Source organism: Comamonas sp. JUb58 (assembly GCF_004364775.1).
In the GTDB taxonomy this organism is placed as follows: domain Bacteria; phylum Pseudomonadota; class Gammaproteobacteria; order Burkholderiales; family Burkholderiaceae_C; genus Comamonas.
This window is the reverse complement of record NZ_SOAL01000012.1, coordinates 113,157-197,522: the sequence shown is the minus strand read 5'-3', so window position 1 is coordinate 197,522 and position 84,366 is coordinate 113,157. Positions and strand designations below refer to the sequence as shown.

General features: G+C 61.1%; 80 protein-coding genes, 1 tRNA gene and 1 other RNA gene (1 of these 82 cut by a window edge). 49 read left to right on the top strand and 33 right to left on the bottom strand.

Annotated features, from left to right (window positions below):
• Window positions 1–557: 557 nt before the first annotated feature.
• Window positions 558–776, bottom strand: a complete 219-nt coding sequence (locus tag EDF71_RS14915; protein ID WP_133857357.1) for a hypothetical protein — start codon at window positions 774–776, stop codon at window positions 558–560.
• Window positions 777–1,180: 404 nt separating this feature from the next.
• Between EDF71_RS14915 and EDF71_RS14910 the strand changes: the two genes are divergently transcribed.
• Window positions 1,181–1,390, top strand: coding sequence for a hypothetical protein (locus EDF71_RS14910; RefSeq protein WP_133857356.1), 210 nt, complete (start codon window positions 1,181–1,183; stop codon window positions 1,388–1,390).
• A 150-nt stretch (window positions 1,391–1,540) separates the two neighbouring features.
• Here EDF71_RS14910 and EDF71_RS14905 read toward each other — a convergent pair whose 3' ends face one another.
• On the bottom strand, window positions 1,541–1,774 hold the full coding sequence (locus EDF71_RS14905) for a hypothetical protein (RefSeq protein ID WP_133857355.1): 234 nt from the start codon (window positions 1,772–1,774) through the stop codon (window positions 1,541–1,543).
• A gap of 700 nt (window positions 1,775–2,474) precedes the next feature.
• Between EDF71_RS14905 and EDF71_RS14900 the strand changes: the two genes are divergently transcribed.
• The 5 genes from EDF71_RS14900 (at window position 2,475) to EDF71_RS14880 (ending at window position 7,356) form a co-directional block, all read left to right on the top strand.
• The gene (locus tag EDF71_RS14900) at window positions 2,475–3,599 is read left to right on the top strand and encodes a branched-chain amino acid ABC transporter substrate-binding protein (protein ID WP_133857354.1); all 1,125 of its coding nucleotides are present in this window, start codon (window positions 2,475–2,477) and stop codon (window positions 3,597–3,599) included.
• Between the two features lie 89 nt (window positions 3,600–3,688).
• Window positions 3,689–4,612, top strand: a complete 924-nt coding sequence (livH, locus tag EDF71_RS14895) for a high-affinity branched-chain amino acid ABC transporter permease LivH (RefSeq protein WP_027011204.1) — start codon at window positions 3,689–3,691, stop codon at window positions 4,610–4,612.
• 2 nt (window positions 4,613–4,614) lie between these two features.
• On the top strand, window positions 4,615–5,841 hold the full coding sequence (locus tag EDF71_RS14890; RefSeq protein ID WP_133857374.1) for a high-affinity branched-chain amino acid ABC transporter permease LivM: 1,227 nt from the start codon (window positions 4,615–4,617) through the stop codon (window positions 5,839–5,841).
• A 37-nt stretch (window positions 5,842–5,878) separates the two neighbouring features.
• The gene (gene livG, locus EDF71_RS14885; RefSeq protein WP_133857353.1) at window positions 5,879–6,646 is read left to right on the top strand and encodes a high-affinity branched-chain amino acid ABC transporter ATP-binding protein LivG; all 768 of its coding nucleotides are present in this window, start codon (window positions 5,879–5,881) and stop codon (window positions 6,644–6,646) included.
• 8 nt (window positions 6,647–6,654) lie between these two features.
• On the top strand, window positions 6,655–7,356 hold the full coding sequence (locus EDF71_RS14880) for an ABC transporter ATP-binding protein (protein WP_027011203.1): 702 nt from the start codon (window positions 6,655–6,657) through the stop codon (window positions 7,354–7,356).
• Between the two features lie 90 nt (window positions 7,357–7,446).
• On the opposite strand, the gene EDF71_RS14875 is transcribed toward EDF71_RS14880, so the two are convergent.
• The 12 genes from EDF71_RS14875 to ffs form a co-directional block, all read right to left on the bottom strand.
• Entirely contained in the window at window positions 7,447–8,310 is an 864-nt protein-coding gene (locus tag EDF71_RS14875) for a TIGR00730 family Rossman fold protein (protein WP_133857352.1), read from the bottom strand.
• A 157-nt stretch (window positions 8,311–8,467) separates the two neighbouring features.
• A complete protein-coding gene (crcB, locus tag EDF71_RS14870; RefSeq protein WP_133857351.1) occupies window positions 8,468–8,851 on the bottom strand; it encodes a fluoride efflux transporter CrcB in 384 nt (127 codons plus the stop codon).
• Window positions 8,852–8,921: 70 nt separating this feature from the next.
• Window positions 8,922–10,742 carry a peptidase M14 gene (locus EDF71_RS14865; RefSeq protein ID WP_133857350.1) on the bottom strand — a complete coding sequence of 607 codons (1,821 nt, stop codon included), beginning with the start codon at window positions 10,740–10,742 and terminating at the stop codon, window positions 8,922–8,924.
• A gap of 134 nt (window positions 10,743–10,876) precedes the next feature.
• Window positions 10,877–11,254, bottom strand: coding sequence for a monovalent cation/H(+) antiporter subunit G (mnhG, locus tag EDF71_RS14860; RefSeq protein WP_133857349.1), 378 nt, complete (start codon window positions 11,252–11,254; stop codon window positions 10,877–10,879).
• Complete coding sequence (locus tag EDF71_RS14855) at window positions 11,251–11,529, bottom strand: K+/H+ antiporter subunit F (protein WP_133857348.1); 279 nt, start codon at window positions 11,527–11,529, stop codon at window positions 11,251–11,253. Before EDF71_RS14855 ends, mnhG begins: the two co-directional genes overlap by 4 nt.
• Window positions 11,526–12,014 carry a Na+/H+ antiporter subunit E gene (locus EDF71_RS14850; RefSeq protein WP_133857347.1) on the bottom strand — a complete coding sequence of 163 codons (489 nt, stop codon included), beginning with the start codon at window positions 12,012–12,014 and terminating at the stop codon, window positions 11,526–11,528. Before EDF71_RS14850 ends, EDF71_RS14855 begins: the two co-directional genes overlap by 4 nt.
• Entirely contained in the window at window positions 12,011–13,783 is a 1,773-nt protein-coding gene (locus tag EDF71_RS14845; RefSeq protein WP_208301062.1) for a monovalent cation/H+ antiporter subunit D, read from the bottom strand. Before EDF71_RS14845 ends, EDF71_RS14850 begins: the two co-directional genes overlap by 4 nt.
• Window positions 13,783–14,148 (bottom strand): Na+/H+ antiporter subunit C, encoded by a 366-nt coding sequence (locus EDF71_RS14840; RefSeq protein WP_021028259.1) that lies wholly within the window; start codon window positions 14,146–14,148, stop codon window positions 13,783–13,785. Before EDF71_RS14840 ends, EDF71_RS14845 begins: the two co-directional genes overlap by 1 nt.
• A 12-nt stretch (window positions 14,149–14,160) precedes the next feature.
• Window positions 14,161–17,085 carry a monovalent cation/H+ antiporter subunit A gene (locus tag EDF71_RS14835; protein WP_133857346.1) on the bottom strand — a complete coding sequence of 975 codons (2,925 nt, stop codon included), beginning with the start codon at window positions 17,083–17,085 and terminating at the stop codon, window positions 14,161–14,163.
• Between the two features lie 463 nt (window positions 17,086–17,548).
• Complete coding sequence (lapB, locus tag EDF71_RS14830) at window positions 17,549–18,715, bottom strand: lipopolysaccharide assembly protein LapB (protein WP_133857345.1); 1,167 nt, start codon at window positions 18,713–18,715, stop codon at window positions 17,549–17,551.
• Entirely contained in the window at window positions 18,705–19,016 is a 312-nt protein-coding gene (locus tag EDF71_RS14825; RefSeq protein WP_133857344.1) for a LapA family protein, read from the bottom strand. Before EDF71_RS14825 ends, lapB begins: the two co-directional genes overlap by 11 nt.
• A 98-nt stretch (window positions 19,017–19,114) precedes the next feature.
• An RNA gene (gene ffs / locus EDF71_RS14820) (signal recognition particle sRNA small type) lies at window positions 19,115–19,210 on the bottom strand.
• A gap of 156 nt (window positions 19,211–19,366) precedes the next feature.
• Between ffs and dnaX the strand changes: the two genes are divergently transcribed.
• The 4 genes from dnaX (at window position 19,367) to EDF71_RS14800 (ending at window position 24,350) form a co-directional block, all read left to right on the top strand.
• Window positions 19,367–21,580 carry a DNA polymerase III subunit gamma/tau gene (gene dnaX / locus EDF71_RS14815; RefSeq protein WP_133857343.1) on the top strand — a complete coding sequence of 738 codons (2,214 nt, stop codon included), beginning with the start codon at window positions 19,367–19,369 and terminating at the stop codon, window positions 21,578–21,580.
• 64 nt (window positions 21,581–21,644) lie between these two features.
• On the top strand, window positions 21,645–21,977 hold the full coding sequence (locus EDF71_RS14810; RefSeq protein ID WP_021028254.1) for a YbaB/EbfC family nucleoid-associated protein: 333 nt from the start codon (window positions 21,645–21,647) through the stop codon (window positions 21,975–21,977).
• 101 nt (window positions 21,978–22,078) lie between these two features.
• Complete coding sequence (recR, locus tag EDF71_RS14805; protein ID WP_133857342.1) at window positions 22,079–22,669, top strand: recombination mediator RecR; 591 nt, start codon at window positions 22,079–22,081, stop codon at window positions 22,667–22,669.
• A 367-nt stretch (window positions 22,670–23,036) separates the two neighbouring features.
• The gene (locus EDF71_RS14800) at window positions 23,037–24,350 is read left to right on the top strand and encodes an MFS transporter (RefSeq protein WP_133857341.1); all 1,314 of its coding nucleotides are present in this window, start codon (window positions 23,037–23,039) and stop codon (window positions 24,348–24,350) included.
• 107 nt (window positions 24,351–24,457) lie between these two features.
• Here EDF71_RS14800 and EDF71_RS14795 read toward each other — a convergent pair whose 3' ends face one another.
• The gene (locus EDF71_RS14795; RefSeq protein WP_166656547.1) at window positions 24,458–25,579 is read right to left on the bottom strand and encodes an EAL domain-containing protein; all 1,122 of its coding nucleotides are present in this window, start codon (window positions 25,577–25,579) and stop codon (window positions 24,458–24,460) included.
• A 232-nt stretch (window positions 25,580–25,811) separates the two neighbouring features.
• On the bottom strand, window positions 25,812–26,618 hold the full coding sequence (locus tag EDF71_RS14790) for a ferritin-like domain-containing protein (RefSeq protein WP_133857339.1): 807 nt from the start codon (window positions 26,616–26,618) through the stop codon (window positions 25,812–25,814).
• 111 nt (window positions 26,619–26,729) lie between these two features.
• On the opposite strand from EDF71_RS14790, the gene EDF71_RS14785 reads away from it, so the two are divergent.
• Together EDF71_RS14785 and EDF71_RS14780 are read left to right on the top strand one after the other, a co-directional pair.
• Complete coding sequence (locus EDF71_RS14785) at window positions 26,730–27,257, top strand: gamma carbonic anhydrase family protein (protein ID WP_133857338.1); 528 nt, start codon at window positions 26,730–26,732, stop codon at window positions 27,255–27,257.
• A gap of 68 nt (window positions 27,258–27,325) precedes the next feature.
• Window positions 27,326–28,315 (top strand): Hsp33 family molecular chaperone HslO, encoded by a 990-nt coding sequence (locus tag EDF71_RS14780; protein WP_133857337.1) that lies wholly within the window; start codon window positions 27,326–27,328, stop codon window positions 28,313–28,315.
• A gap of 21 nt (window positions 28,316–28,336) precedes the next feature.
• Here EDF71_RS14780 and EDF71_RS14775 read toward each other — a convergent pair whose 3' ends face one another.
• From EDF71_RS14775 to EDF71_RS14750, 6 genes are all read right to left on the bottom strand, one after another.
• Window positions 28,337–28,873, bottom strand: coding sequence for a hypothetical protein (locus tag EDF71_RS14775; protein WP_133857336.1), 537 nt, complete (start codon window positions 28,871–28,873; stop codon window positions 28,337–28,339).
• Window positions 28,874–28,984: 111 nt separating this feature from the next.
• Window positions 28,985–29,263, bottom strand: a complete 279-nt coding sequence (locus tag EDF71_RS14770) for a septum formation initiator family protein (RefSeq protein ID WP_021028246.1) — start codon at window positions 29,261–29,263, stop codon at window positions 28,985–28,987.
• A gap of 59 nt (window positions 29,264–29,322) precedes the next feature.
• A complete protein-coding gene (gene eno / locus EDF71_RS14765) occupies window positions 29,323–30,609 on the bottom strand; it encodes a phosphopyruvate hydratase (protein WP_133857335.1) in 1,287 nt (428 codons plus the stop codon).
• Between the two features lie 97 nt (window positions 30,610–30,706).
• Window positions 30,707–30,997: a DUF1330 domain-containing protein gene (locus EDF71_RS14760; protein ID WP_021028244.1), complete on the bottom strand. Its 291-nt coding sequence runs from the start codon at window positions 30,995–30,997 to the stop codon at window positions 30,707–30,709.
• Window positions 30,998–31,855: a 3-deoxy-8-phosphooctulonate synthase gene (kdsA, locus tag EDF71_RS14755; protein WP_133857334.1), complete on the bottom strand. Its 858-nt coding sequence runs from the start codon at window positions 31,853–31,855 to the stop codon at window positions 30,998–31,000.
• A 111-nt stretch (window positions 31,856–31,966) separates the two neighbouring features.
• Window positions 31,967–33,622 carry a CTP synthase gene (locus EDF71_RS14750; RefSeq protein WP_133857333.1) on the bottom strand — a complete coding sequence of 552 codons (1,656 nt, stop codon included), beginning with the start codon at window positions 33,620–33,622 and terminating at the stop codon, window positions 31,967–31,969.
• 189 nt (window positions 33,623–33,811) lie between these two features.
• Between EDF71_RS14750 and coaBC the strand changes: the two genes are divergently transcribed.
• A complete protein-coding gene (gene coaBC / locus EDF71_RS14745; RefSeq protein WP_133857332.1) occupies window positions 33,812–35,026 on the top strand; it encodes a bifunctional phosphopantothenoylcysteine decarboxylase/phosphopantothenate--cysteine ligase CoaBC in 1,215 nt (404 codons plus the stop codon).
• Window positions 35,027–35,083: 57 nt separating this feature from the next.
• On the opposite strand, the gene EDF71_RS14740 is transcribed toward coaBC, so the two are convergent.
• The 3 genes from EDF71_RS14740 to EDF71_RS14730 form a co-directional block, all read right to left on the bottom strand.
• Window positions 35,084–36,109: an Ldh family oxidoreductase gene (locus EDF71_RS14740; RefSeq protein WP_133857331.1), complete on the bottom strand. Its 1,026-nt coding sequence runs from the start codon at window positions 36,107–36,109 to the stop codon at window positions 35,084–35,086.
• A gap of 12 nt (window positions 36,110–36,121) precedes the next feature.
• A complete protein-coding gene (locus tag EDF71_RS14735) occupies window positions 36,122–36,706 on the bottom strand; it encodes a peroxidase-related enzyme (protein ID WP_133857330.1) in 585 nt (194 codons plus the stop codon).
• 132 nt (window positions 36,707–36,838) lie between these two features.
• Entirely contained in the window at window positions 36,839–37,282 is a 444-nt protein-coding gene (locus EDF71_RS14730) for a DUF192 domain-containing protein (RefSeq protein WP_133857372.1), read from the bottom strand.
• A 316-nt stretch (window positions 37,283–37,598) separates the two neighbouring features.
• Between EDF71_RS14730 and icd the strand changes: the two genes are divergently transcribed.
• From icd to EDF71_RS14685, 9 genes are all read left to right on the top strand, one after another.
• The gene (gene icd / locus EDF71_RS14725) at window positions 37,599–38,867 is read left to right on the top strand and encodes an NADP-dependent isocitrate dehydrogenase (RefSeq protein WP_133857329.1); all 1,269 of its coding nucleotides are present in this window, start codon (window positions 37,599–37,601) and stop codon (window positions 38,865–38,867) included.
• Window positions 38,868–38,931: 64 nt separating this feature from the next.
• Window positions 38,932–39,570, top strand: a complete 639-nt coding sequence (locus EDF71_RS14720; RefSeq protein WP_133857328.1) for a trimeric intracellular cation channel family protein — start codon at window positions 38,932–38,934, stop codon at window positions 39,568–39,570.
• A 31-nt stretch (window positions 39,571–39,601) separates the two neighbouring features.
• Entirely contained in the window at window positions 39,602–40,153 is a 552-nt protein-coding gene (locus tag EDF71_RS14715; RefSeq protein WP_133857327.1) for a DUF1439 domain-containing protein, read from the top strand.
• A 120-nt stretch (window positions 40,154–40,273) separates the two neighbouring features.
• Window positions 40,274–41,278 (top strand): sulfate ABC transporter substrate-binding protein, encoded by a 1,005-nt coding sequence (locus tag EDF71_RS14710; protein ID WP_133857326.1) that lies wholly within the window; start codon window positions 40,274–40,276, stop codon window positions 41,276–41,278.
• A 72-nt stretch (window positions 41,279–41,350) separates the two neighbouring features.
• Window positions 41,351–42,223: a sulfate ABC transporter permease subunit CysT gene (cysT, locus tag EDF71_RS14705; RefSeq protein ID WP_133857325.1), complete on the top strand. Its 873-nt coding sequence runs from the start codon at window positions 41,351–41,353 to the stop codon at window positions 42,221–42,223.
• A gap of 12 nt (window positions 42,224–42,235) precedes the next feature.
• On the top strand, window positions 42,236–43,201 hold the full coding sequence (cysW, locus tag EDF71_RS14700) for a sulfate ABC transporter permease subunit CysW (RefSeq protein ID WP_133857324.1): 966 nt from the start codon (window positions 42,236–42,238) through the stop codon (window positions 43,199–43,201).
• Between the two features lie 23 nt (window positions 43,202–43,224).
• Complete coding sequence (locus EDF71_RS14695; protein ID WP_133857323.1) at window positions 43,225–44,358, top strand: sulfate ABC transporter ATP-binding protein; 1,134 nt, start codon at window positions 43,225–43,227, stop codon at window positions 44,356–44,358.
• A 136-nt stretch (window positions 44,359–44,494) separates the two neighbouring features.
• On the top strand, window positions 44,495–44,992 hold the full coding sequence (locus EDF71_RS14690) for a disulfide bond formation protein B (protein ID WP_243854319.1): 498 nt from the start codon (window positions 44,495–44,497) through the stop codon (window positions 44,990–44,992).
• A 218-nt stretch (window positions 44,993–45,210) separates the two neighbouring features.
• Window positions 45,211–46,284, top strand: coding sequence for an alcohol dehydrogenase (locus EDF71_RS14685; protein WP_133857322.1), 1,074 nt, complete (start codon window positions 45,211–45,213; stop codon window positions 46,282–46,284).
• Between the two features lie 96 nt (window positions 46,285–46,380).
• Here EDF71_RS14685 and EDF71_RS14680 read toward each other — a convergent pair whose 3' ends face one another.
• Window positions 46,381–46,701, bottom strand: coding sequence for an FHA domain-containing protein (locus tag EDF71_RS14680; RefSeq protein WP_133857321.1), 321 nt, complete (start codon window positions 46,699–46,701; stop codon window positions 46,381–46,383).
• Window positions 46,702–47,261: 560 nt separating this feature from the next.
• Between EDF71_RS14680 and EDF71_RS14675 the strand changes: the two genes are divergently transcribed.
• Both EDF71_RS14675 and EDF71_RS14670 read left to right on the top strand, forming a co-directional pair.
• Window positions 47,262–47,441, top strand: coding sequence for a CsbD family protein (locus tag EDF71_RS14675; protein ID WP_133857320.1), 180 nt, complete (start codon window positions 47,262–47,264; stop codon window positions 47,439–47,441).
• Window positions 47,442–47,455: 14 nt separating this feature from the next.
• Complete coding sequence (locus EDF71_RS14670; protein WP_133857319.1) at window positions 47,456–47,863, top strand: PRC-barrel domain-containing protein; 408 nt, start codon at window positions 47,456–47,458, stop codon at window positions 47,861–47,863.
• 197 nt (window positions 47,864–48,060) lie between these two features.
• Here the strand turns inward: EDF71_RS14670 and EDF71_RS14665 are convergent, their stop codons facing one another.
• On the bottom strand, window positions 48,061–48,789 hold the full coding sequence (locus EDF71_RS14665; protein ID WP_133857318.1) for a FadR/GntR family transcriptional regulator: 729 nt from the start codon (window positions 48,787–48,789) through the stop codon (window positions 48,061–48,063).
• A 313-nt stretch (window positions 48,790–49,102) separates the two neighbouring features.
• Between EDF71_RS14665 and EDF71_RS14660 the strand changes: the two genes are divergently transcribed.
• The 15 genes from EDF71_RS14660 (at window position 49,103) to EDF71_RS14590 (ending at window position 65,560) form a co-directional block, all read left to right on the top strand.
• A complete protein-coding gene (locus tag EDF71_RS14660) occupies window positions 49,103–50,302 on the top strand; it encodes a branched-chain amino acid ABC transporter substrate-binding protein (protein ID WP_133857370.1) in 1,200 nt (399 codons plus the stop codon).
• Between the two features lie 128 nt (window positions 50,303–50,430).
• On the top strand, window positions 50,431–51,372 hold the full coding sequence (locus EDF71_RS14655; RefSeq protein ID WP_133857317.1) for a branched-chain amino acid ABC transporter permease: 942 nt from the start codon (window positions 50,431–50,433) through the stop codon (window positions 51,370–51,372).
• 21 nt (window positions 51,373–51,393) lie between these two features.
• Window positions 51,394–52,701 (top strand): branched-chain amino acid ABC transporter permease, encoded by a 1,308-nt coding sequence (locus EDF71_RS14650; RefSeq protein WP_133857316.1) that lies wholly within the window; start codon window positions 51,394–51,396, stop codon window positions 52,699–52,701.
• Window positions 52,698–53,465, top strand: coding sequence for an ABC transporter ATP-binding protein (locus tag EDF71_RS14645; RefSeq protein ID WP_133857315.1), 768 nt, complete (start codon window positions 52,698–52,700; stop codon window positions 53,463–53,465). Before EDF71_RS14650 ends, EDF71_RS14645 begins: the two co-directional genes overlap by 4 nt.
• Window positions 53,462–54,184, top strand: a complete 723-nt coding sequence (locus EDF71_RS14640; RefSeq protein WP_133857314.1) for an ABC transporter ATP-binding protein — start codon at window positions 53,462–53,464, stop codon at window positions 54,182–54,184. The genes EDF71_RS14645 and EDF71_RS14640 overlap by 4 nt, the downstream gene beginning before the upstream one ends.
• Window positions 54,181–55,008, top strand: a complete 828-nt coding sequence (locus tag EDF71_RS14635; RefSeq protein ID WP_133857313.1) for an SDR family oxidoreductase — start codon at window positions 54,181–54,183, stop codon at window positions 55,006–55,008. The genes EDF71_RS14640 and EDF71_RS14635 overlap by 4 nt, the downstream gene beginning before the upstream one ends.
• A 40-nt stretch (window positions 55,009–55,048) precedes the next feature.
• A complete protein-coding gene (locus tag EDF71_RS14630; protein WP_133857312.1) occupies window positions 55,049–57,247 on the top strand; it encodes an alpha-ketoacid dehydrogenase subunit alpha/beta in 2,199 nt (732 codons plus the stop codon).
• A gap of 17 nt (window positions 57,248–57,264) precedes the next feature.
• On the top strand, window positions 57,265–57,744 hold the full coding sequence (locus tag EDF71_RS14625) for a VOC family protein (protein WP_347876671.1): 480 nt from the start codon (window positions 57,265–57,267) through the stop codon (window positions 57,742–57,744).
• Between the two features lies 1 nt (window position 57,745).
• A complete protein-coding gene (locus EDF71_RS14620) occupies window positions 57,746–59,020 on the top strand; it encodes a pyruvate dehydrogenase complex dihydrolipoamide acetyltransferase (RefSeq protein ID WP_133857311.1) in 1,275 nt (424 codons plus the stop codon).
• A gap of 7 nt (window positions 59,021–59,027) precedes the next feature.
• Window positions 59,028–60,434 carry a dihydrolipoyl dehydrogenase gene (gene lpdA, locus EDF71_RS14615; RefSeq protein ID WP_133857310.1) on the top strand — a complete coding sequence of 469 codons (1,407 nt, stop codon included), beginning with the start codon at window positions 59,028–59,030 and terminating at the stop codon, window positions 60,432–60,434.
• 36 nt (window positions 60,435–60,470) lie between these two features.
• On the top strand, window positions 60,471–61,214 hold the full coding sequence (locus EDF71_RS14610; RefSeq protein ID WP_133857309.1) for an SDR family NAD(P)-dependent oxidoreductase: 744 nt from the start codon (window positions 60,471–60,473) through the stop codon (window positions 61,212–61,214).
• 30 nt (window positions 61,215–61,244) lie between these two features.
• A complete protein-coding gene (gene gabD / locus EDF71_RS14605; protein ID WP_133857308.1) occupies window positions 61,245–62,693 on the top strand; it encodes an NADP-dependent succinate-semialdehyde dehydrogenase in 1,449 nt (482 codons plus the stop codon).
• Window positions 62,694–62,884: 191 nt separating this feature from the next.
• Window positions 62,885–63,667, top strand: coding sequence for an SDR family oxidoreductase (locus EDF71_RS14600; protein WP_133857307.1), 783 nt, complete (start codon window positions 62,885–62,887; stop codon window positions 63,665–63,667).
• Window positions 63,668–63,669: 2 nt separating this feature from the next.
• Window positions 63,670–64,623 (top strand): 3-hydroxyacyl-CoA dehydrogenase, encoded by a 954-nt coding sequence (locus tag EDF71_RS14595; protein WP_133857306.1) that lies wholly within the window; start codon window positions 63,670–63,672, stop codon window positions 64,621–64,623.
• A 1-nt stretch (window position 64,624) separates the two neighbouring features.
• A complete protein-coding gene (locus EDF71_RS14590) occupies window positions 64,625–65,560 on the top strand; it encodes a 3-keto-5-aminohexanoate cleavage protein (protein ID WP_133857305.1) in 936 nt (311 codons plus the stop codon).
• A 126-nt stretch (window positions 65,561–65,686) separates the two neighbouring features.
• On the opposite strand, the gene EDF71_RS14585 is transcribed toward EDF71_RS14590, so the two are convergent.
• Together EDF71_RS14585 and EDF71_RS14580 are read right to left on the bottom strand one after the other, a co-directional pair.
• The gene (locus EDF71_RS14585) at window positions 65,687–66,754 is read right to left on the bottom strand and encodes a glycerol dehydrogenase (protein ID WP_133857304.1); all 1,068 of its coding nucleotides are present in this window, start codon (window positions 66,752–66,754) and stop codon (window positions 65,687–65,689) included.
• 33 nt (window positions 66,755–66,787) lie between these two features.
• Window positions 66,788–67,501, bottom strand: a complete 714-nt coding sequence (locus EDF71_RS14580; RefSeq protein WP_133857303.1) for a GntR family transcriptional regulator — start codon at window positions 67,499–67,501, stop codon at window positions 66,788–66,790.
• Between the two features lie 102 nt (window positions 67,502–67,603).
• On the opposite strand from EDF71_RS14580, the gene EDF71_RS14575 reads away from it, so the two are divergent.
• The 10 genes from EDF71_RS14575 to EDF71_RS14530 all read left to right on the top strand — a co-directional run bounded on the left by EDF71_RS14575 (window position 67,604) and on the right by EDF71_RS14530 (window position 78,627).
• On the top strand, window positions 67,604–68,461 hold the full coding sequence (locus EDF71_RS14575; RefSeq protein WP_133857302.1) for a transketolase: 858 nt from the start codon (window positions 67,604–67,606) through the stop codon (window positions 68,459–68,461).
• 40 nt (window positions 68,462–68,501) lie between these two features.
• Entirely contained in the window at window positions 68,502–69,509 is a 1,008-nt protein-coding gene (locus EDF71_RS14570; RefSeq protein WP_133857301.1) for a transketolase C-terminal domain-containing protein, read from the top strand.
• Complete coding sequence (locus EDF71_RS14565; protein WP_133857300.1) at window positions 69,506–70,309, top strand: shikimate dehydrogenase; 804 nt, start codon at window positions 69,506–69,508, stop codon at window positions 70,307–70,309. Before EDF71_RS14570 ends, EDF71_RS14565 begins: the two co-directional genes overlap by 4 nt.
• 1 nt (window position 70,310) lies before the next feature.
• Window positions 70,311–71,915, top strand: coding sequence for a GMC family oxidoreductase N-terminal domain-containing protein (locus tag EDF71_RS14560; protein ID WP_133857299.1), 1,605 nt, complete (start codon window positions 70,311–70,313; stop codon window positions 71,913–71,915).
• Window positions 71,916–72,075: 160 nt separating this feature from the next.
• Window positions 72,076–73,275, top strand: coding sequence for an ABC transporter substrate-binding protein (locus tag EDF71_RS14555; protein ID WP_133857298.1), 1,200 nt, complete (start codon window positions 72,076–72,078; stop codon window positions 73,273–73,275).
• Between the two features lie 196 nt (window positions 73,276–73,471).
• The gene (locus tag EDF71_RS14550; protein WP_133857297.1) at window positions 73,472–74,338 is read left to right on the top strand and encodes a branched-chain amino acid ABC transporter permease; all 867 of its coding nucleotides are present in this window, start codon (window positions 73,472–73,474) and stop codon (window positions 74,336–74,338) included.
• Window positions 74,339–74,363: 25 nt separating this feature from the next.
• Window positions 74,364–76,145 carry a branched-chain amino acid ABC transporter ATP-binding protein/permease gene (locus EDF71_RS14545; RefSeq protein ID WP_133857296.1) on the top strand — a complete coding sequence of 594 codons (1,782 nt, stop codon included), beginning with the start codon at window positions 74,364–74,366 and terminating at the stop codon, window positions 76,143–76,145.
• Window positions 76,138–76,842, top strand: coding sequence for an ABC transporter ATP-binding protein (locus tag EDF71_RS14540; RefSeq protein ID WP_133857295.1), 705 nt, complete (start codon window positions 76,138–76,140; stop codon window positions 76,840–76,842). Before EDF71_RS14545 ends, EDF71_RS14540 begins: the two co-directional genes overlap by 8 nt.
• A 19-nt stretch (window positions 76,843–76,861) precedes the next feature.
• Window positions 76,862–77,863, top strand: a complete 1,002-nt coding sequence (locus EDF71_RS14535) for an NAD(P)H-quinone oxidoreductase (RefSeq protein ID WP_133857294.1) — start codon at window positions 76,862–76,864, stop codon at window positions 77,861–77,863.
• On the top strand, window positions 77,860–78,627 hold the full coding sequence (locus tag EDF71_RS14530) for an SDR family NAD(P)-dependent oxidoreductase (protein WP_133857293.1): 768 nt from the start codon (window positions 77,860–77,862) through the stop codon (window positions 78,625–78,627). Before EDF71_RS14535 ends, EDF71_RS14530 begins: the two co-directional genes overlap by 4 nt.
• Window positions 78,628–79,122: 495 nt before the next feature.
• Here the strand turns inward: EDF71_RS14530 and EDF71_RS14525 are convergent.
• The 4 genes from EDF71_RS14525 to EDF71_RS14510 all read right to left on the bottom strand — a co-directional run.
• Window positions 79,123–79,199, bottom strand: a tRNA-Arg gene (locus EDF71_RS14525).
• A 307-nt stretch (window positions 79,200–79,506) separates the two neighbouring features.
• Window positions 79,507–81,318 (bottom strand): M14 family metallopeptidase, encoded by a 1,812-nt coding sequence (locus EDF71_RS14520; RefSeq protein ID WP_243854318.1) that lies wholly within the window; start codon window positions 81,316–81,318, stop codon window positions 79,507–79,509.
• Window positions 81,319–81,605: 287 nt separating this feature from the next.
• Window positions 81,606–82,733 carry an endonuclease/exonuclease/phosphatase family protein gene (locus tag EDF71_RS14515; RefSeq protein ID WP_133857291.1) on the bottom strand — a complete coding sequence of 376 codons (1,128 nt, stop codon included), beginning with the start codon at window positions 82,731–82,733 and terminating at the stop codon, window positions 81,606–81,608.
• A gap of 115 nt (window positions 82,734–82,848) precedes the next feature.
• Window positions 82,849–84,366: the 3' portion of a DEAD/DEAH box helicase gene (locus EDF71_RS14510; RefSeq protein ID WP_133857290.1), read on the bottom strand. The gene runs 261 nt beyond the window's last position; the window shows 1,518 of its 1,779 coding nt (coding positions 262–1,779); its start codon lies off the right edge, out of view; it ends in the stop codon at window positions 82,849–82,851.

Below are 84,366 nucleotides of genomic sequence, written 5' to 3'. Positions count from 1 at the left end.
CGAGCACTTGTTCCTCCTGATTGCCGTTGAATCAGGCCTTAGGGTACTCAAGCGTTCGCCAGTCATCCACGGAATTCAGCGATGAACCAAAAAAAGGCCACCCGAAGGTGGCCCGAGGCGCTGTAGAAAAGCCGCTCCTGATGACTCAGGCATGTTCATGCAAATATAGAGAGGGAGGGAGGATGGTGCATGAATCCGGCAAAATCATTAGATATATTCTATAGATTTATGCAAATTGATTTTGCAAGGGTATTCCCTAGTTTGTGCAAAAAAAAAGAGCCTGCAGTCTGCAGGCTCTCAAGTGCTCACTAGCTAATACTTGGTTCTAGCACCCCCCTATATTCATGAAATCATAAGCTATGCCTATTGCAAGCTGGTGATCGCAAAATAAACAACTGTCACGGCAAGCGTGTCAGAGTGTGAGCATATTGCCCGCAACAGCGATGGCCTGTGGCAACGCTTGGCGTGGCATCGGTAACCGCCCAGCGCATTGACAAGCCAAGGCCGCTCCAAGGTACGCAGATCCGGCTTTAGGAAAGGCGACGCGCTGCAAAAAATCAACTCAACAGCAAGCTACCTGCATCCAGCGCCGGTGGGCGCAAAAGATCGTCATTGACACCCATTGCCAGGCTGGCGCGCTCAATGGCCTGCCAAAGGTTGGGGGGCATTTGCAGAATTTCTTCAGGGGTCGTGGACTGGTCAATCCAGGCGCTGATCTCACCATGTTGGTCGTGGGTGAGCAGGTCCAGGCTCAGCATTTCGTCGATGGTTTTCATAAGGCTCAAGCGGTGTGCGTGGCGAGCGGACCAGGTCGGCTGCCAGCGGCAATCAAAAGGAAGTCTCGGCGAAGTGAGGAGATAAGGCTTATGCCTGCTGAGCGCGTAGGGGAGAAGAAGCGGTTACCGCTGGCTGGTCCCCATGTGCTGGCGTGGATAGGCTGCGGTTGTGTTGCGCGTTGGTGACCATGGGATCCTCCTTGTGCTATGCCTCACTGTAACCGGTTCCTGAGGGTGCCCAGGCAAATTGGCTGGCACGCAACAGGGCGGGTGGAGCAGGCGGCTGCAGGGCTTGACAGGCGCTGACATCGGGGCCGTCGGTTGGCCCAGGTCCGAAGGCGCTGTGCCCTGCTGGGCCTGGCATTTCGCCCGACAATAGCGGCTGAAGAAAACAAGGAAATGACGTGAGCCCTTCCCCTGAACATGCCGAGCTGATGGCCAGCTACCAAAAGCTGGTCGCCGAGGTCAACAAGAAAACGGCGCTGGTGCGTGTCGCATCACTCAAAGGGCCTCAGGCCATGCGTGCAGCGATGGCCACGGCGGAGAAAGCAGAGCGTCGCCGCGATGTGCTGGCTTCGAAGCTGGCGGCGCTGGGCGTGGTGCTGGGTGACTGAATCAACGCTGAAGAGGGACCCAAAAGATCTGCCTGTGGGGGCGATGAAGGCTGTGCATTCGGCAAGACATGGGGTGTGCCTTGCACTGGGATGCACCAACGGACGGCCATCCCATGCCAAACACCCGCCTCAACTAGCGACAAGCAGCGCTCAGGCAGGCGAACAGAACGCCCGGTTGGGATAGAGAATATCCGTCAGCACATGCTGGCCACGGGTCTGCAGTAGGTAGGTGCCCGGACCACCATCGGCGATGGCCTGCTCCAGCAGTTGCAGGAATTGCTGGCGATGGTGGGCATCATCGGGCAGCCAGGCAGAGGCAGCCTCAGCGTTGTCCGCGCCGGCCCCTTTGGAATTGATCAACCTAATCTCTTTCATGTTGAACAATTCTCCATTCCTGATTGACATTGTGCAAGTAGTTTTTGCTTCAGTTAGCAATGGTTAAAGAATCCGCGTATGAAGAGATTCATAAGGCGAGCGGGTTGAAATACAAAATAAGCCTTTGCACATCAACCGCTTCCAAGCGTTCCAAGCTCCGACTGCCTCTGAAAGCGGGTAATTCCCCAACGCCGACCGCTGGAAAGATGTAACAATTACCACTGTCTTTGAGAGGGCATGCCCCTGTTGAGGGGCTGTAGATCAGGGTTTCCACAGCCCTGGTTTTATGTGCGGCGGTATCTTTTTCGCGCACAATGCTGCCTCTCGCGGCGAAGCTGCCTGGGTTCTGGGATTTGCGATGGCCACTTGGTCGATGACAGGGGGAAGCACCCGGGCGGGATCCGATGCCGAGGAGGCGCTTGAGGCCGTTCATATTGATGCAACAAAATGCATCAAAATGTTCGGGGCCTGATGGCCTTCTGCAGTGGCTTTAGCGGCATTTTGCACATTATTGGTGCATGAATACCTATTAATGCCCTGTATAGGTGCAAAAATCACTATTTGCTAGCACATAAGTGACATATTTGGCAATCCTTGGCATCCCTGTTGCGAGAGTTTATTAGACCTATATGCTGTCTCCGCATCGCAATTGATAGTTGCTCTATTGGCAATGTCTGCGATCCATAGCTTGATTAAAAAGGATTCCGATATGAAGGTACCGTTTCGCCTCAACTCGATGGTGGTTGCATTTGGTCTGGCCGGCAGCATGCTCGCTGGCGTAGCCCAGGCTCAAAATATCAAGATTGGCGTGGTCATTCCTGCGACGGGTCCGCTGACCCAGTACGGCGATATGGTCAAGGAGGGTGTGGATACGGCGCTGGAGCAGATCAATGCTGCTGGCGGCATCAATGGCAACAAGCTCGAAGCGGTGATCGTTGACGATGCCTGCGAACCCAAGCAAGGCCCAGTGGCTGCGAACCGCGTGGTCAATGCCAAGATCCATTACGTGGTCGGTCCCGTGTGCTCGGGCGCTGCCATTGCTGCAGCTCCGATCTACAACAACGAAGGTGTGGTGGTGGTGACCCCATCGGCTACCTCGCCAGCGCTGACTGAAGGCAAGAACTTCACCTCGATCTTCCGCACCATTGGCCGTGATGACCAGCAAGGCCCTTTCGCTGCCAAGTTCATTGCCCAGAACGTCAAGCCCAAGAAGGTTGCCGTGCTGCATGACAAGCAATCCTACGGCCAGGGCATTGCCACGGCGGTGCGTGACACCCTGAAGGCAGACGGCGTGAACGTCGCGCTGTTTGAAGGTATCAACGCTGGTGACAGCGATTACTCCGCCGTGATCACCAAGCTCAAGAGCGCCGGCGTGGACTTTGTCTACTACGGTGGCTACCACCCAGAAATGGGCCTGCTGCTGCGCCAGTCGGCCGAGCAAGGCCTGAAGGTCCGTATCATGGGCCCAGAAGGCGTGGGCAATCCTGAAATCAACGCCATTGCCGGCCCTGCCGTTGAAGGCATGCTGGTGACCTTGCCTGCGGACTTCGCGTCCAACCCCAAGAATGCCGCCATTGTGAAGGCCTTCAAGGACAAGAAGCGCGATCCTTCCGGTTCGTTCCAGATGGGTTCGTACACCGCCGTGCAAGTCATTGCTGACTCGATCAAGGCTGTGGGCAACGATGGCGCCAAGGTGGCCAAGCACCTGCATACCGCTACCTTCGAAACCCCACTGGGCAAGCTCGCCTGGGATGCCAAGGGTGACCTGAAGTCCTACGACTTCCAGGTGTTCAGCTGGCACAAGGACGGCAGCAAGTCGGCTGCGACCAAGTAAGTGATAGGCAAAAGCATGGCTCTACAACATAGAGCCATGCTTTTTTATTTTGGCTGCCACAAGCGCCAATGGAATTGGGTTGGTACGGTATGAACGATTTTTTGCCCCAATTCATACAGCAGTTGTTCAATGGTCTGTCACTGGGTGCGATCTACGCGCTCGTGGCCATTGGCTACACGATGGTGTATGGAATTATCGGAATGATTAATTTCGCCCACGGCGAGATTTATATGATTGCGGCCTATATCGGCCTGGTGACCTTGTCAGCCATCGGCACGCAAAGCGGGCTGCCGGTCTTTGTGGTGATTGGTGCCATGCTGCTGGTGGCCGTGGTGCTCACCGGTGTCTATGGCTATGTGGTGGAGCAGGTGGCGTACAAGCCCTTGCGCAGCAGCCCCCGCCTGGTGGCGCTGATCTCGGCCATCGGTATGTCCATCTTCTTGCAGAACTGGGTGGCCCTGGGGCAGGGTGCACGCGATATGGCCGTGCCGTCGCTGTTGCCTGGTGCATTCAACTTTCACATGGGTGATTTCGAGGTCTTTGTGCCTTACACCCGCGTCTTGATCATTGTGGTCGCCGTGGTGCTGATGGCCGCGCTGACCTTCTACATCCGCCACTCGCGCATGGGCCGCGCCTCGCGCGCCTGCTCGCAAGACATGCAAATGGCCAACCTGTTGGGCATTGACACCAACAAGGTTGTGTCCTTCACCTTCATCCTGGGTGCGGTACTGGCTGCCGTGGGCGGTGTGCTGATTGCGCTGGCGATTGGCAAACTCAACCCCTATATCGGTTTTGTCGCCGGTATCAAGGCCTTCACAGCGGCGGTGCTGGGCGGTATCGGCAGCATTCCCGGTGCGATGCTGGGCGGCGTGCTGCTGGGAATTGCCGAGACCATGGCTGCCGCCTATATCTCGTCCGAGTACAAGGACATCGTTGCCTTTGGTCTGCTGGTGCTGATCTTGCTCTTCCGCCCCACGGGCCTGTTGGGCAAGCCTGAAGTGGAGAAGGTCTGATGATGAAAGCGAACATCAAGAACGCCATCATCTCGGCCGTGCTGGCCGCTTTGGTGGTGGTTCCCATCTTCGGCCTGCACCTGGAGCGCAAGGGCGGCCAGAACTACATTGAGCCGCACTGGAACCTGGTTATCTGGGGCTTTGTGATTGTGCTGGTGCTGCAGCTGATCAAGCCGCTGCTGGGCAAACACATGGCCCGTGTGCAGGCCCCGCGCCTGCCCGAGGTCAGCGCCCGCATGCGCATGACCCTGCTGTGGCTGGTGATTGTGGCGGCCATTGCCTGGCCCTTCTTCAGCGGCCGCAATGCGGTCGACATCGCCACCCTGGCGCTGATCTATGTGATGCTCGGCCTGGGCCTGAACATCGTGGTCGGTTTTGCCGGTCTGCTGGATCTGGGCTTTGTCGGCTTTTATGCCGTGGGCGCCTATACCTATGCCTTGCTGTTCCACTGGGCCGGCTGGTCGTTCTGGGAGGCTCTGCCCCTGTCCGGTGCGGCCGCTGCCTTGTTCGGCTTCTTGCTCGGCTTTCCGGTGCTGCGCCTGCGCGGCGATTACCTGGCGATCGTGACCTTGGGTTTTGGCGAAATCATTCGCCTGCTGCTGGTCAACCTGGTGGATTTCACCGGTGGCCCGGACGGCATCTCCAGCATTCCCAAGCCGACCTTGTTTGGCTTTGAGCTGACGCGTACCGCCTCGCAAGAGGGCGCGCAGACCTTGCAGCAGCTGATGGGCATCGAGTTCAACACCATGCACATGGTGGTCTTCCTCTACCTGCTGGCGCTGGGCCTGGCCCTGGTCACCCTGTGGATCAGCAACCGCCTGATCCGCATGCCGATTGGCCGTGCCTGGGAAGCGCTGCGTGAAGACGAAGTGGCCTGCCGCTCGCTGGGTATGAACCCCACGAAGATCAAGCTCTCGGCCTTCACCTTGGGTGCCATGTTTGCCGGCTTTGGTGGTGCCTTCTTTGCCGCGCGCCAGGGCATCGTCAGCCCCGAGTCGTTCAGCTTCATCGAATCGGCGCTGATCCTGGCCATCGTGGTGCTGGGCGGCATGGGCTCGCAGATCGGTGTGGTGGTGGCCGCGATCCTGATCACCGTGCTGCCTGAGCTGGCACGCGAGTTCTCCGAATACCGCATGCTGATTTTCGGCCTGGTGATGATCTTGATGATGGTCTGGCGTCCGCAGGGCTTGTTCCCGATGAAGCGCTACCACGAAGAGTTGAAGCAATGACCGTAAACACGGAAAACGCAAACAGGGAGAAGTGTTTATGAGTCAAAGCATATTGAAGGTGGAAGGCCTGTGCATGCGCTTTGGCGGCTTGCTCGCGGTCGACCAGGTCGCGCTCGATGTCAAGCCGCAAGAGGTGTTTGCCATCATCGGCCCCAATGGCGCCGGCAAGACCACCGTGTTCAACTGCATCAGCGGTTTCTACAAGCCCACGGCCGGTACCGTGTCGCTGGGTGGCCAGTCGATTGCCGGCCTGGCCAGCCATGAGGTGGCCAACCACGGCGTGGTGCGTACCTTCCAGAACGTGCGCCTGTTCAAGGGCATGACCGTGCTGGAGAACCTGCTGGTGGCCCAGCACCAGCAGATCAAGCGCAACCTGCTCTCGGGCCTGTTCAAGACCAAGGCCTACCGCGCAGCGGAAGAGAACGCCAAGGAACAAGCAGCCCACTGGCTGGATGTGATGGGCCTGCGTGCCTTCACCAACCGCGAGGCGGGCAACCTGGCCTATGGCCACCAGCGCCGGCTGGAGATCGCGCGCTGCATGATCACCAAGCCCAAGCTGCTGATGCTCGATGAGCCCGCAGCGGGCCTGAACCCGCAGGAAAAGGTGGAGCTGCAGCACCTCATCGACCGCTTGCGCCGGGAGTATGGCGTGACCGTGCTGCTGATCGAGCACGACATGAGCCTGGTGATGGGGGTGTCGGAGCGCATCCTGGTGATGGAGTATGGCAAGCCGATTGCACTGGGTGTGCCGGAGGTCATTCGCAATGACGAACGCGTGATCAAGGCATACCTGGGAGAGTCCTGATGCAGCCGATGTTGGAAATCAAGAATATCAGCACGCATTACGGTGCGATTTGTGCAGTCAATGATGTGAGCCTGCATGTCAACGAGGGTGAGATCGTCTCGCTGATCGGCAGCAATGGCGCGGGCAAGACCACCTTGCTGATGAGTGTCTGCGGCAACCCCTGCGCCACCACGGGCTCGATCAAGTTCGAGGGCGAAGAGCTGGTGGGCCAGTCCTCGCACCTGATCATGCGCAAGGGCATCGCGATTTCGCCCGAAGGCCGTCGTGTGTTCAAGGATCTGACCGTCATGGAGAACCTGCAGATGGGCGCGTTCTTCTTGAACAAGCAGGAGATTGCGCACGGCATCGACTATGTCTATGGCCTCTTTCCCCGCCTCAAGGAACGTGCCGACCAGCGCGCCGGCACCATGTCTGGCGGCGAGCAGCAGATGCTGGCCATTGGCCGGGCGCTGATGAGCAAGCCGCGTCTGCTGCTGCTCGATGAGCCCACCCTGGGCCTGGCGCCGCTGATCATTGCGCAGATCTTCGAGATCATCAAAGCCGTTCGAGAGCAGGGCGTGACCGTGTTCCTGGTGGAGCAAAACGCCAACCAGGCTTTGCAGATCGCCGACCGTGGCTATGTGCTGGAGACCGGCAAGGTCACCCTGGAAGACAGCGGCGTCAACCTGCTGCGCAACCAGGACATCCGCAAGGCCTACCTGGGAGGCTGACCAGCCCAGCGGCACAGGCTGCCGCCACCCAAAGCAAAACCGCTGCTGGCTGCATGGCCAGGAGCGGTTTTTTATGGGCCGAACGCTGCTTCAGCGCTGGTAGTAGGCCTGGATGATGCGGCAGGCCTCATGCACATCGTCAGTGATGTGGAACAGCTTGACGTTCTCTGGCGAGATGGTGCCGTACTCGATCATCACATCGAAGTTCAGCATGCGCGACCAGAAATCCACGCCAAACAGCACGATCGGCACGCCCTTGGCCTTGTGGGTTTGCACGAGGGTCAGCACTTCGAAGAGCTCGTCCATCGTGCCAAAGCCGCCGGGAAACACCACCAGGGCGCGCGCGCGCATCATCAGGTGCATCTTGCGCAGTGCAAAGTAGTGGAACTTGAAGCAGAGCGCCGGCGTGATGTAGCGGTTGCCCGATTGCTCATGCGGCAGGGTGATGTTCATGCCGACATTGGGCGCATGCTCTTCGGAGGCGCCGCGATTGGCTGCTTCCATGATGCCGGGGCCGCCGCCGGTGCAGATGTAGAGGCGGTCTTCGAGCTTCTGGGTTTCGCTGAACTTGGCCACCAGGCGCGCAAAGCGGCGCGCGGCATCGTAGTAGCGGCTGGTGGTTACTGCGCGCTGCGCCACGGCAATTGCCTGGGCATCGCCTTGGGCCTGGGCAGCGGCCAGCAGTACCTCCGCCTCTTCAGGTGCCACAAAGCGGGCGCTGCCAAACACCACCACGGTGTTGTTGATGCCCTGGGCGGTCAGTTCCAGGTCGGGCTTGAGCATCTCCAGCTGAAAGCGGATTGAGCGGGTCTCGCGGCGGCTCAGAAACTCCGGGTCTGCAAAGGCCAGGCGGTAAGAATCGCGCTTGGCGGCCTGCTCTACAGGTATGTCGGCACCGAACAGGTTCCAGTCATGCGCCATGACTTGTTCGTCGAGTTGGGTGTTGGCGTCCATGGTCTTCTCCAGCTTTCACAATGCCAGTGCCCGGCAGGCACCAGCGTTCACAAAAAACACGAGCAGCACAAGCGGGGCCTGTGCTGCTACTGAATATAGAGCGATTTGGGCATGCGCTTGCGGCAATGTCTTAAAAAATACGGCTTTGAACAGGTTCTTAGCCTCTGCCCCAGAGTGCCTGGCCGGTCGCCAGGCCCAGGGCCGTCAAGGCCAGCGAGCCCAGCAAATGCAGGCTGCACTGCAGCAGGGCCAGGCCGTAGCGCTGGGCCTGCAGCATCGAGACCGTCTCGGCAGAGAAGCTGGAAAAGGTGGTGAGGGCGCCCAGAAAACCGGTGATCAGCACCAGACGCCAGACCGGGTCAATGCCGGGGGAGTTTTGGAACAGGGCCACCAGCAGACCGATGGCATAGCCACCCACCAAGTTGGCGGCCAAGGTGCCCCAGGGCAGCAAGGCATGGGGCTGGTTGAGCCAGCGGCCCAGTTGCCAGCGTGCCAGCGCGCCCAGGCAGGCGCCAATCGATATGCCAAGTACATTCCACATGGCTGGCAGCTTAGCAGGGCGCAGCTGCGCTGCGTGGAAAATCGCTGGCAGCAGTAATCAGCACTTGGCTTCAGCGCGTTTGCACAATGTCCTGCCAGGCGGCATAGGCGGCCAGCACCGCAGCGCGCTGCACAGTATGTGCAAAGACCAGTGCATCGCCCACAACAGTCTGGTCCGGAAACTCGGTGATCAGGCTCACCGGGCTGAGCCCCTGGTTGTCGACTTGCATGGTGCAGGGCGTGCCGTGCCGCAGCTCAAACGGCTGGCGGCCGGAATGGCTTTGGTACAGCGCCAATTGGCGGCGGTTGTATTCCGGCAAACCCTCCACCTGCAGCAAGGCTTGCGCCACGCGCTCAGCCAGTGCCTCGGCCTGCGGCTGCCAGTCTTCCTGGTAGCGCAGAATCAGGAAAAAGCCCTTGGGGATGGTCCAGAGGTCAAAGCCTTGCGGCACATAGCCGGACAAGGGCCGCGTCCATTCATGGGCCGGGTAGCCATGCAGGCTCAAATGCAACTGCGCGCCGCTGGCGGCAATCGCATCACGCCGCAGTGCGCCTTCGTACCAGGGGGCATGGTCGCGGTAGGCCAAGTCATCGCCCAGCGCGGTGTAGCGCGCTGCATGGTGCATTTGCTCGGGGGCATAGCGGCAGTACCACTGGTGCAGGTCATAGCCGTCCGGGTTCTCGACGGGGATGTAGGCAAAGTGGCTGTCTGCCTGCTGCGCCAGTGCCAGCGCTCCGCGCAGCGCGCCTGTCACGCCGGATATCTCATTGGCATGCTGGCCGCCGCTTAGCACCACCGGGTGCTGGCTGCCCTTTTTGTAGGTGGCGGCAATGCGGCGGCCTTGCACACTCTGGCCCTGGCAGGCACTGCCATAGGCGGCAAACAGCGGCTGCACCAGTGCATCCATCTGCGCCAGGCTCGGCGCCCGCTGCAGCTGCGCTGCGGCGGCATCGGCCTCGGCAATGCTGTGCGGGTTGAAGGCCACCGCTGGCAGGCCGTCATCCACTTCCGGCAAGGGTTCGCTCAGGGCCAAGGCACGAATCTGCAAGCCCACCGTGGTCAGCTCCAGCGGATGCGTTTGGGCGGCGATCCGGATGTCTGGCACGATCTGGCCCGGTTGCAGGCGGCGGTCACCCGCAGCGCGCCCGGACAGCTTTTGGAAATGCTCCAGCAGCGAGAAATACAGGTCCTCGTGCATGGCTTCGGGCGTGCTCATGGTCTCACCCGTGCCGGCAATTGCTCGCTCAAAGCCGGGCAGTTGCATGGCGATATGCAGACGGCCAAAGAAGGGCTCGGTCTTTGGCCAGCCATGCTGCTCGATGGCCTGCATGGCCTGGGCATAGGCCGTTTCGTAGTCGGTGAGCAGGGCGGCATCGTGCACGGTGCGGCCTTGGGCGTCATGCGCTTGCTGCCAGCCGCAGGGGGTGATGCCGCTGCCGCCGTGCGCTGACTGGAAAGCCCGGTTGGGCGCGAACACCTGCAGGCTTTGTGTGCGCCCATCCTGGTAGCGCAGCGCCAGGGTGTAGCTGCTATTGTGCTGGCCGGCCTCCATCTGCAGATCGACACCGGGCGGCAGCATGGCGGCCAGCGGGTAGGCCTCCAGCATGAAGCGGTTGGCGGCGGCGTCTGCATGCAGGGGGTAGTGCAGCTGCAGGCTTTGTAGCCCGGTGGTGTCCAGGTCTTCCAGCACCGCATGTACCAGCGGCTTGTAGGCGCTGCGGATGCGGGCGCGGATGCCATGCTTGGCCAGTTGCTGCTCAGCCGCCCGGCGCGCATCCACGCCTTCAAAACACCAGAGTTGCCATGCCAGTTCGGGTTGTGGATGGGCCAGGCGCTCAGCCATCCATTGGCTGAGCGTGCGGTCTAGGGTGTGGGAGAGCAGGAGCGTCATGGCGGTGCCTGGGGTGTGGATGCTTGTGATCCACCAGCATAGAACAAGCGCGCTGTTCCTGCTGTCCCCTGGCGCTTATTCCCCAATGCAGCTCGCCCGTTGTGCTGGCTTAGCCGTCTATCGCCATCACGGGCTCAGGCGTCGTTGCCTTCGGGGTTGGCCGACACGATGCGGCTCAGGCTCGGTGGTACATCCTTGCCCATGCGCCGGTCGCGGAACAGCGCCGCGCGCATCAAGAAGATATTGGTGATGGGCACGGCCACCGACAGCAGCACGGCGATCAGCAAGGTGTGAAAGCTGGGCTTGTGCGACTGCAGGCTGAAGTAGAAGACGGAGCTCCAGACAATCAGCCAGCAACCGGCGCAGGCGATGATCGACGGGGTGTGCACGCGCTCGTAGTAGCTGGGCAGGCGAAACAGGCTGAGCGCTCCGATCAAGGTGATCAAGCAGCCGGCAAGCACCAGCACCGACACCACAATCTGAACCCAGATGGGCAGGTTGACTTCGGTCATTCGATCACCTCCCCGCGCAGCAGGAACTTGGCCATGGCCGTGGAGCTGACAAAGCCAAACAGCGCGATGAGCAGCGCGGCCTCAAAGTAATTCACCGATGCATAGTGGATGCCCAGCACCAGCATGGTGAGCATGCCGATCAGGTACATGCAGTCCAGGGCCAGCACACGGTCTTGTGCCTGCGGGCCTTTGAGCAAACGGATCATCGCAAACAGCATGGCCAGCAGCAAGATGAACAGGGCTGCCGGCATGGTCCAGGCAAGAATATTGTTCATTCGAAAATCTCCATGAGGGGCCGTTCATAGAAGGCCTTGATGTGGTCGATAACGCCCTGCGGGTCATCCGCCTCCAGCACATGCAAGAGCAGGATGGAGCGGTCACGCGATATCTCGGCCCAGGCGGTGCCGGGGGTGATACAGACGATCATCGCCAGCACGGCCAGGCCGTTGGGGTCGCGCAGCTGCAAGGGCACATGCACAAAGCCAGCGGGCTTTTTGCGGCTGCCGGGCATCAGCAGCAGGCGCAGCACCGCGCCATTGGACTGCAGCGAATCAGCGGCCACGCGCAAGCCCAGGCGGATGATGGTCCAGGGCTTTTTGATGCTGACCGCGCGCGGGCGCAGTCCTTGGGTCAGCACCGGGATCAGCAAGCCAAACAGAACGCCGAGAATGATTTGACCGGGGCTGACGCTGCGGTTGAGCAGCAGCCACACCAGGCACAGCAGCACGGACAGCAGGGGTGCAGGGAAAAGGCGCTTCATGGCTGGGTACCTCCTGCAGTGGTTGCTTCCGGTGCAAGTTCGAACCCGGTCTCAGGCAGCACGGTGGGGATGTCGGGCGCGACCACGGGTTTGGAGGTGGGGGAGGGCTTGGGGCTGGTTTCCAGCACCGCGCGGATGTAATTGCCGGGCGAATGCAGGTTGTCAGCCGCGCGCTGGGTAAAGCGCATCACGCTGGCGCCATGGGTCACCATCAAAATGCAGCAGCCCAGCAAAATGGCCAAAGGCAGGCCTTCGATCACCTTGAGCTCGGGCGTGTTGCGGCTGATGCTGGACCAGAACTCGCGAATGCCGATGCGCACCAGGGCGGTCAAGGCCATCAAGCCGGTCGCAATCAGCATGGCCATGAACGACCAGCCCAGCCAGCCGATCTGCGTGCCTGCCGACGAGCCCAGACCCAGCGGGTTGAGCAATGCCGACAGCATGGCGAACTTGCCGATAAAGCCTGACAGCGGCGGCAGACCGGACACCACCAAGGTGCTGACCATGAACGACAGGCCCAGGAAGGCCATCGCTGCCGGAATGGCGCGGCCAATCAGCACTTCCTCGTCTTCGTCCAGGTTCAGGCCCTCGCGCGGTAGCAGCTCGGCAGTCAAGAACGGCGCCTCCTCATCCTCAAAGCGGACATTGGCCCCATCGGTGGTGCGCCATCGCTCGATCAGGTCGGTGATCAAGAACAGTGCTGCCACTGCCAAGGTGGAACTGGGCATGTAGTACAGCAGGGCGCTGGTCATCAGGTTCTGGCCAAAGCCGGCGGCGGCCAGCAAGGTGCCGGCCGACAGAATGGCCGCATAGCCCGCCACATAGCCCAGCCGCTGCGTGCCCAGGATGGAGATGCCCGCATAGAGCATGGTGGCCAGCCCGCCCAGGATCAGCCAGGCGCTGCCGAAATGGGCCGAAGGCCCGGCCTCGCTGCTGAACATCAGGGTCCACAAACGCACAATCGTGTAGATGCCCACCTTGGTCATCAGCGCAAAAATGGCGCCAACCGGCGCGGTGGCCGAGCCATAGGCCGGTACCAGCCAGAAGTTCAGCGGCCAGACCGCAGCCTTGATCAGGAAGGCAGTGGCCAGAATGCCGGCAGCGGTGTGCAGCAAGCCCCGGTCCGCGCTGCTGACGCTGGGGATGATGCGCGCCAGATCGGCCATGTTCAAGGTGCCGGTAATGCCGTACAGCATCGACACACCGATCAGGAACAGCGACGAGGCTGCCAGGTTGATGGCGATGTAATGCAGGCCATGCTGCACCCGTGATTTGCCCGAGCCGTGCAGCAGCAAACCATAGGATGCTGCCAGCATGATCTCGAAGAACACGAAGAGGTTGAACAGGTCACCGGTCAGGAAGGCACCGGCCAGGCCCATCATCTGGAACTGGAACAGCGGGTGAAAATGCACGCCCACCCGGTGCCAGCGCGCGCCGGAATAGACCACGGCACAGAGTGCGACCACGCTGGTGGTCAGCAGCATCAGGGCCGAGAGCCGGTCGAGTACCAGCACAATGCCAAACGGCGCAGCCCAGTTGCCCGACAGGTAGACACTCATCGAGGTGGCCATGCCATCCTGGTTGCTCCACTTGACCAGGGCCATCGCGATGACCAGGCCGATCAGGCAGGAGCTGATGTTCATCAGCAGTTTGGTGCGTTGGTACTTCTCGCCCAGGGTCAGCATCAGCGCTGCGGTCAACAAGGGCAGCAAAATCGGTGCCAGCAACAGGTGCGGCATCAGGCGCTCAGTCAGCGTCATCAGCGACATCAAGGCGCCTCCTGCACATCATTGGACAGGGAGCCGTCCACATGGTCAGTGCCCGTCATGCCGCGCGAGGCGAGCAGCACCACCAGAAAGAGCGCGGTCATCGCAAAGCCGATGACGATGGCCGTCAGCACCAGGGCCTGCGGCATGGGGTCGGCATAGTGCATCAGGTCGGTGGGCACACCGGGCTGCAATATCGGTTCTCGGTCGATTGCCAGGCCCACGCGGCCCATGCTGAAGATAAACAAATTGACCGCATACGACAGCAAGAGCAGACCCATGATGATCTGAAAAGTCCGTGGGCGCAGCAGGAGCCAGACGCCGGAGCCGGTCAATACGCCAATGGCAATGGCCAGTACGATTTCCATTTGGTATTGTCCTTAGAGTTGGGAGGCGGGGTCGCTGCGCTCGCCTTGCTGGCGCTCGTGGAAGCGGAATCCCCGGACGGATTGGTGGGCAATGCTGGTGAGCATCAGCATGGTCGAGCCCACGACCAGCGAGAACACCCCAATATCAAAGAACAGCGCGCTGGCGATATGGATCTCGCCCACCACCGGCAGGGTCAGGTGCGCGGTGTGGCTGGTCAGGAAGGGGTAGCCAAAGTACCAACTGCCCACGCCAGTGCCCAGCGCAAACAGCAGGCCGGCGGCAATCCAGCGGCGCGGGTAGATGGGCAGATGCGATTCCACCCAGTGCGTGCCGGAGATGATGTACTGCAGCAGCAGGCCGATGGCCAGGGTCAGGCCGGCCACAAAGCCGCCACCGGGCTCGTTGTGGCCGCGCATGAACAGGTACATGGCCACGATCGCGGCAAACGGCAGCAGCAGGCGCACCAGCACGGCGGGCACCATCAGATAGCCCACAGCGGTATCGGTCGCACTGCGAGGGTTGAGCAGGTCGGTCTGTAAGTCAGCCGGCAAAAAGCGCTGCTGCTCGGGCACATCCATGGCCTCAGGTGCGGGGCGGAAGCGGCGCAGCAGCGCATAGACGGTGAGCGCCACAATGCCGAGCACAACAATCTCGCCAAAGGTATCAAAGCCTCGGAAATCGACCAGCATGACGTTGACCACGTTGGTGCCGCCGCCCTCGGTCTGGGCCCGCTCCAGGAAGAAGGTCGAGGTGCTTTCGGGGAAGGGCCGGCTCATCATCGCAAACGACAGCCAGGCCATACCACCGCCAGCAAGCAGCGCAATCGCCAGGTCACGCCAGCGGCGCAGGGTGACCAGCGCGCCTTGCTGCGAGACTTTCTTGAGCTTCTTGTCGCGCTTGGGCAGCCAACGCAGGCCCAGCAGCAGCAGCACGGTGGTGACCACCTCCACCACCAACTGGGTCAAGGCCAGATCGGGTGCGGAGAACCACAGGAAGGTCATGCAGGTAGCCAAGCCGGCGCCGCCCAAGGTGACCAGGGCCGCCAGGCGGTGGTACTTGACTAGGAAGGCCGCTGCCAGCGAGCAGCTGATACCGATCAGCCACAGAATGCCAAAAGCGGGCGACAGCGGCTGCAGGCCCCGGTTGCCCAGTTGCAAGCCATGGATCAGCAGGGGCAGGGTGGCGGTCAGCAAGGCAGCCAGCACCAGCCAGAGCGCCTGCCACTGCCAGCGACGCGTGCCCAGCCAGCGGCGCAGATGGCGTGCACCGTTGGTGATGATCGCCATCACCGCCTGGAACACCCATTGGCCATTGATGCGACCGACCAGCGGCGCATCATCGAGGTACTGCTTGCTGCGCAACAGGCGCAGCAGCAGATACAGCAAGATGCCCGCCAGCATCGCGATGATGCTCATCACCAGCGGCGCATTGATGCCATGCCATAGCGCCAGGCTGAACTCCGGCAAGCTGCCGCCCACCACGGGCGAGGCTGCTGCATCCAGGTACTGGCCCACGGCCCAGGCCGGGAAGATACCGACCAGCAGGCAGATCAGCACCAGGAGCTCGACCGGCACACGCATCCAGTGCGGTGGCTCATGCGGCTCATGCGGCAGATCGGTAGCAGGCGGGCCAAAAAATACATCGACCGTGAAGCGCAGCGAATAGGCCACGCTGAAAATACCGGCCAAGGTGGCGGCCACCGGCAAGGCGGTGGTCAAAAACGGCGTGGTGTTGATGTACACCGTTTCGGCAAAGAACATCTCTTTGGACAGAAAGCCATTGAGCAGAGGCACGCCAGCCATGGCCGCGCTGGCCACCATCGCCAAGGTGCCCGTGATCGGCATCATCTTCTGCAAGCCGGAGAGGCGGCGAATATCGCGGGTGCCGGATTCGTGGTCGACAATGCCCGCCGCCATGAACAGCGAAGCCTTGAAAGTCGCATGGTTCATGATGTGGAAGACCGCAGCGACGGCCGCCAAGGGGCTGTTGAGGCCCAGCAGCAAGGTGATCAGACCCAGGTGCGACAAGGTGGAATAGGCCAGCAGCGCCTTCATGTCATGCTGGAACATGGCGATATAGCCACCCAGCAGCAAGGTGATGGCGCCGGCACCGCCGACGAGCCAGAACCATTCCTCGGTACCGCTGAGCGCCGGCCAGAGGCGGGCCAGCAAAAACACACCGGCCTTGACCATGGTGGCCGAGTGCAGGTAGGCGGAGACGGGGGTGGGCGCTGCCATCGCGCGCGGCAGCCAGAAATGGAAGGGGAACTGGGCGCTCTTGGTGAGCGCGCCGAGCAGGATCAGCACCAGGGTGACGCGGTAGAGCTCGTGGTTGCGGATCTGGTCGCCCGCGGCCAATACATTGTCGAGCTCATAGCTGCCGACGATGTGGCCCAGCAGCAGCACGCCGCCCAGCAGGCAGAGACCGCCGGTGCCGGTGACCGTCAGCGCCATGCGCGCGCCCATGCGGGCATCCTTGCGGTGGTGCCAGTAGCCGATCAGCAGGAAGGAGAACAGGCTGGTCAGCTCCCAGAAGAACACCAGCTGGATCAGGTTGCCCGAGAGCACCACGCCCATCATCGAGCCCATGAAGGCCAGGAAGAACGAGAAAAAGCGCGGTACCGGGTCAGCTTGTGACATGTAGTAACGCGCATACAGCACCACCAGACTGCCGATGCCCAGCACCAGGATGGAGAACAGCCAGGCAAATCCATCCATGCGGAAGTGCAGATCCAGGCCCAGCTGGCCCAGCCAGGCAACGTTGTGGTGCACCACGCCGTTGTTCTGCGTTTCCGGGAAAAGCATGGCGACCTGAACCACACAGAACACCGCTATGGCCCCTGCCAGCGTCGACTCCGTGTTACGCGCGTTGGCAGGCAACAGCGCTGCAATTGCGCTGCCGATGAAGGGGAGGAGGATCAGGTATGAAAGTGCCATTTCTTTGTAAATTCTACAAGCTGGCCCGATCCCAGCTGCTACTAAAACCCGAGCAAGTTCAGGATATTGGTCGTGGCTTATCGATAGTCAATACCCCATGTTAGTGACTGCAAATGCGCGAGCAAAGGTGTTTTCTTGATGCCTGTTTTGAGTATGCGCCCATGCATGCTTTGCATGAATAGCCCGGCGCTTGCCCATAGCACAACACTGCAGGCTTGCTGCAGTGTCGGGTGGCTGATTCAGGGGGAGGCGATGGCGGCGCCGCAGGCCAAAAACACCGGTTGGGCGTGGCGGAAGCGCATATTGCGCCGCTGCTGGCGCGTGGCTGCAGAGCGCTGCGGGCGGGGCTGGGCTGCGTGGGGTCCGGTGCCGTGGCATATCAGGGCTCCTGCGCCCCAGGGCAGGGCGTTTCCGCATCCTAGCAGAAGCAACAGCGAAGTCCTATCGCTGTTTGGATAGGTTGTTACTGCTCTTCTACCCGACGTGGCGGGTAGCTGTCCCAGGATTGGCAGCCGGGGCATTGCCAGAAGTGCTGGCGTGCCTCAAAGCCGCAGGCGGCGCAGCGGTAGCGGGTGAGCGGCTTGGCAGCATTGTCCAGCGCGCGTTGAATGGCAGGGTGGTGCTCTTCGTGGCTGAGCGATTCTTGCGCAAGCCAGCGGCCGGCGGCCACCAGCGAGGGCTCATGGCGCAGGTGTTCGATGTACCAGTCGCGCCCCACGGGGCCGGCAGCTTTGTCAACAGGGGCAAACTCGTCCAGCTGCACAAGGCTTTGCATCACATCCAGCGAGGGGGAGCTTTGGTAATTGGCCTCCAGCAACGCACGCACCTGGGGCTTGCGCTCGTCGGTCTTGACCAGCTCCAGCATCAGCGGCGCCACCAAAGGCACCGACGAGGGCGATACCGAGGCCAGCTCCATCAGCGAACCCAGGGCCAGCGCGGGGTGGCCGCTCTTGTGCTGCAGGTGGGCCAGCTCGATACGGGGGCGCGGTGCGTGTGGCGCCTCGGACTGGGCTTGCTGCAGCAAATCCTGCGCGGCGTCGAGCTGGCCTTGTGCCAACTGGCCCAGCGCCTGTTCGCACAGGTAATGGGCAATGCGCACACTGTAGTCGCCCTGGTTGTGGCTGTGCATCAGGCGCGCAATCTGTACAGCTTGCGGCCAGTCATGGGCGCGTTCATAGATGGCCAGGCGTGAGAGGCGTGCCTCGTTCTCGTAAGGGGTGTTCTCCAGCCGGGCCAGCGCATCTTCGGCGCGGTCCAGCAGGCCGGCTTTCATGAAATCCAGAGCCAGCGCATGCTGGGCGCGCTCGCGCTCGGGCTTGCTGATGTCGGCGCGCGAGAGCAGGTGCTCATGCACCCGCACAGCGCGGCTGTATTCGCCCCGGCGGCGGAACAGATTGCCCAGCGCAAAGTGCAGCTCGGCGGTATCGGGGTCGTTCTGCACGGCCTCGATAAAGGCATCGATGGCCTTGTCCTGCTGCTCGTTCAACAGAAAGTTCAGCCCCTTGAAGTAAGCCTTGGGGGCGCTGCGGTTCTCGCGGCGGATCTGGCGCAGATCAAAGCGCGAAGCCAGCCAACCCAGCACAAACGCAGCTGGAAAGCCCAGCAAGATCCAGGAGATGTCAAATTCCATGAGGTGGCAGCGGGGTGGACTCGTCCGCAGGGGCGTTGGTGGAGGGGGTGGGTTCGGCCGCTGCGGTTTGCGCTGCCGCTGCACGCTGGGCGGCTTTGCGGTGCTTCCACCAGCGCGGCACCATGCCGATGATGCCGACAATCACGCCCGCGCTGAAGGCAAGCAGCACGACCAGAACCAGAGGCGCCTGCCATTGGGTGCCAAAGAACAGGTGCACCACCACATCCCGCTGGTTATTGAGCGCAAATGCAAACAGGGTGAAGAAGATGACAGCTTTGAGCAGCCACAGCAGGTATTTCATGGCAGTGACGGGAATGGCTTGGGCGCCATTCTACGTGGATTCCCACGCTTGGCCTGGAAAAGCAAATGCCAGCACGAGGCTGGCATTGGACAGAAGAAGGTGACGAGCCTGACCCCGGCACTGGATCCACAGTTAGGGCTGCTTGGTTCCCCACCTGACCCGGTTGGCCGCTTCCCCATGCGAGGAGGCCCGTCAGCTGTCGATTGTACCTAAAGAATGGGACCCCCTTGGCCAAGCTGGCCAAAAAGTCCATGTTCGTCTATGCCGCCAGGGCGCCGCGGCCAAAAGTATTGCAAGCTGCGCGCAGCCAGTGCCGTCCATGGCCGCGACTGACCGTAGAATGCGATGCTATGTCTTATCTTGTTCTCGCTCGCAAATACCGTCCGCGGAATTTCTCTGAAATGGTAGGCCAGGAGCATGTGGTGCAGGCGCTGTCCAATGCGCTGGTGCAGCAGCGCTTGCACCATGCCTATCTGTTCACAGGAACCCGGGGTGTGGGCAAGACGACGGTCTCGCGCATTCTGGCCAAGTCGCTCAACTGCACGGGCGTTGATGGCCATGGCGGCATCACCGCTGCGCCTTGCGGCGTGTGCCCGGCCTGTACCGAGATCGACAGCGGACGTTTCCCCGATTACACCGAGCTCGATGCCGCCTCCAACCGGGGTGTTGATGAAGTGCAGGGCCTCCTGGAGCAGGCCGTGTACAAGCCGGTGCAGGGGCGCTTCAAGGTCTTCATGATCGACGAAGTGCACATGCTCACCAATACCGCCTTCAACGCGATGTTGAAGACCTTGGAAGAGCCGCCCGAATACCTGAAGTTTGTGCTGGCCACCACCGACCCGCAGAAAGTGCCGGTCACGGTGCTGTCGCGCTGTCTGCAGTTCAACCTGCGCCCGATGGCGCCAGAGACCATCCAGGAACACCTGGGCCGCGTGCTGGTGCAAGAACAGATCGCCGCCGAGCCGCAGGCCTTGCGCCTGCTGTCGCGCTCGGCCCGTGGTTCCATGCGCGATGCGCTGTCGCTGACCGACCAGGCCATTGCCTTTGGTGGCGGTCAGCTGCAAGAAGCCAGTGTGCGCCAGATGCTGGGCGCCGTCGATTCCAGCCATGTGTTTCGCCTGATCGATGCATTGGCGCGCGGCGATGGTGCTGAAGTGGTCGATACCGTCAACCAGCTGCGCCACCAGGGCTTGTCGGCTGCATCTACCTTGGAAGACATGGCCGTGCAGCTGCAGCGCATGGCCGTGTTCCAGGCCGTTCCGGACAAAGCCCAGGCCGCTGCTGCGGAAGACGACGCTGAGCAGCGAGAGCTGCTGCGCCTGGCCCAGCAGATGCCTGCGGACGAAACCCAGCTGCTCTACAGCATCGCCCTGCATGGCCGGGGCGAGCTGGGCTTGGCGCCCGATGAATACGCCGCCTTGACGATGGCGCTGCTGCGGCTGCTGGCCTTCAAGCCTGCGGGCTCGGCTGAAAAAAAAACTCTGAATAGTGGGGCTGCGGCCCCGGCGGCGGCAGCGGCCAAGCCAGTAGCTGCGCCAATGGCAGCACCTGCTGTGGCGGTTGCTCCCGCTGTTGTGGCGCCTGTTGCCGCGTCTCCAGCGGCTGTAGTGGATGCGCCCGTAGCGGTAGTTGCTGCGCCTGTGGTTGCATCCCCGCCAGTGGCAGCTGTTACTGCGCCTACGCCGACACCTGTGGTGGCTCCAGTGTCCCAGCCAGCAACGGTGGAACCGCCGCGCAGCGTGGCTGCACCAGCGGTAGAAGCCGTCAAGCTGCCTGTGCGCAGTGCCGAAGATTTGATCCCCGCGCGCGCTGCGGCCGCTGCGGCGCCTGCTGCCATCGAGCCGCCGACCCCTGCCCAGACCGAGAAGGAGCTGGTGGAAGAGGAGCAGCCACAAGCCCATGACGACGATGCCCCGTCCGAGCCCGACAGCGATGCCGAGGACGACACCGCAGCGCCGTACTTTGAGGATGTGCCGATGGAGGCCTATGCGGATGACGAGCCATCTGCGCAGGCCGATCTGCCCGATGCGGCGCCGGTGGCGCAGCCATCTGCTGCAGCCGCGCCCGAGCCTGCCAGCCTGATTGCCTTGCCGGTGCAAACCCCGCAGGCCAGTGAGCTGGACCGGCCCGCTGCCAGCTTTGGCGAGAACCTGGGCCGCGTGCCCGCCGAGTTTGAGGACACGGAAGAGGGGCGCTTTTGGAACGACACCGTGGTCGGCCTGGTGCAGGCCGAGGCGATCACGGCGGTGGCACGTCAATTGGCGCTGCGCTCGCAACTGCTCAAGCGCGAGGCCGACGAGTGGTGGCTGCGGGTGGACCTGGAGTCGCTCGCCCAGCCCGGTACGATCGAGCGCCTGCGCACCGCGCTGGTGGCCGCCGGCCTGGTGGGCAAGATCCAGGTGTCCGTTGGCGCCGTAAGCGACTGCCCGGCGCGGCGCAAGGCCCATGCCGTGCAGGCCCGCCAGCGCGCGGCAGAAGACACCGTGCGCCAGGATCCCTATGTCCAGTCTTTGATACAGCAATTTGGCGCGAAAATAGTGCCCGGTAGCATTCAGCCTCTATGATGCGGCGTTCGCTGGCAGATGGGTGCTCCCGCCTGCCGCAGGTTTTTATACAGAAGGATTTTCCATGTTCAACAAAGGACAACTCGCTGGTTTGATGAAGCAAGCCCAGGCCATGCAGGACAACCTGAAGAAGGCCCAGGACGACCTGGCCAACATCGAGGTCGAAGGCGAGTCCGGTGCCGGCCTCGTCAAGGTGCTGATGACCTGCAAGCACGACGTCAAGCGCGTGACCATTGACCCAAGCCTGCTGTCCGAAGACAAGGACATGCTGGAAGACCTGGTGGCTGCTGCCTTCAACGCCGCCGTGCGCAAGGCGGAAGAGACCAGCAACGAGAAGATGGGCAAGATCACCGCTGGCATGCCAGGCCTGCCCGGCGGCATGAAGTTCCCGTTCTAAGCGGGTCGCTTTGTCGCAAGCTTTTATCGCTACCAAGCCGTTGGCTGCTCTGCGCGGCCAAGGGCTTGTCTGTCTGATGTCCACTCCGATGGGTGCTGGCCATGTCTGATACCGGCACCTTGGATGCGCTGGTGCAGGCCCTGCGCCGCCTGCCCGGGGTGGGGGTCAAGTCGGCATCGCGCATGGCTTTTCACCTGCTGCAAAACGACCGCGAGGGGGCTGAGCTGCTCTCCCGCGCCTTGCATGAGGCCAGCAGCCGCGTGCAGCACTGCGAGCGCTGCCACACCTTTACCGAAAACCGCATTTGCGACACCTGCCTGGATGAAGGGCGGGATGCCGCACGCCTGTGCGTGGTGGAGACCCCGGCCGACCAGGCCGCGCTGGAGCGCACCGGTGCCTACAAGGGCTATTACTACGTGCTGATGGGGCGTTTGTCGCCGCTGGACGGCATTGGCCCGCGCGATATCGGTGTGCAGCAATTGCTGCAGCGGGCCACCGATGGGGTGGTACAGGAGGTGATCCTGGCTACCAATTTCACCGCCGAGGGCGAAGCCACCGCCCATGTGATCGGCGAGGCCTTGCAGCGCAAGGGCATTGGCTTCACGCGCCTGGCCCGTGGTGTGCCCATTGGCAGTGAGCTCGAATATGTGGACCTGGGCACCATCGCCCATGCGCTGGCGGATCGCCGCTGAAGCCTTGCTGATGCGGGGCCTCAGCGCCTTTTCCCATGGATTCATGGGCTTGTACTGTCTCGAGGCCAATGCGTCCCGCAGCCTGGGAAAACTTCTTTGCCTGCACCGCCATCAGGGGCAAATGCCGCTTTGGCGGTCTTTGCCTTGCTTGCGACCGATTACAATTCAATGCTGATCTATATGGTTATTCATGCGTTTCATGCATGAATGGACGCCGGTGCGGTCTGTGTTTTCCTGGATTTGCCCGCCTTTCTGTCTCGCACGCCTGTCGCCCTGGCTGCACCGTTCATCAGATCATTCTCCGCTCTCGTTATTGCATCTAGCCGTGTTGCTGCCGGCTGTGCCTCGTGTTTTTTAGGATTTTTGCGTGCAATCTACTGCTGTATCCAAGCGAAATATTCTGGCCGCTGTCATTGGCAATGCGCTCGAATGGTATGACTTTCTGGTCTTTGCCTTCATGACGCCCATCGTGGCGAAGCTGTTCTTCCCCTCCAACCCCAACGATCCCAGCGATGACCTCAACCGCATCCTGATGACCACGGCCGTGTTTGGCGTGGGCTTCTTTATGCGCCCCGTGGGCGGCATCCTGCTGGGCCTGTACGGCGACCGCAAGGGCCGCAAGGCGGCGATGGTGATGGTCACCGGCATCATGGCCGTGGCCATTGCGCTGATCACCTTCGCGCCCACCTACCAGGGCGTGGGCATCTGGGCTCCCATCTTCATCGTGCTGGCGCGCTTGCTGCAAGGCTTTGCTGCGGGTGGCGAGTTCGGCACCTCGACCGCTTTGCTGATCGAGCTGGCCCCCAAGGGCAAGCGGGGCTTTTATGGCTCCTGGCAGATGACGGGCCAGATGGCAGCGCTGTTGATCGGTGCAGCCGTGGGTACCTTGATCACCGACTTTTTCACGCAAGAGCAGCTGATGTCCTGGGCTTGGCGTATTCCCTTTGCCGTGGGCCTGTTGATTGTGCCGGTCGCTATCTATATCCGCCGCCATGTGGAAGAGCCAGAGACCTTTGTGAAGATGCAAGCCGCGCAAAAGGCCGGCACCGTCAAGCAAGTCGGTGTGCTGGAGATGCTGCGCACCCATGCACGTGAGACCCTGGTCGGCATGGGCCTGGTGGTCACGGCAACGGTGTCGATCTACATCACCTTCACCTACCTAGTGACCTATTCCACCGTGACCCTGAAGCTGCCGCTGCACGATACCTTCATGGTGCAGATGGCCGGTGCGGCGCTGATGGTCGTGCTGATGCCCTTCATGGGTGCCTGGTCGGACCGTGTGGGCCGCCGTCCGCTGATGATTGGCTCGCTGCTGGGTTACCTGCTGGTGCTGTACCCGCTGTACGCCTGGCTGACCGATGGTCCCACCATCGCCAAGCTGATGACTGTGCAAGTGGTCGTGTGCCTGTTTGTGTCGGTGTTCTTCGGTGTCTTTAGCACGGTGATGGCTGAGCTGTTCCCCGCCAATGTGCGTTCGGTCGGCATGTCCATGGCCTACAACATCGCCGTGATGGTGTTTGGCGGCTTTGCCCAGTTCATCGTGACCTGGCTGATCAAGACCACCGGCTCGACCATGTCGCCTGCTTTCTATGTGATGTTTGGTGTGACCCTGGGTCTGATTGCGGCCTTCTTTATCCGGGAGCGCGCGCACGAAGACCACCTGGATGACGACATGGTGTAATCGCCCCGGTCAGCACCCACGGCGGTGCTGACCAACGCGCTACCCACAAAAAAGCCCGGTGCTGATGCAGCACCGGGCTTTTTTGTGGGTGATGGGACGATGTCTGATTAGGCCAGTGCAGACAGCATGGACTCCCACTGCGGGGCCAGCAGGCGCACCGATTGGGCCAGGGTGCTGGGCAGCAGCTGGCTGGCGGCCTGTTCTACCTCCATGCCCAGAATATGGCCGAGCAGCAAGGCGCCGGCCACCAGTTGCAGGTTGGCTGCGGGCACATCCGGCCACAGCACCTGGGCCTGGCTGGCCAGCTCGGCACTCAGGCGCGGGTACAGCTTTTCGCAGTGCTGGATCTGGGGCAGTTGCGGCATCTTGGCGGCCACGGCCTGCAGCATGGTTTCCCAGGCCTTGAGGTGCTCGGCCGGGTAGGCCTGCACCAGCTCTGGCAGCGACAGGTAGGGCACGCGTGCCTGCAGGTCTTGCGACTGGGCCATGCGCAGCAGGTTGAACAGCAGCGCGGGGCGGTGCTGCAGCAGTTCGACCAGGGCTGCGGTGTCCACCTTGTTGTTCAGCGCATGTGCGAGCGCTGCCACATCGGTGGTGCTGGGCAGAACCACCCGGGCGGGGATGGGCTCAGGGCGGCTGACCGCATAGCCCTGCAGCAGATGGGCCTTGTTCTCCTGCGCCAGTTGCAGCTGCGCGGCGGACTCGATCTTGTCGGCGATCAAGGTAGCGCCAGAGATACGGCGCGCCCACTGCAGCATCAACACGGCGCGCTCGGCCGACAGCACCGAGAAGTCGATCTTCAGGTAGTTGACCAGGTCGTGCCAGGGCGCATAGGACGAATCCAGCACCGAGTGGTTGAAAGCGAGGGCAAAGCCTTTGGCGCGCAGGGCTTCCAGCGCAGGGCGGCGGGCCAAGGCCTCGGACGAGGCCGCATGGCCCAGTGATGGGATCTCGAGCACCACCTGGTCCACAGGTAGCAGATTCATATGGCTGCCACGCAGGCTCTCGAACGTGGTGTTCAGGAACAGCAGGCCATCGCCCAACAAAGGGGCGGGCTCAAGGTGCGACAGCACGGCATGGGTCAGCGCCAGGTCGGATTCCAGCGTGTGGGACGACGCGCTGCGGGAGCGGTTGAATATCTCGTGGCCAATGACAGCGCCTTCGGCATCTTTGATGGGCTGCCAGGCAATAGGGGGTGCGGGTGACGTGAACACCATGGCGGCTGCCATGGAGGGGGGTGCTGAAGGGGGCGCGCTCGTGTGTTGCATGTACGGCTGAACCATTGCATGCATCAGTGGTGCCTCACCAGCAACTGGCGCAAGCAATGTCTGCATTTCGTTATCTCGGGATCGACGTGCATTGTCCTTCATATCAGGCATTTCACGCGTCTGTGGAGAGAGTGGACCTGCTGGTTTTGTAGCAAACTGCACACGCTTTGGGCGTATAAAAAGCGTCCGTTTGTTACAGCTGCCCCTGCAGCCAGTCCAGTTCGCTCTGGCTGAACCCGGCCTCGCGGCGGGCAGACAGGTTGATCGGAGGGCGGGGTCGGGGGGCCTCGTAGTGGCCCACAAGCCAGCTGTAGTGCCGCTCCGGGTCCAGATCGCGCTGCGCGCAAAGAAACCGGTACCAGTGGTTGCCGATGGCCACATGGCCGACTTCTTCGCGCAGGATGATGTCCAGGATGGCCACTGCCTCTAATGCGTCTTCCGCAGAGGTTTGTTGCAATTTTGCCTGGATCTGGGGAGTTGCATCTAAACCACGGGCCTCCAAGGTGCGGGGTACCAAGGCCATGCGCGCAACAATGTCATCGGCCGTTTTTTCGCACATGGTCCACAGGCCCTGGTGCGCCGGGTAGTCGCCATAGTCATGGCCCCATTTGCGCAAATGGGCGCGCAGCAGCCGGAAATGCTTGGCTTCCTCGCCCGCCACCTGCAGCCAGTCCTGGTAGAAGGCCTCGGGCATGCCGCCGTAGCGCCAGATCGCATCGAGCGCCAGGTTGATGGCGTTGAACTCGATATGGGCGATGGCGTGCAGCAGGATGGCGCGGCCCTCGGCCGTGGCGGGGGAGCGCCGGCCCATGGCGGTGTGGGCCTTGAGCTCGGGCTTGGCCGGGTGGCCGGGCAGGCTGATGCCCTCGGGGACGGCTAACTGCGCCTGGGGTGCTATTGAAATAGTGGCTCTTTGCGCATACATGGCAAGGGCGAGCGCGGATTTTTCCTCGGCATCAGCCACACACAGGGCTTGCAAGGCACATTGACGTAATTCCATCCCTACAATTATGAGGCTGGCGCCCCCTGAGGGCGTGCAAGGCAGGCATGGCCCCGTGCTCGCAAGCAGGAGTGGGGCCCTGACCCGGAACCCTAACCCGATGGAGACAAGATGGCGAAGTATGAACTCGATGGGGTGCAACCGCAGGTTGCCGCCTCGGCTTGGATTGCAGACAGTGCGCAGGTGATTGGCCGCGTGGAGATGGCCGCAGACAGCAGTGTGTGGTTTGGTGCCATTCTGCGCGGAGACAATGACCCGATCCGCATCGGCGAGGGCAGCAATATCCAGGACGGCAGCGTGCTGCATACCGACAAGGGCAAGCCCCTGGATATCGGCAAGCATGTGACCATCGGCCATAACGTCATCCTGCATGGCTGCAGCATCGGTGATGAGTCGCTGATCGGCATGGGCGCCATTGTGCTCAACGGTGCCAAGATCGGTCGCCATTGCCTGGTGGGTGCTGGTGCCGTGGTAACCGAGAACAAGGAGTTTCCTGAAGGCAGCTTGATTGTGGGTAGTCCCGCCAAGGTGGTGCGCCAGTTGAGCCAGGAGCAGATCGAGGGACTGCGGCGCAGTGCAGAGGGCTATATGGCCAATGCACGGCGTTTCAAAGCGGGTCTGCGAAAATTGCCGGATTGAGGCGCTGTTCCCCCGGGTGCCATGCCCGGGCGCAGCAGGCCTGCATGTATTGAATTGGAAGAATTACAGTGTCTGAACTGCATAAATTTTTGTTTGATGGGCTGCCCGTGCGGGGAGCCATTGTTCGACTGACCGATGCCTGGCAAGAGATCTTGCAGCGCCGCGCAGTCAATACCAGCACCGGTCCGTATCCGCTGCCCGTGCAGGAGATGCTCGGCGAGATGACCGCCGCCGGCGTGCTGATGCAGTCCAACATCAAGTTCAATGGTGCGCTGGTGTTCCAGATCTCGGGCGATGGCCCGGTGAAGCTGGCCGTCACCGAGGTGCTGACCAACCTGAGCGTGCGCTCCACCGTCACGATGATTGGTGATCTGCCCGCGGATGCGACCTTGACCGACATGGTCAATGTGCATGGCAAGGGCCGCTGCGCGATCACCCTGGACCCCAAGGACAAGCAACCCGGTCAGCAGCCCTACCAGGGCGTGGTGCCGCTGGTCGATGTGGATGGCCAGCCGCTGGAGAGCATGGCCGCAATCTTGCAGCAGTACATGCGCCAGTCCGAGCAGCTCGATACCGTGCTGGTGCTGGCTGCCAACGACAAGGTGGCTGCTGGCCTCATCGTGCAACGCATGCCGATCAAGGGCGAGGCCAATCTGGCCGCTGGTGCGCAGAACACCGAAGAGGTCGACCAGATCGGCCTCAACGAAGAGTACAACCGCATCGCCCATCTGGCAGCCAGCCTGACCCGCGATGAGCTGCTGAACCTCGATGTCGAGACCATCCTGCACCGCCTGTTCTGGGAAGAAAAGCTGCTGCGCTTTGTGCCTGAAGACGGCGAAGGCGGCCCGCACTTCGCCTGCACCTGCAGCCGCGAGCGCGTCGGCAATATGCTGCGCAGCCTGGGCCAGGAAGAGTCCGACAGCATTCTGGAAGAGCAGGGCATGATCGAGGTGGGCTGCGAATTCTGCGGCCAGCAATACCGCTTCGACGCCGTTGATGTGGCGCACCTGTTTACCGAGCGCGGCAATGACCCGCCGGCCTCCAGCCTGATGCAGTGATGCCGGGCGCCGCGGTGGTGCTCAACTGGCCGATGGGCTGATCAGGCCCTGGAACAGGCGCAGTTCGCAATCGGGGTCGCTGCATTTTTCGCAGTTCCAGCGGGCACGCGCGCCGGGGGTGCTCTGGCGCAATGCCATACGCAATGCCTGCAGGCCCGGCGCCTGCGGGAACCAGTTGCACAGTGCTGCCAGCGCCTCTTGCTCCAGCCGGTGTCCCTGGCTGAACAACAATTGAAACGCCTGCCCCTGGGCCACCAGGTGCAGGCGTGCTTGCATCAGCAGGGTCTGTGCCGGATCGGCCTGGCTTGCGCTGTCACGCATCGGTGGTGCCAGCAGCAGCACGGCGTCGTGCCGGGCCAGAAAAACGGCTGGCACCTCTGCCGTTGGCGAGTCGCTGAGTTGCGCAAAGCTGCAGGCCTGCAGCACAAATGCCGGGGGCGCTGCGGTATCGCACTGTGCCAGGTAATGCGCCAGTTGCTGCGCGAGCTGCTCTGCATCCGCACAAGCTGCCGAGGCCAGATAGACCGTCGGTAGCAAGCCTTGGGGGTGGGGCGTCATGGCAGAGGAGGGCGTCGCAGACATGCCGGCGATGATACGGCCAAAGCCAGGGGTGGGCGACAAAAAAGCGCCTCCTGAGAGGCGCTTGCTGGAGCTGGGTGCCGCGCTGCTTTATTTGCGCGTGTACTGCACAAACACTTCATTGGGCTTGACCATGCCCAGCTCGTTGCGGGCCTTGCCTTCGACCATGTCCATGCCCTGCTTGAGGTCGTTGACCTCGGTCTCCAGGCGCACGTTCTCACGCGTAGCGGCTTCGTTCTCCGTTTTCTGGGTGGCGATTTGCTGCTTCATGTCCTTGACGTAGGGCACGCTGCCGCGCCCACTCCAGAGTTGGGCATGGATGCTGACCAGAATGGCCAGCAGCACGAAAGGAACAATGCGAGAGATCATGGCAAACAGGGTTGGCAAGGGCGTACGGGCAGGGCCAGAGGCCATGCCCCGCAGCGGGCTTAGCGCAGATTGTAGAAGGCAGAGCGGCCAGGGTATACCGCCACTTCGCCCAGGTCTTCCTCGATGCGCAGCAGTTGGTTGTACTTGGCCATGCGGTCCGAGCGGCTCAGCGAGCCGGTCTTGATCTGGCCAGCGTTCAAGCCCACGGCGATGTCGGCGATGGTGCTGTCTTCGGTTTCGCCCGAGCGGTGCGAGATCACGGCGGTGTAGCCGGCGCGCTTGGCCATCTCGATGGCGGCAAAGGTTTCGCTCAAGGTGCCGATCTGGTTGATCTTGATCAGGATCGAGTTGGCGATGCCCTTGTCGATGCCTTCCTTGAGGATCTTGGTGTTGGTCACGAACAGGTCGTCACCCACCAGCTGCACCTTCTTGCCCAGACGCTCGGTCAGCACCTTCCAGCCATCCCAGTCGCCTTCGTGCATGCCGTCTTCGATGGAGATGATGGGGTACTTGTCGCACCAGGCGGCCAGCATGTCGGTCCATTGCTCGGCTGTCAGGCTGATGCCGCCTTCGCCTTCGAGCACGTACTTGCCGTCCTTGTAGAACTCGGAGGCAGCGCAGTCCAGTGCCAGAGCGATCTGCTCGCCAGCGGTGTAGCCGGCTTGGTCGATGGCTTCGAGGATCAGCTGGATGGCGGCTTCATGGTTCTCGACCGATGGTGCGAAACCACCTTCGTCACCCACGGCGGTCGGCATGCCACGGCTGTCGATGATCTTCTTCAGCGCGTGGAACACTTCCGCGCCCCAGCGCAGCGCTTCGCGGAAGCTAGGCGCGCCCACGGGCACGATCATGAACTCTTGCAGGTCCAGCGAGTTGTTGGCGTGCGCGCCACCGTTGATGACGTTCATCATTGGCACGGGCAGCTGTACACCGCCCATGCCGCCAAAGTAGCGGTACAGCGGCAGACCAGCTTCTTCGGCAGCGGCGCGGGCCACGGCCATCGACACGGCCAGCATGGCGTTGGCGCCCAGGCGGCTCTTGTTGTCGGTGTTGTCCAGGTCAATCAGGGTCTTGTCCAGGAAGGCCTGCTCGGCGGCATCCAGGCCCAGAATGGCTTCGGAGATTTCGGTATTGATGTGCTCGACGGCCTTGAGCACGCCCTTGCCCAGGTAGCGGCTCTTGTCGCCGTCGCGCAGCTCGATGGCCTCGCGCGAGCCGGTGGAGGCGCCCGATGGGACGGCCGCGCGGCCCATCACACCCGATTCCAGCAGTACATCACATTCCACGGTGGGGTTGCCACGCGAATCCAGAATTTCGCGGCCAACGATATCAACAATTGCACTCACTTTAGAGCCTTTCAGAGATTGAGAAAAGGGTTGGTGCGCTGCAAACGGGTGGACTGCAACTGCACGGAATCAAGGGGTTGGTAGGCTGATGCAGCGCTTAAACGCCTTCGACCAGCACCATGCGCATGATGGCGGCGCCGGCACGTGCCTCGCGCGCCTTGCTGTACTCGGGCGAGTCGTAGAAGCGGCGGGCTTGCTCGCTGTCCTTGAACTTCAGAATCACGGTGCGGCCGGGGTTCCAGTCGCCCTCGATCACCTCGACCTTGCCGCCGCGCACGCAGACTTCAGCGCCATAGGTCTGCATGGCGATGGTGCTGTACTTGCGGTACTCCTCGTACTGCTCGGGGTTGGTGACGGTGACGGATGCAATGATGTATGCGCTTGGCATTTAAGCTCCAAAATTGTTTTCCAGGAAACCGTTCTGCTTGGTGATGCTGTCCAGCGCCACCATGGTTTCGAGCAAGGCCTTCATGTGCTTGAGCGGCACGGCATTGGGGCCGTCGCTCAGGGCATTGCAGGGGTCGGGATGGGTTTCCATGAACACGCCAGCAACGCCCACGGCAATCGCTGCACGGGCCAGCACGGGCACCATCTCGCGCATGCCGCCGCTGGAGGTGCCATTGCCGCCGGGCAGCTGCACGCTGTGCGTGGCATCGAACACCACGGGCGCATTGGTTTCGCGCATGATGGCCAGCGAGCGCATGTCGCTCACCAGGTTGTTGTAGCCAAAGCTGGCACCGCGTTCGCAGGCCATGAAGCTGTCTTCGGGCAGGCCCACTTCCTTGGCGGCAGCGCGAGCCTTGTCGATGACATTCTTCATGTCATGCGGGGCCAGAAACTGGCCCTTCTTGATATTGACCGGCTTGCCCGATTGCGCGACCGCACGGATGAAGTCGGTCTGGCGGCACAGGAAGGCGGGCGTCTGCAGCACATCGACGATGCTGGCCACGTAGGGCACTTCGGCTTCGTTGTGCACATCGGTGAGGATGGGCACATTCAGCTCTTTTTTCACCTTGGCCAGAATCTCCAGGCCCTTTTCCATGCCGGGGCCGCGAAAGCTCGTGCCCGAGCTGCGGTTGGCCTTGTCAAAGCTGCTCTTGAAGATAAAGGGGATGCCCAGGCTGGCCGTCATTTCCTTGAGCTGTCCGGCCACATCCATCTGCAGCTGCTCGGACTCGACCACGCAGGGGCCGGCAATCAGGAAAAAGGGTTTATCAAGCCCGATATCAAATCCGCACAATTGCATGGACGGTGTTCCTTAAGGGTGGGGTGAGAGCAAAGACGCCATGAGAAACGCAGCGTCTTGGAGTGCTTTGTTTGTCATGGCTTCTGTGTGTGCCGCAAGCTGGCCGCAATTTTACTTGGCTGCCTGCTTCTTGCGATCGACTGCTGCCTTGATGAAGGCATTGAACAGCGGATGGCCGGCCCAGGGGGTGGACTTGAACTCGGGGTGGAACTGCACGCCGATGAACCAGGGATGCACCGCCTTGGGCAGCTCGACGATCTCGGTCAGGTGCTCGCGCTGGGTCAGCGCAGAGATCACCAGGCCCGCGCTGCGCAGCTGGTCCAGGTACTGGGTGTTGGCTTCGTAGCGGTGGCGGTGGCGCTCGGTCACCACATCGCCGTAGATGCTGTGGGCCAACGAGTCCTTTTGCACATCGGAGGACTGCGCACCCAGGCGCATGGTGCCGCCCAGGTCCGAGTTCTCGTCGCGGGTCTTGATGGTGCCGTCGGCATCCTTCCACTCGGTGATCAAAGCGATCACGGGGTGGGGGGTCTGGCGGTCAAACTCGGTGGAGTTGGCATTGTCGAGGCCTGCCACATGGCGAGCGTATTCAATCGTGGCCACCTGCATGCCCAGGCAGATACCCAGGTAGGGCACCTTGCCTTCACGGGCAAACTTGGCCGTGGAGATCTTGCCTTCGACACCGCGCGAGCCAAAGCCACCGGGCACCAGGATGCCGTCATAGCTCTTGAGCAGCTCGGCGGCATCGCTGTCATGGATGGTTTCCGAATCCACGTGCGTGATCTTCACGCGCACATGGTTTTGCATGCCGGCGTGCTTGAGCGCTTCGTTGACGGACTTGTAGGCATCCGACAGCTCGACATACTTGCCCACCATCGCGATGGCCACTTCGCCCTTGGGGTGCTCGGTCTCGTAGACCAGGTCATCCCAGCGCTTGAGGTTGGCTGGCGGCGTGTTCAGGCGCAGCTTGTCGCAGATGAGGCCGTCGAGCCCTTGCTCGTGCAGCATGCGGGGCACCTTGTAGATGGTGTCCACATCCCACATGCTGATGACGCCCCAGGATTGCACGTTGGTGAACAAGGAAATCTTGTCACGCTCTTCCTCAGGGACAGCATGCTGGGCGCGGCACAGCAGCGCATCGGGCTGGATACCGATTTCGCGCAGCTTCTGCACCGTGTGCTGGGTAGGCTTGGTCTTGAGCTCGCCGGCCGCTGCAATGTAAGGCAGGTAGGTCAGGTGCACAAAGGCCGAGTTGTTCGGACCGAGCTTGAGCGACAGCTGGCGCACCGCTTCCAGGAAGGGCAGCGACTCGATATCGCCGACCGTGCCGCCGATTTCGCAGATGGCGACATCGACCGCGTGGTCGGTGCCGATGCCGGCGCCGCGCTTGACGTATTCCTGGATCTCGTTGGTGATATGGGGGATGACCTGCACGGTCTTGCCCAGGTAATCACCACGGCGTTCTTTTTCAAGAACGCTTTGGTAGATGCGGCCGGTCGTGAAGTTGTTGGACTGGCGCATGCGCGTTTCAATGAAACGCTCATAGTGGCCCAGGTCCAGGTCGGTCTCGGCGCCATCGTCCGTCACAAACACTTCGCCGTGCTGGAAGGGGGACATGGTGCCTGGATCCACGTTGATGTAGGGATCCAGCTTGATCAGGGTGACTTTGAGTCCGCGCGATTCCAAAATCGCTGCAAGGGAGGCTGAGGCGATTCCCTTGCCCAGGGAAGACACCACACCGCCAGTAACGAAGACAAATTTGGTCATGTCTTTTAGGGAGGTGGGAAATTCTGATTATAAAGGCGTAAGCCAGCCCGTGCGGCCAGCTGCGATAAATGGGCTTCAATGGCCACGGGTTTGACTGCGATGGAGTGCTGCAAAGATAGCCGTTCTGGCGCTGCTCTCTTGTCTGCTGCAGTGCAGCGGCGGCGCTGTGCCTCTGCTACATTGGCGGGCATGAACCAGCTCCACGGAAAACATATTGTCCTCGGCATGTCGGGCGGCGTTGCAGCCTTCAAATCTGCCGAGCTGTGCCGCCGCTTGATCAAGGCCGGAGCGACCGTGCAGGTGGTCATGACCGAATCGGCCACCCAATTCATGACGCCGGTCACCATGCAGGCGCTCTCCAACCGCCCCGTCTACACCTCGCAGTGGGATGCGCGCGAGCACAACAACATGCCGCACATCAACCTGAGCCGCGAGGCCGATGCGATTGTGGTGGCCCCTTGCAGCGCAGACTTTATCGCCCGCCTGGTGCAGGGCCGGGCCGATGAGCTGCTGAGCCTCTTGTGCCTGGCGCGGCCCATCGACGCCGTGCCCCTGATCCTGGCCCCCGCGATGAACCGCGAGATGTGGGCCCACCCCGCCACGCAGCGCAACCTGCGCCAGGTGCAGGCTGATGGCGCCGTGGTGCTGGGCGTAGGCAATGGTGACCAGGCCTGCGGCGAGACCGGAGACGGCCGCATGCTGGAAGCTGCCGAGATCGAGGAAGAGCTGCAGTACTTTTTCAGCGCCAAGGCGCTGGCTGGCAAAAAGCTGCTGATCACCGCCGGGCCCACGTTTGAGGCGATTGACCCGGTGCGGGGCATTACCAACCTCTCCAGCGGCAAGATGGGCTTTGCGATTGCGCGTGCGGCCCAGGCCGCTGGCGCCGACGTCACCCTGGTGGCCGGCCCCGTGCATGTGCCCACGCCGCGTGGCGTGCGCCGCATCGATGTGCAATCGGCGCAAGACATGCTGCAAGCGGTGCTGGCCAGTGTTGAGGGCGCCGATGTGTTTGTCGCCACCGCTGCGGTGGCCGACTGGCGTCCAGCCCGCGCGGCCGACCAGAAGATCAAGAAAGACGGCAGCGGTGAAGTACCGCAGCTGGCCTTTGTCGAGAACCCGGACATTCTGGCCACCGTTGCCCAGCTGCCGCGCGCCCAAAACGGTGCGCTGTACTGCGTGGGTTTTGCCGCAGAAAGCGAAAACCTGCTGGCCAATGCCCAGGCCAAGCGCCTGCGCAAGCAGATTCCACTCTTGGTCGGCAATATTGGCCCGGCCACTTTTGGCAAGGACGACAACGCCTTGCTGCTGGTCGACGCGCAAGGCCACCAGGAGCTGCCCCATGCCAGCAAGGCGGCCTTGGGCGAGCAATTGGTGGCCGAGATCGCCAAGCGCATCGCGCGCTAGTCCGTCTAACAGCTCCGTAGCTTGCAGCCGCCAAGATGGGCGGCTGTTTGCTTTGCGTCAGTCCAACAAGGCCAGGATCTCGGCGTGCAGCTTACGCGGCAGGCTAATGCCTTGCTGCGCACTCAGGGCCCGCGCGGCATAGCGCCGCTCGGAAGGCAGGCGTGCCCCCTGGCCTTTGATCGCCGCAAACATGGCCTCGGCACGCGCCTGGTGGCCGGGCCAGTCTTCACCGGCAAAACTCTGCGGATCAAAAGCCAGCACCAGGTGGCCGTGGCAGGGCATGCCGCCAGCACCGGCATCGAGCGCCATCGATTCCTGGCTGCCCAGGTCGCCAATCAGCATTCCGGCCATCAACTCCACCATGGTGGCCAGGGCAGAGCCCTTGTGGCCGCCAAAGGTGCGCATGGCGCCCTGGGCCACGGCTGCCGGGTCGGTTGATGGCTGGCCTTGCGCATCGACGCCCACGCCTTCAGGCAGCGGGGTACCGGCGCGGCGGTGCAGATCCAGATCGCCGCGCGCAATGGCGCTGGTGGCAAAGTCAAACACATAGGGGTAGGGGCCGGGCCGGGGCCAGCCAAAGGCGATCGGGTTGGTGCCAAACACCCCTTTGGTACCGCCGGCTGGTGCCACCCAGGCATGGCTGGGTGTCATCACCAGGGCGGCCAGGCCTTGGTCGGTGAGCATCTCCACCTCCGGCCACAGCGCCGTGAAGTGGAAGCAGTGGTTGATCACTAAGGCGCCCATGCCCAACTGGCGGGTGGTTGCCACCAGGGGCGGCAGGCCCACTTCCAGCGCCCAAGGCGAGAAGCCACGTTGGGCATCGACCCGGGTAATGGCGCCTTGCGTGGGCTGCAGCAGTGGCGGGGCTTGCAGATCCACCAGGCCGGTGTGGATGGTCTGGGCCGCGCTCAGGATGCGGTAGGCGCCATGGCTTTGGCAGGCATCGCGCTGGCCTGCGACCACGATGCGGGCAATGGCCTGGGCGTGGGGCGCGCTCAAGCCCAGGTGCTGCAATACCTGCAGCGCCAGGCGCTGCAGGTCGGCTTCGCTGATCAGCAGGCTGTCTTCTCGTCCTTGATCCATGCCTTGCCTTCCTTATGCCTTGCTGCGAGGAATGCGGCCCATCAGATAGAACTCGTCATTGGGTTGCATCCCGGCAAAGCTGGCCATGCGGTTGCTCAGGCCAAAGAAGGCGGTGATGGCTGCGATGTCCCAGATGTCTTCGTCATCAAAGCCATGGGCATGCAGGGCGCTGAAATCGGCTTCATCGATCTTCTGCGAGCGGGTGCAGACCTTCATCGCAAAATCCAGCATGGCGCGCTGGCGTGCCGAGATATTCGCCTTGCGGTAGTTGACGGCCAACTGGTCGGCCAGCATCGGGGCCTTGTCATAGATGCGCACCAGCGCGCCATGCGCAACCACGCAGTACAGGCATTCGTTGTGGGCGCTGGTGACGGTGACGATCATCTCGCGCTCGGCCTTGCTCAGGCTGCTTTCCTCACGCTCCATCAGCGCATCGTGGTAGGCAAAGAAGGCGCGCCATTCTGCCGGACGGCGCGCAAAGGCCAAAAACACATTGGGGATGAAGCCGGCCTTTTCCTGCACCTGGGCGATGCGGGCCTGGATGTCTTCAGGCAGGCTCTTGAGATCGGGCAGGGGGTAGCGCGCAGTTGCAGCCATGGTCATGTCTCCACAGGGTTGTTCTGCGGACCATCATAGATGCAAGCCCTGCGCCGGGCCTGCCTGTTGGTGACTGGCTGCTGGTCAGTACGTAAGGACGACTACCAAAGGTGATCGCCCGAAAGCGCTTGCTCAGGGAGCGCTGAAGGGGCGGCCGCGCAGCTTGGTGCCGGCTGCAATGCCTTTTTGCTTGAACCAGCCCTGGTTCATCTCCAGCACATAGCGCACCGGCTTGCTGGAGCAGTGCGAGTCTTCCGTCATCGGCTGCATATCGGCCAGGTTGACGATGGTGCCGTCGTCGCTGACAAAGGCGGCGGTCAGCGGCAGGATGGTGTTCTTCATCCAGAAGCACTGGGTGCCGGGGCGGTCAAACACAAAGAGCATGCCTTCGTTGGCCGGCATCTCCTTGCGGAACATCAGGCCGATTTCCTTCTCACGCGCCGTCTGCGCCACTTGCGCATGGATGCGGTGCATGCCGGCCGTCAGCTCGGTGCGGGCCAGCTGCATCTGCGGCTCCCCGGCGGGCGCCGCCTGCTGCGCTGCTGCCGGCAAGGCTGCAGCCAGTGCGCAGGCCATGGCCGATGCGGCGAGGCAGCGCTGAGCGAGGCGGGAAGAACGGATGGCCAAGGGGGTGGGGAACATGGTGGTCAAGACTCTCACAAAGCAGGGTGCACGAGATGTGCAGTGGCGGCGCTGCGCGCCATAGCCGGTTTTATACACCAAGCCAGCCCTGCTGCGGGCTCGCTGTGCCATGCCCGGTGCTTGCTTCAGATGTCACAGTTTGTGCAGTCAGGCCGGGCCGGTATTTGTCGATAGAATCGTTGGCGGTAACACATGCGCCTGGTGCCTGGTGTGGGGCTGGGCGAAGAATCAGATTGGGAGATTTGTGACGATGCGTGCTCAACATATCCAGCAGCCCGAGGGCGGACAGGCCATCACCGCCAATGCGGACCACAGCCTCTGCGTGCCAGACCAGCCCATCATCCCCTTCATCGAAGGCGATGGCGTGGGCCGCGACATCACACCGGTGATGCGCAAGGTGGTGGATGCGGCAGTGGCCCAGGCCTATGGCGAGGCCCGCCGCATTGCCTGGATGGAAGTGTTTGCCGGTGATAAGGCGCTGGGCCTGTATGGCGAGGGCCAAAGCCTGCCCCAGGAAACCATGGATGCCATTGGCCAGTACCTGGTCGCCATTAAAGGCCCCTTGAACACGCCGGTGGGCGGCGGCATCCGCTCGCTGAATGTCACCTTGCGCCAGACCTTGGACCTGTACGTCTGCCTGCGTCCGGTGCGCTATTTTGAAGGTGTGCCTTCGCCAGTGCGCGAGCCGCACAAGACGCATATGGTGATCTTCCGCGAGAACTCCGAAGACATTTATGCCGGTATCGAGTTTGCGGCAGGCTCGGACCTGGCGGTCAAACTGATCGCCTTCTTGCAGCAGGAGATCGGCTCGCAGAAAATCCGTTTTCCACAAAGCTCGGGCATCGGCATCAAGCCCGTGTCGCGCGAAGGCACCGAGCGCCTGGTGCGCCAGGCCATCCAGTATGCGATCGACCATGACAAGCCCAGCGTGACCTTGGTGCACAAGGGCAACATCATGAAGTTCACCGAAGGTGCGTTCCGCGACTGGGGCTATGCGCTGGCCAAGAAGGAGTTCGGCGCCGAGGTCATTGATGGCGGCCCATGGATGCGCCTCAAAAGCCCCAAGGATGGCTCCGAGATCATCATCAAGGATGTGATTGCCGATGCCTTCCTGCAGCAGGTGCTGCTGCGCCCGGCCGATTACTCGGTGATTGCCACCCTCAATCTGAATGGCGACTACATCTCGGATGCGGTGGCCGCGCAGGTGGGCGGCATCGGCATTGCGCCGGGTGCCAACCTGTCGGACCGGGTGGCGGTGTTCGAGGCTACGCATGGCACGGCGCCCAAGTATGCGGGCAAGGACTATGTCAATCCCGGCTCGCTGATCCTGTCCGCCGAGATGATGCTGCGCCACATTGGCTGGACCGAAGCCGCTGACCTGATCATTGCCGCGATGGAGGCCACCATTGCCTCCAAGCGCGTGACCTATGATTTTGCGCGGCTGATGGATGGCGCCACGCAGGTCAGTACCTCGCGCTTTGGCGACGAGATGATCAGCAATATGCAAGCCGCTGCCTGACCTTCCACCGGCTGGGCTGCGCCTTGAGGCCGCAGCCCAGTCTCTTAGCTTGTTGCCCATGGCCATGGACACACCGTACATCATCGACACTGCGCGCCAGGTGCTGGAGATCGCAGCGACGATTGCGTTTGCGCTGTCCGGGGTGATCAAGGCGGCGCACAAGAAGCTTGATGTCGTCGGCGTCTGCGTGGTGGCCTTTGTGGCCGCTTTTGGGGGCGGCACCTTGCGCGATCTGCTGCTGGACCAGCGGCCGTTTTTCTGGGTGCGGCAGGAGACCTTTGTCTGGGTCATCATGGGCATCAGCCTGCTGGCCATCGTGTTTTTGCGTCAGCGCCATTTTGCGCTGACCGAGCGCGCCATGCTCTGGCCCGATATGCTGGGCCTGGGCCTGTTTGCCGCCGTGGGGGTGGACATGGCCGCCGAGCAGGGCCTGCCCGCACTCATCTGCGTGATGATGGGCGTGATCACCGGAGTGTTCGGCGGGGTGTTGCGCGATGTGATGTGCGGCGAGATTCCGCAGGCCTTCCGCGACCACCAGCCTTATGCGGTCTGCGCCTTTGTGGGCGGTTGGGTGGATCTGCTGCTGCGCAGCTCGCCCGTGCCCGAGATGGCGCCGATGCTCGGCTGTGTATTTGTCACCGCCGGCCTGCGCGCGATTGCGCTGTGGCGGCACTGGCGCTTGCCGAGCTGGCGGGTGGATTAGCCAAGGTTGTAGCAATAGGAGTTGTGCAGGCATGGGAAAAAAATTTGCATGGTCACTGCTGGCGCTGCTGGCCTTGGTGGGCACCTCTGCCATCTGGTATCTGGCGGGCAAGACCTATGAAATCCGCATCAGCCAGGCGCAGCTGGAGCAAAAACTGGCCGAGCGCTTGCCGTTGACGCAGCGCTACCCGCTGGTCTCCGTCACCATGGCGCAGCCCCGGGTGCATTTGAACGAGGACAGCGAGCGGGTCGACTTTGGCGTTTACATGACAGTCACCACCAACACCAGCGGCAGCCAGCTGCTGGGCGCGCAGATCGATATGTCTTCCTCGCTGCGCTATGACGCCGAGCGCGGCGCGATCTTTCTGGACCAGCCGCTGATGGACAAGCTGGTGGTGCAGGGCCTGGATGAGCGGCGCACGGCGATGGCCCAGGTGGCGCTGGAGGCGGCAATGACTTCCTACCTGGCCCAGCAACCGATCTACACCCTTAATGCCGCGGATGCCCGCCAGCGTGTGGCGCGCATGACGGTGCGGGACATCAAGGTGGACAAGGGTGTGCTCGTCATCATTCTGGGCCTGTGATACCGCGCTGGCTTTCCTTTATTCTCAAAACCCATAAATTAACAAAAATATATTCGTTTGAGTTTTAAGTACAAAAGTCCACAATTTGCTACATCACTTCATACAAACGGGTAGCAGAACATGAAACTGGGTGGATTGAAATCTTTGGTGGTTGCCGCAGCGGTGGTGGCCAGTGGCTCGGTGCTGGCACAAAACCAGCTGCTCAATGTCTCGTATGACGTCGCCCGTGAGTTCTACAAGGACTACAACACGGCCTTTATCGCCCACTACAAGAAGACCAAGGGCGTTGACATCAAGGTCGACCAGTCGCATGGCGGCTCCAGCGCCCAGGCGCGTGCCGTGTCCGAAGGCCTGGCCGCCGATGTGGTGACCTTCAACACCACCACCGATGTGGAGTTCCTCGCCGAAAAGGGCGTAGTGGCCAAGGACTGGGCCAAGAAGTTTCCCAACGATGCATCGCCCACCACCTCGACCATGCTGTTTCTGGTGCGCAATGGCAACCCCAAGGGCATCAAGGACTGGGATGACCTGATCAAGCCCGGTGTGCAGGTGGTGGTGGTGAACCCCAAGCTGGGTGGCAACGGCCGCTACGCCTATCTGGCCGCCTGGGGCCAGGCCCGTGAAAAGGGTGGCTCGGATGCCGATGCCCAGGCCTACATCAGCAAGCTCTACAAGAACGTGCCTGTGCTGGCCAAGGGTGGTCGCGATGCAACGGCGGCCTTCCTGCAACGCAATGTGGGCGATGTGCTGATCACTTTTGAATCCGAAGTCGTGTCGATCGACCGCGAGTTCGGCAAGGGCAAGGTAGACCCGGTGTACCCATCGGTGAGCATCACCGCTGAAAACCCCGTGGCCGTGGTGGAACGCACGGTCGAGAAAAAGGGCACGGCCGAACTGGCCAAGGCCTACCTGGATTACCTCTATTCCGATGAAGGCCAGGAAATCGCTGCCAACCATGCGATCCGCCCCCGCAGCGAAGCGGTGCTGAAGAAGCACGCCGATGTGTTCAAGCCAATCAAGCAGTTCACCGTTGGCAAGTACTTTGGCAGCCTGGGTGAAGCGCAGAAGACCCATTTCAGCGACGGCGGCTATTTCGACAAGCTGTTCACCGAACCCAAGAAGTGATGAGTCCATAGCAGCGCCCGCCAGCCGGGCGCTGTCTGCGCATTTCCTGTAGATTTTTGCCGATCGGAATCCATGTCAGCTGCCATCACTGCCCCGGCCAACGCCGTGCCCAGTGCCAAACGCCGTAGTGCCAAACGGGTACTGCCAGGCTTTGGGCTCACCCTGGGCTACACCATTTTCTATCTCAGCATCATCGTGCTGATCCCGCTGGCCACCCTGTTGTTCAAGACTTTCGAGCTGACCTGGGACCAGTTCTGGACAACGATTTCCGCCCCCATTGCCGTCGCTGCTTACAAGGTCACCTTCGGTGCCTCGCTGATCGCCGCCTTGGTGAACCTGGTGTTTGGCATGCTGATCGCTTGGGTGCTGGTGCGTTACAAGTTTCCGGGCAAGAAGCTGGTGGATGCGCTGGTCGATCTGCCTTTTGCCTTGCCTACCGCCGTTGCCGGCATCTCGCTGACCGCCTTGCTGGCGGACAACGGCTGGGTCGGCCAGTACTTTGCGCCGCTGGGTATCCAGCTGGTGTTCAACCGCGTGGGTATCGTGTTCGCGCTGATCTTTATCGGGCTGCCCTTTGTGGTGCGCACGGTGCAGCCGGTGCTGGAAGACTTTGAGAAAGAGCTGGAAGAGGCGGCCGGCAGCCTGGGTGCCTCGCGCTGGCAGACTTTCTACAAAGTGATCCTGCCTGCGATCGGCCCCGCATTGCTGACCGGCTTTGCGATGGCCTTTGCCCGCGCGGTGGGCGAGTATGGCTCGGTCATCTTCGTCTCCAACAACATCCCGATGGAGTCGCAGATCACGCCTTTCGTCATCATGGCCAAGCTGGAGCTCCATGACTATGCCGGTGCCACCGCCATTGCGATGGTGATGCTGGTGATCTCTTTCGTGCTGCTGCTTCTCATCAACGGCCTGCAAAGCTGGCAGCGCAAGCGTGCAGGGATTTAAGCCATGCCAACCATGTATCTTGTATTGATTGCCATCGTGGTGGTGGTGCTGGGCACGGTGATCGCGCGCTACCAGTATGTGGCCCGCCATGAACCCGAAGTGCAGAGCACCGTGACGGAGCCGCGCTGGGTGCGCTGGACCCTGACCGGTATTGCGCTGACCTTCATGCTGCTGTTTCTGCTGCTGCCGCTGGTTGCAGTCTTCGTCGAAGCGCTGCGCAAGGGCTGGGACACCTATGTGGCCGCGCTGACCGAGCCCGATGCCTGGTCGGCCATCAAGCTGACCTTGATCACCGCGCTGATTGCCGTGCCGCTGAACCTGGTGTTTGGTGTGGCAGCCGCCTGGGCGATTGCCAAGTTCGAATTCAAGGGCAAGGCCCTGCTGACATCGCTGGTGGATCTGCCGTTCTCGGTGTCTCCCGTTGTGGCGGGCCTGACCTATGTGCTGCTGTTTGGCGCCAATGGCTGGTTCGGCGCCTGGCTGGAGGACCATAACCTGAAGGTGATTTTTGCGGTGCCGGGCATTGTGCTGGCCACTGTGTTCGTGACCTTCCCCTTCATTGCCCGCGAGCTGATTCCGCTGATGCAGGCACAGGGCAATGACGAAGAGCAAGCGGCCATTGTGCTGGGTGCCTCGGGTTGGCAGACTTTCTGGCGTGTGACCCTGCCCAATATCAAATGGGGCCTGCTGTACGGCGTCATCCTGTGCAATGCGCGGGCCATGGGCGAGTTTGGTGCTGTGTCGGTGGTCTCGGGCAGCATTCGCGGCCAGACCAATACCATTCCGCTGCATGTCGAGATTCTGTATGCCGACTTTCAGTCTTCTGCAGCCTTTGCGGTGGCGTCCTTGCTGGCCTTGCTGGCGCTGGTCACCCTGGTGCTCAAGTCGATCGCCGAATGGCGCGCCGAGAAAGAGCACAAAGAGGCGGCCAGCCTGCCGCCAGAGCGTCCGCGTGATGACAGCGCGGCCACGGCATAAACACGGTATTTTCGAGGTCGGATATGAGCATTGAAATCCAAAACATTTCCAAGTCGTTTGGCAGCTTTAAGGCGCTCAATAACGTCAACCTGGACATCAAATCCGGTGAACTTATCGCGCTGCTCGGCCCGTCGGGCTGCGGCAAGACCACCTTGCTGCGCATCATCGCGGGCCTGGAGTCTGCCGACCAGGGCACCATCCAGTTCAGCGGTGAAGACACCACCGATGTGCATGTGCGCAACCGCAATGTGGGCTTTGTTTTCCAGCACTACGCGCTGTTCCGCCATATGACGGTGTTCGAGAACGTGGCCTTTGGCCTGCGCATCAAGCCCCGCAAGGAGCGGCCCAGCGAAGCCCAGATCCGCGAGAAGGTGATGAGCCTGCTCAAGCTGGTGCAGCTGGACTGGATCGCAGACCGCTACCCCTCGCAGCTGTCGGGTGGCCAGCGCCAACGTATTGCGCTGGCCCGCGCCCTGGCCGTGGAGCCCAAGGTGCTGCTGCTCGACGAGCCCTTTGGTGCGCTCGATGCCAAGGTGCGCAAGGAACTTCGCCGCTGGCTGCGCCGCCTGCACGATGAGCTGCATGTGACCAGCATCTTTGTGACCCATGACCAGGAAGAGGCGCTGGAAGTGGCCGACCGCGTGGTCGTGATCAACAAGGGCCAGATCGAGCAGGCCGGCACGCCACAGGAAGTCTGGGACAGCCCGGCCAGCCCCTTTGTCTATGGCTTCCTCGGCGATGTGAACCTGTTCCGTGGCCGTGCCACCGGTGGCCACACCGTGGTGGAGGGCGGCGTGCAGATCGATTCGCCCGAGCTGGCATCGGCCAACAACGCCCAGGCACTGGCCTATGTGCGGCCCCATGAACTGGATGTGGAGCGCTATTCGCCCGGCCAGGACAAGGATGCCGATGGCCGCCAGCGCGGCATCGTGGCCCAGCTCGACCGTGCGATTGTTGTCGGTCCCATCGCCCGTCTGGAACTTATTGCCGTGGGCGGGCACCAAGCCCAGGGTGCCGAGGCTTCGGACAGCGACAAGCTCATTGAGGCGCAGATTTCTGCGCAACAGTTCAAAGCCATGGGCCTGAAGGAAGGTGAGACGCTGGTGGTGACACCGCGCCAAGCCCGAGTTTTTCTCGATCAAGCAGCCAATATCTAGTGCCCTGACGCTCGCGCCTGTGCCTGAAGCTGTGAGATCCGGTTCTGCCCTTTTGGGGCGGGGCCGGTTTTCTGGTTTTGGGCCCCTGCAGGTCTGTACGCGTAAGATGGCGGGGTTGGCAGCATAAGGACATGACTTGAACTGGATCTGGAACGCACCGCGCCGCACTTTGGCGCTGATTTTTGTGGCCTGCGCGGCCATGATGGCCTTTGGCATGTATTTGCAGCACGTGGTGGGGCTGGAGCCCTGTCCGATGTGCATCGTGCAGCGCTACTGCCTGATTGCGGTCGGTGTGCTGGCGCTGCTGGGCAGCCTCAAGCCCTCGACGGCCGGTTGGTGGAAAAGCTTTGGCGGCCTGGCGCTGCTGTTCTCGGCCTTTGGCGCCTTCACCGCAGCCCGCCAAAGCTGGCTGCAATGGAACCCACCCGAGTTCGCCACCTGCGGCCGCGACTTCTACGGCATGATCGAAAACTACCCGATCAGCCGTTCGCTGCCCATGATTTTCCGCGGCTCGGGCGATTGCACCGCCATCGACTGGACCTTCCTGGGTCTGTCGATTGCCAACTGGTCTTTCCTCGCCTTTGCCGCTTTCAGCATCGTGCTGCTGCTGGCCTTGTTCAAAGCCAAGCGCTAAGCCCCGTCGATCTGCATGCAAACGCCCCTTTGAGGGGCGTTTTTCATGGCTGCGCGGCGCAGGGGACAACGCGCCGGGCCTTTATCGCCAATGCGACTGGTGTGCGCGATAGCCAGCTTGTGCAGAAAAACAGCGGCACTAATATGCTGAACTGTCAGGCATCGAAAGGGGGCAGCATGCCCCGGCTCAGTACAAGCAACAAGCAACAAGGAGATCGCATGATCAGCTATGACGTTACAGGCTTTGGTGAACCCCTGGTGCGCAGCGAGCGCCCAACCCCCGTACCGACCGGAGACCAGGTGCTGGTGCGCATCGAGGCCGCCGGCGTGTGCCACTCGGACCTGCATATCTGGCACGGCGAGTACGACCTGGGCAATGGCAAAAAGCTGTCCATGGCCGACCGTGGCATGAAGCTGCCGCTGACCTTGGGCCACGAGATTGCCGGTGAGGTGGTGGCCATGGGCCCGGACGCCAAGGGCGTCGAGATCGGCAAGCGCTATGTGGTCTTCCCCTGGCATGGCTGCGGCGAGTGCAAGGTCTGCAAGCGCGGCGATGAGAACCTCTGCCTGGCAGGCAAATCGATGGGCGTGTACCAGAATGGCGGCTACGCCGACCATGTGCTGGTGAACCATGCCTACTACCTGGTGGACATTGGAGATATGCCTGCCGAGCGCGCCGCGCCCTATGCCTGCTCGGGCCTGACCACCTACAGCGCGATCAAGAAGATTGATCCCCAGGTGTTCAAGGACGAAAAGATTGTGCTGTTTGGCGCTGGCGGCCTGGGCCTGATGGCTATCTTGCTGATGAAGGCCATGGGTGGTGCTGGCGTGGTGGTGGTGGAGCCCGATGCCAGCAAGCATGCGGCCGCGCTGAGCGCTGGCGCGGATGTGGTCATCGATCCAAAGTCCGCCGACTTTATCGCCCAGGTCAAGCAGGCTGCGGGTGGCGCGGTCTGGGCCATCATCGACTGCGTGGGCTCCAGCCAGACGGTGCAGCAAGGCATCGACATGCTGACCAAGGGCGGTCACCTGGTGCAGATTGGCCTGTTTGGCGGCCATGTGGACCTGCCAACCCCCACGCATGCGATCCGCGCCATCACCTACCAGGGCACCTATGTAGGCAATTTGGGTGACCTGCGCGAGCTGATCGCACTGGTGCGCGACAAAAAGCTGAACCCGGTACCAACCACTTGCATGCATTTCAGCAAGGCCTTCTCCGCGCTGGTGGCGCTGGAGCAGGGCAAGGCCGTGGGCCGCCTGATGCTAACGCCCAACGAGGAAGCGGTGGCCTGAGCCCTTAGCCGCTGAATCGCGCTGGCAGCATCTAAGCCGCCAGCCAGCATGCAAAAAGTCCGCAATTGCGGACTTTTTTCGTTGAGTGGCCGGCGATCAGTCTTGTGTTTCCAGGCTGGGCACGGAGCCCGACTTCACGACGATCTCGAAGTTGCCAACCGATACCTGGTCACCCGCGTACAGCACTTGGCGCTTGACCCGGCGGCCATTGACAAAGATGCCATTGGTGCTGTCGTGGTCCTCCACCATCAAGAGGCCGATGTAGTAGCTGAAGGCGCCGTGGTCGCGGCTGATGCTGGGGTCGCGCAGAAAAAGACCGCTGCTCGGACCTCGGCCAATGGCCGTGCAACCGCGCTCCAGTTGGATGGCGCGGGGAGGAGATTGCAGATCAGAGCGAACAAGGATTTCCGGCAACATGGTGAGCCCCTAAAGGAACTGGCTATTGAAAAGTCTGAATGGATTATGCATCTATTATTTGTTCATAATTGATAAACATTGACAATCATTGTCATAGGCTCGTGCAATCCGCAAAAACTATGAAAAAAACCAAATAAAGACAAAGAATCTAAAAGATGGGTGGGCGATTGCAGGGGTTACTACCGATGATGTGTGCCGGATTTGTGTCAATCCCAACTAATTTGCTCGGCAGCCTTCGCTGATCGCGGGGCATGCCGGCTGGCGCCGGCCCGCAATGCGTTGAAGGATGTTGCTACTCCCCAGCGAACCATCTGTCTAACGGTGGCCCACGACTGGAAGTGCATGCGGCACATGCGGCAGCGCACAGCTGTTCGGGATCAGGCCCAGGCAGCGTCTTCCGGAAGTTCTTCTGAGTGCCCCCGCAGCCCCAGCGACGCTAGAAAAGGCTGTAAGCCTATCCCCACTATCTGACAGGTTGTGCACCTAACTTTTTCCATCCCGTTGCGCGATATCGTTGAGCCATCCCAACGTTGCTTTGCAACATCACTGAAGGAAAAAGCATGAACAAGAATCAAGTCGCAGGCGCCGTGAAAGATGCTGCTGGCAAGGTCCAGCAAAAGGTCGGCGAGGCCGTGAACAGCCCTGAGCAGCAGGCCAAGGGCATTGCCAAGCAGGTCGAAGGCAAGACCCAAAAGGCAGCGGGCAATGTGCAAGAAGCGGTCAAAGACGCCGCCAAGTGAAGAAGGAGTTGACGATGAAATCCAAATCGATATTGATGCTCGGCGCTTTTGCCATCACGATGGCTGCGGGCTCCGCCTTTGCGCAGACGCAAGTGCCAGTCGCAGGCGGCGTCAAGCTGGGTGTGGAGCAAACCGAAATCCAGGCGGTTGCCACCGGTTGGAGCCTGAAGAAGTCGGTTCTCGGCAAGAACGTCTACAACGAAGAAGGCAAGTCTGTCGGCAAGATCGACGACGTGATCGTCGCACCTGACAAGGCTGTCTCTTACGCCATCATCGGTGCCGGTGGCTTCCTGGGCGTTGGCAAGCATGATGTCGCCATCCCCGTGGGCCAGTTCCGCGTGCAAAATGACAAGATCACCTTGCCCGGCGCGACCAAGGATGCGCTCAAGGCGCTGCCCAAGTTTGAGTACGCCAAGAAGTGATAGCTGCCCCGAGGCAGATGTCTTGAAAAGCCCCGCAAGGGGCTTTTTTGCGTCCGATAGCGTATTGGCATGTGCCGATCTGACCTGCCTGACGGTGCGACGGCTGTCCTATCTGCGGCAATGCATCCGATTGGTGAGGCTGGGTTTTGCCGCAAGGGTAGGTGGCGCCCGCCAGGATCGAACTTCAGCAGCGATCTTTAGCTGTTTTCTTGGCCCAGGTACTTCTCGAGGCGCAATGAGGCATTCAGTAAATGCGTCTTGGCACTCAGTGCAGCCCTATCCGCGTCGCCATCCCGGATGGCATTAAAAATGGCCTGGTGCTCTTCTTGCACCGCTTCTACCAAGCTCATGTTCTGCGCCTTGGTGCTGGTTCTGGCTTGTCGAATCACTCGGCGTGCGTTGAGCTCCAGGTGACTGCTCAGCGCCACAAAGTGGGGGTTGTGGGTGGCCTCGACGATGGCTTGGTGAAACTGAAAATCCTGCTCATCCCCCAGCCGGTCATTGGCAATTTCGTACTCCATGCCAATCAAGGCGCGGCGAATCATCTTCAGGTCATGGTCCGTTCGACGCAGGGCAGCCAAACGGGTGGCGGCTACTTCCACGGTTTCCACCAACTCCATCACCAAGGCCAGGCTGTCGCGCTCGCCAATGGCTACATCCTGCATGCGAAAGGACTGGCGCTGGTCTTTTTCCAGCACATAGGCGCCGCTGCCGCGAATGGCCTCAATCAGGCCGTCGGATTTGAGCTGGGACAGCGCTTCGCGCACCACGCTGCGGCTGACATCGAACCGCTCGCACAACTCACGTTCGCTGGGCAAGCGGTCTCCCGGGTTCAGTTCGCCACGCTGGATCAGGCCGCCGATGTTGGCAGCGATTTCATTGGGTAGCACGCGTTCAGGCAGTTTCTTGTTGTTTTGCATTGTCATGGACGAGACCGGGAAAAGGGAAAAAAGTTGTCAGACATATTAATCTACTTTCTCTCAACTGCAGCCGCTCATCTGGATGGATGTGCTAGCACTGGTAAAGGGTTCGGGTGCCACACCCGTGTTTTCCCTTGGTTCACTTGATTTTTCGTTGGCAATCTTATGTCAGACCATTACACTAAGTTGTCAGACCAGTTTTGACTGCGGGCCCTACGTCGCAGCGCTGGATTTGTTCAATCAAATAACGTAATTCTTGGAGACACTTGTGGCGAAGCTACGCTTTCAACAAAAAGGAACCTGGGTATTTGCTGCGCTTTTGGCGGCTGGGTGTAGTGCACAGGCTGCACCGCTGAAGATTGGCTTGGTGGAGACACTGTCTGGCCCACAGGCCTCGACCGGGCTGATGTTCAAGGCCGCTACCCGCTATGCGATTGACCAGATCAACGCCGATGGTGGTTGGAATGGCGAGCAGGTGCAATTGGTGGAGTACGACAACCAAGGCGGGCCAGCGGGTGCGTCGGACAAGCTCAAGGCAGCTCTGGCCGACGGCGTGCAAATGATTGTGCAAGGCTCCTCGTCGGCGGTGAGCGGCCAGATTACCGAAGATGTGCGCAAGCACAATCTGCGTAATCCTGGCAAGGAAGTGATCTTTTTGAACGTGGGTGGCGAGGCGCTGGAGCTGACGGGCGAGAAATGCCACTTCCACCATTTCCGCTTCAACCCCAATGCGCAGGTGCGCGTCAAGGCGCTGGTGTCTGCGATGAAGCAAGACAATGTGCTGGGCACCAAGGTGTTCTCCATCAACCAGAACTATTCCTGGGGCCAGGACATGCAGGCCGCTATTGAAGCCAATGCCGCCGCCGGTGGCTACCAAGTGGTGGACAAGACCTTGCATGACACCAACAAGATCCAGGACTTTGCGCCCTATGTGACCAAGATCGCTGCTTCCAAGGCGGACACGGTGATTACCGGCAACTGGTCCAACGATTTGTTGCTGATGATGAAGGCCTCCAAGGCCGCGGGGCTCAACACCCGCTTCGGTACCGCGTTCCTGGATCAGCCCGGCAATGTGGCCAACGCGGGTGATGCCGCGCTGGGCCACTATGTGGCGCACCCCTTCAACGCCGATGCCAATGGCCAGGACAGCGAGAAATTTGCGCAAGACTTCAAGGCCAAGACCGGTCACTTCCCGGTCTACACCGAAGGCCAGACAGTGTTTGGCCTGCAAATGGTGGGTTCGGTCCTCAAGACCGTGAAGGCCGACAACGGCAAGCTCAATGTGAACGCTTTTGCGCTGGCGCTGGAGAAGGCCGAGTTCAAAACGGCCTTGGGTGTCGCTGTGATGCGCGCAGAAGATCACCAGTTGCTCATGCCTATCGTGGTCTCCAAGGTGAGCAAGGACGCCAAGTTCAAGGCTGACAACACCGACATGGGCTTCCAGACCGTGAAGCTCTTCACCGCGCAAGAAACTGCCGCCCCCGTGCAGGCCTCTTGCAAGATGCGCGCCCCCAAGTAATCACTGTCGCCAACGCTGCGGGTGGGTCTGAGGCTCAGGCACCCGCAGTCCGCAAGCGCTTGCCTGGCTTTGGCTGCCCAAAGCGATCAGGCCAGGCCGCTGCATGCGCGCAATAACGGAAAAGACTCATGGATTACCTGCTTGTCTCATTGCTGAACGGCGTGATCTACGGATTGCTGTTGTTCATGGTTTCAGCTGGCCTGACACTCATCTTCGGGATGATGGGGGTGCTGAATTTTGCCCACGCATCGTTTTACATGCTGGGCGCCTACTTTGCCTATGCCTTGCAGGGCGTGCTGGGTTTTTGGGGGGCCTTGATCGCCGCGCCCATTCTGGTGGGCTTGGTGGGTGTCGTGGTGGAGCGGTTCTTTCTGCGCCGTGTGCACCAGCATGGGCACGCGCACGAATTACTGCTCACCTTTGGCCTGTCTTTCATCATCGCCGAGCTGATCAAGGTGTTCTTCGGCAATTTCCCGGTCGACTATCGCATCCCAGCCAGCCTGGACTTTGCACTGTTCCGCCTGGGTGATGCGAACTATCCGGTCTACCGCATCCTGATGGGCTCTGTGGCGATTGTGATGTTCATCCTCATGTATCTGCTGCTCACGCGTACCCGCGTCGGCATTGTGGTGCGTTCGGCCATCTACAAGCCGCGCATGGCAGAAGCCCTGGGCCACAACGTGCCGCTGGTGTTCATGGGCGTGTTCGGTGTAGGGGCTGCACTCGCCGGTTTGGCGGGGGCTGTTGCTGGCGCCTTCTACACCACCAATCCCAATATGGCGCTGGAGCTGGGTGTGATGGTGTTTGTGGTCGTGGTGGTGGGCGGCTTGGGCTCCATGGGCGGAGCCATGCTGGCATCGCTGTTGATTGGTGTGATCACTTCCTTGTCGGTGGGCGTGGACTACAGCTTGGCCGATGTACTGGGCCTGTTTGGCGCGCGTGACTGGGCCGAAGACGTTGGTGGCTTGCTCACGCTGAAGGTCTCTAGCGTGTCGGCCACGATTCCCTTTGCCTTGATGCTGCTGGTGCTGATGGTTCGGCCCTCCGGGCTGATGGGCGAGAAGAACTGAGCCAATCTACGGAGTGGAAAGATGAATTCGAAATACTGGGGCCTGCTGCTCCTTGTCATAGCCATGCTGCTGGCCTTGCCAGCGCTGCTGTCGCAATCATTGGTGAATGCTGCAATTCAGATGTTGATTGCTGCACTGTTTGCCTGCTCGTTTAATTTGTTGTGCGGGCAAGGGGGCATGTTGTCCTTCGGGCATGCCACCTATTTTGGGGTGGGCACCTTTGCCACCGTGCACGCGATGAATGCATTCAACGGTGCAGGCTTGCTGCCGACGCCACTGATGCCATTGGCCGGCGCCGTCATCGGGCTGGTGGTGGGTGTGGTGGCGGGCTGGTTTGCCACCCAACGCAGCGGCACCTACTTTGCCATGATCACCCTGGCGTTGGCAGAGTTGTTGCACGCCTTGGCGCCGCATCTGAAAGGTATTTTTGGCGGAGAGGCCGGCATATCGGCCATGCGCATGCCCGCCTGGGGCTGGACTTTTGGTTCCTCCAACGAGGTCTACTACCTGACCTTGGTGTGGGTGCTGATTTCGCTGGGGCTGCTGTATTTGTACACCTTGACGCCGGTAGGCCGCCTGACGCTGGGTTTGCGTGAAAACGCGCAGCGCCTGCAGTTCCTGGGGTATGACGTGCACCGCTTGAAGGTGGTTGTGTTTGCCATCTCTGCCATGTTCGCGGGCATTGCCGGTGGCTTGCAGGCCTTGAATACCGAGTCGGCGAACTATGTGCTGCTGGAAGTGCAGCACTCTGCCGCGGTGGTACTCAACAGCTATATCGGCGGTGTCAACGTGTTCCTTGGCCCCGCACTGGGCGCTGCGTTGATGACATTCTTTGGCTATGCCGTGTCCGATTTGACCCGAGCCTGGTTGCTCTACCAAGGCATTTTGTTCGTCTTGGTGATGATGTACATGCCCTCTGGCCTGGCTGGTTTCGTGCAGTGGATTGCGAACAATCGCAAGACGCAGGGCTGGTTCGCCATGCTGCCCTTGATGGCGGTGGCTGCAGTGGCGGGCCTGTTGTTGGCCTCAGCCACGGTGTTTAGCGTAGAGATGCTGCAGCGGTTTTTCTCGCAGGACTACCGCTCGCTGGCCTCCTTCAATGGCGGTGGGGCATGGCCGCCGATTGCCCTGTTTGGCCGTGAATGGGCTCCTGGATCGCTGCTGACCTGGCTGGTGCCCATGGTGTGCCTGGGCCTGGGACTGAGCTTGGTGCAGTTGGCCAAGCGCCTATGGCGTGCCATGGTGGACAAGGCCGAAACCGCGCAAGAGAGACTGCGCGCGACCGATGCTGGCCTGGCACCCGCTGCTGTACAAGGAGTGTCGCCATGAGTGCCAACCAGACGCGAGATATTTTGACGCTGCGCGGTGTGCGCAAGTCGTTTGGCGAAGCCGAGATCATTCGCGGTGTGGACCTGTCTTTGCATGCTGGTGAACGCCATGCACTGATTGGCCCCAATGGCGCGGGCAAGTCCACGGTGTTTCACCTGATCTCAGGGCACTACGCCGTCAGCGAAGGGGTGATTGCATTGGATGGGCAAGAGATCCAGAACGCCACGCCACAGCGCATCAACCGGGCAGGGCTTGCGCGTTCGTTCCAGATTACCAATATCTTCCCCAAGCTCACGGTGTACGAGAACCTGCGTATGGCGGTGATGCGGCGCTTTGGCGTGCAAAACACCATTTGGCGCTTTATCTCCAGCTATCCCGTGGTGCGCGAGGAAACCGAGCGTTTACTGGAACAGGTACGCCTGCAAAAACGGCGTGACGCAGTGGCCGGTGAGCTCTCGTACTCGGAGCAGCGATCGATGGAGATTGCCATGACCCTGGCCTCCGACCCCAAGGTGATCTTGCTCGATGAGCCGATGGCCGGCATGTCGCACGAAGAGACCGACTACACGGTCGAATTGATCAAGTCGGTAACGCAGGGGCGCAGCTTGCTGATCGTGGAGCACGACATGAACGTGGTGTTCTCCCTCTGTGACCGCATCAGTGTGCTGGTGTATGGCGAAGTGATTGCAACCGGGTCGCCAGACGACATTCGCAACAACCACAAAGTCAAGGAAGCCTACTTGGGCGAGGAGGTGAGCGTATGACATCGAGCAACCAGGCTTTGCTGCGCCTCCAAGGCGTTCACGCGCATTACGGCAAGAGCCATATTTTGCATGGCGTGGATTTCAGGGTCGCGCAGGGCGAGGTGGTGAGCCTGTTGGGCCGCAATGGCTCGGGCCGCTCCACGACGATGAAGACCATCATGGGCATGGTGCCACCTACGGCCGGAGACATCTGGCTGGGGAGCCGAAAGCTCAGCGGCGCACGCCCCTTCGAGATTTGCCGTGCCGGTGTGGCCTATGTGCCCGAAGAGCGCGAGGTGTTTGGCAATCTCACGGTGGACGAGAACCTGCGCATGGGCGAGCAGGCCGCCAAGCCGGGCCGCGCGACCTGGACGGTGGAGCACATGTTTGATTACTTCCCCCGGCTCAAGGAGCGGCGCAACACCAAGGCGGGCAGCCTGTCTGGCGGGGAGCAGCAGATGCTGACCATGTGCCGTTCGTTGCTCGGCAACCCGCAAGTGATTTTGATCGATGAGCCCACCGAAGGCCTGGCACCGAAGATCGTGCAGGTGGTGGGCGAGGCGATTCGCGATATCCATAGCAAGGGGGTGTCGGTGGTGCTGGTCGAGCAGAAGCTGGCCATTGCACTGAAGGTGTCCAGCCGCGTTTGCGTGATGGGACACGGGCGCATTGTCTTCGAAGGCAGCCCAGAGGCACTCACTTCCAATCCACAACTCATGAAAGACTGGCTCGCTGTATGACCACCCCACACATTCCAAACGGCTATCCCCAAGCGCAGCCATTTGGCGTTGCGCAATACCCCGGTCTGGCCGGGAAGGTGGTGCTCAACACCGGTGCAGGCAGCGGTATTGGCCGCGCCATGGCGCAGGCCTTTGCCCGCCACGGTGCCCGACTGATGCTGCTGGATATTGATGCCCAGGCCATGGAGCAAACCAAGGCCGAGCTACTGGCAGCGTTTCCGGATCTGGAGGTGGATCTGGTGCAGGCGTCGATTGCCGACGATGTGGCGGTAGAGCGCGCTTGCGCGCAAACCCAGCAGCGTTTTGGCCGTATCGACATTCTGCTGAACAACGCTGGCATCTCGATGAACAAGCCATCGCTGGAACTCAAGCCCGAAGAGTGGCGCCGCACCATTGATATTGATCTGTCGGGCGTGTTCTATTGCGCACAGTCGGCCGGGCGCCGCATGGCCGGGCAGGGCGGCGGCGTGATTGTCAGCACGGCATCCATGTGGGGGCTGTCGTCGTCTGCCAATCGCCTGGCCTATTGCACGGCCAAGGCTGGTGTGATCAGCCTGACCAAGTGCCTGGCAGCGGAGTGGGCGTCCAAGCGGATTCGCGTCAATGCGCTGTGCCCCGGCTACACACACACCGCATTGATGGACGACCTGATGGAGCGCAATGTGATCAACGGTGCCGAGCTCTGCGGCAAGACGCCGCTCAACCGCCTGGGCAAGCCGGAGGAAATGGCCGAAGCCGCGCTCTACCTGGCCTCGGACGCTGCGTCCTTCATCACCGGTCATGCCTTGGTGTCCGATGGTGGCTGGCTGGCCAACGGCTATTGATGCGAACACCCGCAGATTCACAACGACGGAATAAACAACCATGACAACACGTACGGCATTGAGCCCAGCAAGTGACTGGGTGCAACTATCCACTACCGACGAGGACTGGGCGCAGGCAGACCCAGCACTGCTGGGCTCGCTACTCAGCCACATGCAAATCATTCGTGGCTTCGAGGAGTGTGTTCTGGAGCTGGCGGCCGAAGGCCTGGTGCACGGGCCAGCCCACTCCAGCATTGGGCAAGAAGGGGGTGCCGCGGGCTCTATCGTGGGCCTGACGAGTGCTGACCAGATCAACGGATCACACCGCGGCCACCACCAGTTCCTGTCCAAGGCATTGGGCCATATTGCCCCGCAGGGCCTGGACCCCAAGGGCGAGCTGGGCCCACAGATCCAAAACCTGTTGCAGCGCGCGCTGGCTGAGATTTTGGGGCTGGACCAAGGCTTTTGCCATGGTCGCGGGGGGTCCATGCACTTGCAATGGGTGGAGGCCGGTGCCTTGGGTACCAACGCGATTGTGGGCGGAGGCGTGCCCTTGGCAGCTGGCGCCGCGTGGGCGCACAAGCATTCCGGTACAGACGCGGTGGCCGTGACGTATTTTGGGGATGGTGCCGTCAATATTGGCTCGGTGCTGGAAACCATGAATCTGGCCGGCGCATGGAAGCTGCCGCTGTGCTTTTTTATTGAGAACAACCGCTATGCGGTGTCCACCACCGTGGAAGAAGCCACGGCCGAGACGCGCTTGTCGGCGCGCGGGCTGGCCTTCAATATTCAGAGCTGGAAAGTGGATGGCATGGACCCGCTTGCCGTACACCTTGCCATGCAAGAGGCCTTGGCCTGGATGCGCGCCGGCAAGGGGCCTGCGGTGATTGAAGCGGATGTATACCGCTTTTTCCACCAGAACGGACCGTTCCCCGGCAGCGCCTTTGGCTACCGCAGCAAGGCGGAAGAGCAGGAATGGCGCGCGCGCGACCCAATCAGCTTGCTGGCGGCCAAGATGCAGGCGCGTCAACTGTTGTGCGAGGCAGAGATGGCGGCCTTGAAGGAGCGAGTCCGCCAGGCCATGGCACAGGCCTGCGGGCAGCTGCTGGAGGCCGACGCTTCCGGCAAGCCCGGCAAGCCCGGCAAGCGCCGTATTCGCCCCGACCTGTGGCCGAGCCCCGATTTCCGTGATGTAGGTGTGCGTGGTGATCTGCGTGAAATGCAAGGCCTGCGCAGCGAAGAAGAGTCGAGCTTTGCTGGCAAGACCGAGCAGCGCAAGTTTGTGGATGTGGTGGCCGACGTGATGCAGCGCCGCATGGAAACAGATGCCAGCATTGTGGTGATGGGCGAGGACGTGCACCGCTTGAAGGGCGGCACCAATGGTGCCACACGTGGGCTGAGCGATCGTTTTCCGGGCCGTGTGCTGGGCACGCCGATCAGCGAAAACGCATTCGCTGGTCTGGGTGGCGGCTTGGCGATGGATGGGCGCTTCAAGCCGGTGATCGAGTTCATGTACCCCGATTTCATGTGGGTGGCGGCGGACCAGGTGTTCAACCAGATTGGCAAGGCACGCCACATGTTTGGCGGTGGCTTTGAAGTGCCTCTGGTGCTGCGCACCAAGGTGGCCATGGGTACGGGCTATGGCTCCCAGCACTCCATGGACCCTGCCGGTATCTTCGCCACCAGCCCTGGTTGGCGTATTGCCGCAGCATCGACCCCGTTTGACTATGTGGGTCTGATGAATGCTGCACTGGCTTGCAAGGACCCGGTGCTGGTGATTGAACATGTGGATTTGTACAACGGCACAGGCAGCGCACCGGTAGAAGACTTGGACTATGTGATTCCCATGGGCAAGGCAGCGGTGCGGCGTACGGGCAGTGCCGTGACGGTGCTGACCTATTTGTCGATGGTGGCCCATTCGCTGGAAGCGGTGGCGCAAACCGGTGTGGATGCGGAGGTCGTGGACCTGCGTTGGCTGGACCGTGCCAGCATCGATTGGGACACCATCGAAGCCAGTGTCCGCAAAACCAACAATGTACTGATTGTGGAGCAGGGCGCGCGCGGCACCTCGTACGGCGGGTGGCTGGCTGACGAAATCCAGCGCCGCTATTTTGATTGGCTGGACCAGCCCGTGCAGCGCGTGACTGGGGCTGAGGCATCGCCCAGCATCTCCAAGGTGCTGGAGCGTGCGGCCGCTGCCCGTACTGAAGAAGTGGCTGCAGCCCTGCTGCAGGTGATGCGCGACAAGGGCCAGGCTTGACGCCGAGGGACATATCCATGCAAATGATTTCTCCCCTGGAAGTGGGCCTGGGCGTGCGCGATTTGCCGCGTATGCGCCATTTCTACGAAACCGTGATGGGCTGTACGTTTGTCAGCGAGGTCACCGTGCCTGCCGCGAAAGCAGCACAGGCTGCGCTCAGCAACAGCGCCTACACCGTGGTGCGCCTGCAAACCTCGTATGGCGAACGCATCAAGCTGTTGGCGTCGCAGGAACCCGCAGCGGCTGAGCAGCATGCAGGTCCCATTCTGTCGCGCCCCAATGCGGCCTATCTGACCTTTATTGTCGACGACATCAACGCCGCCATTGAGCGCCTGCAGGTTGCCGGAGTGGAGCTGATGACCGGCCCCGAGCGGATTGAGGTGCGTCCGGGCACCTACCTGGTGTTCTGCAAGGACCCCGAAGGCCATGTGCTGGAGATTGTCGAGTACCAAGACATTGCCAGTTATCGCAACGATTTGAATAACAGGAGCGCTTGAGATGGCAAGCTTGTTGCGCATGCCCGAAGTGGCTGCAAATTCTACGGACGCCATCTTGGCGGCCTGGACTAAAAAAGAGGGCGATGCTGTCGCCCTGGGTGACTGCATCGCTGAGATCGAAACGGATAAGGCGGTGGTCGAGGTCAATGCTGACGCTGCAGGTGTGATGGGCCGCTGGCTGGTGCAAGCCGGCCAGCGTGTAGAGGTGGGCGCGCCCATCGGCGTGTTGTTGGCCAATGGGGAGACGGCGGCTGCCATGGAGTCCTTGTTGGCATCGGCAGGGGGGAGTGGCAGCGCTTCGGCAGTTGCTGGCGCAGCGGCTGCCGCTGCTCCTACGCCGCAGCCCTCAAGCGCTGTGGCCAATCCGGCTGCAGCACCGGCTCCCGCAAGCAAGCGTGTGTTTGCCAGCCCACTGGCCAAGCGCTTGGCTGCGCAGCGTGGGCTGGACATTGCCACCATCGCGGGCAGTGGTCCCAAGGGGCGGGTTGTCAAAGTCGACATTGAGCGTGCGGATGCACAAATCGCTGCAGGCGCGGTGACAGCTGCGGTGACCGGTGTGGTGGAGAAGCCAGCAGCTTTGCCAACGCAGGGCCAGTCGGCATATACCGAAACGCCCCATTCAGGCATGCGCCGCACGATTGCGCGCAGGCTGAGCGAGAGCAAATCGACGATTCCACACTTCTACCTGAGCGTGGATTGCCGCATGGAGCGATTGTTGGCCCTGCGTGCCGAGGTGAACAGCGCATCACCGCGCAAGATTTCGGTGAACGACTTCATTGTGCGGGCCGTGGCGGTAGCGCTGCGCGAGGTGCCTGAAGCCAATGTGGGCTGGACCGAAGATGGCATGCGCCATTACCAACAGGCCGACATCGCCGTCGCGGTGTCCACGCCTTCGGGCTTGATCACGCCCATTGTGCGCCAGGCGGATCGCAAATCGCTGTCGCAAATCAGCGAAGAGATTGCCGAGCTGGCCACCCGCGCGCGTGCTGGGCAACTGCGCCCGGATGAATACCAAGGTGGCAGCTTCAGTGTCAGCAACTTGGGCATGTACGGCGTGCGCGAGTTCTCGGCCATCATCAACCCACCACAGGCCGCTATTTTGGCTGTAGGTGCGTCGCAGCAGCTGCCGGTGGTGGAGGGCACTGAACTCAAGGTCGGTACCGTGATGCGATGCACCTTGTCGGTAGACCACCGGGCCATCGATGGTGCCTTGGCCGCGCAGTGGCTGGCTGCCTTACAGCGTGCGATGGAATCGCCGCTGAGCATGCTGATCTGAGGTGGCTATGGCTCAGAAATCATTTGATCTGGTGGTGATCGGCGGCGGCCCCGGAGGCTATGTGGCGGCCATACGGGCCAGCCAGCTTGGCATGAGGGTGGCGTTGGTCGAGAAGGACCAGCTGGGTGGCGTGTGCCTGAACTGGGGCTGTATCCCCACCAAGGCCTTGCTTCGCTCAGCCGATGTGCTGCGCCTGGTTCAAAAAGCGGGGCATTTCGGCGTCAAGGTGGCTGCACCGCAAGCCGATATGCCCAGCATGGTCGCACGCTCGCGGGCCGTGGCGGCCCAGCTGAACCAAGGCGTTACCCATTTGATGAAAAAGCATGGCATTACCGTGCTGCGTGGGCATGCGCGTTTGGCAGGCCAGGGGCAGGTCAGCTTCAGTGATGCGGCTGGTGCCAGCAGCAGCGTGCAGGCCAAGCACATCATCGTGGCGACAGGGGCGCGTGCGCGTCAGCTGCCGCAGTTCCCGGCCAATGACAGCACGGTTTGGAGCTATCGTGAGGCTTTGAACCCAGCCTTCCAACCCCAACGCATGGTGATTGTGGGCGCTGGTGCCATTGGCATCGAGTTCGCATGCTTTTACCGTGCCATTGGGGTAGAGGTGACGGTGGTGGAAATGGCCCCCCGGGTGCTGCCGGTGGAAGATGAAGAAATCTCTGCCCTGGTCGCCAAAAGCCTGCAGCGCGACGGCGTTCAGCTGCAGTTGAATTCCGAGATTGCGCAGGCCCAGAAAACAGCCACAGGCTGGCAGTTGCAGCTCAAGGCGCGCAGCGCTGGCGGCGCTGTGGTGCAGCTGGAGGCTGATGTCGTGCTGGTGGCCGCAGGCATTGTTGGCAACGTCGAAAACCTGGGTTTGGAGAACACGCGCGTCAAGGTCGACAAGACGCACCTGGTCACCGATAAGCACTGCCGTACCGATGAACCTGGCGTCTACGCCATTGGCGATGTAGCCGGTCCACCTTGGCTGGCGCACAAAGCCAGCCATGAAGGGGTGATGTGCGTGGAGCATATGCTGGGCCTGCCCACCCACCACTTGGACCCGCAGCGCGTGCCCGCATGTACCTACAGCCATCCGCAAGTGGCGAGTGTAGGCTTGACGCAAGCGCAGGCCGAGGCATCGGGTCGCAAGATCAAGGTGGGCAAGTTTCCGTTCATCGCCAATGGCAAAGCCATTGCCATGGGCGAGACGGCGGGCTTTACCAAGGTCATTTTTGATGCTGCCAGCGGCGAGCTCCTGGGCGCGCACATGGTGGGTGATGAAGTGACCGAGATGATCCAGGGTTTTGGCATTGCCCAGGCGCTGGAGGCGACAGAAGAGGATTTGATGGCCACCATCGTGGCGCACCCCACCATGTCCGAATCCATGCACGAGGCGGTGCTGGCCGCTTATGAGCGGGCGCTGCACCTTTGAGCCAACCTTACTGAGCTGACATTGGGAGTATTGAGCATGTACAACTTTCAAAACAAGACGCTGCTGCTTACCGGGGCGAATGGCGGTATTGGTCGCGAAGTGGCCAAGCTGTTTTACGCTGGCGGTGCCAACCTGGTGCTAACCGATTTGGACCTGCCGGGCCTGGAGAGCTTTGCCGCCACACTGGGGGCCGATGCTGGCAAACGCGTGGTAACCCAGCGCATGGATGCCGCCAGTGCCGATGATGCGACCTGCGTGGTTGAGCTGGCGCAGCAGTGCTTTGGCGGCATTGACTACCTGGTGCCTGCCGCTGGCCTGTATCTGGCGCAGCCGGCCGAAAGCATGACGGATGAGCAATGGCGCCAGACCATTGCCATCAACCTGGATGGTGTGTTCTACCTGACCCGGCGCGCCATCGCGCATTTGCGCGAAGGCAGTGCGATTGTGAACCTCACGTCCATGGCTGGCCACCGGGGCGCGTTCTACAACGCGCATTACAGCGCATCCAAAGGCGGGTTGATGAGCCTGACCCGCTCGCTGGCCCGCGAGTTGGGGCCGAAGACGCGGGTCAACGCCGTATCGCCCGGTGTGATTGCCACGCCAATGACCCATGACCTGATTGCCAAGCGTGGCTCGGAATCGGTGGAGCAAACGCCGCTCAAGCGCTTGGGCCTGCCAAGCGAGATTGCCAGCGTGATCGCCTTCCTGTGCAGCGACGCTGCCAGCTTTATCACGGGCGAGGTCATCCATGTCAATGGTGGCCTCTACATCGCTGGTTAAACCAGCCATTGTTTCCTAGCAGAGCAAAATATGTTGAATCTCAAAGACCCTTCGCTGCTGCGTGAGCAGTGTTTTATTGACGGCCAATGGCTGGTTGCGGACCAGGTGATCACCGTCACCAATCCGGCCACTGGACAGACCGTTGCCAAGGTGCCCAAGCTCGGTGCCCAGCACACCCGCCAGGCCATTGAGGCTGCCAACCGCGCATGGCCGGCATGGAAGGCACGCAGCGCCAAGGAGAGGGCGGCCATTCTGCGCCGCTGGTTCGAGCTGATGCTGGCCCATCAAGATGACCTGGCCCTCATCATGACCGTAGAGCAAGGCAAACCTCTGGCCGAAGCCAAGGGCGAAATTGCCTATGCGGCTTCGTTCATCGAATGGTTTGCCGAGGAGGGCAAGCGTGTTTATGGTGACACCATTCCCGCGCCCATGGCGGGTCAGCGGATTGTGGTGACCAAGGAGCCCATTGGCGTTTGCGCAGCGATCACGCCATGGAACTTCCCCGCCGCCATGATCACGCGCAAGGCCGGGCCTGCGCTGGCCGCAGGTTGCACCATGGTGCTCAAGCCAGCCTCGCAAACACCGCTCTCCGCTCTGGCCTTGGCCGTGCTGGCAGAGCGTGCCGGTATTCCGGCAGGCGTGCTCTCCGTCGTCACCGGCTCTGCGAGCGATATTGGCGAAGAACTGGCGACCAACCCCCTGGTGCGTAAGCTCAGCTTCACTGGATCGACTGAAGTGGGGCGCGTGCTGATGCAGCAAACCGCGGCCACCATCAAAAAAGTATCGATGGAGTTGGGTGGCAATGCGCCATTTATCGTTTTTGAAGACGCCGATCTGGATGCTGCAGTAGAAGGCGCGCTGGCCTCCAAATACCGCAATGCAGGCCAAACCTGCGTGTGCGCCAACCGTTTGTATGTACACACCAAGGTGTACGACCTGTTTGCGCAGAAATTGGTGACCGCCGTAGAAGCCATGAAGGTGGGCAATGGCCTGGACGAAGGCGTTCGCATTGGCCCGCTGATCGATGGCAAGGCGGTTGCCAAAGTGCAGGAGCACATTGCAGATGCGGTGGGCAAAGGCGCAGAGGTGCTGACAGGTGGTCAGCCACATGCACTGGGCCAATCCTTCTTCCAGCCCACGGTGTTGACCGGTGTGACGCAAGCCATGGCTGTGGCCAGGGAAGAAACCTTTGGCCCTCTGGCACCGCTGTTCCGTTTTGAGACCGAGGACGAAGTGGTCGCGCTGGCCAACGACACCGAATTTGGCCTGGCCAGCTACTTCTACGCCCGCGATCTGGGCCGCGTTTGGCGCGTGGCCGAGCGTCTGGAGTATGGCATTGTCGGCGTGAACACCGGGCTGATCTCGAATGAGGTAGCGCCGTTTGGCGGTGTCAAACAGTCTGGCGTGGGGCGCGAAGGCTCGCACTACGGGATTGAGGACTACTTGGTCGTCAAATACATCAACATGGCAGGTATCTGAGGCCTGTGCGATGAGAGAGTGAAGGTCACAAGTGCTGGCACTTGTGGCCTTCTTTTCTTTCTGGGAGAGGGCGAGCACAGAGGCTGCTGACGCCAGCGCTACTGCTGCAGGCAAGTACGCATTGCAAAAAACATCATATATCGTATATTTTGAATTATTGTGTGTGAGACCTATACAAGGAGAGACAGACGATGTTTGATGATGTGAGCTTTGCGGGGCGAAAGGTGTTGATCACTGCCGGTGCCGATGGTCTGGGGCTGGAAATGGCCCGGGTGTTCCACAAGGCAGGGGCCAGCATCATGGTCTGCGACGTGAACGAGGAGCGCTTGGCCGCTGTGCCGACGGCGCTACCTGGCGTGCACGTGGTCAAGGCCGATGTGTCGGACGAAGACAGCGTGGCCCAGCTGTTTGCGCAGGTAAAGGAAAAGCTGGGCGGGCTGGATGTGCTGCTGAACAATGCCGGGGTTGCCGGCCCCACAGGGTATGTGGAAACCTTGTCCAAAAAAGACTGGGACCATACGCTGGCTGTCAATATCACCGGGCAGTTTTTGTGTGCCCGCCTGGCGGTGCCCTTGCTCAAGCAATCCAGCCATGGCGTGATGATCAACCTATCGTCGGCGGCGGGCCACCTGGGGTTTGCGGGCCGCTCTGTGTACTCTGCATCGAAGTGGGCGGTCATTGGTTTTACCAAATCGCTGGCCATCGAATTGGGTGCTTACGGCGTACGTGTCAACGCAATTTTGCCCGGCGCGGTGGAGGGGCCCCGCATCCGTGCCGTGATCGCCGCCAAGGCAAACACCTTGGGTAAACCGGTGGAAGAGATTGCATCGCATTACGAAAACCAATCGGCGCTGGGCCGTATGGTGACTGCCACCGATATTGCCAATATGGCCCTGTTCAATGCCAGCGAAGCCTCGCGCAGTGTGAATGGCCAAGCGATTGTGGTCGATGCCTTTACCCAAAAGCTGTACTGAGCATGGCAGAAAACACCACACCTGAACCAGGCCATGTGGCCATTGTGGGCGCGGGGCTGATAGGCCAGGCATGGGCCATCGTCTTTGCGCGTTCTGGCTGGACCGTGCAACTGTACGACGCCCATGAGGCCGGTTTGCCGCAAGCCCAGCAGCTGATCATTGGCCAACTGCAGGCCTTGCAGGCGCAGGGCCTGATGACGGGAGCCGACGAGGCGGCCAGCCGCGTGCATGTGGCGCAGAGTTTGGCGCAGGCCTTGCAAAATGCGGACTACGTGCAGGAAAGCTCACCCGAGCAGCTGGAGCTAAAGCAGGCCCTGTTCAAGCAATTGGACGCATTGGCCCCGGCGCACACCATCATCGGCAGCTCTACCTCCAGCATTGCCGCCAGCCTGTACACCGAAGACCTGCCGGGGCGGCACCGTTGCCTGGTGGCCCACCCGGTCAACCCGCCGTATTTGATTCCGGTGGTGGAGTTGTGCCCAGCCCCCTGGACCAGCCCGCAGGCGGTGGCAGATGCGCGCAGCATCATGCAAGCCATTGGGCAAAAGCCGGTGGTGGTCAAGAAAGAGATTGAAGGCTTCATCCTCAATCGCCTGCAAGGGGCTTTGTTGCACGAGGCGTTTCGCCTGTATGCGGCAGGCATTGCCAGCGCGGAGGATATTGATACCACGGTCAAAGACGGTCTGGGCCTGCGCTGGTCCTTCATGGGGCCGTTTGAAACCATCGACCTCAATGCACCGGGTGGGCTGAGCGATTACTGCGCCCGTTACGGCGCTCTGTACCAATCCATTGGTCAGTCGCAGCAAGAGACTCCCCCATGGAGTGAGGCCTTGGTGGCTGCTCTGGACCAGGAAAGGCGTGAACAGCTACCGCTGCAGGATTTGCACGAGCGGCGACTGTGGCGCGATGAAAGACTGATGCAGTTGATGCGTCACAAACACGTTAACGGAGACTGATATGGCCAAACCAAAACAGAAAATCATCATTACCTGCGCTGTTACCGGCGCCATCCACACACCCAGCATGTCGCCCCACCTGCCGGTCACCGCGGACGAAATTGCCGAGGCCGCTATTGGCGCGGCACAAGCCGGTGCTGCCATCTTGCACTTGCATGCCCGCGATCCGCAGACGGGAAAACCGTCGCAAGACCCGGCACTGTTCAAGCCCTTTTTGGAGCGCATCAAGGCCGAGACGAATGCGGTCATCAACATTACCACTGGCGGTAGCCCGCACATGACGGTGGAAGAGCGCATGCGCCCAGCCACCACGTTCAAGCCGGAGGTGGCTTCGCTGAACATGGGCTCGATGAACTTTGGCCTGTTCCCGATGCTGGACCGTTTTCAGAATTTCGAGCACGAGTGGGAGCGCGAGCACCTGGCCAACAGCCGCTCGCTGATCTTCCGCAACACCTACCAAGACATCGAGACCATTCTGAAGATCGGTAACGACAACGGCACCCGTTTCGAGTTTGAGTGCTACGACATCAGCCACCTGTACAACCTGGCCCATTTTGTGGACCGTGGCTTGGTGCAGTCGCCACCGTTCATCCAATCGGTGTTCGGCATTTTGGGTGGTATTGGCCCGCATCCGGAAGACCTGATGCACATGCGCCGCACGGCGGATCGTCTGTTTGGCGACAACTACGAGTGGTCGATACTGGGCGCTGGCCGTAACCAGATTCCGCTGGCCACCATCGGCGCGGCCATGGGCTCAAACGTGCGCGTCGGGCTGGAAGATTCGCTGTGGATTGGCCCGGGTCAGTTGGCCGAATCGAACCGCCAGCAGGTCGAGCGCATCCGTTTGATTGCCGAAGCGCTGAATTTGGAAATTGCCACGCCTGATGAAGCACGCCAAAAGCTGGGTCTCAAGGGTGGCGGACAGGTCGCATTCTGATTGAATGCCAGGATCCTTATCGGGGCCGTGACTGGGCCTGCTCAAAAAAGGGCTTGCATTGCTCAACATGCAGGCCCTTTTTGGATGCTGCACGCAGCAAGAGCGGGAAATCACCTATGCTGGATATCAGCTATGGCGTTGCAGGGCACTGACCAGGGTGTCCACGTCGAGCTGGCACTTGAAGTTGGCTGCGTGGCGTGCCTCCAGTGTCAGACGGGCGGCGGTACGCCATTGCTCATCGCTGGTGGCTTGTGCGCCGATGTCGCGCAGACGGGTGGGCAGGCCCATGCGGCCATACCATGCGCGCACAGTATCCAAGCTGTTGTCGCTGCGCTCTTCCAGGTCCAGCTGGATCAGCAGGCCCACGGCTACTTGCAGGCCGTGCAGGGCCGTTGCCACGCCAGGGATATGGGGCAGCCCACGGGTCAGCGCATGGGCAATCGACAGGCCGCCGCTTTCAAAGCCCAAGCCACTCATCAAAATCATCGCTTCCACGCTGCGCTCAAAAGCCGGCGTGGGTTCGCCGGTGCCGGCGGCCTGCAGTGCGGTCTCGCCATCCGCCAGCAGGGTCTCGAGGCAGGCCTGGGCAATGGCTCGCGCGGTCAGTGTGGATTGGCCGTCATACATATTGCGGCCGACGCTGGCAAAACATTGCTCCGCTTCAAATTTTTTGGAGATCGCGTCGCCGATGCCGGCCAAGAAAAAGTGGCGCGGTGCAGCGGCGATGATGCTGGTGTCCACCACGACGGCGGCAGGATTCATGCGCATATGCTCTACCGCCAGCAAGCGGTGATGTGCGTCATACAGCACATAGTTTTTGCTGGTGGGGGCGTCGTTGGAGGCCACGGTGGGCACCGTGATCAGCGGCCGCCCGGTGGCCTTGGCCACGCCTTTGCCGGCATCCAGCGATTTACCGCCACCAGCAGCCACAATCACTTCGGCCTTACTTTGGAGCGCCTGCTCGCACAGCGCAGCGATCGACTCGGGCGTCAAATCACCTTGCACCAACAGCACGGTCAGCGCTACTTCGTGCTTGGCGCAAATGGCGGCAATGTGCTCGCCATATTGGTCGTGGACAAAGCTGTCGATCACCAAGGTGGCACTGTGGCCAAGCATGCGGATATGCTCGCCCAGGGTTTGCAATGCGCCAGGGCCTTGTACGTAGCGAGAGGGGGCTCCAAAGATTTTGAACATGCTTGTGCTGGTTGGGGAGGGTGGGGCTCGCAGCTATCTGCGGGCGTGGCTGACCTCTGGCTCTTGCGCTTGGCTTTCCTGCTCGCGCTTGACGAGCCAGTCGATCATGATTTTTCCGCCCCAGGCAATGTCGTCTTGTATGGCCTTGGCGGCGGCTTGCGGGTCTCGGGCTTCCAGTGCATCGAGCACGGCCTCATGGCGGTGCTGGTCTTGCTTGTAGTCAATACCGGCCGTCTTGATGTGGAAGACTTTGAGGATAGGCCCGGTGATGACCCAGAACGCCTCCACCGTGGTGCGCAGCACCGGCTTTTTCGCCGCTTCCAGCAGCGCGAAGTGGAACTTGCGGTTCAGGTGGCTGGCGCGCTTGGGGTCACTGGCGGTATTGGCCAAAAACTCTTTTTGCAGCGCCTTCAGGTGGTCGAGTTGCTTGCGCGTGATGTGATGTGCGGCTTCGGCAGCGCCCATGCCTTCCAGGTGAAAGCGGATTTGCTGGATTTCGCGCAGCTTTTCCGAATCGACGTACGGCACATACACCGCTGTGGCGGCCTGCATTTCCAGGCCCTGTTCACTGATCAGTCGAAAGATCGCTTCCCGCACGGGCGTGATCGACACATCCATTTCCTTGGCCAGGTCGCTGATGATCAGGCGCTCACCGGGCTCGTACTGGCCGTCAATGAGGGCATTGCGGATCTCGGTGTAGACCTTGTGGGAGAGGTTTTCTTTCTTGACTGGTTTGAGGCTGGGCATGGATGTGCAGGGCTGAATTTTGCGATAGGCTGATTCTAACGGAGTACTTGCATAACGCGAAACTTAGTATATCATATATCATATATTTTAAAAGGAGCATCCATGCCAGAAAGTTCCTGCGCTCTGTCGGCAGCAGAGCTGGAGACATTGAAAGAGCGGGCCCGGTTCATCCGTTTGGAGACCATTCGCCAGATCGAAATAGCCAAAGTAGGGCACTACAGTTCGGTGTTCTCCTGCGCGGAGATATTCGCCAGCCTCTACTACGGGGTGATGCGTTTACGCCCGGGCGAAGCGGCCTGGCCGGACCGTGACCGTTTTCTCATGGGCAAAGGGCATGCTGCCGTGGGCCTGTTCCCGGTGCTGGCAGATCTGCGGTTCTTTGATGCCAGTTTGCTCGATGGCTACACCCGTCTGGGTAGTCCACTGGGCGACCACCCGGACATGACCAAGGTGCCGGGCGTGGATTTCAGCTCGGGCTCAATCGGCCACGCGCTGTCCAACGGCGCAGGCATGGCGGTCGCCGCGCGGATGCAAAAGCGCGATTTCAGCACCTTTGTCATGCTGGGTGATGGGGAGATGCAGGAAGGCCAGGTGTGGGAAGCCGCACTGTTTGCGGCCCATCACCAACTCTCGCGTCTGATTGCCATTGTGGACCGCAATGGCTACCAGCTCGATGGGCGTGTGGATGACGTGATTGGTGTGGAGTCACTGGCTGACAAATGGCGCAGTTTTGGCTGGCAAGTGCATGAGGTGGATGGCCACGACTTGCAGGCGCTGACCACGTTGTTGCGCATATTGCGGGCCGATGATGCGCGCACGAAACCAGCCTGTGTGATTGCCCGCACCGTCAAGGGCAAAGGCGTGGGGTATATGGAAACCGAACCGGGATGGCACCTGGGTTACCTGGCACCGCCAGATGCGCAGCGTGCGGTAGAAGAAATTCTGTCCCGCGATATCTGATGCGGCTCTTCACTCCATCCATTTGATCAAGGCTTGCCCCATGACCCAGTTACTCTCCCAGGATTCTTGGCAATACCGTTCTCTTAACGCGGTGACGCCGGGACTGTCTTACCTCTCCAATGCGCTGATTGATCTGGCCAAAGAAGGTCATCCGGTGGTCGCCGGGTCGGCAGATCTGCAGTATTCCAACGGCCTGAACCTGTTTGCCAAGCAATACCCAGAGCGCTATGTGCAGTTTGGCATTTCGGAGCAGAACATGGTGTCTGCCGCCGCTGGCATGGCCACCACGGGCTTGATGCCGTTTGTGGCCACCTTTGCCTCCTTCCTGGGTTTGCTGTGCTGTGAGCAGATTCGCATGGATGTGGCCTATACCAAGCTGCCTGTGCGCTTAATCGGGCACCACACCGGCATCAGCCTGGGTTTTTATGGCACATCCCACCACGCGACCGAAGATATTTCCACCATGCGCGCCATTGCTGGGTTAACCGTGGTGTCGCCCGCCGATGGTGAGCAGCTGGCGTCTGCCATCAAGGCGTCTGTGCATTGGCCAGAGCCCATTTATTTTCGCATTGGCCGTGGCCGCGAGCCGGCGGTGTACACCGCCAACACAGCCTTTGAATTTGGCAAGGCCCTTGTGCATTCGGAAGGCAGCGATCTCAATATCATCGCCTGCGGCATGGCCGTCAGCGGCGCATTGGAAGCGGCCGAGCGGCTGCGCAAGCAAGGCTTGTCAGTGGGCGTGATCGATATGCACACCATCAAACCGCTGGACCGCGACGCCGTGCTGCGTGCGGCCAGCCTGTCCAAAACGCTGATGACCGTCGAAGAGCACAACGTGCTGGGCGGCCTGGGCGCGGCGGTGGCCGAGGTGCTGGCCGATGAAGGCCTGGGAGTGCGCTTGGTGCGCCATGGTATTCAGGACGAGTATTCCCTGATTGCTCCGCCCACAACGCTTTACGCACACTACCAGCTGGACGGTGCCGGCATCGCAGAGGTGGCCCGCAGCCAGCTTGAGCGCAACAACAAAAAACAAGGGTCTATCGCATGAAAGAAATCTCAGGCAACACACGTGTCTTCGGCATCATTGCCGATCCCATCTACCACGTAAAAACCCCGCAGCGCCTGAACGAGCATTTCGCGCGCACTGGCTTTGATGGGGTATGCGTGCCGTTTCACGTCCAACCCGATGGCCTGGCTGCCGCCATGGCCGGGTTTCGCACCATGCAAAGTCTGGGCGGCGTGATTGTGACGATGCCGCATAAAACGGCGGTGCTGGACTTGGTGGACCAGGTATCGCCCGTGGCCCGTAAAATTGGCGCGGCCAACGTGATCCGCCGCAATGCCGATGGCAGCTTGTATGCGCATATGCTGGATGGCGAAGGCTTTGTGGGCGGCCTGCATGAGGCGCAGATTCCTGTCAAAGGGAAGACGGCCTACCTGGCGGGGGCGGGTGGTGCGGCCAACGCCATTGGGTTTGCCTTGGTGCAGGCGGGTGTATCCATGCTGACCATTGCCAACCGCACGCAGGCCAAGGTGCAGGATTTGAAAGATCGCATCCTGTCGCTGTACCCTGATGCCGATATCCGCATTGGCACGGCAGACCCCTCGGGGCACGATCTGGTAGTGAACGGCACATCGCTGGGCATGAAGGAAAGCGATGCGCTGCCGCTGGATGTGAGCCGGCTCAGGCCGAACCAGTATGTGTGCGAAGTCATCATGGAGCCCAAGGTGACCCCCTTGCTGCGCGCGGCGCTCAATATAGGCTGTCCGGTGCAGTACGGTGCGCCCATGCTGGCCAGCCAGATCCAGTTGATGGCCAAGATGCTCGGGGCTGAGGCCGAAGGCTGATATGGCAGAGTACGACTACATCATCGCAGGTGGTGGTACTGCTGGCTGCATCTTGGCTAACCGCCTGACGGAAAATGGCAAATACCGGGTGTTGCTGCTGGAAGCCGGGCAGGAGGCGCGCAGCATGTGGATATCGATCCCCGCTGGCTTTTCCAAGCTGCTCGTCGACCCCAACTTCAACTGGCGCTTCAAAACCGAGCCTGAAGACAATGTGCATGGCCGCGTCATCTCCGTGCCACGGGGAAAAGGCCTGGGTGGCTCCACCTTGATCAACGGCATGATCTATGTGCGCGGTATTCCTGAGGACTACGACGGCTGGGAAGCGGCCGGCGCTACCGGCTGGGGCTATGCCAATGTCGAGCCCGTGTTCCGCCAGATTGAGCACTACGAAGCTGGTGACGTATCTCGCGGCAAACACGGCCCCATGTGGCTGGAGGCGGTGGCCGAGCGTTACGCGATATCCGATGCCTTTTTGCGAGCCGCCATGGAAGACGGCCAGCCATTGAACCCGGACTACAACAGTGGTCAGGCCCAAGAGGGCTTTGGTTACTACCAGGTGGTGCAGCGCGGGGGAGAGCGATGGTCCGTGGTGGAAGGCTATTTGCAACCCGCCAAAGGACGGCCCAACCTCAGCGTGATCAGCGGCGCGACGGTGACCCGTTTGGTGCTGGAGGGCAAGCGCTGTACGGGTGTGGTGTACCGCCACCAGGGGCAAGAACACAGGGTTCAAGCGGGGCGCGAGACAGTGCTGGCCATGGGGGCGATTCAGTCGCCGCAAATGCTGGAGCTCTCGGGCATCGGCAACCCAGAACTATTGCAGCGCTTGGGTATTACACCGGTATTGGCGCTGCCACAGGTGGGCGAAAACTACCGTGAGCACTTTGCCACACGCATGAACTGGCGGGTCAAGAACACGGTCACCTTGAATGAAATGTCGCGCGGCTGGCGCTTGGCAGCGGAGGTGGCCAAGTACTACACCCGGCACAAAGGCATTCTCACGCTGGGGACGGGGCTGGTACACGGCTTTGTCAAATCAAGCCCTGAGCTGCCCTTGGCCGATGTGCAGTACTTTTATGTACATGCCAGCTATGCCAACGCAGCGGAGCGCATTCTTGACCGCAAGCCGGGTATGACCCTCGGTGTTGCCCAGTTGAGGCCAGAGTCTGTGGGGAGCATCCATATCCAGTCGGCCGATCCGCAGCAGCAACCTGCGATACGCCCCAACTTGTTGAGCGCGCAGGTGGATCGCGACAGCCTGATTGGGGGCATGCGGGTGGCGCGGCGTATCGTGCAGCAGCCTGCCATGCAGCACTATGTGGAATCGGAGCTCAGCCCCGGTGAGCAGGTGCAAAGCGATGAGGAATGGCTGGACTTTGCGCGCCACAACGGCCAAACCATCTACCACCCCATTGGCACCTGCCGTATGGGGGCCGATGCAGCAGCAGTGACCGACCCGCGTTTGCGCGTGCGAGGTGTACAGGGCTTGCGGGTGATTGATGCATCCGTGATGCCGCGCATGGTGTCGGGCAACACGCAGGCTGCCGTGATGATGGTGGCCGAAAGAGGTGCCGCCTTGATGCTGGAGGATGCTGTACAGGCCGCTTGAGCATATGTCGGCTGCCTGCGTATCTTGATCTGGCTTTAAAGGGAAACTACCAATGGGTGCCGTGCCTTAGGCCACTAAAATCGCGTTTGTGAAGATATATGATATATCAAATAGCCTGAAATTCACTGGTTGATTTAAATATTAGTAAGGAGCAACACCAATGATCAAGCTGAAGAAAATCGTGCTGGCGCTTGGCGCGTGCGGCGTCATGGCATCCGGTGCCGCCTGGGCCGATGTCAAGGTAGGGGCGCTGTTCCCATTCAGCGGCAACCTGGCACTGCTGGGGCAAGAGAGTTTTCGCGGGCTGGAAGTCGCTGTCAACGAGATCAATGCCGCTGGCGGGGTGAATGGCGAGAAGATCAGCATCATCAAGGCCGATGCAGTGGATCCCACCCAGGCCGTGTCTGAAGCCAAGCGTTTGATCTCTGCTGGCGTGGTGGGCGTGTTTGGCAGCTATGCCTCAGGTGTGTCGTACGCAGCCACGCCAGTCACTGAGCTGGCCGGTGTTCCATATTTTGAAATGGGTGCCACGGCCCACAAGGTCACCACCCGGGGCTACAAATACCTGTTCCGCAGCAATCCCAACACGGCACTCTATGGTGTGGCAGTCGTCGATGCGCTGCACGACATCATCGCCCCCGGTATGGGTCTGAACGCCAAGGACATCAAAATTGGCATCATCCATGAAGATGGCCCTTATGGAACCGATGTGGCCGCTACCGAGAAAAAGCGCGCTCAAGAGCTGGGCTACAACGTGGCCCAGGTGCTGCCATATTCTTCCAAAACGGTCGACCTGTCTTCGCTGATCCTGCGCCTGAAGGGCTCGGACGTGAACGTGGTGCTGCAAACCGCGTACCAGAACGACGCCATCCTCTACTTCAACCAGGCGCGCTCGGCGGGCTTCAAGCCTAAGGTGGTGATTGGTGCTGGCGGTGGCTACTCGCTGGCCGACACAGCTAAGGCCGTGGGTGCCGACATGAATGGTGTGTTTGACCTGGACTTTCCGCAGTCATCCATCAACCCGGCAGGCGCGCCTGGGCTGAACAAATTCCTGGATGCCTACCGCGCCACCTACAAGGGCGAACCACAGTCGGGCCACAGTCTGACCAACTATGTGGGTGCCAAGGCCTTCTTTGAAGCCATTGGCAACGCCAAATCCACCGATAAGGACAAGATCCGCGCCGCAGTGCTGGCCTACAAAAAACCCGCTGGCGAAACCGCCAACGGCTGGGGCTTTGATTTTGGGGAAGACGGCCAGAACAAGGCATCGACCTTCTATGTCATGCAGTGGCAAGACGGCAAGCTGGTCACCATTGCGCCTGACGCGCTGGCACAAGGCAAGCCTAACTTCAGCAAGTAAGTCGTTCGCTGTCATGCCGTCAACACACACCTAAAACAGGCGGGGCAGCGACACCCAGGGTGCCGCTGCCTGCTACACCAAATGTGTTGACCGGTTGTGATGGTCTTGCCGTCGGCAGTGATGCCAGGCAAACCAAAGGGTCCGCACGGCGCATTTCTACAGGCCGCGCGGACTTTGTATTTCTAAGGGTTGCACTATGGAAATTTTTATCCAACTGGTTCTCAACGGCCTGTTGCTGGGCGGCGCATACATCATCATCAGTCTGGGTTTGACCTTGATCTTTGGTGTGGTGCGGGTAGTGAATTTCGCCCACGGCGAATTCTTGATGCTGGGTATGTACCTGATTTATCTGATTGCAACGCACCTGGGCATGCATCCCTATGTGGGTTTGGTGCCGGTTGCCATCATTTTGTTTGCGTTGGGTGCGCTCACGCAAAAGGGCATTATTCAGCCGCTGCTCAATGCGGATGAGCATATCCAGATTTTTGCGATGGTGGGTGTGTCCACCATTTGCCTGAACCTGGCCTTGGTGGTGTTTGGTGCCAACGTGCACCGCGCACCGGCAGAGCTGGGCACCAGCTCGTTCAGCGTCGGTCCCTTCTCCATTGTGTCGGGGCAGATGATCACCTTCATCGTAGGCGTGGGCCTGGCCGTGCTGTTGCATTTGTTCATGCACCGCAGCTACCTGGGCCGCGCATTGCGTGCGGTGGCGCAGCACCGTTATGCCGCCACCTTGATGGGGGTGAACGTGTACAACGTGTACGCCATCGCCTTCGGCCTGGGCGCTGCCTTTGTGGGCGTGGCGGCAGGCCTGCTTGCGCCGCAATACCCGGTGTTCCCAACGGTTGGCACCTACTTTGTGCTGACGGCGTTTGTGATCGTGGTTCTCGGTGGCCTGGGCAGCCTGTACGGCGCAGTGGCGGGCTCGCTGATCATTGGCGTGGTCGACACCTTGGCTGGTTTTTACATCGCCCCCGATTTGAAGGAGGTCGTGTACTTCGGCATTTTTCTCTTGATCTTGGCTCTGAAACCTACCGGCCTGTTTGGCATTGGTACGGAGTGATCGACACCTAAAGGAGCAAGACAATATGTTTCCAGATTTTCGCAATCCCCGCACCTATGTCAGCCTGCTCGTGTTGCTGGTGCTGTTCGCCATACCCATGGTGTACAGCACGCCCTTCATGACCAATCTGTTTGTGCTGCTGTTTGTGTTTTCTGCGCTGGCCGTGGCGTGGAATATTGTGGGCGGTTATGTCGGTCAGCTGTCGCTGGGCCATGCCGTGTTCTACGGCATTGGCGGCTATTCGGCCATGTTGCTGACCCAAAGTTTCGAGATCAGCCCTTGGATTGGCATGCTGGTAGGTGCCGTTATCTCCGCCGTGGTGGCCGTGGTGATCAGCTACCCCACACTGCGCCTGCGCGGCCCGTTCTTTGCGCTGGCCACCATCGCAGTGCTTGAAGTGGTACGCCTCTTGGTCATTCACCAAGAGCCTTGGACGGGCGGCTCCAGTGGTATCAGCCTGCCACTGAACATTGGTTGGAAGTGGATCGTTTTTCGCGACAAAACCAACTACGTCATCATCGCGTTCGGCCTGTTCCTGTTCGTGCTATGGGCATCGTGGATGATTCGCAAATCGCGCCTGGGCCACTACCTGATTGCCATCCGCGAGCGGGAAGATGCGGCGCTGGCCGTAGGTATCCACACTGTGCGCGCCAAGATTGTGGCCGCTGTCATCTCGGCCATGTTGACCAGCATCATCGGCACCTTTCATATCACCTATCTCACCTTTGTGGATCCCGCCTCGGCCTTCTCGCTGGACTTGTCCATCCAGATCGCCATGTTCGCGCTGATTGGTGGCCTGGGTACCGTGGCCGGCCCGGTGGCTGGAACCTTCTTGGTGCTACCCATTGCCGAGCTGGCGCGCGGTTGGCTCAGCAGTGTGGGCAACGGCATGCACGGCGTGGTCTATGGCGCCATCTTGGTGCTGGTGGTGCTGACGATTCCACGTGGTTTAGCCGGTGCCTTTGGCGGCAAAGTCAGCCAGTGGATCGCCCGTCTGCCCTACATTGGCCAGCGGCCCACGCCGCCGGTGCTGGCGCAGCAAGACAGCACCAAGCCGGTCACTGAAAAAGGCCAGCCGGTGTTGAAGGCGGAAAAGCTGTACAAGCGCTTTGGCGGTTTGTTGGCGACCAACGATGTATCGCTGGTGCTGCACCAAGGCGAGATTCTGGGCGTGATTGGCCCCAACGGTGCAGGCAAAACCACGGTGTTCAACCAGCTCTCGGGCTTTTTGGCACCAGACCAAGGCACCGTGTCGATGCTCTCCAACACCGGCGAATGGCTGCAGCCTAAAACGCCGAATGACTTTGCCCGCAAGGGCCTGGGGCGCACCTTCCAGATTGCCAAGCCTTTTACTGGTTTGACGGTGCTGGAAAACATCATGCTGGGTGCGTTTATTCACACCGCCAACCGCCATGAGGCCGAGCAAGTTGCGCGCCGCGTGGCGGAGCTGACGGATTTGACCAAGTACCTGAACACCGAGGCGCGTAGCCTGACGGTGGGCGGCATGAAGCGGCTGGAGATTGCGCGGGCACTGGCCATTCGCCCGCATATCTTGCTGCTGGATGAGGTGATGGCTGGGCTGAACCCCACTGACATCGAAAAAGCCATTGCGATGATTCGCCGCATCCGCGATTCCGGGGTCTCCGTGCTGTTGATTGAGCACATGATGCAAGCCACCATGGCTTTGTCAGACCGCATCATCGTGATCAATGAAGGCGGCGTGCTGGTCAGTGGCGCGCCCAAGGATGTGATCGAGAACCCCGCGGTGATCGAGGCCTATCTGGGCAAGGAGTTTCAAGATGCTTAAGGTAAGTGGATTGGTATCGGGTTACGGAAAAACCCAAATCCTCAACGGGCTGGATTTCGAAGTGAACCAGGGCGAAATCGTGACCCTGATTGGTGCCAACGGTGCCGGTAAAACCACCACGCTCAAGGCCGTGTGCGGTGTGATTGCGGCCACCGGTGGCAAGGTGGAGTTTGATGGCAAAGACCTGACCAATGCCGAGCCCTACGACATTGTGGACGCCGGCATCACCATGATCCCGGAGGGCCGCCAGCTGTTTCCGCACTTCACCGTGAAAGACAACCTCCTGATGGGCTCGTACAAGCGTGCGGCCCGCCCCATCATGCAGCGCAAGATGGAAGAGGTGCTGCACATCTTTCCCCGCGTGAAGGAACGCTTGAGCCAATACGCCGGATCGCTTTCTGGTGGCGAGCAGCAAATGGTCGCCATTGCCCGCGGCATGATGGCCGACCCCAAGCTGCTGGTGTTTGACGAGCCATCGCTTGGCCTGTCGCCACTGCTGGTGCAGCAGATGTTTGACATCATCCGTGACATTGCAAAACACGGTGTGACCGTGCTGCTGGTGGAGCAGAACGTGTTCAAAACCCTGCGCCTGGCCAACCGTGGCTATGTGCTGGAAAACGGCTCCATTGTGTTGGCGGGCTCGGGCGAGCAGCTGCTGAGCGACCCACACGTGAAGCAAGCGTACTTAGGGCATTGATAGCCTGCTTTCTGGAGCAATGATGACGACTTTTCATACCCGATTTATTGACCATGGCACTGGCGGCGAGCCCAGCTGCATGCAGCTTGCCGAGCGCGATGTGCCTGCACCGACGGGCCGCCAGGTGGTGATTGAAGTGGCCTTCGCCGGGGTTAACCGCCCCGATGTGCTGCAACGCTCGGGCCTCTACCCACCGCCACCCACAGCCTCGCCATATCTGGGCCTGGAGGTGGCAGGCACTGTGGTCGCCACGGGGCCAGACGCCCATCGCTGGAAGCTGGGCGACCAAGTCTGCGCACTGACCCCCGGTGGCGGCTATGCCGAATACTGTTTGGCAGACGAACGCCATTGCCTGGCCGTGCCTGTTGGTGTAGATCTGCTCAGAGCGGCGGCCATTCCTGAGAACTATTTCACCGTCTGGACCAATCTGTTTGAACGGGCCAAGCTGCAGGCAGGCGAGATTTTGCTGGTGCATGGTGGCTCCAGCGGCATTGGCTTGACCGCTATTCAACTGGCTAAGGCCTTTGGTGCCAAGGTGTGGACCACCGTGGGCAATGCAGAAAAAGCCAAAGCCTGCGAAGCGGCAGGTGCGGAAAAGGTCATCCTGTACAAGGAGCAGGATTTTCAGCAGGTGCTGCAAGAGGCCACGCAAGGCCAGGGCGTGAATGTCATTCTGGACATGGTGGGCGGCAAGTACACCAACAAAAACCTGCAGTCGCTCGCCATCAACGGCCGGCTGGTACAGATTGCCTTCTTGGAGGGCAGCAAGGTCGACATCGATGCGACCCCCATCATGGCCAAACGCCTGTGGTTCACCGGCTCTACCTTGCGTCCCCGCTCGGACGAAGACAAAGGCGATATCGCCCGCCAGTTGCAAGAGCGCGTGGTCCCGTTGCTGGAAAAAGGCCAATGCCTGCCCGTGATCCATTCGGTCTTCCCTCTGGCGCAAGCTGCGCAGGCGCATGCGCTGATGAACAGCAGCCAGCACATTGGCAAGATCATGCTGAAGGTCAAACCATGAGCGAACAACTCAAAGGCCAGGTGGCCATCGTCACTGGTGCGGTAGGCGGAATTGGCTCCGCCATTGTGGAGCGTTTTCTGGCTGAAGGTGCAAGCGTCGGCTTGATCGACTTCAACGCCGAAGCCGGTGCCCAGCACACCGACATGCTCGAGAAAGCCGGGCACAAGGTATTTTTTGCACAGGCCGATATCAGCGACTACGCAGCTTGCGAGCAGGCCTATGCCGCCATCTCCGACAAGCTGGGTGCGGCAGACATCATCGTCAACAACGCCGGCATATCGCCCAAGACCCAGGGCCGTGCCTTGAGCGTGTGGGAGATGCCGCCCGATGAATGGCGCCGCGTGGTGGATGTCAACCTGAACGGCGTGTTCAACCTGACGCGGCTGGCATCGCCCCACATGGTGCATCAGCGGCGCGGCCGGGTCATCAATATGTCTTCCGTGGCGGGCAAGGCCTATTGCGACATTGTTGCTGCCCACTACGCCGCCACCAAGGCCGCGCTGATTGGGCTTACCCGCCATTGGGCTGCAGAACTTGGGCCTTACGAGATTACGGTCAACGCCTTGGCCCCAGGCCGCATCAGCACCCCGCTGCTCAAATCAGTGTCCCAAGAAGTGAACGAGGCCGTGACCCGCGTCACCGCCTTGCGGCGCTTGGGCACGCCGGAGGAGGTGAGCGATGCCTGCCTTTTCCTCGCCTCCGACCAATCCCGTTTTGTGACCGGCCAGGTGCTGGATGTGGCGGGTGGGTGGCTGATGACTTGAGCGGTGTAGGCCCCGCAGCTCCAGCACTGGTCAGGCCGCTAACGCAGATGCCCCAGCGGAAGTCTTCAGCTTCAGTGCCTGATGTGGGCCTTGGTGGCTGTAAATGCTAAGCCAGTCACTGATCACCCAGCTGGCGCGATGCGGGCTCCTTGGATGCGCCGATCACGCGCTCTCCGCTATCTGCCGAAACCACCTCAATGCGACTCTTCCGGCTAGCGTTGCCCGCTCCTATCTGCTCCTATCGAATAAGTTATAGGAGGCTTTGAGGAGTCCAGGAAAGCTTGGGTGATTCAACGGCAACGCAAGTGGCAACCTGATGCAGAACACTTCGCCCCTCGCTCTGCCCTGCATCTGGCCCGGCCCTAGGGCCTGCAATGGCAGCGCCTAACAGACGATGTGCAGGCCTGGTGCGGATGCGAAGGTGTTTTAAATTTATCTGACATGCCCCGGAGATACCTGAATATCTTCTTGGCGTGTTGATTTTTATAAAGGTATTGGCCTGCCCGACAGGGATCGAACCTGTGACCCACAGCTTAGAAGGCTGTTGCTCTATCCAACTGAGCTACGGGCAGATGCTTGTTTGATGGAGGTGATCGCCGTGATGGGCGGCACCTGAAAAGAAACGCGGAGCGGTCCGCACTGGCCATCTTTGCTTTTATGACTGGGCGTCATTATGCACTGATTCAAGGTCCCCAGCCGCGCCACAGACTCGGCCAAGCCAAAGATGAATGGCGCCCAGACGTCTCAATCTGCTGTAGACAGCAGTTATCTGGCCGACCAGAAAAAGCAATGCCCGCAGTTAAAAAGTACTGCGGGCATTTTCTATTTCGAGCGAGCCATGCATCGGTCAATGCATGGCTGCGGAGGGCAGGGTAGCGCTTACTCGGTCTCTTCGTAAACCAGCGAGGGATTGTTCATCGACCGGGCCACATCGTTGAGGCTGGCGATGATGTGGTTGGCGAAGAAGCTGCTTTGGGTGTCGGGCTCCAGCGCTGCGATCGCCAGGTTGGCCAGCGACTGGTTCAGCGGCACATAGTAGCTGCCTTCAGGCACGTCGATGGCCACGCGCTCCAGGCCGACCTTGACCCGCTCCACGCTTTGTTGACCAGGGCCCAGGACATCGCTCTTGGCGCCGCTGCTGCGTTCTTGTTCCTGGTAGGTGTCGGCCAGCAGATTGCCGGGTTCGGCCACGCGCAGCACTTGCAGGCCCAGCGCGCGCAGCTTGTCGACGGCGTCGGTGGCATTGCCGGCCAGCCAGTAGCCGCAGGGGCGTGCGCGCTTGGGGCCAGGGGTCAGCTTGACGGACGAGTGCCAGTCCACTTCCTGCTGCATGTCTTCACCCGTTTGCGGGTCCAGGAACACAACGCGGCGCTTTTCAGTGGTTTGCTGCGACTCCAGCGTGAACTCACCCCGGCAGGCCTGGGAGGCGATATCGCGGTTCGCAAAGGTGCGCACCTGCTCCAGTTCCTTAGTGCGTTGCGCGGTGGTCTGCAGCGCAGAGGCCAGCGCCACATATTGGCTGTGTACGCGGCGCTGGATATGCGCGCGGCCAATGCCGACACCCCGGGTTTCGACCAGCATCGTGGCGGCGTTCTTGAGGGCGTTCACATTGCGGCCGGTGTCAGGGCGCACACCGCCCATGGACAGCGACAGATCCTGCGGATCGCGGGTGGTGGTGTAGTACCAGTTGGTGCTCTGTCCCTGTTCGGTCAGCGCCTTTTGCATGGGCAGCAAATACCATTCGGTCGAGGCCTTGGCGATGAACTCATGCACATTGGAGGTGGTCGGCGTTTGCAGCAGTGCGTCATAGCGCTGCACGCCCTTGAACTTTTCCAGATAGCGGCCGGCCACACTGAACTCATGCGCATCAAACACCGCAATGGGGCGGTAGATGCGGCCGAGCTTGGCCAGCGCCTGGGCTTCCGGCGTCTGCAGCAGCAGGTGGTCGCGGTTCATGTCCAGGCCATTGGCGGTGGTGCGCCGGCCAGCAGCGGCGCCATCGGGGTTGGCGCGGGGCACCAGCAGTACATTGATCTTGTCCAGCACCGATGCCAGTGGGCCTTGCTTCAGGTCCTGGGCCAGGGCCAGCAACGCTTCGCTGCCTGCGGGCTCATCGCCGTGCTGCTGGCCGACCAGCAGCACGGTGGGGCGCTGGCTCTGGTCCAGGTCGTGCAGGCTGGTGCTGGCTGCGCGGGTCAGCAGCAGCGCCAGGATGGGCTGGCCTTCCTGCGAGGTGCCGGCGGTGACCAGCTCGGCCTTGGTACCGGATGGGCCGGGGTTGGCCAACTGGCGCAACCATTGGCCCAGTTCGGCATTGCTGGTGTAGGTCGTGCGGCCTGCGCCTAGTCCTGGAGTGGCGTAGCTGCGCTGGGGATCGGGAAATCGGGCAGCGACTTCGTCGCTCTCCTTCCATCCGCCCAGAGGGCTGCCTTGCAGCGGAACCGTTTCGACCGGGGTGGATACCACGCCCGAGTTACCGATGCCCGGGATCTGCACGGGGCTGGGGCCGCCGGCAGGCTTGGTGGTGACCGTCCCCGGCGCGGGCTGGGTGCCTGCCACAGGCGTGCTGTTCCAGGTGGGCAGCGGCGTGCTGGAACATGCGGACAGCGCGATCGCTGCCGCAATGACGGTCAGACTGGTCCAGCCTGGCATCGAGCGCTGGGTGGATGGGGATACTGCGTCGTGTTTCATCATCATTGTTGTGCGTGACAAATCACGCCCCTCCTGAAAAATACGTTGCCATTATGCAAAGCGGTGTGGCGCTTTTACGTAGGATGGGTGCGAAACAATAAGTTTCCGTGCGTAACTGACGTACCCAGACCGGGTGAATTTACACCAGCAGCGATGCGGACCAGAGGCAGTTTTAAGGCAGGGGACTGTTGTTGAATTTTCCTGCAGTGGGAATTCTCGGTAAAACTCGCTGCCGTGGTCTGAGGGCGACCCCCCAGGCGATCCGCGCCCATCACGATGGGCGAGACCTATGCAGAGGGTCCCTGGCTGTCACCACCCGCCTGCTCGAATGTACCAGCCGAATCCAGGTCGGGCGCCAATTCTCCGGCATGGTTGCCGGGTGAAGGGGCCCGCATGCGCAGCAGCGCACGCACAAAGCCGTGGTCGGAGCGGCTGCGGTCGCGGCCTTCGTGCAGGTGGTCGTTGAAGTAATCCACCCGGCGCACATCGCCCACCGCATGGCGGCTGCGCGGGTCGAACTCCTCGCTGACGAGCACCTGGTCCAGAACGGCCGGCGCACCCTGGTGGATATGGGAATAGGCCACATCTTTTTTCAGCGCCGCATCGCCCAGCAGATCGAAGGCATTGAACAGCGCGCGATCGCGGGCCTTGCGGTCATAGGCCACTTCGGAGCTGGCAGAGATCATCTGCGTGGTGACGCTGTCGGGCGTGTCGTTGAAATCGCCCAGCACCACCAAGGGCATGCGAGTGTGGCGCAGCAGGTCGATCACCAGGCAGCGCAGCGCCGTCGCCTCCACACCCCGCATCACCAGCGAGCGCAAGGAGGCCAGCGCGGCAATCTTGGGGTTGTCGCGGTCTTCCAGCGGATTGCCGTTGGCATCGAGCAAGAACTTGGGGCGCTTGGATTTGAGGTGGCAGGTGAGCACCGTCAGAATCTGGCCGCGCTTCATCTGCAAGGTGGCGACGAGCGGTGGCCGCTCAAAACGGGTGTGAATGCCCAGGCCGGGGATGGGTTGGCCCAAGCCCGCCGGAAAATCGGTGAATGAGCGCGTGGCCAGCACCTTCAGCCGCGTCGCCAGGCCCACGCGCGGCGTGCCGCTGGCGCCGGGTCGGCCCTCGCTGTTTTCTGCGCCGGGTACGGCCACATAGTGGTAGTGCAGGCCGCTGGCGGCGAGGGCCTCAGTGAAGGCGGTCTCGTCCCAGACTTCCTGCACGGCCAGAATGTCGGCATTCAGGGTCTGGAAGCGGCCGCCCAACCATTGGGTTTTGCGCTCGTACTGCGCCCGGGTGTAGGGCGCCTGGTTGGCGTAAAACTCCCGATCAGGCAGCGCCAGATTGAGGACATTGCAGGTGGCGACCGTCAAGGTGTCGGGTGCCAGGTTGGGCGCTGCAGCTTGTGCAGCGGAAGAGGGCATAGAAAAAGGCCGCATGAAACTCGCTTTCGAATGCGGCCTTACCCTAGCGGAATTGGGCGTCCAAATCAACTGCCATCAGCGATGACAGCGGAAATCGGACGCCGCTTAGCGCTGCTTAGCGCGAGAAGGAGTGGTTGCGGCCACCTCGGCCACCACCACCGCCGCCGCCATTGCGGTTACCACCGCCAAAGCCGCCACGGCGACCGCGTTCGGCCATGCTATCCACGCTGGTGCGCATTGGATCGGGCTGTGCCGCACCGCTGCGGCGGTGGTCACGGCCGTCAACCGTGCCGCCGAACTGCGTGCCCAGATGGGCATCGGCGCGTGGCTGGCGCTCGCTGTCCTGGCGTGGGCCACGGCCAGCACCGGCGCCGCCTTGGCGTGGGCCTTGCGACTGGCGTTGTGGGCCGCGTGCCTCACCCGATGGGTGGCGTGGGCCTTGGCGGCCATCGCGGCGTGGTGGGCGCTGCTCGCGGCGTGCCTGGTCCATGCCTTCGCCGCCAAAATCAGCACCGCCTTCGGCGCGTTCACCGCGTGGGCCGGGGCTGCGCTTGGCATTACCACCACGCTGGCCACCGCCTGCGTTACCGCCGCCGGGTCCACGTGCCACCTTGTTGGTGCGCACGCGTTCCATCATTTCCTGGCGCGCCGCCTTGGCTGCTGCCTGCATCACATCACGGCCAGGGGCCTTGCCTGCGCCGCCCCAGATGGTCTGGCGGCCCATGGCGATGGGCTCAGCCTTTTCGCCTTCTTCGGGGCCAAAGCCTTCGAGCACCTGCACAGGGATGTCCTGCTTGGTGAAGCGCTCGATGTCCATCATGAAGCCTTCTTCATCCATGCACACCAGGCTCACGGCATTGCCTTCGCGGCCAGCACGGCCGGTACGGCCAATGCGGTGCACATAGTCTTCCGAGACATTGGGAATCTCGTAGTTGACCACGTTGGGCAGCTCGTCGATGTCGATACCGCGCGCTGCGATATCGGTGGCCACCAGGGCGCGCAGATCACCGGACTTGAAGCCTTCCAGCGCCTGGGTGCGGGCGCTTTGGCTCTTGTTGCCGTGCAGGGCCATGGCCGAGACGCCATTCTTGCTGAGGTACTCGGCCACATTGTTGGCGCCGAACTTGGTGCGGGTGAAGACCAGCACTTGGCTCCAGTTGTTCTCCTGCACGATGTGCAGCAGCACCTGCTTTTTCTTGCCGCGGCCCACAGGGTGGATCACCTGCTTGATGCGCTGCACCGTGGTGTTGCGCGGCGTCACCTGGATGGACTGGGGGTTCTTCAGCAGGCCATTGGCCAGCTCGCGGATTTCATCGCTGAAGGTGGCGGAGAACAGCAGGCTTTGCTTGTCCTTGGGCACCAGGGCCAGCACCTTCTTCACGTCGTGGATGAAGCCCATGTCCAGCATGCGGTCGGCTTCGTCGAGCACGAGGATCTCGACGGTGGACAGGTCCAGAAAGCCTTGTTGCTGCAGATCCAGCAGGCGGCCTGGAGTGGCCACCAGCACATCGACGCCCTTTTTGATGCGGTCGATTTGCGGGTTCATGCCAACGCCACCAAAGATGACGGTGGACTTGATGTCGAGGTGTGCTGCGTAGAGGCGCACATTTTCTTCAACTTGGGCGGCCAGCTC

Excerpts from the sequence above, each read along its gene's own strand:
- EDF71_RS14915 (WP_133857357.1), bottom strand. The coding sequence starts at position 776 with ATGAAAACCATCGACGAAATGCTGAGCCTGGACCTGCTCACCCACGAC.
- EDF71_RS14900 (WP_133857354.1), top strand. The coding sequence starts at position 2,475 with ATGAAGGTACCGTTTCGCCTCAACTCGATGGTGGTTGCATTTGGTCTG.
- livH (WP_027011204.1), top strand. The coding sequence starts at position 3,689 with ATGAACGATTTTTTGCCCCAATTCATACAGCAGTTGTTCAATGGTCTG.
- EDF71_RS14890 (WP_133857374.1), top strand. The coding sequence starts at position 4,615 with ATGAAAGCGAACATCAAGAACGCCATCATCTCGGCCGTGCTGGCCGCT.
- livG (WP_133857353.1), top strand. The coding sequence starts at position 5,879 with ATGAGTCAAAGCATATTGAAGGTGGAAGGCCTGTGCATGCGCTTTGGC.
- EDF71_RS14880 (WP_027011203.1), top strand. The coding sequence starts at position 6,655 with ATGTTGGAAATCAAGAATATCAGCACGCATTACGGTGCGATTTGTGCA.
- EDF71_RS14875 (WP_133857352.1), bottom strand. The coding sequence starts at position 8,310 with ATGGACGCCAACACCCAACTCGACGAACAAGTCATGGCGCATGACTGG.
- crcB (WP_133857351.1), bottom strand. The coding sequence starts at position 8,851 with ATGTGGAATGTACTTGGCATATCGATTGGCGCCTGCCTGGGCGCGCTG.
- EDF71_RS14865 (WP_133857350.1), bottom strand. The coding sequence starts at position 10,742 with ATGACGCTCCTGCTCTCCCACACCCTAGACCGCACGCTCAGCCAATGG.
- mnhG (WP_133857349.1), bottom strand. The coding sequence starts at position 11,254 with ATGACCGAAGTCAACCTGCCCATCTGGGTTCAGATTGTGGTGTCGGTG.
- EDF71_RS14855 (WP_133857348.1), bottom strand. The coding sequence starts at position 11,529 with ATGAACAATATTCTTGCCTGGACCATGCCGGCAGCCCTGTTCATCTTG.
- EDF71_RS14850 (WP_133857347.1), bottom strand. The coding sequence starts at position 12,014 with ATGAAGCGCCTTTTCCCTGCACCCCTGCTGTCCGTGCTGCTGTGCCTG.
- EDF71_RS14845 (WP_208301062.1), bottom strand. The coding sequence starts at position 13,783 with ATGTCGCTGATGACGCTGACTGAGCGCCTGATGCCGCACCTGTTGCTG.
- EDF71_RS14840 (WP_021028259.1), bottom strand. The coding sequence starts at position 14,148 with ATGGAAATCGTACTGGCCATTGCCATTGGCGTATTGACCGGCTCCGGC.
- EDF71_RS14835 (WP_133857346.1), bottom strand. The coding sequence starts at position 17,085 with ATGGCACTTTCATACCTGATCCTCCTCCCCTTCATCGGCAGCGCAATT.
- lapB (WP_133857345.1), bottom strand. The coding sequence starts at position 18,715 with ATGGAATTTGACATCTCCTGGATCTTGCTGGGCTTTCCAGCTGCGTTT.
- EDF71_RS14825 (WP_133857344.1), bottom strand. The coding sequence starts at position 19,016 with ATGAAATACCTGCTGTGGCTGCTCAAAGCTGTCATCTTCTTCACCCTG.
- dnaX (WP_133857343.1), top strand. The coding sequence starts at position 19,367 with ATGTCTTATCTTGTTCTCGCTCGCAAATACCGTCCGCGGAATTTCTCT.
- EDF71_RS14810 (WP_021028254.1), top strand. The coding sequence starts at position 21,645 with ATGTTCAACAAAGGACAACTCGCTGGTTTGATGAAGCAAGCCCAGGCC.
- recR (WP_133857342.1), top strand. The coding sequence starts at position 22,079 with ATGTCTGATACCGGCACCTTGGATGCGCTGGTGCAGGCCCTGCGCCGC.
- EDF71_RS14795 (WP_166656547.1), bottom strand. The coding sequence starts at position 25,579 with ATGGCAGCCGCCATGGTGTTCACGTCACCCGCACCCCCTATTGCCTGG.
- EDF71_RS14790 (WP_133857339.1), bottom strand. The coding sequence starts at position 26,618 with ATGGAATTACGTCAATGTGCCTTGCAAGCCCTGTGTGTGGCTGATGCC.
- EDF71_RS14785 (WP_133857338.1), top strand. The coding sequence starts at position 26,730 with ATGGCGAAGTATGAACTCGATGGGGTGCAACCGCAGGTTGCCGCCTCG.
- EDF71_RS14775 (WP_133857336.1), bottom strand. The coding sequence starts at position 28,873 with ATGACGCCCCACCCCCAAGGCTTGCTACCGACGGTCTATCTGGCCTCG.
- EDF71_RS14770 (WP_021028246.1), bottom strand. The coding sequence starts at position 29,263 with ATGATCTCTCGCATTGTTCCTTTCGTGCTGCTGGCCATTCTGGTCAGC.
- EDF71_RS14760 (WP_021028244.1), bottom strand. The coding sequence starts at position 30,997 with ATGCCAAGCGCATACATCATTGCATCCGTCACCGTCACCAACCCCGAG.
- kdsA (WP_133857334.1), bottom strand. The coding sequence starts at position 31,855 with ATGCAATTGTGCGGATTTGATATCGGGCTTGATAAACCCTTTTTCCTG.
- EDF71_RS14750 (WP_133857333.1), bottom strand. The coding sequence starts at position 33,622 with ATGACCAAATTTGTCTTCGTTACTGGCGGTGTGGTGTCTTCCCTGGGC.
- coaBC (WP_133857332.1), top strand. The coding sequence starts at position 33,812 with ATGAACCAGCTCCACGGAAAACATATTGTCCTCGGCATGTCGGGCGGC.
- EDF71_RS14740 (WP_133857331.1), bottom strand. The coding sequence starts at position 36,109 with ATGGATCAAGGACGAGAAGACAGCCTGCTGATCAGCGAAGCCGACCTG.
- EDF71_RS14735 (WP_133857330.1), bottom strand. The coding sequence starts at position 36,706 with ATGGCTGCAACTGCGCGCTACCCCCTGCCCGATCTCAAGAGCCTGCCT.
- EDF71_RS14730 (WP_133857372.1), bottom strand. The coding sequence starts at position 37,282 with ATGGCCTGCGCACTGGCTGCAGCCTTGCCGGCAGCAGCGCAGCAGGCG.
- icd (WP_133857329.1), top strand. The coding sequence starts at position 37,599 with ATGCGTGCTCAACATATCCAGCAGCCCGAGGGCGGACAGGCCATCACC.
- EDF71_RS14720 (WP_133857328.1), top strand. The coding sequence starts at position 38,932 with ATGGACACACCGTACATCATCGACACTGCGCGCCAGGTGCTGGAGATC.
- EDF71_RS14715 (WP_133857327.1), top strand. The coding sequence starts at position 39,602 with ATGGGAAAAAAATTTGCATGGTCACTGCTGGCGCTGCTGGCCTTGGTG.
- EDF71_RS14710 (WP_133857326.1), top strand. The coding sequence starts at position 40,274 with ATGAAACTGGGTGGATTGAAATCTTTGGTGGTTGCCGCAGCGGTGGTG.
- cysT (WP_133857325.1), top strand. The coding sequence starts at position 41,351 with ATGTCAGCTGCCATCACTGCCCCGGCCAACGCCGTGCCCAGTGCCAAA.
- cysW (WP_133857324.1), top strand. The coding sequence starts at position 42,236 with ATGTATCTTGTATTGATTGCCATCGTGGTGGTGGTGCTGGGCACGGTG.
- EDF71_RS14695 (WP_133857323.1), top strand. The coding sequence starts at position 43,225 with ATGAGCATTGAAATCCAAAACATTTCCAAGTCGTTTGGCAGCTTTAAG.
- EDF71_RS14685 (WP_133857322.1), top strand. The coding sequence starts at position 45,211 with ATGATCAGCTATGACGTTACAGGCTTTGGTGAACCCCTGGTGCGCAGC.
- EDF71_RS14680 (WP_133857321.1), bottom strand. The coding sequence starts at position 46,701 with ATGTTGCCGGAAATCCTTGTTCGCTCTGATCTGCAATCTCCTCCCCGC.
- EDF71_RS14675 (WP_133857320.1), top strand. The coding sequence starts at position 47,262 with ATGAACAAGAATCAAGTCGCAGGCGCCGTGAAAGATGCTGCTGGCAAG.
- EDF71_RS14670 (WP_133857319.1), top strand. The coding sequence starts at position 47,456 with ATGAAATCCAAATCGATATTGATGCTCGGCGCTTTTGCCATCACGATG.
- EDF71_RS14665 (WP_133857318.1), bottom strand. The coding sequence starts at position 48,789 with ATGACAATGCAAAACAACAAGAAACTGCCTGAACGCGTGCTACCCAAT.
- EDF71_RS14655 (WP_133857317.1), top strand. The coding sequence starts at position 50,431 with ATGGATTACCTGCTTGTCTCATTGCTGAACGGCGTGATCTACGGATTG.
- EDF71_RS14650 (WP_133857316.1), top strand. The coding sequence starts at position 51,394 with ATGAATTCGAAATACTGGGGCCTGCTGCTCCTTGTCATAGCCATGCTG.
- EDF71_RS14645 (WP_133857315.1), top strand. The coding sequence starts at position 52,698 with ATGAGTGCCAACCAGACGCGAGATATTTTGACGCTGCGCGGTGTGCGC.
- EDF71_RS14640 (WP_133857314.1), top strand. The coding sequence starts at position 53,462 with ATGACATCGAGCAACCAGGCTTTGCTGCGCCTCCAAGGCGTTCACGCG.
- EDF71_RS14635 (WP_133857313.1), top strand. The coding sequence starts at position 54,181 with ATGACCACCCCACACATTCCAAACGGCTATCCCCAAGCGCAGCCATTT.
- EDF71_RS14630 (WP_133857312.1), top strand. The coding sequence starts at position 55,049 with ATGACAACACGTACGGCATTGAGCCCAGCAAGTGACTGGGTGCAACTA.
- EDF71_RS14625 (WP_347876671.1), top strand. The coding sequence starts at position 57,265 with ATGCAAATGATTTCTCCCCTGGAAGTGGGCCTGGGCGTGCGCGATTTG.
- EDF71_RS14620 (WP_133857311.1), top strand. The coding sequence starts at position 57,746 with ATGGCAAGCTTGTTGCGCATGCCCGAAGTGGCTGCAAATTCTACGGAC.
- lpdA (WP_133857310.1), top strand. The coding sequence starts at position 59,028 with ATGGCTCAGAAATCATTTGATCTGGTGGTGATCGGCGGCGGCCCCGGA.
- EDF71_RS14610 (WP_133857309.1), top strand. The coding sequence starts at position 60,471 with ATGTACAACTTTCAAAACAAGACGCTGCTGCTTACCGGGGCGAATGGC.
- gabD (WP_133857308.1), top strand. The coding sequence starts at position 61,245 with ATGTTGAATCTCAAAGACCCTTCGCTGCTGCGTGAGCAGTGTTTTATT.
- EDF71_RS14600 (WP_133857307.1), top strand. The coding sequence starts at position 62,885 with ATGTTTGATGATGTGAGCTTTGCGGGGCGAAAGGTGTTGATCACTGCC.
- EDF71_RS14595 (WP_133857306.1), top strand. The coding sequence starts at position 63,670 with ATGGCAGAAAACACCACACCTGAACCAGGCCATGTGGCCATTGTGGGC.
- EDF71_RS14590 (WP_133857305.1), top strand. The coding sequence starts at position 64,625 with ATGGCCAAACCAAAACAGAAAATCATCATTACCTGCGCTGTTACCGGC.
- EDF71_RS14585 (WP_133857304.1), bottom strand. The coding sequence starts at position 66,754 with ATGTTCAAAATCTTTGGAGCCCCCTCTCGCTACGTACAAGGCCCTGGC.
- EDF71_RS14580 (WP_133857303.1), bottom strand. The coding sequence starts at position 67,501 with ATGCCCAGCCTCAAACCAGTCAAGAAAGAAAACCTCTCCCACAAGGTC.
- EDF71_RS14575 (WP_133857302.1), top strand. The coding sequence starts at position 67,604 with ATGCCAGAAAGTTCCTGCGCTCTGTCGGCAGCAGAGCTGGAGACATTG.
- EDF71_RS14570 (WP_133857301.1), top strand. The coding sequence starts at position 68,502 with ATGACCCAGTTACTCTCCCAGGATTCTTGGCAATACCGTTCTCTTAAC.
- EDF71_RS14565 (WP_133857300.1), top strand. The coding sequence starts at position 69,506 with ATGAAAGAAATCTCAGGCAACACACGTGTCTTCGGCATCATTGCCGAT.
- EDF71_RS14560 (WP_133857299.1), top strand. The coding sequence starts at position 70,311 with ATGGCAGAGTACGACTACATCATCGCAGGTGGTGGTACTGCTGGCTGC.
- EDF71_RS14555 (WP_133857298.1), top strand. The coding sequence starts at position 72,076 with ATGATCAAGCTGAAGAAAATCGTGCTGGCGCTTGGCGCGTGCGGCGTC.
- EDF71_RS14550 (WP_133857297.1), top strand. The coding sequence starts at position 73,472 with ATGGAAATTTTTATCCAACTGGTTCTCAACGGCCTGTTGCTGGGCGGC.
- EDF71_RS14545 (WP_133857296.1), top strand. The coding sequence starts at position 74,364 with ATGTTTCCAGATTTTCGCAATCCCCGCACCTATGTCAGCCTGCTCGTG.
- EDF71_RS14540 (WP_133857295.1), top strand. The coding sequence starts at position 76,138 with ATGCTTAAGGTAAGTGGATTGGTATCGGGTTACGGAAAAACCCAAATC.
- EDF71_RS14535 (WP_133857294.1), top strand. The coding sequence starts at position 76,862 with ATGATGACGACTTTTCATACCCGATTTATTGACCATGGCACTGGCGGC.
- EDF71_RS14530 (WP_133857293.1), top strand. The coding sequence starts at position 77,860 with ATGAGCGAACAACTCAAAGGCCAGGTGGCCATCGTCACTGGTGCGGTA.
- EDF71_RS14520 (WP_243854318.1), bottom strand. The coding sequence starts at position 81,318 with ATGAAACACGACGCAGTATCCCCATCCACCCAGCGCTCGATGCCAGGC.
- EDF71_RS14515 (WP_133857291.1), bottom strand. The coding sequence starts at position 82,733 with ATGCCCTCTTCCGCTGCACAAGCTGCAGCGCCCAACCTGGCACCCGAC.